Annotated in this window: 111 protein-coding genes and 2 pseudogenes (1 of these 113 running past the window's edge); 66 read left to right on the top strand and 47 right to left on the bottom strand. The window is 40.5% G+C overall.

Annotation, left to right across the window (positions count from 1 at the left end):
• The 4 genes from D7V32_RS03000 to D7V32_RS02985 form a co-directional block, all read right to left on the bottom strand.
• Nucleotides 1-339, bottom strand: the 5' end (the start) of a protein-coding gene (locus D7V32_RS03000) for an MFS transporter (RefSeq protein WP_120401435.1). 864 nt of this gene lie to the left of the window's left edge; 339 of the gene's 1,203 nt are visible here — the first part of the coding sequence; the start codon lies at nt 337-339; its stop codon lies off the left edge, out of view.
• Nucleotides 332-775 carry a MarR family winged helix-turn-helix transcriptional regulator gene (locus tag D7V32_RS02995; protein WP_228200161.1) on the bottom strand — a complete coding sequence of 148 codons (444 nt, stop codon included), beginning with the start codon at nt 773-775 and terminating at the stop codon, nt 332-334. The genes D7V32_RS03000 and D7V32_RS02995 overlap by 8 nt, the downstream gene beginning before the upstream one ends.
• Nucleotides 776-1,016: 241 nt before the next feature.
• On the bottom strand, nt 1,017-1,571 hold the full coding sequence (locus tag D7V32_RS02990) for a thermonuclease family protein (protein WP_120401443.1): 555 nt from the start codon (nt 1,569-1,571) through the stop codon (nt 1,017-1,019).
• A gap of 248 nt (nt 1,572-1,819) precedes the next feature.
• Nucleotides 1,820-2,737 (bottom strand): LysR family transcriptional regulator, encoded by a 918-nt coding sequence (locus tag D7V32_RS02985; RefSeq protein ID WP_120401434.1) that lies wholly within the window; start codon nt 2,735-2,737, stop codon nt 1,820-1,822.
• A 93-nt stretch (nt 2,738-2,830) separates the two neighbouring features.
• On the opposite strand from D7V32_RS02985, the gene D7V32_RS02980 reads away from it, so the two are divergent.
• The 6 genes and pseudogenes from D7V32_RS02980 to D7V32_RS17190 all read left to right on the top strand — a co-directional run.
• On the top strand, nt 2,831-4,072 hold the full coding sequence (locus tag D7V32_RS02980) for an acyl-CoA dehydrogenase family protein (RefSeq protein ID WP_120401433.1): 1,242 nt from the start codon (nt 2,831-2,833) through the stop codon (nt 4,070-4,072).
• Between the two features lie 190 nt (nt 4,073-4,262).
• Nucleotides 4,263-5,384: a phosphotransferase family protein gene (locus D7V32_RS02975; protein ID WP_120401432.1), complete on the top strand. Its 1,122-nt coding sequence runs from the start codon at nt 4,263-4,265 to the stop codon at nt 5,382-5,384.
• Nucleotides 5,381-6,079 carry a histidine phosphatase family protein gene (locus D7V32_RS02970; RefSeq protein WP_120401431.1) on the top strand — a complete coding sequence of 233 codons (699 nt, stop codon included), beginning with the start codon at nt 5,381-5,383 and terminating at the stop codon, nt 6,077-6,079. Before D7V32_RS02975 ends, D7V32_RS02970 begins: the two co-directional genes overlap by 4 nt.
• 25 nt (nt 6,080-6,104) lie before the next feature.
• Complete coding sequence (locus tag D7V32_RS02965) at nt 6,105-6,848, top strand: SDR family oxidoreductase (protein WP_120401430.1); 744 nt, start codon at nt 6,105-6,107, stop codon at nt 6,846-6,848.
• Between the two features lie 153 nt (nt 6,849-7,001).
• On the top strand, nt 7,002-7,739 hold the full coding sequence (locus D7V32_RS02960) for an SGNH/GDSL hydrolase family protein (protein ID WP_120401442.1): 738 nt from the start codon (nt 7,002-7,004) through the stop codon (nt 7,737-7,739).
• Nucleotides 7,740-7,904 (top strand): annotated as a pseudogene (locus tag D7V32_RS17190) (hypothetical protein); the annotation flags it as partial.
• Nucleotides 7,905-8,035: 131 nt separating this feature from the next.
• Here the strand turns inward: D7V32_RS17190 and D7V32_RS02955 are convergent.
• The 17 genes from D7V32_RS02955 to D7V32_RS02885 all read right to left on the bottom strand — a co-directional run bounded on the left by D7V32_RS02955 (nt 8,036) and on the right by D7V32_RS02885 (nt 18,371).
• Nucleotides 8,036-9,166: a phage integrase Arm DNA-binding domain-containing protein gene (locus D7V32_RS02955; protein WP_120401429.1), complete on the bottom strand. Its 1,131-nt coding sequence runs from the start codon at nt 9,164-9,166 to the stop codon at nt 8,036-8,038.
• Between the two features lie 4 nt (nt 9,167-9,170).
• On the bottom strand, nt 9,171-9,377 hold the full coding sequence (locus D7V32_RS02950; RefSeq protein ID WP_120401428.1) for a hypothetical protein: 207 nt from the start codon (nt 9,375-9,377) through the stop codon (nt 9,171-9,173).
• A complete protein-coding gene (locus tag D7V32_RS02945) occupies nt 9,378-9,626 on the bottom strand; it encodes a hypothetical protein (RefSeq protein ID WP_120401427.1) in 249 nt (82 codons plus the stop codon).
• Nucleotides 9,623-9,823 carry a hypothetical protein gene (locus D7V32_RS02940; RefSeq protein WP_120401426.1) on the bottom strand — a complete coding sequence of 67 codons (201 nt, stop codon included), beginning with the start codon at nt 9,821-9,823 and terminating at the stop codon, nt 9,623-9,625. The genes D7V32_RS02945 and D7V32_RS02940 overlap by 4 nt, the downstream gene beginning before the upstream one ends.
• Nucleotides 9,816-10,226, bottom strand: coding sequence for a hypothetical protein (locus D7V32_RS02935; RefSeq protein ID WP_120401425.1), 411 nt, complete (start codon nt 10,224-10,226; stop codon nt 9,816-9,818). Before D7V32_RS02935 ends, D7V32_RS02940 begins: the two co-directional genes overlap by 8 nt.
• Complete coding sequence (locus D7V32_RS17185; protein WP_171406466.1) at nt 10,223-10,399, bottom strand: hypothetical protein; 177 nt, start codon at nt 10,397-10,399, stop codon at nt 10,223-10,225. Before D7V32_RS17185 ends, D7V32_RS02935 begins: the two co-directional genes overlap by 4 nt.
• On the bottom strand, nt 10,392-10,529 hold the full coding sequence (locus D7V32_RS17180; protein ID WP_171407558.1) for a hypothetical protein: 138 nt from the start codon (nt 10,527-10,529) through the stop codon (nt 10,392-10,394). Before D7V32_RS17180 ends, D7V32_RS17185 begins: the two co-directional genes overlap by 8 nt.
• A complete protein-coding gene (locus D7V32_RS02930) occupies nt 10,517-12,022 on the bottom strand; it encodes a 3'-5' exonuclease (protein WP_120401424.1) in 1,506 nt (501 codons plus the stop codon). Before D7V32_RS02930 ends, D7V32_RS17180 begins: the two co-directional genes overlap by 13 nt.
• A 49-nt stretch (nt 12,023-12,071) precedes the next feature.
• Nucleotides 12,072-13,082: a RecT family recombinase gene (locus D7V32_RS17750; RefSeq protein WP_120401423.1), complete on the bottom strand. Its 1,011-nt coding sequence runs from the start codon at nt 13,080-13,082 to the stop codon at nt 12,072-12,074.
• An 11-nt stretch (nt 13,083-13,093) separates the two neighbouring features.
• Nucleotides 13,094-14,074 carry a YqaJ viral recombinase family nuclease gene (locus D7V32_RS02920; RefSeq protein ID WP_120401422.1) on the bottom strand — a complete coding sequence of 327 codons (981 nt, stop codon included), beginning with the start codon at nt 14,072-14,074 and terminating at the stop codon, nt 13,094-13,096.
• Nucleotides 14,071-14,997: a hypothetical protein gene (locus tag D7V32_RS02915; protein ID WP_120401421.1), complete on the bottom strand. Its 927-nt coding sequence runs from the start codon at nt 14,995-14,997 to the stop codon at nt 14,071-14,073. The genes D7V32_RS02920 and D7V32_RS02915 overlap by 4 nt, the downstream gene beginning before the upstream one ends.
• Nucleotides 14,994-15,371 carry a hypothetical protein gene (locus D7V32_RS02910; RefSeq protein WP_120401420.1) on the bottom strand — a complete coding sequence of 126 codons (378 nt, stop codon included), beginning with the start codon at nt 15,369-15,371 and terminating at the stop codon, nt 14,994-14,996. The genes D7V32_RS02915 and D7V32_RS02910 overlap by 4 nt, the downstream gene beginning before the upstream one ends.
• Nucleotides 15,364-15,813, bottom strand: coding sequence for a hypothetical protein (locus D7V32_RS02905; RefSeq protein WP_120401419.1), 450 nt, complete (start codon nt 15,811-15,813; stop codon nt 15,364-15,366). Before D7V32_RS02905 ends, D7V32_RS02910 begins: the two co-directional genes overlap by 8 nt.
• A gap of 96 nt (nt 15,814-15,909) precedes the next feature.
• Nucleotides 15,910-16,734 (bottom strand): DUF2303 family protein, encoded by an 825-nt coding sequence (locus D7V32_RS02900; RefSeq protein ID WP_120401418.1) that lies wholly within the window; start codon nt 16,732-16,734, stop codon nt 15,910-15,912.
• Between the two features lie 52 nt (nt 16,735-16,786).
• Nucleotides 16,787-17,116 carry a hypothetical protein gene (locus D7V32_RS02895; RefSeq protein ID WP_120401417.1) on the bottom strand — a complete coding sequence of 110 codons (330 nt, stop codon included), beginning with the start codon at nt 17,114-17,116 and terminating at the stop codon, nt 16,787-16,789.
• A gap of 157 nt (nt 17,117-17,273) precedes the next feature.
• Nucleotides 17,274-17,654, bottom strand: coding sequence for a hypothetical protein (locus D7V32_RS02890; RefSeq protein WP_120401416.1), 381 nt, complete (start codon nt 17,652-17,654; stop codon nt 17,274-17,276).
• A 12-nt stretch (nt 17,655-17,666) separates the two neighbouring features.
• Complete coding sequence (locus tag D7V32_RS02885) at nt 17,667-18,371, bottom strand: S24 family peptidase (protein WP_120401415.1); 705 nt, start codon at nt 18,369-18,371, stop codon at nt 17,667-17,669.
• A gap of 98 nt (nt 18,372-18,469) precedes the next feature.
• On the opposite strand from D7V32_RS02885, the gene D7V32_RS02880 reads away from it, so the two are divergent.
• The 18 genes from D7V32_RS02880 (at nt 18,470) to D7V32_RS17815 (ending at nt 31,057) form a co-directional block, all read left to right on the top strand.
• Nucleotides 18,470-18,709 carry a YdaS family helix-turn-helix protein gene (locus D7V32_RS02880; RefSeq protein WP_120401414.1) on the top strand — a complete coding sequence of 80 codons (240 nt, stop codon included), beginning with the start codon at nt 18,470-18,472 and terminating at the stop codon, nt 18,707-18,709.
• A gap of 14 nt (nt 18,710-18,723) precedes the next feature.
• Nucleotides 18,724-19,050, top strand: a complete 327-nt coding sequence (locus D7V32_RS02875; protein WP_120401413.1) for a hypothetical protein — start codon at nt 18,724-18,726, stop codon at nt 19,048-19,050.
• 2 nt (nt 19,051-19,052) lie between these two features.
• On the top strand, nt 19,053-19,472 hold the full coding sequence (locus D7V32_RS17440; protein ID WP_213072538.1) for a hypothetical protein: 420 nt from the start codon (nt 19,053-19,055) through the stop codon (nt 19,470-19,472).
• The gene (locus D7V32_RS02865) at nt 19,469-20,101 is read left to right on the top strand and encodes a hypothetical protein (protein ID WP_120401412.1); all 633 of its coding nucleotides are present in this window, start codon (nt 19,469-19,471) and stop codon (nt 20,099-20,101) included. Before D7V32_RS17440 ends, D7V32_RS02865 begins: the two co-directional genes overlap by 4 nt.
• Nucleotides 20,098-20,613 carry a hypothetical protein gene (locus D7V32_RS02860; RefSeq protein WP_120401411.1) on the top strand — a complete coding sequence of 172 codons (516 nt, stop codon included), beginning with the start codon at nt 20,098-20,100 and terminating at the stop codon, nt 20,611-20,613. Before D7V32_RS02865 ends, D7V32_RS02860 begins: the two co-directional genes overlap by 4 nt.
• Nucleotides 20,614-20,686: 73 nt before the next feature.
• Nucleotides 20,687-21,265 (top strand): hypothetical protein, encoded by a 579-nt coding sequence (locus D7V32_RS02855; RefSeq protein WP_120401410.1) that lies wholly within the window; start codon nt 20,687-20,689, stop codon nt 21,263-21,265.
• Entirely contained in the window at nt 21,262-21,567 is a 306-nt protein-coding gene (locus tag D7V32_RS02850) for a hypothetical protein (protein ID WP_120401409.1), read from the top strand. Before D7V32_RS02855 ends, D7V32_RS02850 begins: the two co-directional genes overlap by 4 nt.
• Nucleotides 21,568-21,573: 6 nt before the next feature.
• Entirely contained in the window at nt 21,574-22,689 is a 1,116-nt protein-coding gene (locus tag D7V32_RS17435) for a DUF1376 domain-containing protein (protein ID WP_213072535.1), read from the top strand.
• Nucleotides 22,686-23,429: an ATP-binding protein gene (locus D7V32_RS02830; RefSeq protein WP_120401408.1), complete on the top strand. Its 744-nt coding sequence runs from the start codon at nt 22,686-22,688 to the stop codon at nt 23,427-23,429. Before D7V32_RS17435 ends, D7V32_RS02830 begins: the two co-directional genes overlap by 4 nt.
• Before the next feature lie 178 nt (nt 23,430-23,607).
• Nucleotides 23,608-24,003 (top strand): DUF1064 domain-containing protein, encoded by a 396-nt coding sequence (locus D7V32_RS02820; RefSeq protein ID WP_120401406.1) that lies wholly within the window; start codon nt 23,608-23,610, stop codon nt 24,001-24,003.
• 23 nt (nt 24,004-24,026) lie between these two features.
• A complete protein-coding gene (locus D7V32_RS02815) occupies nt 24,027-24,485 on the top strand; it encodes a hypothetical protein (protein WP_120401405.1) in 459 nt (152 codons plus the stop codon).
• Nucleotides 24,482-24,868, top strand: a complete 387-nt coding sequence (locus tag D7V32_RS02810; RefSeq protein ID WP_120401404.1) for a hypothetical protein — start codon at nt 24,482-24,484, stop codon at nt 24,866-24,868. The genes D7V32_RS02815 and D7V32_RS02810 overlap by 4 nt, the downstream gene beginning before the upstream one ends.
• Nucleotides 24,869-24,935: 67 nt before the next feature.
• The gene (locus D7V32_RS02805; protein WP_120401403.1) at nt 24,936-25,478 is read left to right on the top strand and encodes a hypothetical protein; all 543 of its coding nucleotides are present in this window, start codon (nt 24,936-24,938) and stop codon (nt 25,476-25,478) included.
• Nucleotides 25,471-26,145, top strand: a complete 675-nt coding sequence (locus D7V32_RS02800) for a hypothetical protein (RefSeq protein ID WP_111883826.1) — start codon at nt 25,471-25,473, stop codon at nt 26,143-26,145. The genes D7V32_RS02805 and D7V32_RS02800 overlap by 8 nt, the downstream gene beginning before the upstream one ends.
• A 101-nt stretch (nt 26,146-26,246) precedes the next feature.
• Nucleotides 26,247-27,911 (top strand): terminase, encoded by a 1,665-nt coding sequence (locus D7V32_RS02795; RefSeq protein ID WP_120401402.1) that lies wholly within the window; start codon nt 26,247-26,249, stop codon nt 27,909-27,911.
• Between the two features lie 9 nt (nt 27,912-27,920).
• Complete coding sequence (locus D7V32_RS02790) at nt 27,921-30,209, top strand: portal protein (protein WP_120401401.1); 2,289 nt, start codon at nt 27,921-27,923, stop codon at nt 30,207-30,209.
• Between the two features lie 7 nt (nt 30,210-30,216).
• Nucleotides 30,217-30,411, top strand: a complete 195-nt coding sequence (locus D7V32_RS02785) for a hypothetical protein (protein ID WP_120401400.1) — start codon at nt 30,217-30,219, stop codon at nt 30,409-30,411.
• Nucleotides 30,412-30,679: 268 nt separating this feature from the next.
• Nucleotides 30,680-31,057: a Gp49 family protein gene (locus D7V32_RS17815; protein ID WP_228200164.1), complete on the top strand. Its 378-nt coding sequence runs from the start codon at nt 30,680-30,682 to the stop codon at nt 31,055-31,057.
• A gap of 98 nt (nt 31,058-31,155) precedes the next feature.
• On the opposite strand, the gene D7V32_RS02775 is transcribed toward D7V32_RS17815, so the two are convergent.
• The gene (locus D7V32_RS02775) at nt 31,156-32,097 is read right to left on the bottom strand and encodes a hypothetical protein (protein ID WP_120401399.1); all 942 of its coding nucleotides are present in this window, start codon (nt 32,095-32,097) and stop codon (nt 31,156-31,158) included.
• A 161-nt stretch (nt 32,098-32,258) separates the two neighbouring features.
• Here D7V32_RS02775 and D7V32_RS02770 point away from each other — a divergent pair, with 161 nt between their 5' ends.
• The 17 genes from D7V32_RS02770 (at nt 32,259) to D7V32_RS02690 (ending at nt 62,357) form a co-directional block, all read left to right on the top strand.
• Nucleotides 32,259-33,320 (top strand): hypothetical protein, encoded by a 1,062-nt coding sequence (locus D7V32_RS02770; protein WP_120401398.1) that lies wholly within the window; start codon nt 32,259-32,261, stop codon nt 33,318-33,320.
• 26 nt (nt 33,321-33,346) lie between these two features.
• Nucleotides 33,347-34,636: a phage capsid family protein gene (locus D7V32_RS02765; protein WP_120401397.1), complete on the top strand. Its 1,290-nt coding sequence runs from the start codon at nt 33,347-33,349 to the stop codon at nt 34,634-34,636.
• A gap of 64 nt (nt 34,637-34,700) precedes the next feature.
• A complete protein-coding gene (locus D7V32_RS02760; RefSeq protein ID WP_120401396.1) occupies nt 34,701-35,174 on the top strand; it encodes a hypothetical protein in 474 nt (157 codons plus the stop codon).
• 71 nt (nt 35,175-35,245) lie between these two features.
• Entirely contained in the window at nt 35,246-36,136 is an 891-nt protein-coding gene (locus D7V32_RS02755; RefSeq protein WP_120401395.1) for a RyR domain-containing protein, read from the top strand.
• A complete protein-coding gene (locus D7V32_RS02750) occupies nt 36,136-36,810 on the top strand; it encodes a phage adaptor protein (protein WP_120401394.1) in 675 nt (224 codons plus the stop codon). Before D7V32_RS02755 ends, D7V32_RS02750 begins: the two co-directional genes overlap by 1 nt.
• A gap of 93 nt (nt 36,811-36,903) precedes the next feature.
• Nucleotides 36,904-37,101, top strand: coding sequence for a hypothetical protein (locus tag D7V32_RS02745; RefSeq protein ID WP_120401393.1), 198 nt, complete (start codon nt 36,904-36,906; stop codon nt 37,099-37,101).
• Complete coding sequence (locus D7V32_RS02740; RefSeq protein WP_120401392.1) at nt 37,082-37,486, top strand: hypothetical protein; 405 nt, start codon at nt 37,082-37,084, stop codon at nt 37,484-37,486. The genes D7V32_RS02745 and D7V32_RS02740 overlap by 20 nt, the downstream gene beginning before the upstream one ends.
• Before the next feature lie 108 nt (nt 37,487-37,594).
• Nucleotides 37,595-38,002 carry a hypothetical protein gene (locus D7V32_RS02735; protein WP_120401391.1) on the top strand — a complete coding sequence of 136 codons (408 nt, stop codon included), beginning with the start codon at nt 37,595-37,597 and terminating at the stop codon, nt 38,000-38,002.
• Nucleotides 37,995-39,035, top strand: a complete 1,041-nt coding sequence (locus tag D7V32_RS02730) for a hypothetical protein (RefSeq protein WP_120401390.1) — start codon at nt 37,995-37,997, stop codon at nt 39,033-39,035. The genes D7V32_RS02735 and D7V32_RS02730 overlap by 8 nt, the downstream gene beginning before the upstream one ends.
• 10 nt (nt 39,036-39,045) lie before the next feature.
• Nucleotides 39,046-42,285, top strand: coding sequence for a hypothetical protein (locus D7V32_RS02725; protein WP_120401389.1), 3,240 nt, complete (start codon nt 39,046-39,048; stop codon nt 42,283-42,285).
• Entirely contained in the window at nt 42,275-43,465 is a 1,191-nt protein-coding gene (locus tag D7V32_RS02720) for a hypothetical protein (RefSeq protein WP_120401388.1), read from the top strand. The genes D7V32_RS02725 and D7V32_RS02720 overlap by 11 nt, the downstream gene beginning before the upstream one ends.
• Before the next feature lie 30 nt (nt 43,466-43,495).
• Nucleotides 43,496-44,083: a hypothetical protein gene (locus D7V32_RS02715; protein ID WP_120401387.1), complete on the top strand. Its 588-nt coding sequence runs from the start codon at nt 43,496-43,498 to the stop codon at nt 44,081-44,083.
• A gap of 4 nt (nt 44,084-44,087) precedes the next feature.
• Entirely contained in the window at nt 44,088-46,658 is a 2,571-nt protein-coding gene (locus D7V32_RS02710) for a hypothetical protein (protein WP_120401386.1), read from the top strand.
• Complete coding sequence (locus D7V32_RS02705) at nt 46,651-47,805, top strand: hypothetical protein (protein WP_120401385.1); 1,155 nt, start codon at nt 46,651-46,653, stop codon at nt 47,803-47,805. The genes D7V32_RS02710 and D7V32_RS02705 overlap by 8 nt, the downstream gene beginning before the upstream one ends.
• Nucleotides 47,806-49,704, top strand: coding sequence for a hypothetical protein (locus tag D7V32_RS02700; RefSeq protein ID WP_120401384.1), 1,899 nt, complete (start codon nt 47,806-47,808; stop codon nt 49,702-49,704). It abuts the gene before it with no gap.
• Nucleotides 49,705-49,779: 75 nt separating this feature from the next.
• Complete coding sequence (locus D7V32_RS02695; RefSeq protein WP_228200160.1) at nt 49,780-51,717, top strand: hypothetical protein; 1,938 nt, start codon at nt 49,780-49,782, stop codon at nt 51,715-51,717.
• A 77-nt stretch (nt 51,718-51,794) separates the two neighbouring features.
• Entirely contained in the window at nt 51,795-62,357 is a 10,563-nt protein-coding gene (locus D7V32_RS02690) for a PLxRFG domain-containing protein (protein ID WP_120401383.1), read from the top strand.
• 56 nt (nt 62,358-62,413) lie between these two features.
• Here the strand turns inward: D7V32_RS02690 and D7V32_RS02685 are convergent, their stop codons facing one another.
• Nucleotides 62,414-63,028: a DUF4124 domain-containing protein gene (locus tag D7V32_RS02685; protein WP_228200159.1), complete on the bottom strand. Its 615-nt coding sequence runs from the start codon at nt 63,026-63,028 to the stop codon at nt 62,414-62,416.
• 238 nt (nt 63,029-63,266) lie between these two features.
• Here D7V32_RS02685 and D7V32_RS02680 point away from each other — a divergent pair, with 238 nt between their 5' ends.
• The 6 genes from D7V32_RS02680 to D7V32_RS02655 all read left to right on the top strand — a co-directional run bounded on the left by D7V32_RS02680 (nt 63,267) and on the right by D7V32_RS02655 (nt 66,086).
• The gene (locus D7V32_RS02680; RefSeq protein ID WP_120401381.1) at nt 63,267-63,530 is read left to right on the top strand and encodes a hypothetical protein; all 264 of its coding nucleotides are present in this window, start codon (nt 63,267-63,269) and stop codon (nt 63,528-63,530) included.
• Between the two features lie 2 nt (nt 63,531-63,532).
• Entirely contained in the window at nt 63,533-64,021 is a 489-nt protein-coding gene (locus D7V32_RS02675; RefSeq protein ID WP_120401380.1) for a hypothetical protein, read from the top strand.
• Between the two features lie 155 nt (nt 64,022-64,176).
• Entirely contained in the window at nt 64,177-64,647 is a 471-nt protein-coding gene (locus D7V32_RS02670) for a DUF2829 domain-containing protein (RefSeq protein WP_228200163.1), read from the top strand.
• A gap of 69 nt (nt 64,648-64,716) precedes the next feature.
• Nucleotides 64,717-65,097: an SLAC1 family transporter gene (locus D7V32_RS02665; RefSeq protein WP_004761334.1), complete on the top strand. Its 381-nt coding sequence runs from the start codon at nt 64,717-64,719 to the stop codon at nt 65,095-65,097.
• Nucleotides 65,094-65,720 (top strand): lysozyme, encoded by a 627-nt coding sequence (locus tag D7V32_RS02660; RefSeq protein ID WP_120401378.1) that lies wholly within the window; start codon nt 65,094-65,096, stop codon nt 65,718-65,720. Before D7V32_RS02665 ends, D7V32_RS02660 begins: the two co-directional genes overlap by 4 nt.
• Entirely contained in the window at nt 65,721-66,086 is a 366-nt protein-coding gene (locus tag D7V32_RS02655; RefSeq protein ID WP_120401377.1) for a hypothetical protein, read from the top strand. It abuts the gene before it with no gap.
• Nucleotides 66,087-66,361: 275 nt separating this feature from the next.
• On the opposite strand, the gene D7V32_RS02650 is transcribed toward D7V32_RS02655, so the two are convergent.
• The 4 genes from D7V32_RS02650 to D7V32_RS02635 are packed head-to-tail and all read right to left on the bottom strand — an operon-like array spanning nt 66,362 to nt 69,389.
• Nucleotides 66,362-67,204, bottom strand: a complete 843-nt coding sequence (locus tag D7V32_RS02650; protein WP_120401376.1) for a hypothetical protein — start codon at nt 67,202-67,204, stop codon at nt 66,362-66,364.
• Nucleotides 67,205-67,223: 19 nt separating this feature from the next.
• Nucleotides 67,224-67,442: a hypothetical protein gene (locus tag D7V32_RS02645; RefSeq protein ID WP_120401375.1), complete on the bottom strand. Its 219-nt coding sequence runs from the start codon at nt 67,440-67,442 to the stop codon at nt 67,224-67,226.
• A gap of 4 nt (nt 67,443-67,446) precedes the next feature.
• Nucleotides 67,447-68,742: a Y-family DNA polymerase gene (locus D7V32_RS02640; RefSeq protein ID WP_120401374.1), complete on the bottom strand. Its 1,296-nt coding sequence runs from the start codon at nt 68,740-68,742 to the stop codon at nt 67,447-67,449.
• Between the two features lie 11 nt (nt 68,743-68,753).
• Entirely contained in the window at nt 68,754-69,389 is a 636-nt protein-coding gene (locus D7V32_RS02635; protein WP_120401373.1) for a LexA family protein, read from the bottom strand.
• A gap of 376 nt (nt 69,390-69,765) precedes the next feature.
• Between D7V32_RS02635 and D7V32_RS02630 the strand changes: the two genes are divergently transcribed.
• Nucleotides 69,766-70,359, top strand: coding sequence for a uracil-DNA glycosylase family protein (locus D7V32_RS02630; RefSeq protein WP_120401372.1), 594 nt, complete (start codon nt 69,766-69,768; stop codon nt 70,357-70,359).
• 178 nt (nt 70,360-70,537) lie between these two features.
• On the opposite strand, the gene D7V32_RS02625 is transcribed toward D7V32_RS02630, so the two are convergent.
• A complete protein-coding gene (locus D7V32_RS02625) occupies nt 70,538-71,029 on the bottom strand; it encodes a pyridoxamine 5'-phosphate oxidase family protein (RefSeq protein ID WP_171407563.1) in 492 nt (163 codons plus the stop codon).
• Nucleotides 71,030-71,161: 132 nt separating this feature from the next.
• Nucleotides 71,162-72,025 carry a DMT family transporter gene (locus D7V32_RS02620; RefSeq protein ID WP_120401440.1) on the bottom strand — a complete coding sequence of 288 codons (864 nt, stop codon included), beginning with the start codon at nt 72,023-72,025 and terminating at the stop codon, nt 71,162-71,164.
• A gap of 262 nt (nt 72,026-72,287) precedes the next feature.
• Here D7V32_RS02620 and D7V32_RS02615 point away from each other — a divergent pair.
• Nucleotides 72,288-73,706 (top strand): annotated as a pseudogene (locus D7V32_RS02615) (aminotransferase-like domain-containing protein).
• Between the two features lie 31 nt (nt 73,707-73,737).
• Here D7V32_RS02615 and D7V32_RS02610 read toward each other — a convergent pair.
• Both D7V32_RS02610 and D7V32_RS02605 read right to left on the bottom strand, forming a co-directional pair.
• Nucleotides 73,738-74,175 (bottom strand): hypothetical protein, encoded by a 438-nt coding sequence (locus D7V32_RS02610; protein WP_120401370.1) that lies wholly within the window; start codon nt 74,173-74,175, stop codon nt 73,738-73,740.
• 230 nt (nt 74,176-74,405) lie between these two features.
• Nucleotides 74,406-75,887: a phospholipase D family protein gene (locus tag D7V32_RS02605; RefSeq protein WP_120401369.1), complete on the bottom strand. Its 1,482-nt coding sequence runs from the start codon at nt 75,885-75,887 to the stop codon at nt 74,406-74,408.
• Nucleotides 75,888-76,087: 200 nt separating this feature from the next.
• Here D7V32_RS02605 and D7V32_RS02600 point away from each other — a divergent pair, with 200 nt between their 5' ends.
• The 5 genes from D7V32_RS02600 to D7V32_RS02580 all read left to right on the top strand — a co-directional run bounded on the left by D7V32_RS02600 (nt 76,088) and on the right by D7V32_RS02580 (nt 82,718).
• A complete protein-coding gene (locus D7V32_RS02600; RefSeq protein WP_120401368.1) occupies nt 76,088-77,203 on the top strand; it encodes an S-(hydroxymethyl)glutathione dehydrogenase/class III alcohol dehydrogenase in 1,116 nt (371 codons plus the stop codon).
• Between the two features lie 204 nt (nt 77,204-77,407).
• On the top strand, nt 77,408-78,421 hold the full coding sequence (locus D7V32_RS02595) for a flavin reductase family protein (protein WP_120401367.1): 1,014 nt from the start codon (nt 77,408-77,410) through the stop codon (nt 78,419-78,421).
• Nucleotides 78,422-78,444: 23 nt separating this feature from the next.
• Entirely contained in the window at nt 78,445-79,614 is a 1,170-nt protein-coding gene (locus D7V32_RS02590) for a fatty acid desaturase family protein (RefSeq protein ID WP_120401366.1), read from the top strand.
• A gap of 579 nt (nt 79,615-80,193) precedes the next feature.
• Nucleotides 80,194-81,249 (top strand): 3-deoxy-7-phosphoheptulonate synthase, encoded by a 1,056-nt coding sequence (locus tag D7V32_RS02585; protein ID WP_120401365.1) that lies wholly within the window; start codon nt 80,194-80,196, stop codon nt 81,247-81,249.
• A 278-nt stretch (nt 81,250-81,527) separates the two neighbouring features.
• The gene (locus D7V32_RS02580) at nt 81,528-82,718 is read left to right on the top strand and encodes a PilT/PilU family type 4a pilus ATPase (RefSeq protein ID WP_120401364.1); all 1,191 of its coding nucleotides are present in this window, start codon (nt 81,528-81,530) and stop codon (nt 82,716-82,718) included.
• 69 nt (nt 82,719-82,787) lie between these two features.
• Here the strand turns inward: D7V32_RS02580 and D7V32_RS02575 are convergent, their stop codons facing one another.
• From D7V32_RS02575 to D7V32_RS02535, 8 genes are all read right to left on the bottom strand, one after another.
• Nucleotides 82,788-83,972, bottom strand: a complete 1,185-nt coding sequence (locus D7V32_RS02575; protein ID WP_120401363.1) for an MFS transporter — start codon at nt 83,970-83,972, stop codon at nt 82,788-82,790.
• Between the two features lie 255 nt (nt 83,973-84,227).
• Nucleotides 84,228-84,602 (bottom strand): glycine cleavage system protein GcvH, encoded by a 375-nt coding sequence (gene gcvH / locus D7V32_RS02570; protein WP_120401362.1) that lies wholly within the window; start codon nt 84,600-84,602, stop codon nt 84,228-84,230.
• Between the two features lie 85 nt (nt 84,603-84,687).
• A complete protein-coding gene (locus D7V32_RS02565; RefSeq protein WP_120401361.1) occupies nt 84,688-85,716 on the bottom strand; it encodes an AraC family transcriptional regulator in 1,029 nt (342 codons plus the stop codon).
• A 116-nt stretch (nt 85,717-85,832) separates the two neighbouring features.
• Nucleotides 85,833-86,282, bottom strand: coding sequence for a MaoC family dehydratase (locus tag D7V32_RS02560; protein ID WP_120401360.1), 450 nt, complete (start codon nt 86,280-86,282; stop codon nt 85,833-85,835).
• 1 nt (nt 86,283) lies between these two features.
• A complete protein-coding gene (locus D7V32_RS02555) occupies nt 86,284-88,140 on the bottom strand; it encodes an ABC transporter ATP-binding protein (RefSeq protein ID WP_120401359.1) in 1,857 nt (618 codons plus the stop codon).
• A gap of 1,338 nt (nt 88,141-89,478) precedes the next feature.
• Nucleotides 89,479-90,255: a glucose 1-dehydrogenase gene (locus D7V32_RS02545; RefSeq protein WP_120401358.1), complete on the bottom strand. Its 777-nt coding sequence runs from the start codon at nt 90,253-90,255 to the stop codon at nt 89,479-89,481.
• A 727-nt stretch (nt 90,256-90,982) separates the two neighbouring features.
• A complete protein-coding gene (locus D7V32_RS17810; protein WP_120401357.1) occupies nt 90,983-91,489 on the bottom strand; it encodes an RNA polymerase sigma factor in 507 nt (168 codons plus the stop codon).
• Entirely contained in the window at nt 91,476-91,916 is a 441-nt protein-coding gene (locus D7V32_RS02535; protein WP_120401356.1) for a hypothetical protein, read from the bottom strand. Before D7V32_RS02535 ends, D7V32_RS17810 begins: the two co-directional genes overlap by 14 nt.
• A gap of 694 nt (nt 91,917-92,610) precedes the next feature.
• Between D7V32_RS02535 and D7V32_RS02530 the strand changes: the two genes are divergently transcribed.
• Complete coding sequence (locus tag D7V32_RS02530; protein WP_120401355.1) at nt 92,611-93,198, top strand: hypothetical protein; 588 nt, start codon at nt 92,611-92,613, stop codon at nt 93,196-93,198.
• 12 nt (nt 93,199-93,210) lie between these two features.
• Nucleotides 93,211-93,366, top strand: coding sequence for a hypothetical protein (locus tag D7V32_RS17525; RefSeq protein ID WP_228200158.1), 156 nt, complete (start codon nt 93,211-93,213; stop codon nt 93,364-93,366).
• Nucleotides 93,367-94,008: 642 nt separating this feature from the next.
• Here D7V32_RS17525 and D7V32_RS02520 read toward each other — a convergent pair.
• A complete protein-coding gene (locus D7V32_RS02520) occupies nt 94,009-95,268 on the bottom strand; it encodes a mechanosensitive ion channel family protein (protein ID WP_407641527.1) in 1,260 nt (419 codons plus the stop codon).
• Between the two features lie 302 nt (nt 95,269-95,570).
• Here D7V32_RS02520 and D7V32_RS02515 point away from each other — a divergent pair, with 302 nt between their 5' ends.
• The gene (locus D7V32_RS02515) at nt 95,571-96,224 is read left to right on the top strand and encodes a ParA family protein (RefSeq protein WP_120401354.1); all 654 of its coding nucleotides are present in this window, start codon (nt 95,571-95,573) and stop codon (nt 96,222-96,224) included.
• Nucleotides 96,225-96,304: 80 nt separating this feature from the next.
• Here D7V32_RS02515 and D7V32_RS02510 read toward each other — a convergent pair whose 3' ends face one another.
• The 5 genes from D7V32_RS02510 to D7V32_RS02490 all read right to left on the bottom strand — a co-directional run bounded on the left by D7V32_RS02510 (nt 96,305) and on the right by D7V32_RS02490 (nt 101,234).
• Nucleotides 96,305-96,841, bottom strand: coding sequence for a DUF2058 domain-containing protein (locus tag D7V32_RS02510; RefSeq protein ID WP_120401353.1), 537 nt, complete (start codon nt 96,839-96,841; stop codon nt 96,305-96,307).
• Between the two features lie 14 nt (nt 96,842-96,855).
• The gene (locus D7V32_RS02505) at nt 96,856-97,530 is read right to left on the bottom strand and encodes a YoaK family protein (protein ID WP_120401352.1); all 675 of its coding nucleotides are present in this window, start codon (nt 97,528-97,530) and stop codon (nt 96,856-96,858) included.
• A 34-nt stretch (nt 97,531-97,564) separates the two neighbouring features.
• A complete protein-coding gene (sstT, locus tag D7V32_RS02500; protein ID WP_120401351.1) occupies nt 97,565-98,761 on the bottom strand; it encodes a serine/threonine transporter SstT in 1,197 nt (398 codons plus the stop codon).
• 206 nt (nt 98,762-98,967) lie between these two features.
• Complete coding sequence (locus D7V32_RS02495; protein ID WP_120401350.1) at nt 98,968-100,704, bottom strand: SulP family inorganic anion transporter; 1,737 nt, start codon at nt 100,702-100,704, stop codon at nt 98,968-98,970.
• A gap of 212 nt (nt 100,705-100,916) precedes the next feature.
• The gene (locus D7V32_RS02490; RefSeq protein WP_120401349.1) at nt 100,917-101,234 is read right to left on the bottom strand and encodes an ArsR/SmtB family transcription factor; all 318 of its coding nucleotides are present in this window, start codon (nt 101,232-101,234) and stop codon (nt 100,917-100,919) included.
• A gap of 297 nt (nt 101,235-101,531) precedes the next feature.
• Between D7V32_RS02490 and cysK the strand changes: the two genes are divergently transcribed.
• The 4 genes from cysK (at nt 101,532) to D7V32_RS02470 (ending at nt 106,222) form a co-directional block, all read left to right on the top strand.
• Nucleotides 101,532-102,530, top strand: coding sequence for a cysteine synthase A (gene cysK / locus D7V32_RS02485; protein WP_120401348.1), 999 nt, complete (start codon nt 101,532-101,534; stop codon nt 102,528-102,530).
• Between the two features lie 332 nt (nt 102,531-102,862).
• On the top strand, nt 102,863-105,529 hold the full coding sequence (locus D7V32_RS02480; protein ID WP_120401347.1) for a heavy metal translocating P-type ATPase: 2,667 nt from the start codon (nt 102,863-102,865) through the stop codon (nt 105,527-105,529).
• Between the two features lie 10 nt (nt 105,530-105,539).
• Entirely contained in the window at nt 105,540-105,944 is a 405-nt protein-coding gene (gene cueR, locus D7V32_RS02475) for a Cu(I)-responsive transcriptional regulator (protein WP_120401346.1), read from the top strand.
• An 83-nt stretch (nt 105,945-106,027) separates the two neighbouring features.
• Nucleotides 106,028-106,222 carry a heavy-metal-associated domain-containing protein gene (locus D7V32_RS02470; RefSeq protein WP_120401345.1) on the top strand — a complete coding sequence of 65 codons (195 nt, stop codon included), beginning with the start codon at nt 106,028-106,030 and terminating at the stop codon, nt 106,220-106,222.
• Nucleotides 106,223-106,300: 78 nt separating this feature from the next.
• Here the strand turns inward: D7V32_RS02470 and D7V32_RS02465 are convergent, their stop codons facing one another.
• Entirely contained in the window at nt 106,301-106,909 is a 609-nt protein-coding gene (locus tag D7V32_RS02465; RefSeq protein WP_120401438.1) for a TetR/AcrR family transcriptional regulator, read from the bottom strand.
• 587 nt (nt 106,910-107,496) lie between these two features.
• Between D7V32_RS02465 and D7V32_RS02460 the strand changes: the two genes are divergently transcribed.
• From D7V32_RS02460 to D7V32_RS02450, 3 genes are all read left to right on the top strand, one after another.
• Nucleotides 107,497-109,278 carry an acyl-CoA dehydrogenase C-terminal domain-containing protein gene (locus D7V32_RS02460; protein ID WP_120401344.1) on the top strand — a complete coding sequence of 594 codons (1,782 nt, stop codon included), beginning with the start codon at nt 107,497-107,499 and terminating at the stop codon, nt 109,276-109,278.
• A 94-nt stretch (nt 109,279-109,372) separates the two neighbouring features.
• On the top strand, nt 109,373-110,542 hold the full coding sequence (locus D7V32_RS02455) for a thiolase family protein (RefSeq protein WP_120401343.1): 1,170 nt from the start codon (nt 109,373-109,375) through the stop codon (nt 110,540-110,542).
• A 97-nt stretch (nt 110,543-110,639) separates the two neighbouring features.
• Nucleotides 110,640-112,136 (top strand): succinate CoA transferase, encoded by a 1,497-nt coding sequence (locus tag D7V32_RS02450; protein WP_120401342.1) that lies wholly within the window; start codon nt 110,640-110,642, stop codon nt 112,134-112,136.
• An 89-nt stretch (nt 112,137-112,225) separates the two neighbouring features.
• Here the strand turns inward: D7V32_RS02450 and D7V32_RS02445 are convergent, their stop codons facing one another.
• Nucleotides 112,226-112,951, bottom strand: coding sequence for an HAD family hydrolase (locus D7V32_RS02445; RefSeq protein WP_120401341.1), 726 nt, complete (start codon nt 112,949-112,951; stop codon nt 112,226-112,228).
• Between the two features lie 231 nt (nt 112,952-113,182).
• Here D7V32_RS02445 and D7V32_RS02440 point away from each other — a divergent pair, with 231 nt between their 5' ends.
• Both D7V32_RS02440 and D7V32_RS02435 read left to right on the top strand, forming a co-directional pair.
• Nucleotides 113,183-114,076, top strand: coding sequence for a LysR substrate-binding domain-containing protein (locus D7V32_RS02440; RefSeq protein WP_120401340.1), 894 nt, complete (start codon nt 113,183-113,185; stop codon nt 114,074-114,076).
• 219 nt (nt 114,077-114,295) lie between these two features.
• Nucleotides 114,296-115,343, top strand: a 1,048-nt coding sequence (locus D7V32_RS02435) for a nuclease-related domain-containing protein (protein WP_171407560.1), incomplete at its 3' end; no start/stop codon positions are given.

Below are 115,343 nucleotides of genomic sequence, written 5' to 3'. Positions count from 1 at the left end.
CATCATAAAGCCATGTGTAAAGCGGACAGCCAGCAGCATGCTTACATCAAATTTTATAAAATACAGACCTGAAAAAATTAAAAAGCCCGTTAAGCCTGCAACCATTGTAGCTTTGCGGCCAAAGCGCTCTAAAAACTGTCCAACCAATAAACGGCCAAAGAGGGTTCCTGCAATGAATAAGCCAGAGATTAAACCTGCTTGAGCTGTTGTTGCACTTAATTCAGCGACAGCATAGCCAACAATAACCACGACCAAAAGATAGAAAATCAGTACCAGCTGAAGATTAATGGTGCTGACTAAAATAAAGTTTTTTGTCCATAAAGGAGTATGCTCATTCATCGCGGCTTACCTGATGTATATTTTCCAAAGCATCGCTAATGAGATGAAGTAAAACAGTACTTTTTAATAGGTCTTGTGAATTTAAATGCTTTGTCAGCTGTTGTTCCAATTGGGCAATTTCAGCCGAACATTGCTGATACAATTTTTCTCCAGCTGAACTGAGCACCAGTTTTTTTTGGCGCTTGTCTTCGGTTTCAACTTGAGTGACAACATTCAGTTGAGACAGAACTGCAGTGCGTTTGGCAACGGAGGGTTTAGAAACATTTAGATATTCGGCTATTTCTATTGAGGTACAGCCTTTTTTGTACTGAAGAACAAACATAACTTGCCAAAGTGAATAATTCAGCTGGTATGGCAGTAAAATGGTATTGATTTCATCGCTAAATAAGCGGGAACAGCGCATTAATGAAGCACGGAAGCCGAGTTTTTTATTCATTATAGTTAACTAGGGTAACCAAATTGATATCAACTTTACTCCGATCTACTTTTATATTCAAGTGTAAAAAATATACGGCCTCAATATCGAAAGCATCGGTAAATGCTTAATAGCGATATAAAGTAACATGGGTAATAGTGGTTACGTTATGAATATGCAGCTGAAGCAAGCGCAATGAAATAACACAATCCAAAATTGTTTTATTTCATCGCGCAAAAGGATAGACGTATTTAGCGTCTTTTTACTTGCTTTGTTTTCGATAGCGGCTTGGCCGCATGGCATTCGGATTTTTCCATAGGCCTTTTTTCTGTTTTTTAGCTTGCTGCTGCAGTGCTAGCCACTGCTGTTTCTGATTTGGGTTACGGATATATTCTTCATACACCCAAGCGCCGCCGCGTTTAACCAATTCCTGATTAATATTTTTGCCATAGCGGCGGATAAATCCGACACAGCGTCCATAACGGTCTATATCTGTTATTTCTACGCGCACCAGTTTACGGTAGACCATTTTTTTAACCATTTGCTGAGACTCTTTGCCAAAGCTTTGTTTGGTCTCAGGTGCATCTATATAGGCAAAACGCAGCTTTGTTTGTGAGCGTCGAATATTCAGTCGTGTACAGGTGAGGGTATCGCCATCACTGACTGCAATGACACGGCACCAGTAAGACTTTCCTTTTTTAAATGGCCTAAATAGCTCAAGTAAAAAGGTATAAAGTTTATAACCCGCATAGAGCAGAAATATGCACAGAATCATGCCTAAAGCGATGAGCTGTCCATTCGATAGATTTGAAAGCATAAAGAAAAAACAGCTGAATTTCATTGATATAGCATCAATGAAATTCAGCAAAATTTGGAGTTGTTAAGGTCGAATATTGTAAAGTAAATAGGCCATATGCATTGCTCAAATAAGCTGCTAACGGCACCTAAACTATTTTTTTTAATATCTTGCTGCAGTAATAATCAATGGGTTTGTACAGGCGCATATGGGCAGATATTTTAGGATAAATAAAATAGCCTAAGCAAAATTCTAATATACCAAATAGCCTAAGAAAAAATTTTAATTAATTCGCTGCGCAAAAAAACATGCCGCGCATTTTCTTCCAAATCTCTATGCCAATACATCCCCAAATCAATTTTAGGCAGATCAGCAGGAACATCAAAAATATTTAGTTTTTCAGGTATCTGCAAATGAGAAAGAATGTTTTTAGGAATGGTTAAAATAGCTTGGGAGTTAAGCGCCAATATCTGCAATGCAGTGGAATAGTGCTGACAGCGCATGATAATTTTTCGATTGAGCTGAAGTTTATTAAAATGTACATCTTCAACCAATACACCCGTACGGCGTGAAGACACGCCAATATGCGGGGCAGAAAAATAGCTCTTTTGATTTATGCTGCTTTGCTGTGTACAAAGCACAAATTCATCTTGTACTAATTTTTGAAAATGAATTTTCTCACTGACATGCTGTTCCAGATCGATTACAAAATCGATCTGCTGCGTAGCTAAGTCAGCCACCATATTTTTACGGTCGAGCTTAATACTGACAAACTGGATGTCATACGCAGTGTTTACAAAATGTTTAACTAACTGTGGAAATATAATTGGTTCAATTTCATCATGCACTGCAATTTTCAAAGTTTTAACCATATTGGGCTCAAAACTTTGTGTTTGCAGCGATATACGCTGAATAGCAAATAAAGCTTCTTTAATTGCAGGATAGATTTGTTCTGCGAAAGGCGTTGGAAGCATTTGACTGCCAGTACGGACAAATAGCTCATCTTTTAAATGCTGCCGCAAGCGCTGTAATGCATGACTCGCTGCCGACTGCGTAATACTCATAATCTGAGCGGCTTTAGAAATACTGTGCTGTTCATAAATCGCAATAAACAGCGGATATAAATTGATATCAATCCGGTGGAAAAAGCTCATATCAATAAAATGACTGTTATGAATTTTATGCATAAATATGTATTGAATAAAATCATTTTGTTCATAATAGATTTTAGGTTATGGTCTTGTAAAGCTAAAAAACAGCATAAATTGAGGGATACCGCTATGTATGAGCTATCTGCACGTGCACAGGATTACATTGCTAGAACAAAAAAATTCATTCAGGATGAAATTGAACCCGTAGAAACCGAATTTTGGCAAGCAGTCCATCATTTAAATCAAGGCGGTGATTGGAGCGTTTGGCAATGGCCTGCACAGCTTGAAGTACTGAAAGCCAAAGCCAAAGCCGCTGGTTTATGGAATATGTTTTTGCCGTGTGACAAATTAGGTCAAGGTTTATCTGTTCAAGAATATGCGCATATAGCAGAGCTTTCTGGACGCAGCTTGATTGCGCCAACAGTATTTAACTGCAATGCGCCTGACAGCGGCAATATGGAAGTCATTTGGCGCTATGGCACAGAAGTGCAAAAGGAACAATGGCTGACTCCGTTACTGGAAGGAAAAATACGCTCTGTTTTCTGTATGACAGAACCTGCGGTAGCCTCAAGCGATGCAACTAATATGGAAGCGACAGCTGTCGTGGACGGCGATGAGATTGTACTGAATGGCCGTAAATGGTGGTCTTCAGGTTTGGGTGATCCAAATGCAAAAATCATTATTTTTATGGCGCATACACCAGATGAATCGAAAGACCGTCATCATCAGCATTCAATGGTTTTAGTTCCTGTTGATACCGCTGGGGTTAAAATTGAACGCATGCTGCCAGTATTTGGTGATTATGATGCACCGCATGGCCACGGTGAAATCAGTTTCAATAATGTGCGTGTTCCTGTTGAGAACTTTATAGGCGGTGCAGGTCAAGGTTTTGAGATTGCACAAGGACGGCTAGGACCTGGCCGTATTCATCATTGCATGCGCTGTATTGGCGCTGCGGAAAAATCCTTAGAACTGATGATTGACCGCGGAATGAGCCGTACAGCATTTGGCAAAGAAATTTTAAAATTAGGCGGCAATTTAGAACGTGTTGCTGAAGCACGGGTTGCAATTGATCAAGCGCGTTTATTAACCTTATATGCAGCATATAAAATGGATACGATGGGTAATATGGCTGCGCTCACTGAAATCTCTGCCATTAAAGTTGTTGCGCCAAGCGTGCTGGAAAAAGTGGTGGATATGGCGATACAAATTCACGGCGGCGCAGGTGTTTCACGAGATACGCCACTAACAGGCTTCTTTGCGCAAGCACGTTCATTACGTTTAGCCGATGGCCCAGATGAAGTGCATAAAGGCATGATCGCAAAACTCGAATTGGCTAAGCGCGGCTACAGCAGCCGAGGCCGTAAATAGCAGCATGATGTTCAGCTGTTTATAGCGTGGCATCATACTGACAGCCATGTTATAAACAGAACAGCATTTTAAAATTGAATAACATTCACAACTAAATACAGCATTGGGTATATGTATTAAACCTGCATATTATTTATAAAACGGCTCAATGCGGATGATGAAATTAAACTTTGTTTTCAGGGAAATAAAAATGTCAGTTATTGATGTTGGCGGTTCAGTTCGCGAGGGTGAAGAACTGGATGTACGGGCAGTGGGAAATTGGCTGATCGAACATGGCGAAGAAATTTCAGGCCCTGTTGAAGTAACGCAATATTCGGGCGGCGCTTCGAACTGGACATACCGTTTAAAATATGAAAATGCTGACCTGATTTTACGCCGTCCGCCTAAAGGTACAAAAGCAAAGTCGGCTCATGATATGGCTCGTGAATTTAATGTGCAGCGCGCGCTGTCAGCGTTTTATCCTGTTCTGCCTGAAATGGTCGCGCTTTGCCAGGATGAATCAGTCATTGGCTGTGATTTCTATGTCATGAAGCGTGTTGAAGGCATAATTCCGCGTGCCAACCTGCCCAAAGAGCTGAATTTTGACGAAGCTCAAGTTCGTGAACTTTGTATCAATGTAATTGACAAACTCATTGAGCTGCATCAAGTACCGTATGAAGGTACAGCTTTAGAAAAAATTGGCAAAGGTGAAGGTTATTGCCAGCGTCAGGTCGAAGGCTGGGATCAGCGCTATGAAAAAGCCAAAACACTGAATGTTCCTTCATTTAAATATGTCCGTCATTGGCTGAAAGAAAACATTCCTGCAGACTCCAAAACCTGTGTGATTCATAATGATTGGCGTTTTGATAACGTAATTTTAGATCCGAACAATCCAACTCAAGTGATTGGCGTTTTGGACTGGGAAATGGCGACCTTAGGTGATCCGCTAATGGATTTAGGCTCTGCTTTAGCTTATTGGGTAGAGGCTGGAGATAATGCTATTTTCAAAGCAACACGCCGTCAGCCGACAAACTTAAAAGGCATGTTCACCCGTAAAGAAGTTGTAGATTACTACTTAGAAAAAACAGGACTGCAAACGGACAACTGGGCTTTTTATGAAGTCTTTGGTATTTTTCGCTTAGCGGTGATTGCGCAGCAGATTTATTACCGTTACTACCACAAGCAAACAGACAATCCTGCATTTAAAGATTTCTGGATTGTGATTCATGCCTTGCATATCCGTGCATTGAAACTTATTGGTATGCAGAAACTTGAAGCCAATGAAATTGCTCAAAAGTACATTGAAAAAATGAAGGATATTTTAGGAAAATGACCACAATTTATTTGATTCGCCATGGGCAGGCTTCGTTTGGCGCAGCCAGCTACGATCAGCTGTCGCCAAATGGTGAGCTTCAAGCAAAAATATTAGGCCAATATTTTGATGAAATATTGAAAGAGGCGCCTTATGTGGTTGCAGGATCTATGCAGCGTCATCAGCAAACTGCATCTTTAGCATTAGCCGCGCGTTTTCCAGAAGCAAATGTACTGACAGACAGTTCATGGAATGAGTTCAATCATCAGCAAGTTTTTGCCCAATATGAACCGCGTTTTAATCAGCTGCATTTGCTGAAAGAAGATGTCGCGCAGCATGAAAATCCGCGTGCGTATTTATCTAAAATTTTTGCCGGTGCAATTGAGCGCTGGACGGGCGGTGAATTTCACCATGAATATGATGAATCGTGGCCGGATTTTAAAAATCGAGTGGAAACGGCATTGCAAAATTTATGCAATGAGCTTGCAGAAACCAAGCCTCGTTATGCTGTTGTTTTTACTTCAGGCGGCGTGATTTCAGTGGCAGCAGGGAAAATACTGGGTCTAAGTCCAGAAAAGACATTTGCTTTAAATTGGGCCATTGCAAATACCAGTATGACGACATTGCGCCTCACGGGAAATGAGCCGCAGCTGCTGAGTTTAAATGAACATCATTTTATAAAAGCCGCAGATCCAAGTTTATTGACTTGGATTTAATTAAAAAAATATTAAGGACTCAATCATGGCTAAAACAGTTTTAATTACGGGTGCAAGTTCGGGCATTGGTGCAGGTATGGCACGCGAATTTGCTCAAAAAGGCTATAATTTGGCGATTTGCGCACGCCGTTTGGAGCGCTTAGAAATGCTGAAACAAGAACTTGAAAGCCAATACGGCGTAAAAGTGATTGCTAAAACATTAGATGTTACGGACTATGACCAAGTTTTTGAGGTTTTCCACGCATTTAAAACTGATTTTGGCAGTATTGACCGTGTCATTGTAAACGCTGGTGTAGGTGAAGGCCGCCGTATTGGTAAAGGCAACTTTACGGTAAACCGTGCAACTGTAGAAACTAACTTTATTTCTGCTTTAGCGCAGTGTGAAGCTGCAGTGGAAATTTTCCGTGCGCAAAACTCGGGCCATTTAGTGGTTATTTCATCTATGAGTGCTATGCGCGGCATGCCAAAACATTTAACCGCATACGGCGCAAGCAAAGCAGGTGTAGCGGCATTAGCTGAAGGGATCCGTGCAGAGTTAATTGATACACCAATTAAAGTGACGACCATTTTCCCAGGTTATATTCGTACAGAAATTAATGAAGGCGCAAAAAAATTGCCGTTTGAGGTGGATGAAAAAACAGGTTCACGTTTATTGGCTGCTGAAATAGAAAAAGCGCCAATTAAAGCCTATGTGCCAAAATGGCCTTGGCTGCCGCTCGGTTTAGCCATGAAAGTTTTGCCTTTGCGTATTGTAAATAAATTAGGCTAATCAAAATGATGAATGGCTGATGTTATAAATTAGATAAAAAAAGCCAAAGCTTAAACAGTTTTGGCTTTTTTTATTTTTCATATTGCAGATGAAAATTTAAGCTGCTTACATTAAGATGAATGCAGTTCCACATGATTGATGATATGTATGTCATTGTTTTTAAAAACGGCGACCTTAGTGCTCGCGCCCGCGGTTATTATTCAAGGCCTTAAAGTTAAAAAAAATACACCGCGCTTAGCAGAACCTGCTGGTTTGCGTTCTGGTCGATTGGGGAGCGGTACGGCTTTATCTGTTTTAATTATTGGTGATTCGGCTGCAGCCGGTGTCGGGGTCGAAAGTCAGTCTGATGCTTTATCTGGAGCATTGGCGAATATTTTACAGCAAGACTTCGAACTTGAGTGGCTGCTGCATGCAAAGACAGGGGATTGCAGTACAAGAATAACTCAACAGGTACAGCAGCTGGAAACACAATCCTTTGATGTTGTAATCACTTCAGTTGGTGTAAACGATGTCACGAAGTTTAAATCTGCTAAAAAATGGATCCAACAGCAAAAGACCTTATATGCACTAATACAAAACAAGTTTAATCCTAAGCTCATTATTGCAGCTGGTGTGCCGCCAATGCAGTTATTTCCAGCCTTACCGAATCCGCTCGCTTGGCTATTTGGTCAATATGCAAAGGCTATGAATCACGAATTGGAGCAATTTGTACAAACCCAGCCCAATATGTATTGGATTAAATATGACCTGCAAAAATTCCAGCAGCTGAATTTGGAAATGGCGCGTGACGGGTTTCATCCAAGTAAAGAAATATATCAATTATGGGCAGAGCAGTTAGCAGAACAGATCCGAACGAGGTTTTTAACTGCAAAATTCAAAGAGCAGAATTAAATGTCGAATCATCCGCAGTATGCACCATGCGATGCTCAAATTGAAACTCATCCTTTAGCGCCATTTCTGCCGAAAAATGGCAAGCTTTTAATGTTAGGCAGTTTTCCGCCGCCAAAAACACGCTGGAAAATGGATTTTTACTATCCGAATTTTCAAAATGAAATTTAAGCGTTATTTCATAAAGTATTGAAATATATACAAAACCACTGCTTTTTCTAGCTAAAAATTATAGGTAAAATTGGTATAATAGAACCATTAGAAAACAATAACTTATGATACCGTTTTGCAGCGCAGCTTTATGTCACATCTGTAAATGGAAGCTTGATTCCAACATCAACATCATTCCAAATAATTTCATGTCCTGATTCATAATGTTCGGTCATATTCTTAGTCGAATGACCTGCAAGTGCTTGTGCTGATTTCCCCATTTTTTTATGTAAAAAAATGGCCAAGGCTCGTATTTCATGAAATGTTGGAATTTGTCGTCCTTTCAAATTAGGGTAGGCATTGGACAGATATACGATGCGGATAAATTCTTCAGATAAATATAATGGTAATATTTGCGTCCAGTGTTCCTTTTTTTTATTGCTGCTTTTGCGCTTTGGATTTTGATGGATAATAAATGGGCTTACAACATTATCTGCTTTACAGCGGTCTAGAACTTTTTGCAGTTCATCATCAATCTTAATCCTGATATATCCAGCCCCCTCTAGTGTCTCAAACTCATCCAGCGCATCATTCGTTGTTTTTTGCTGTGCAACATACAAGAAACCATCTCTGATATCAGTCCAGCGCATATTCACAATATCAGTACGTCTTTGTGTGGTCAGCATAGCTAAATCAATTGCATTTTGCAGCCAAACTGGAGCGTGTTGACGAATGAGTTTTAGGCCTTCAACCGTATGCCTTTTACGCTGCTTTGTTACACTTCTTTTAAGTGTAATTCGAGCGGGGTTGTCAGGGCACAAGCCCTTACTCATAGCCACATCAAAAATATTACAAAGCAAGCTGCGCACATTGACACTCGAGGATGGAGGTAATGAATCCAAATATTGATTGACCATTAAGAGTGTAATTGAATCAATGGGTTTATCCCCCCAATACGTTTTAATTCTATTCAGGTGGATTTTGTACGTATTTAAAGTATTTTCAGCTAAAAGCCGGCCATCCTTTCGCCGTTTATTCATTAAATACTCGTCAGAAAAACTTCCAAACAAGACACCGCCACCCAGAACTTTAGATACCAAATCCACCTCAAAAATCAATATTTCATTTAACTTTCGTGCAGCTTGAAATGCTTTATTCTTATCCGTTCCCATGGAATGAAACTTTCCTGTTACAGGGTGACGGTAACGCCAAGCGTTACCGTCACCCCGATATAAATTAGTGGGAATATCCTTGTTTCCCTTATTGCGTGGTCTAGCCATAGAATTAGCCTCTCAATACTTTATCAACAAGGTCGGCGCCAGTTCGTTTTTGGTATAATTCCCAGTCGATATACCAAAGTTTGCCCTTTTGCTCAGCAGGCAATTCACCACGACGGCAAGAGCGGGTAATAGTTTGAGGTGTAGGAGGGGTTGCATCCTCCTCCCCATACACTCGCCTAATGAATTCTGATACTTTAATCAGACAAGCCATTCAAGACACCTCCTTCAAGCTTGGTAGTGACTCAAGAAAATCAAAAACATTTTCTAGGTTTCCGCCCGGATAAGAAAAATCATCTTCTGATAATTCACCTTTTGATGCTGCTATTAGATCGCGCTTAGTGCCTTCAGTAAGCTCAACGAACCATTCAGTTTCACAATATGCATTACCGCGTTGCATATCAATTTTCATAAATGGTATCCCTTTTTTACTGAGCTGAGATCGGATTTTTCGAGTACTCATGACACCTCCTTCAAACTTTTTCTTACTGCAGCTGGCAAATCATGTTCAGCCACTTTTTCACAAACCAATTTATAAAGAACTTGCACCAATTCTGCTGGCAGATATGCGGGTAAGCCAACATTTGAAATAACACGCGGAGCCAACTCTTCACGGAACTCTTCTAAAAGTTCGATTTCAGCAGGGGGTAGCTTAGTCATTTACTAGATCCCTCATATTAGATCTATACGCGTCACGAACTTGAGCAACATCACTTTCTTCCAAGTAAATTCCAATATTTTCGAAAATCGCATGATCTTCATGATCGTCCAGCCATTTACCTGTAGCAATTCCGTTTGGTTTTTGGGGATTAAACCACCAATAATTAATTGGACTAGAAGGCTCTTCCTGTAATGGAGCTGGCACCTTAATTCCGTTAATCAGAATAAAAGATGGTGTGATTCTAAACTTTGCAATATGGCCATGATGATTTGGCTCACCAAGTAGACAGCCCAGCCTAAAGCCTGTTTTCTTGTCGAAGCTTAACCAGGCATTGTCTTCATAGTCGTAGTACTGAACGCTTTTACCTTCGTTTACAGCAATAACTGCCTGAATTCCGTTCATTGGCCTTGCTCCTGTGCTTCACCACCGCAAATAGCCTCAACAAGTGCTTCACCAACATTGTCAACTAAAGTGCCTGTGCATTGCTCACAATGGAAAATACCTTTTTGCCCTTTTGGATTTTGTCGAGTAAGCAATAAAGCCTTTTCATTCCCACAGTTATTACATTTAATCATGGCCTTGCTCCTGTGCTTCGATTAAAGCTTTTGCTGCAAAACCACCATCTAACTGCTTCACCTCATACCCCAGTTCTTTTAACCAGATTTTGAAGCCTAAGAAGTTTTTCTGTTTTACTACTGGACGCATAAGGCATTTACCTCAGCTTGGGTGTTATATCCGATAGCCTTAAACAGTGGGTTCAATGCAGAAATATCTAACTGCTTTTTAGCTCGAGTAGCAGCAACATATAAAAGTCGAGCTTCATCTTCGGTTAGGATTTTTTCACCTGCTTCAACTGATTCTTTATAGAAAAAGTCACCACCAAGTTTGACTTTGTTAAATTCCAGTCCTTTGGATTTATGAGCTGTGGTTACAATGCAGTCATAATCACTGGAGTTGCTTTTAAGTAATGAGTTGATTAATGCATTTTCACCGACTTTTTCGATAAGACTAACTAAAGGTTTTAAGTCATTACCTGAAACTTCATTTGTGTATTCAATGACTTCTTCCCAATTGCTAAAGCCTTCAAACACACTTCCATCATGGACTTTTATTCCAGACTTAACTTTTTTGGCATCTTCAATATTTTTTAATAAAGAACCTGTATCAACTTCCAAACGTGGTTCACGTCCAATTTTTACCAGCTCAACCATGTTAGAAAGGGCAGCAGCATTGGTGCGATAAATAAATGCATCGGCAATTTCATCGCTAATGTCATTAACGTGGGAATCTATTTGTTCAAAACCTCGTAATGGAATTTCTTCATCCAAAATATTGAACAAAATTTTATTCGCAAGATCAGCAATGTTTTCACCAAAACGGAAAGATTGACTCAAACGTGTTTCAGCAATATCTAGGGATTGCATCGCATTGACAGCACCACGAAACGCATAGATTTGCTGGTGACGATCACCCACATAAATCACCTGAGCACGTTGCTTACTCAAAACATTCAACATAATAGGATCAGCATCTTGTGCTTCATCAAATAAAATAAAGTCAGCATTAATCACTGGATTGCTCAATGCCCAATATTTTAGGTAATGGTCATGTTCGAGACGGTTAATGCCGGCAGGATTTAAAATGTCATTCCAGTAATCATGTGCCTTAGGTAAAAGGATATTTGCCAATTCAGCACGATATGTATCATCCATCCAATCAGGTAAAGCAGCGTAAACTTGTGATAGTTGAATTTCGCTGTAATTAGAACGGCAGAAATAACCGACGGCATTCATCATAGATGTGGCCATACGTTTTGAATTAAATAAACGCTTCTGGTCATCCTCACCACGTTGTTTAACCAATGCCACTGGTACTTGATAATTCTCAAGATCATGGCGAGATGCCAATTGGTTTGACATCAAGCGACGATTTTTTAATTTATTAGTCAGCCAGCGTGGAACAGAGTTATAAGCTAGGCTGTGAAATGTTTTGCACTTAACATTATGGTTAAATTTAGACTGTGCTTCTGTTGCAATAGCCTTGTTAAATGCCAAGTACATTCCATGTTGGTGATGCTTTGCATTACCAATCAGTTTAAGGGTAGAAGTCTTACCAGCACCGGCGTATGCGGTCACTTTACAAGACTGACCATGTAATGCCATATCAATGGCATGTTGTTGTTCAATAGTTGGATTCATGTCTAATCTCACTATTGGTACCCTCATTGGTGAGGGCACCATGCCAAAGTTAAGGTGTCAATTCAGCTGCTTTTCGTTCGTAAATTGAGTTGATATTGTCAATTTGAGAATCAGACAGGTTGGAACTGTTTGGCTCGAAACGTTCACCCATGACAATATTGATTGTTTCAACATCAGCAGCATCCTCAAGATCTACAATTAATTGCAGGTAATATTTCTGCCATCCATAGGCATTTTTAATATCTGTTTGTGCCGGTTCACCTAAATTGGTTGGAAATGTTGCAGCGAGTGCTTTTAATTCCTCCAATGTTTTAGTTTCGGTAATTTGAGCTAAAAGGGCTGATGTATTGAACTCAGGTTCCATATCAATAACAGTTTCTTGAGACTGTTCACGTTCAGCCATCTGAGCTTTTAAACCCGATGCACCTTGATGTTTTTTAACCGTTGATTGAACAGGGGTAATATCAAGTTCTTCACGTTCAATGACTTCATCAGGTGTATAAACACCGAGAATTACATCTGGACAATATAGGCGTGCCCAACGTTTGGTTGCTAAATATGCAATTTGTTGACGTGGATCTGCAGCCCATAATGGTGAATTACGAACAGGTCCTACTTGTGCCATAGAAATATCAATTACACGTGGTGCGTTTTCACCTCGTAATGTTGCAGATACCCGAACACCAATAGTAGGTGATTTATCATCTTTACCATTTACTTTCGACCAATCACCGTACCATTCAAAGTGTAAGCGTTCTTTTACTGGTGCACGTGAGGTAATAACTGCATTTACAAGCTGTGCTTCATAACCTAAAACGTTATTTACCATGTGGGTTTTTTGAGCGACTGCATAAGGATTCATTTGCCATTGAGCAGCTTGCATGATGATGGCCATACAATCGCCAACATTACCTTGCAAATGTTTTGGCACAGTCATACGAGAACCTGCCATGATTTCAGCGGTACGCTCAAAACGAGCCATTACCGTTTCATCCATCATTAAATCAAATGCTGAGAAACCAACTTGATTTGTTTTATGGGTTGCTAGTGCTGTATTCATAATAAAATTCCTTAAACTGATTCTTTAAATTTGTTTGAAATACGGAAAACACGGGTACTTGAGGTTTTGCTGTACTGTTCCGCAATTTTTGGTTGTTCTTTTTTCAACAGCGTACTGTCGATACGAGTAGAGGATTGCTCTTTGTATGTGAATAGGGTTTTGCCTTGGCTAGTCATCATTTCAGCATCTTGCATGGAGGTGGCAAGCTGCAGCTTGATTTCATCTTCACGAGCCTTATCCGATTTTTGACGACACTGAACGGCAATCAGTTCCTCACCTAGTTTGACTTGTTCAAAAGTGGCTTCGACTTGCTTACCCACAACATGCTTGGACCAACGGTGAAGTACATCATCAAAACAAGTGGGGTCGGGAGGTATGTCAGCAATGACATGGTTGAACCAAAATGCTTTAACTTGGCGAAAAATTGAGTCAATCAAGTCTTCATCACGTTCAATGCGATACATGCGGAACTTGTTGCCACCGATCAGCACAGCAAGATCAATGAATTGGCAGCCTGAAATCAGGAGATACCAAAGGCACTGAGTAAGGTAATAGTCTGGGACTTGATCAGAGCCTTCCTCCCCAAACAATTTGCTCATGTATTCGCTGGCAGTTTTACATTCCAGCAACTTGTCAGTAGTTAGTTGTCCATCCTTGAATCGAACATTGCCTGAAATTTCGGGATTAATAACAGCACGATCAATGTTGCCAATAGCCCAAGGGTGATCGGTTAGGCTAAGTTGCTGAGTAACACGCTGAACCTTTACACCTGCACGACGTGAATATTCCTTTGCAACAACATCTTCAAGCAAGTTACCGAAATGAGCAGACTCATTTTGTGATTCTTTACGCTCACTACGACCTGTTTTGTCTAACCATAATTGATATGGTGATTTGTACGGACTAAAACCAAGGATTGCGGCAACGTCTGAACCACCGATACCTTTTTTACGACCTGCAAGAAATTGGTCACGATTAACTTGAGTATTCATGCCTCAACCTCCACAAATTTACCTTTAGTATTTACTTCATACCAAGTATCCGCTTTGATATTTTCGCCTTCATATGCAATAGCAAAGCGCACTTTTCCATTCTCATCTTTATAAGGGATCGCTGCGCAACCACCTTTACCAATGATGAAATTCGAATCAAGTCCAGCGCTGGCGATGATAGAGTTTTCACCAGATGCCGCCAATCGACTCCAATCACCAGATGCCGCCAATCGACTCCAATCACCAGATGCCGCCAATCGACTCTCAGCACCAGATGCCGCCAATTGACTCCGTACACCAGATGCCGCCAATTGACTCCGTACACCAGATGCCGCCAATCGACTCTCAGCACCAGATGCCGCCAATTGACTCCGTACACCAGATGCCGCCAATCGACTCCAATCACCAGATGCCGCCAATTGACTCCGTACACCAGATGCCGCCAATTGACTCCAATCACCAGATGCCGCCAATCGACTCTCAGCACCAGATGCCGCCAATCGACTCTCAGCACCAGATGCCGCCAATCGACTCCAATCACCAGATGCCGCCAATCGACTCCAATCACCAGATGCCGCCAATCGACTCCGTACACCAGATGCCGCCAATCGACTCTCAGCATCTTTAGAAATGGTATTGGTGTCTTTAATTTCCTGTTGCAGTAAAGTTAACAGCTCTAAGCCTTTTTGCGCATAACCTGAAATTTGTGCCGTCTCACCCTGTGTGATTTCCCCAAGCTCTTTAGCATCAAGGTGTGCAAAAGCATTACAGAAAAGCCACTGGTGATAATCTTCTTTATCATCTAGATCACATTGAGTAATTACTGCAGCATAATCAGCACCATTTGGGAATTTTTCAGAAAAATAACTCTCACCATCCGAGCAGGCACCCCAATTTTTTAGGAGTTCTAAATTAATTTTCATGCTCTAAATCCTCTACGTGAATTCATGATTTCCAAACGAATTGAGCCAATACCTACGTCAATAACTAATTCACGAAAATCTTGATTAGAGGTAATGCCAAACTTAAAAGCCCAACCACCACCGAAACGACCAGAACCCTTCACTTTGAGTGGGTTCCAACCCCATTTCTCACCATTGTGGTGACTACTTAAAGGGTCGCGTGTTTTAATGGTTTGCCATGGGAAGCCTTCCAACAACACGTAAACAGTCGATTTGCCAATGTTGATTTCTCGATAGTCTTTTGGAACAACAGGGTATAGTATTCTGTAAACCAGTGCTTGCAGCTCATTACGCTGACCTTTAGATCCGTGCTTAATTGCCATAAGTTCACCCATGAGAACCTCCCAACTTTTGAAGTTTTACAGCAATAGAGTCTTCAAGCGCCTCATTGATTTTTACGATTTCATAACGATCAAGATATGCATTGATTTCGCCATCTTCATCACTGACTAATTCAGGTTCTAAGCGATCAATCTGAATGCCTACAGCATGATTAAAGCCGTTACCATCATCGAAACCTGAATAGTCAAAATTCACTTCGATGTAATACTGGTTATTTGCTGTTAATAAGGTTGCATGACAGTCATGTTGACAGTCGTTGTATGGGCCTAAATCGAGCTCATCCACCTTGTAGATGTTTGATGTCACTGTGATCTGCTGCTGTTCTTCAACAGGTAGCTTGGCTGGTTGATACATTTGCACAGACGCAAAAACTGCTGTCATTGCTACTGCACCAACTAAACCCAACAAAATTGATTTGAAATTTAATGAAACCATGTTCATAATCTCCTTATAGCGATTGCTATACCCCCCCCTAAAGAAGCCCCGTCCTCGATCAAAATTTCGGGGCTTTTTATTGCTTAATTTTTAGTTTTAAGCGGAAAAGGTACCAATACGGACAGGGTTTTCTGGGAGCAAGGCAATCACTTTTTCCTTGAATTCTTGAATAATTTCATTACGCAAGAGTTCTTCTTTAACGATTTGCAATGCAAACGATGGCTCACCATCTGAGCTATTTACTACAAGACGCAAGCGAATAGTTTTGTCATCAAGACCGACATAAGCTGGATCAATGATTTCAAAATAACTTGGTAATTTCCCTGCTGTGCTTGAAGCTTCAACTTTGTCAAAGACTGAGCGAGTTTCTTGCATGTTTGATACTGACGAGTCAGTAGTTGAAGATGCGCCAACTTTCATGTTGCGAACTGCATTAATTGCTTCCGCAATATGGATCGTTTCACCAGTTTCACTTGTTGCAGCGAATACACTTGCCCAATCTTCAAGTAATGTTGCAAAACGCTTTTGATTAAGTTTGTTATCTTTAAGCTGATTGAGCTTTTCCCAAACTACAGTTGGTTCAAGCTGTAATACTGCTTTATGGTCACAATGACCTTGAGCCAATCCAACAACTTTGAAGTTTAAAATTGCCGTTGCTGATACATTTTTGTGGTCAACAAATACAGGGGCATAAACTTTTACTTCAGGAACAGAATTTTCAGACTGCGTATTACCTAAAACATAACTTTTGAAATCTTCAAAAGATGGGGTTTTTAAAACACCACGTGCACGGTTACGACCAGCTTGAAATTGTTCTAAATCATGAACATTGAAATTTTCATGAATGGCAACAAGTTCACCACGAGATAAATCATTTACAGGTAACGCAAGTTCAACGATTTCTTTAGCAGAGTTTTCCATTTTCAGTACCTTATGGATGGTTGGTAAAATTGTTGTAATGAGAAGGGGGTGTTTAAGCGTCTTCAGTGAATAATTGACTTGTATGGTTAGCGAACAAAGTGACATCACCACCAGCATTCAAATGCATTGGAGTTTTTGAGGTAGTGTCCTCTGCACGTTTACCTTTTGCTGTTGGTTCAACAAAAGCGAGTGTGTGTGCAATTTCGACCTGGCTTGAATCACCGATACGAGCAATATCAAGTGTGATTTTGATTTGCCCTTTTTTGTTGTGCTGAACAGCACCTTGAGAAACCATGCTGATAGCTGCACCGAGTTGGTTAGCAAAGGTTCCTGCACCTAAGTCAGCAACAAATTGCTGTGCGTTGGTTGGTTTGGTAGTCATTTTTTACCTCACATTGGGTTGGTTTGTGAGATAAATATGAACCAATAGTTCAACTAAGTCAAGAACCAATAGTTCAATTATTTTTTAATGACAAAAAAACCTGCTCATGGCAGGACTTAGTAAATTAAGATTAGTTAGAAATAATTATTCATAAAGATCAATTCGTCCAGAATCGGTCAGTATTAAAGTCTCTCCTAAGTTGAACGCAAGCTTGTATGATTTGATTGTGTTTAATATATGGATTTTTTTCTTTTCTATCATATATAAGAGGACTTTCAGAAATAGACATATAACTCATGTATGTACTCATAAGTGGAGTGTTTGGATCATTATTTGTTCTGTCTGCTATTTCTCGATAACTTAAACTTACAGCTTGTCTGCTAAAAAAATTGGTTCTGAAATGGTCACATTGAGAAACAAGCATTTCAGCATCTACAAAAGATAATTTCTCACCATTCAATATAAAACATCCATTATCGCATTTTGATGAGCAACCATTTAGAATCAATAAAGATAATAATCCATAAATTATTTTCATGATTTTTTCCTATCAGGATTTCCTAACTCTTTTAGGACGAGAACCACCAAGGGGTCTGAATGCATCAATCACTAAGCCGACCAATTCCATGCCTTCTTCAAACTCAATGATATTAGGTTGGAAATTTGGGTTAAGTGCTTGTAAATATTTGCGTTCGTCACTTTCAATAACTAATTTTTTAAAAGTTGCATCGCTATTATGACGAACTACAATTAAATCTTCCGATAATAGATCGCACACCTGAAAAGCAGGATTAACTAAAATGTAGTCACCTTCCTCATATTGCGGAAAATTACTAATCCCAACCACTTTTAAATAAAAACAACCATCAGGATCATCAGCACTTAAAGGTGGCAACCATTTCATTACATCATTTGGATTTATAGCTTCTACAGATGTCATTGATCCAGCTTGAACCCATGACAAAACAGGGATTAATCTTTGAGTTACTGGAACAACGTTATTATCAAATTCAGCACTAGAGCTTCCAGATAAAAGCCATTCAGCATTAGTTTTTAAAAATTGTGCCAGTACAGGAATTTTTGATGTTTCTGGAATAGCTTCACCATTAAGCCATTTGCCTGCACCTTTGTCTGATACACCGAACTCTTTACTCAATATTCGAGCTCGACCTCGCTTTGAATATCCCTGAGCATCCATTGCTTCATGTAAACGCTGGGAAAATGCCAGTTTTACTTCGTCAGTCTTATTATTCATTGATAAACCTTACTGAACTAATGGTTCAATTATAAATATTGTTGTAAGAACTATCAGTTCCTGTTAAAGTTGAACCAAAAGTTCATTTTGAGGTTTTTATGAAAACCATTAAGACCGCAATAGGTTGTGCAGGTGGTGTCAAGGCTGTTGCTGAAACAGTTAATTTAACGGAACGGGCTATTTACAAATGGATTGTTAAAAACTCATTGCCATATACCGAATACAAGGGCGAGACCAACTACGCACAGAAAATTGCAGAAATGACCAATGGTCAATTCACAAAAGATCAACTTTTAGAGATCGGATTGAGTAAATCTGAAGAAGTTGTTGTTCATTAACAAAAGGAAATCTTATGGAAGCAAAAATAATGTTTGTATTCAGCAAAAAACTGTTGGCACCCATGTCAACACGTGTACCGCTGGAAGTCCAAGAGATCATTGATACTTTGGCTGAAAGCCAAGGTAGTGATCGTGCTAAGTGGTTAAGAGATGCCATAGATAAAAAGATCGAACTGGAGACAGGTCAATCATCATCTGAGCACATAGAAAAATCAAAGAATACAACGTCTACGAGTGTATTCAAGAATGTATGCAGAAATTTGAAAAGTTTTTGGCAGGCATTAAAAAAGCCCGACGTTGCAGGTCGAGCTTCTAGTATTCATCAACATTCAGGTAAATGAACATGAGTAATTTAACAGAACATAAGTGCGCTGGCAAATGTCCAGAATTTAAAGGGGAACAGTGCAATCACTGTTTAGTTTCTGAGGTTGAAATGGGTGTAATGCAGATGGGGAATAAAACTGAGGCAAGCTTTGCGAAAGATGACCTTGTGGTTTACATCGACAGCCTTATGCCCAATGACGTGATGAAAGTTACACAAGTGCAGGAACACAGTGTCTTGTTAGATGGTAACCGTAAATTTGCACTTCAGCATTTGATCCGTCATGCGACACATGCTGAGAAAGTGGCAGATACACGTCATATTGTCACAATTGATGAGCTTGTACGAACCATAGAAGAATGGGGCGACGACAAATACATCGAGAACCACATCTCAGCGCATTGCCAAGTTCATAACCTGGTGCAAGGTGGTGAGTCATGAAAGAGCGTCCGATTCTATTTAGTGCCCCAATGGTCAGCGCAATTTTGGAAGGTCGCAAGACTCAGACTCGTCGTGTATTGAAAGAGCAACCACCATTAACCAATAAAGAAATTATGCCTCTTTATACAATGGAGCCAGAGCCAAAGGTTACTGAAGTTACCATGCATGAGGTTATGGAAAATGAAATGCCTTTCCCTTCGTCAGTCTCACGCCATAAATGCCCATACGGAAAAATAGGTGATCGTCTTTGGGTACGTGAAACATTCCGTTTATTTGATTCAGATGAATGCCCACATTCAGATTTTCCTTGTGGATGTCCAAGTTGGGGAACACCTCTCTATCGAGCATCTCATGATTGCTTAGATGGTGGAAAGTGGACTCCATCAATTCACATGCCACGTTGGGTATCACGTATTTTGCTTGAAATCACCAATGTTCATGTAGAGCAACTTCAAGACATTTCTGAATCAGACTGTTTAAAAGAAGGTGTCGGTTCACCAATCTTACGTGACTGCAAAAAGCCTAAATTTATGCAGTTATGGGAATCAATTAACGGTACTGGCTCATGGAATAAAAACCCATGGGTTTGGGTGGTCGAATTCAAAATCATCCAAGGCGGTGCAGCATGATTGATAACACCTCAATTCTCGCCCTAACTGACATTATCCAATTGCCTGAAGCTGAACGCTTACAGGCAATCAAGGATAAGTTTTCAGCAAAATCACATGATGAATTACTTAATTTACTTGGCAATGTTTTAAATGTTGCTGTGAATTACGCGCAATCATGTGATGAGACGCTGTACCTGCACATGGTCACCAATGGTGGTATGCATCCCTATTCGATTGAAAAACTAATCTCACCTAGTTTTCATGGTGCTTTGAATGGGCTGATCCTAGCGCAAAAAGCACCTAATCAAGATGTTCTATGTGAATCGTGTGCTTATCGCTGCGGTACTTTAGCAAATCATTGTCTTTCTACTCAATCTGACTTGGCTCATGCCTTGGAGTCGGATGCAGTTTTTTATTGTCATAAAGATATTGAAAATTTGCATAGTCCGTCTGTTGCAGATCGCAAACGCATGAAACCATGCAAAGGCTGGGCACAGCATGTGAAGAAACATAAGGGAGTAGCAACATGAAAGAACTCCACAAAACTTTGCTGTTTATTTTCATGCTCTTTGGGGCTGCCTTAATTCGATTAGGGGGTGTGGCGTGATTAAGAAACGCAATAAAAAATACAACCCCAATAAACCTGCTTTAAATCCTGTACGCAAGTTTCAGCTTATTGGTGAAGCGATTGAAGAAAATCGCATTCTCGACCTTTGGCAATTAACAAATGGGAAATCTGAGGATCAAGCGCCTGAGTTAGCCCATTTGCTAACTTTGACCAAGGGTACGCTTGTGATTGCCATGCGTAAGGATTTAATCGACAAGGAACAAAGCTTCCATATCAGTTGTGACATATACGCAGATCATCCAGATGGCCGATCTATACAGCTCGATTTTGAAATAGCTGTACCTGAACGCATGACATATGGGCAGTTTTTGAATGGTTGTGAAGAAGATCAAGAGCCGATTTACATCGTTGAATGTGGTGTCAAAAATCGCTGGAAAGGTGCCAACAAGTTAATGGATGAATATTTCCATGAAGTTGCGGGACCAGGATTCAAAATTGTAAAGCAGCCATACATTGTGACTTGCTTTTCTGCATTCAAGAACATGGCATGTCAGCGCGAATTTAAAGCCGTGCAGATCTCTCTTACTGGTAATGGGTTAGGAGTGGCAGCATGATTATCGGAGTTGCTGTTAAAGCAGGTGAGCTTATGGTGGCTCTACCAAAACCTAATCGCCATGCAGATTGTATCAATATTATTTTGTCACTTGGTTTGGTACCAGATATTCAAAACCAATGGGGTAAATCATTACACCAAGGTTTTTATTGTGAAAATGGGAAGTTCTATACACGTCCACAAGCATTTTTACATGCGGTTGAATGTGGTCAGTTGGAATTTTGTGCAAATCAACTTGAACTGATAGCCCTTGGTGAGATGAAGTTTTCTCGCCTTGGGGTATGCAGCGAAGATTTGTGGTGAGGTGGTATGAGTAATCAAGAAGTTGATATTTGGATGCCGTTTTATATAGCGGATTATCTTGCGGACACCACACGGCTTAATACAGAACAGCATGGTGCATACATGCTGCTCATTATGGATTATTGGCGCAATGGTGCACCACCTGATGATGATAGCGTGTTGGCCAACATTACCAAATTAACGCCAAGTGTTTGGAGGAAGCATCGTGCCGCATTATCAAAATTATTTAATATCGTTGAAGGTGAATGGGTACATAAACGTATTGAACGTGAAATCAACAATGCAACTGAAAACAAGTCTAAGAAAAGCGTAGCAGGGCGGAAAGGTGCTGCTAATAAGTGGGGTAATGAATCTGGTGAAGAAAATAAATTAAAACGTTCAGAACGTTTAGCGGCTGCACGAGCAAAAGCTTCACACACTCAACAAGAGTGGCTTTCATTGGTCCATGTGTGTGGTAACCAGTGCATGAAATGTGGTGCAACTGATAATTTAGTTAAGGATCACATTACGCCTATATATCAAGGTGGTTCAGACGGTGTTGAGAATTTACAACCACTATGTCGTTCTTGTAATGCATCTAAAGGAGCGGATACCAGTGATCTACGCCCACAAAATTGGCTAGCAAACTTACAAGGAATGATTGGCGATTCACTACCAGAACGCCTAGCAAAACGCCTAGCAAATGACTATCAAACGCCTAACCCTTCATCGTCACCTTCATCTATTAATAATATCTCTATAACGCACGAGCAAAATTTGCACGATGAAAATTCGAAAGGCGATGATCGTTTTTTATTTGATTTAGACACTGTGAATACACGAATCAAGCTCCGTGGACTCAAAGAAATTACGCAAGAGGATTTGAGTAGGCTTCAGCAAGATCTACAGGACGAGTATGGCCATAGAAACCAGATGGTTAAAAACCAAGTTCTTGGAAAACTTGTTCAATGGGTTGAACGACGACAGCAAACACCATTGACACCACCTGAAAAACCCAACGTTAAAACAAAACAGAGCACTACTCGATCAACAGGGTTGAACGTCAATGATGCCTGGAAAGATCAACCCATGAACGACCAGCCATTTTACGGCACAGTCGAATTACCTGAGGGCATGGAATGAACGCACATTTTCAACTGAATGGTTTTGTTAAATCGAATGAAGTTTGTAGCTTGCACAAAACTCAAAAAATCTTAGCTGGTGGCAACTTGATTTGTCCTATGTGTGCAAATGAATTTCTAGCAGCTGAAAAATCAAAACAACAGGCTGAGACAAATAAAGCGGTTTTTGAAAAGCATATTGCAGGTGCAATGCTTCCAGATCGTCATGCATATTCAGCATTTTCAAATTATCAAACTCGTACACAGGGTCAAGCCAATACATTGAATCAATGCGCGAACTACGCACAACGTATTTCTGAAAAACAATGTTCTAACTTCATTATGGTTGGCTCTACAGGGACAGGTAAGACACATCTTGCATGTGCAACTGCAAAAAATCTTTTGAAAAAAGGGCTTAAAGCTCGTTACATCACAAGCGAAGAAATTGCACAACGAATTATGAATGCTTGGGATAGAGATTCAAAAGATCAATCCGAAGAAGCCGTAATTTATGAATTTGCTCAATATGATTTATTGATTATTGACGAATATGGATTACATGATCGTGAAAAACGTACAGAGCTTGTGCATAAGGTTTTAACCAAGCGATACGACAGTAAAAAACCAACCATGTTGATTTCAAATTTCACATTAAAAAAATTAAAAGACGATTTAGGGGATCGGTTGTGGTCACGTTTCCAGCACGATGGTTTAACCGTAGTGGAGTGCAATTGGAATGATGCTAGGGTGATCAACCAATGAAGCGAAAAATGAAACAGAGATCCATACAACAACACAGACAGCAACGAAACATTCAAGCGATGCTCAATAAGAAACATTGTCCACATGGATTTGACATTGCATGTTTAATTTGTGGTTTTGGCGAACAGAATAACAAACGTGTTTATCACAGTTGGAGTAAGAAAACAGGGGAACTTGCATGACAAATTGTCTATCACAATCTCAAATCAAAAGACTTGTTCATCAACGTGACAACAAGCCTAAACAGCCAAAGTATGGGAATCGTAAAGTTGTCGTTGATGGTGAAAAAGTTGCTGATTCACAGCATGAATATCGTCGTTTAAATGATTTAAAGGTCTTACAGCGTGCAGGTGAGATCAATGATTTACAGACCCAGGTTCGATACAACCTGATACCGGCACAGAAAATTTGTGGTGTGAAGGTGCGTGGCACAGATTACATAGCAGACTTTGTTTATTGGACCAAAGATGATCAGTTCATCTGTGAAGATGCCAAAGGCCACAAGACTGCAGATTACATCATCAAGCGTAAGCTGATGAAGCTAATTCACAATATTGACGTAGTTGAAGTTTAAGAGCGATTTAGGGGAGTATGACAATGAAGTCTAACGCTGAAACAATCCTTGAAGCCATTGAGGATTTACATAATCAAGAGCAGATTGTTACCAGAGAAACTTTGTCACAATTGACAGGTTTAAAACTATCAATTGTTGACGATCGTTTAAGGTGCCTTGTCGATAGCGGTCAGATTATCCGTGTTCAGCGTGGAGTGTTCATTCCAGCTCCAAAGCATCGTCAAGCAAGATTGATGTCTAAAATGGTACTACCGGATGGGACTGTGAAAATTGAAATTGGGGATGATGAGATCTTAACGCTCACCCCACGTGAAGCCCGTCATCTCGGAAATTTGATGGTTGCTGAAGCAATGCAATATGCAAATATTGAAATGGGCCATCACATGGCAATACTTCAGAGTGAAGTAACGAGTCAGGTTCGGAAGCTTAATAGACAAGTTAGTGATTTACTGGATGTAGGTAAGCAAGGTGAGTTGTTATGAATCTGATTGGTAAAAAAGTTGTATCTATATTTGATTCAAAAGATACAGGTCTTTGGGTGGTTGAACGTCAATGGCCAAGCGAATTTAAAACGGATGAAATTGATGTAGAAGTTCGACGTTATAGCACAAGAACTACTACATGGTTTTATGGTTATAGGCGCAATTTTAGAGAAGCAACAGAAGAAGAAATTCAACATGAAGGTCGTTTTGATGGTTCGTGCCCACATAAGTTCATTACCTATGATCGACTTGTGATTATAAAAAATATTCCACCTAAACTACAAAAATACAGTGACGCTGATTCATGGGTGGTTGATTGCTGTGAATGGTGCGGATTAAAACAAAAAAATGGAAATATATTAGAAAAACCAATTCGCTGGTAACCCCCTCTAAGGTTAGACCTCCCCACATATATACATGATCATTAAACCAATATGAGGTTTGGTGATCATGGCTGAAAAATCTAAAGAAAATATTAAATCTGTGGTTTTAGAGGAATTAACCAAAATCATAGATCAAAATGAAATTCCACATGGTGTTGAATACGATTTAATTCAACAGTTCAAGGAATCTACTGAGTGTGGGTATTTTGATGAAAGAATACCGCACACAGAAGCTTGTATTTGTCTATATGAGCAATCTTTTAAATATGGTCGTGCAGATATTGTTATTTACCACGTAGATGGTAGTGCCAGTGTAATTGAAGTTAAAGATGGAACTAAAGGTTACACACATACTGTATCTGGTATTGGTCAAGCAACTTTATATGCAACTCAATTGGCTATGTCGAAGGGTGCTGTCAATAAAGTCCGTCGTTGCCTAATGTGGTCATCTACAGGTGATATTCAGTTGGATGTATTAATTGAGATTGCTTGCGAGAAAGCAGGTGTCATTGCATTACCTACTGCTTCAATGAAAAAAATCATGGCATGTAGAACAGCACATATCAATGCTGCCAAGCGTATTAAAAGCGAGGTAGCAATCAATGACTGAAAAAAGACAGAAAATTGACTATGACCGCATTGAACGTGGTTGGAGAGCGGGAATTCTTAGTCCACGTCAATTAGCTGCTGCGTATGAGGAAGAAACAGGTCAGAAGGTTTCTCATGCTGCAATTATTAAACATTTTACAAAACTTGGAATACCAAGGAACTTGGCAGAAAAGATTAAAGCCAAGTCTGATGCAATGGTTACGCAAGCAATGGTTACGGAACAGGTTACACCCGTAACCATTAAACGTGACCAAGAAATTATCGAAGATGCAGCAACTCAATTGACCTATGTTCGATTGAATCAACGTAAGGATATTCAACGTTCACGCAAGATTGCTATGAGCCTATTTGATGAGCTCGAAATGATGGTCGGTCAAGAGAATGTCAAATTGCTGGAAATGTTGGGTGAGCTCATGTGGTCACCTGATGATAAAGGCAATGACAAAGTAAATGACCTTTACATGAAGATTATCTCAATGCCTGGTCGTGTGAAGTCTATGAAAGATTTAAGCGACACACTCAAAACATTGATTGCTTTAGAACGTCAAGCGTTTGGACTTGATGATGAGAACAATAAACCTGTCGATGCACTGACTGCATTACTTGAACGAGTGAGCACTGGAAATAGTTCTGCATTTAAACCAATTGCTGATGATCCTGAATATTAGTGCATGTACGTGAATGGAACGATTAATCACCCACACCAAAACAATTTCATTCACGTACACGCTTCAAAAATGCACCAATGTTGTGCAAAATGGAGTAAAAATTGATTTATAACACTAACTTACAGCCACTACCGACAAATGCCGAGGAGCTTGAACGCTGCTTGGCAGACCCTGTTTGGCGTATTTTTAGTGGCTGTTTATATAAGATTAAAATTAAAGGTGATGACTTTGTAAATGAATTGGGACAAATGGAAGAAGCCCCAACATTTGAATTACCTTTTAAACCGAATGATGCACAGGTTAAATTTTTAGATCGCCTTTGGTACCGTAATATTATCTTAAAAGCACGTCAGTTAGGTTTCACCACATTGATTTGTATATTGTGGCTTGATCATGCTTTATTTAATGCCAATCAACACTGTGGGATTATTGCGCAGAACTTAGAAACCGTTGGGGATATATTCAGCGATAAGGTCAAGTTTGCGTACGATAACTTACCACCAGAAATTATGGAACGTTTTCCTCTCAAAACTAATAACGGTACCGAGATGGAATTTGCACATAATGGTTCTAAAATTTCTGTTGCTACATCATTCCGTGGTGGTACGTTGCACCGCTTACATATTTCTGAATATGGCAAGATTTGTGCTCAATCACCTGGTAAAGCGAAAGAGGTTCGTACAGGTTCATTACCAGCGGTACCAATAAATGGCGTATTGGTCATTGAATCCACTGCTGAAGGTCGTGGTGGTGACTTCTTTGATAAGGTTCAGATTGCTCAAAAGAACTTTGCATCCCGTAAAAAGCTTACACCTAAAGACTATCGTTTCCATTTTTATGCTTGGTGGCAAGAACCTAAGTATCGTATTGATTCATCTAACGTGGTTATTTCTAAGAAAGATCACAATATTTTTGATCGGACAGAGATAATTGTCAGTGAAAAAATGGGTATCAAGATGCGCATTGATCCTGATCAACGTGCTTGGTATGTATCCCAACGTGACAATGACCTGTCAGGTGATCAGGCTTTAATGTGGCAAGAGTTCCCATCATTCCCAGATGAAGCATTTCAGGTATCAACAGAAGGCAATTACTATGCTGATGACATGCTTGAATTGCGTAAACGTGGCGGTATTGCTGATATAGAGCCTTTGGATGTGCCGACATGCACTTATTGGGATTTAGGTAATAGTGATGGATGTGCAATTTGGTTCCATCAAATGATGAATCAACAAGACCGTTTCATTGATTATGAAGAAGCACATGGCCAAGATTTAAGATATTACGCAAAACTCATCAAAGATAAGCCTTACCTTTATCATATTCATTATTTACCACATGACGCAGCACACCAACGGCTTGGCGACTATAACAAATCAAATTTAGAGTCATTAGAAGAATTATTACCTGGACATAAGTTTATTGTCATACCTCGAATTACTGTGTTGATGGATGGTATTCGTATGACTAGGCGATATTTAAAAAATGCTTGGTTTGATGAAGGTCGATGCAAATTGGGTATCGAACGCATTGAAGGCTATAAGAAAAAGTTTAACCAACAAGCCAATATGTTTATTGATCAGCCTGATAAATCCAATGGTTGCTCAGAAGGTGCAGATGCACTTAGACAATGGGCACAGGCTAAAGATGCAGGTTTGCTTGGTGATTACGTCTATACGGCTAGTCTTACTGGTATGAATCAAGGTACAACACATCAAAATACACATGGTTATGTCGAAGCACCTCCGACAGATTGGCGTTTATAAGGAAAAGCTATGTTTACTCAAGAAGATACAGCTACAAGTGAGCAGATTAGCGATGATGATACGCTCAGTCTGGAAGAATTAACGGAGATTATGCATGAAATTGAGGAACAACCTCATTGGCGTCACATCGCAGATAAAGAGATGGACTATGCAGATGGCAATCAATTAGATACAGATTTGCTTAACCGTATGCAACAGATCGGTATTCCACCTGCAGTAGAGGACAGAATTAGCCCAGCTTTATTGTCGATTATGGGTTATGAGCTACAGACTCGTACTGATTGGCGTGTAAAAGCCAATGGTGAAACTGGCGGTGATGATGTTGCCGATGCCTTGAACTACAAATTAAATCAAGCTGAACGTTTATCTAAAGCTGATAAAGCATGTAGTGATGCTTTTCGTCCTCAAATTTCATGTGGTTTAGGATGGGTTGAGGTAAAGCGTGAGCAAGACCCATTTAAATATCCTTATCGTTGTGTTGTAGTTCATCGTAATGAGATTCATTGGGATATGAAGTCTACAGAACCAGACTTATCTGATGCACGCTGGTTACGCCGTACACGCTGGGTTCATCCTAAACGATTGATGAGTGCTTTCCCTGAACACAAGGAGCTAATCCAAACAGTTGGTCGTTATGGTGGTTCATGGTGGCAGCAACCTGATGTGCTGGATGGTGGAGCAAGTACAGGCTTACAAAACGCTTGGCTTGATGCACGTTCATGGACGATAAGTGAAAACTACTGGTATAACCCGACATCTAAAGAGATAAACGTTACTGAAGTTTGGTACCGTCGTTGGGTGCATGTACCAGTTTTAAAGTTCAGTGATGGTCGTATCGTTGAGTATGATGCCAATAATATGGCTCATGACTTAGCAATTTATCAAGGTGTTGCACGTGTAGAGCAGGCTACCATATCAAAGTTGCGTCGTTCATATTGGCTTGGACCACACCTTTTACATGATAGTCCTTCGCCATATTCACACCATTATTTCCCTTATGTACCTTTTTTTGGGTTCCGTGAAGATAATACTGGCATACCGTATGGCTTTGTTCGTGGCATGAAGTACAGCCAGGATAGTATCAATTCAGGTATTTCTAAACTGCGTTGGGGCATGAGTGTTACACGTGTTGAGCGTACCAAAGGTGCAGTGGCGATGACAGACGAACAATTACGTCGTCAAGTTGCACGTCCTGATGCTGATATTGTATTGGATGCAGCACACATGGCTAGACCTGGTGCAAGATTCGATGTTAAACGTGACTATGAATTATCACAGCAACATTTCCAACTGATCAGTGATAATCGTGCTGCTATTGAGCAAGTAAGCAATATTACTTCTGGGTTCCAAGGTAAAAAAGGTAATGCTACTTCTGGAAAACAAGAACAGTTACAGATCGAGCAGTCAAACCAGACCTTAATGAAGATGATGGATAATTTCCGTGAGGGACGTACCCTCATGGGAGAAATGCTACTATCAATGATCGTTGAGGATATGGGTACTCAGCAACAGACTATCATTATTGAAGGTGATGCAGTACGTGAGGATCGTACAGTTGTTATCAATAAACCCGAGGTTGATGAACATGGTTATCCTTATGTTAGTAATGATGTTCAACGTACACGCTTGAAAGTTGTACTTGATGATGTTCCAAGTACCAGCACTTTCCGAGAACAACAACTTAATGCCTTGTCTGAGATTGTTAAATCCTTACCTCAAGAAGTTCAAGTTGCAGTATTGCCTTATGTGATGGCCTTGACTGACATTCCATTCAAGAAAGATATTATTGAATCTATTCGTCAAGCTACACAGGCACCGACACCAGAACAAGTGGAACAACAAATTAAAGAAGCTGTTGATAAAGCACTTGCCGATGCTGGTATTGATCTAAAACGTCGAGAGCTTGAACTTAAAGAGCGTAAAGCAGTAAGTGAAATTAAGGAAATAGACGCACGTTCAGTACAAATTGGTGTGCAAGCTGCATATTCAGCAATGCAAGGAGGTTCACAGGTAGCAATGATGCCGCAGATCGCACCTATTGCTGACGAGATTATGAAAGGTGCAGGTTATCAACGTCCTGATCCTATGGGTGATGACCCTAATTTCCCAACAGCAGAGCAGACTGCAGCACGCAATATTCGTAGTCCGTACATTGAGGGTGAAGGAGCACAGGTTGGCAGTGAGCAATTGCCAATGGTTCAACAGAATACCAGCCCGATGAACCCACCAGTACCACAGCAAGGTTCAACAGGAATGCAGGGTATAGAAACAGCTCGAACTACCGATAACTTAGGGTGAAAATATTATGAGCAGAACAGTCAAGGGTGGCAAGCCTATAAATTGTGACTATGAATATTGGTCTAAGCGTTTAGGTAATAAAGGCGGAGGTCGAGGAATAGGGCGTTTAACTAAAAAAGAAACATTATCTCGTGAACGAATGAGGCAAAAAATTGAACTAAAAAATGAGCTAAATGCAATACCCCTTGTAAGGCAAGAGTAATTTTTATTGTTCACAGATACTAAGGCAGTCGAATTGGCTGTCTTTTTTATTGGAATTTATTATGACTGCTCAAATTACTTTACAACTTGATCCAACCACTGACACTACTGGTAATGCTGAACAGGTTGCACGAATGATTGGCGTTAGTGCGTGGCATATTTCAGGTGATTACTTGGTTGTCGAGAATCCATTACTTGATTATCGAGTGACAAATAATGAAACTTATAGTCATAAAACAGATCGTATTCCGAATGGTGCAGTCGTGATTTTGGTTCAGGAAGAACCCAAGACAGTAGAACAGCAAATTGAGCAAGAAATTCAATCTAAAAACTTAAATGCTCCACGTTTAACGCCTGCTGATATTGATTCTAAAATTAAAGCAGTTGAATACATCCTACCTCGTGACGTATGCAAGCGCGATAATGGTGTAGAAGTTTTTGATGCACCGCTTTCACTACAGACATTAACATTCTGTATTCTTACATTAGAGAATGGATTCACTGTTACAGGTGAAAGTGCATGTGCAAGTCCTGAAAATTTCGATGCTGAAATTGGTCGCAAAATTGCGTATGAAAATGCTCGCAACAAAGTATGGGTGCTTGAGGGTTATTTGCTGAAAGAAAAATTAAGCCATATTATTGGGTGAATTGATTTAAACCTATCGAATTCGATATCTTTAAACCACCATTAAAAATGGTGGTTTTTATCTAAATACAAATTTAAATTCTGCTTTTGCTTATTTGTTTATAACGTAAGACATTTTAGTAGTCGATTATTAATACATGATTTGACGTAGTCAGTTTCAGCTTTTCCAAGAATGCAAACTAATAATCGGCAAAGTAAATGCTGCATTTCTAGTATGACGTTAATCTGTTTACCGTCTGGCTGATTATTAATGTAAATGGCAAATCCAAGTGGTTCATCTAAAAATAATGCTTCATGCATAGTATCATTGCGTACAATTGATATTTCAGACTTTTTCTCAATAACCAAAGCCCAGTCAGGAACTTTTATTTGGAATTGATTACATATCCATTCAATTCTATTTTTATGAGAGATGTCCTTTTTAAGTTTAGGATTTGCTTTTGCTTTTACAAGTTGGTAACAGCCATCAAGTGCCATATAAAGATATTGGAAGCGTTCAAATGGCAGGCTTTGAGGATATTGTGCTAAAAATAATGCATGGATTACAGCTGAAACTCGCTTCGTAGCACGGAAATTATCACGCTCTGATTCTAGATAATCCAGTGTCAGTTCGATTACATCCTCAATAGTGCATTGTGATAGTACAAAGTCTACGAGCTTTCCTTTTTTGATTGGTGTCGCATCGAGAAATCCGTATTTATCTTTGGACAAACGCATACCTGTAAAAAAAGATAAGCACCAAACTACAAAATCAATGTCCTCAATGTTGTCACTTCTATGAAGTGTGATTTCGTGGGTTTTAGGCATTCCAAATATACGAACACTATATGGACGATGGGTTATCACTCCATTTAGATCTATATTTTTTTGAGTACCAGGGTAAATCCAATCCTTATGAATATTAGGATCATCTTTTACCGCAGCTAAAACATCCTCAAAATTCGGTAAGGTTTTAATAGAAAATCGGTCATTTTCAATTTCTATACGTTCGGGGTAGTAACCGAATTCAGCTGATACGCTAGTAGATTGATTTATTGTCATAAAATTAGTCTCTTATTCATTATAATTAATACCCCCTGTAAGGCTAACGCCATTATATCCAAATCCCTGAAACTTTCCTCATGTTGAGCAATCAGCAGCTAAACGCTAGATAACTCTAGCCATTCGCCTTTGCGGTCACAGCGATAAGTGATAGGACAGACATGGATATTACAGAGCAACAAAATGAGTTGATTGAAGCTAACGGTGGTAAAGCATCACCTGAACTTGCAGCGCAGCTTTTAGAGCAAGCGTTAAATGGCGATACCGCAAATGCGGAAAATGGTAGTCAGCCAGCAACTACCCAAGTTACAGAAGAAAATACCCCAAAAGTTGAAGGTCAAGACGGTACGCATGAGGAGCATAGCTCCGCAAGAGCTGATACACAACAAGCACAACAGCAACAACAGGTCGATGAAAGTCAGTTAAATGCTGAAAATGCTGTGATCTTAGCTAAAGACGGAAAACACACCATTCCCTATGACAAGTTAGTGGAAGCACGTAACGGTGAAAAGGAATGGAAGCAAAGGTTTGATGAAGCTCAACAACAGTTGGCACAACTTCAAGCTGATGCACAGGAACGTAAAGATAACAGACAGGCCCCAACTACACAGGACAACCAAGCAAATATCGCACAACAAGCGATTGATCAGGGTGTAGACCCTGCAATCTTTGGGGATTTTAGCGAGAAAGATTTGGCTGCTGGTATTCAGAAACTTGTTAATTCACAGGTTTCAACTTTGGTGCAACAGCAATTACAAACTGCTTTAGCTCCAATTCAGCAACAACAGCAGGTCAGTGTAGAGCAAGCTCATTTTAACGAAATCTTTACAGCACACCCAGATGCAGAATCTATTGTTGAATCGAAAGAATTTAATGATTGGAAGAATGCACAACCAAGTTTTCTGAAAGATGCGTATGAAACAGTTTTGGATAAAGGTTCAGCTGCTCAGGTGGTAGAACTTCTAGGATTGTATAAGTCGAATACCCAATCAGGTCAACAAGCTGCTCAACCTGCCAATGATGCAGTAAAGGCAGTAGCGCAAAAAGCTGTGAGTCAGGCTCAAACACCACCACCGAACAGTCTGAGTGATTTGCCTGCTGGTAGTCCTGCTGGTGTTTCTCGTGATGAGCGTTTGGCAGCAATGTCGCCAGCGCAACTTGCAGAGGAAATGCAAGGATGGACACCCGACCAAGTGGAGCAATTTCTCAATAGACGTGTTTAAACATACGTGATGAGAGTATTTGAAACATGACTACTAAAACTAACGCAAGCTATGGCGATAAGACCAATTTAGTTACCCAAGCGGTAGGTCTGTTCGCTACACACATGAATCGTAACAGCACCTTAAACCTATTGGCTGGGAAAATGCCTAAGGGTGAAGCAGGTGCGGAAGCGACTCTCCGTAAACAAACCACATCCCACATGCCTATTGTTCGTGTTCAGGACTTAGGAAAAGGGCGTGGTGATGAAGTGACATTCCACTTACTAAATCCAGTCGGTGCATATCCAATTATGGGTAGTGCGTATGCTGAAGGTCGTGGTGTGGGGATGTCTTTGAATGAAGATCGCCTACGTGTGAACCAAGCTCGTTTCCCTGTTGATTTGGGTAACGTGATGTCACAGATTCGTAGCCCAGCTGATTTACGCAAACTTGGTCGTCCAGTCGCTCAGAACTTGATGGATCGCTATTGTGATCAGTCATTACTGGTGCATATGGCTGGTGCACGTGGTTCTCATAACAACATTGAATGGGTTATTCCTAAAGATAATAATAAAAACTTCAATGAAATCATGGTAAACCGTGTTAAAGCACCAACTAAAAACCGTCACTATGTTGTTGATGGTTCTGGTGTGCAGAGCGTTAAAAGCAATGCAGGTGATTTTGATATTGCAACAACTGATCTATTTACTATGGATACAGTTGATTCAATGAAAACTGTTCTGGATCAAATTGCTTTACCACCACCTATTTGTAAGTTTGAAGGTGATGTTGCTGCGGAAGATTCACCATTACGTGTATGGCTTGTATCGCCAGCACAGTACAACAAATTTGCTGCCCAACCAGGTTTCCGTTCTTTCCAATCATCTGCATTTGCACGAGCAAGTCAGGCAAAACAACATCCGCTTTTCTTAGGTGATGTAGGTTTATGGAACGGATTTATTATCCGAAAAATGCCACGTCCGATTCGTTTCTATGCAGGTGACACAATTAAATATTGTGCTTCGCATGATAGTGAAACTGAATCAGATTTAATCGTGCCATCAAGCTTTGGTACAAGCTTTGCGGTTGATCGTTCTATTATTTTGGGTGGACAAGCAATTGCGGAAGCAATGGCTGCAAGTGATAAGTCTGGTGTGCCTTTCTTCTGGTCTGAAAAAGACCTTGATCATGGCGATAAATGGGAATTATTGATCGGTGCCATTCGTGGTACATCAAAAATCCGTTTCGCTGTTGATACTGGTGAGCGTACAGAATTTACCGACTATGGTGTAACTGTTGTCGATACCGCTGTGCCAATCATTGGTGCTAATCAGTAATTGTTTTGGGTATGTCCAGTTATGGGCATACCTCATCTTATTCTAATCCTTGGAGATTTTTAAAATGGCGACAATTAAGAAGAAGCCTAGTGGTTATGGTCAGTTTGGTGGATTCTCACCATATGGCAATGTTACAGCGTTAGCATTTTTTCTTGCCACGAATGCTTCAGGTGCCGTAATTGATTCAGACACAACTGTTGCAGTAGCAAGTGGTGATGTTATCGATTTAGGTGAATTACCGCAAGGTATGCGCCTAGATGATGCTCAAGTCCTGATTAAAACAGGTATGACAGCCACCGTTACAGGGTCACTTGGTTTTAAGTATCTTGATGGTGATAGTACAGAAGTACCACAAGATGCGGCATATTTTATCAGTGGTGGCGATCTTGCAACGGCAGGTCGATTGCGTGCAAATACGGGTAAATTGGTAACTTTACCTAAACCTGCACGATTGATTTTAACCACTGGTGTAGCGGCGAATGCTAAGGCAAGCGACATCAAAGTTATTGTTAGTGGTGAATTGACAGGTCCTCGTTAATGTTTTGATGGTGTAGGTTTTAGACAGACCTACACCATTCTTTTTATTTTTTAACTTATTACGGTGATAAGATGAAAACGATTGCAATAGCGATGATGTGTCATGCAATTAATGCTGCATATTTCCAATCAATGGGTGATGACAGCCAACCAACATGGGATGATGCGCCAGATTGGCAGCGTAGCAGTGCGATTGCTGGTGTAGAAATGCATTTGGCAAATCCAGATGCAACACCAGAACAGTCACATGAAAGCTGGTATAAACAAAAAGAGGCGGAAGGCTGGAAATATGGTGACGTCAAGGATGCGGAAAAGAAAGAGCATCCATGTTTTTTACCTTATGAAGAATTACCAGATGAACAAAAGGCAAAGGATTATTTATTCCGTACAACGGTGCATTTGGTTAAGCACTTGCCTGATCCTGAAGATTACTTGGCATTGAGTGCGGAAGTTGTGAATCTACGCCAAAAGGTTGAGCATCAAAAGAATGTCGCAATTAATACAGCGACAATCACCCCAGCCAATGTTGTTCAAAAATCTGCTGGTGTGTCAATTCAGTATATTGGAAATAAATCTCTATATACCGACCACTTATACGAATCAGCTTTAACCTTTGAACAAGGTCAAGTGCGATCAATTCCAAGTGATTTGGCAACCAAGTTTTTAAAACATCCTGAGTTTACTCGTTATGGTGAGCCTGAATCCATTTCTGGTGAATCTACCGAGCAAGGCTTAGATGATGATACGTCAAGTATTCTCAATCGCTCTAAAGAAAAACAGCAAGAAGAAATTGATAAAGAAAATAAAGTTCTTGATGAAATTGAAACGATTGGAAAAATGACAAAGGCTGGCTTGGTTCAATATGCTTTAGAAAAGTATGAGCAGAAACTTAGCCCACAAAAAAATCTTGATGAATTAAAAGAATCAGTTACTCAAATGATTCATCAATATGGGGTTGTGTAATGCAGCTAAATGACCTGATCAGCCGTTTTCGTACACTGGCCAACGATAAAGTAGAACCATATTTTATTGATGATGCCAGTGTCATTGATTGGCTTAATGATGCCGTAATTGAAGCGTGTATCCGTGGTCGTTTATTGCATGAATCCCAAAACAATGATGTTTGTAAGATTAATGTATTAATTGGTTCATCTCGTTATCAGTTGCATGAATCGTTATACGAATTGACTCGAGTGTGGTTCCAGCCGAGTGATGGAACAAAAGGGCAATACTTGACTTTAATGTCAGCTGAATTACTCGATCATTATTATGATGGTGAGAATTGGCGAGTGAAACAGGGTAAACCTGAACACATTGTGCAGGATGATACAGGTATTCGCCTTGTTCCAATTCCTGATATAGATGGTGAATTACAATTAGAAGGCTATCGTGTGCCATTGTTACCAATGGAAAATGATACCGATGTTCCAGAAATTAACCAAATTCACCATGTTCAATTGATTCAGTGGGTACTACACCAAGCATTTAAGGTACCAGATGCAGAATTCTTTGATCCAAATCGGTCAGCATTAGCAGAGCAGGAATTTACAGATTATTTCGGTATTCGTCCTGATAGTGATTTGCGACGCATTACTCGTGAGGATATACCGCATAACGTTATTCCATTCATGCCATGACTTGCTTGTGACATAAGCACCCCTGTAAGGCTAAAGCTTTTCAGGGGTTTTTTACATAATGATCTTACTTATTTTATTTAATCATGCACAAATATGGGCAAACGTATTATTGATTTAAAGACCGAAGATACGCTTTACATTGGCGATGCCAAAGTTCAATTGATCAAAAAATCTGGGAAATTGGCTCGAATTTGTGTTGAAGCAGATAATCACATTGAAATCAAACATAAGCGCATGAGTGCTTCCGATTTAATTACGGAGACTCAAGCGCATGGCAAACACACTTTATGATGCGGCCCGCAAAGGTTATTTAGAAGGTCAATTCAATTGGATGGCTGATACCATCAAATGCATTCTTGTTTCATCAGGATATGCAGTACAGACTGGTACACACCAGTATCTTTCTGATATTTCAACATCCGCAATTGTTGCACCTGCAGTAGTCCTTAGCGGTAAATCCACGAACGGCGGCGCGGCAGATGCCAATGATGTCACTTTCCTGACTGTGGCTGGCAGTACGGTTACTGCAATCATTTTATATGTGGATACTGGCACTGCTTCAACAAGCCCTCTGCTGGCCTACATTGATACTGCAACAGGTTTGCCAATTACGCCGAATGGCGGCGACATTATTGTCACTTGGGATAACGGTGCGAACAAAATCTATAAAGTCTAAATCCAAGCTGCAGCCACAGCGGTTGCGTTTCAAAAGTGAGGCGTTATGTCAGCCGTTCTTGCAGCTGTTCCGCTTATGTTAGATGAATCACGCAGAAGGATTAGGAAAATGTCAGAAAAATCACCAGCGCAGTCGATTGGTGCAACCGGTATTGATCCTGAACGTAGAGAAGGATTAAAAATGACAGAAAAACCGCCTACGCAGTCGATTGGCGTATCCAGTATTGAAGCAGGGAAAATGGGTGAAATTGGCGGTGCGTCATTCGTGCATAATTGGCGGCGGCTTTCTGAAGCGCCGAAGTTCCAAACCTATGCATATGAGCAGTGCAAACAGCCTTATGATCAAGTCGAACAATGGATTGAGCCTTTCATTATTAACGCGATTCAGGCTGGCAGTGAGCAGGCATTGTTTGACAGCTATGTTCAATGGCATGACAAACAAGGCTATTGGAAGAATGAAGATCCGTATGGAAATATCATAGATTCTAAACCGCCTATAGAGGTGGAGCATGTCTGAAGAAAAAGGTATCCGTCTTGAGTTTGCACAGTTCGGGCATTTTGATTCTTTTGAAGTCATCCGCTCGCTTACAAGTATGATTGGACTAGCGGACCATGAGCTGCCAGCACCGATAGCCACTGGTTTAAAAACTATGTACTACGTTGATAATAATGTGGTGGAAGGTCTAACTTATTACTATAAGGTGTGTGTGCGACGTGGAAACTTATCGTTTATGAGTAGCGAAATAAGTTGTTTAGCAAGTCACTTGTGGTCTCCAATTTATTTAGAATCTGATGTATGGCTTGATGTAGCTGATTATTCAACTGTAGTTCATACCAACAACAGAGTAAGCCTTCTCAAAGATAAGAGCGGGAATCAACGTCATGTCGCGCAAAACGTTGAGGCAAACAAACCGCTGTATGTTGCAGATTCAAAGTGCATTCGCTCAGACGGCACTACTTTGCAAAACTTAACAGGTTCTTTTAATGATTTGGAGGAAATCGCAAGAAATGAGTATTCGTACTTCATTGTAGCCACACCTCGAAAAATAAGCGGCGGCGTACCAGCACAAGGCAATTCTGGTGTGGCGTTCTTTGAGCAAAGTTATCTTGTGTCTGCTTTTTTATCAATTGAATCAACAAACTCAAATTGGATTGCGCCGACCGTTAGTATAACGGCAGATGCAATAGCTCTAACTGAAACCAGAGCTAATTACGCACCATTTAATATCAGTAGAGCGCATAATATTGGAAAAAATAAGCTTATGGTTTCAATTTTGCGAACACCAACTTTGTTACAGTCGGGCATAAATGGCGTGTATCAAGCTGGCGCACATAGCTCACAACAAGTTGGAGGTCGTAACTTTTCCGTTCTAACACAATATACGCAGAATGGTCGTTCGATTGGAGATTTACACGAAGTTATTATTGTGCGCAAGGCGATAGACTTTGCAACGCGTCAAAAACTTGAAGGTTATTTAGCGCATAAGTGGGGCTTGCTGGATTTATTAGCGCCAGAACATCCATACAAGGTCAATCTTCCTTATAGATAGGATATGGTGAATGACTGATAGTTATGAGCATGAACAGCCTTATTTGCTAACCGCAGAATATTTGGATGTTCCTAAACCAGCCAACTTATCTAATGCATATGATTTGCATGTGAGATTCTTAGGTCTTCCGGATGAGCCTGCTGTTACGCAGTACATTATAGGGTTAGGTTTTGATTCTGCAGCATTCGCACAACCTCAGCTGAAATTTACACAGTTTTTAAAACCGTCTAGATTTAATGCATCTTTATTCGGCACTGCTAAAATCTATAACAGCAATCAATATGTTTTTGTATTTGGTTTTAGAGCACAAGCATTCGGCAGCGCGACATTAAAAAATAAAAATCAGAAGCTGATTGCGGCGGGTTTCAGTAATCAAGCATTCGGCACAGCAAAGCTGCATAACAGCCGGCAGTATCTCGCTGGATCAGGTTTCAGCAATCAAGCGTTCGGTAACGCTGGAATTATCAGTAAAAATCAGCAGACCAAGGCCAGCGGCTTTAATTCCAGTTTGTTTGGTACTGCTAAGCTGTACAATCTTAAGCAGCTGATCAATGTTTCAGGATTCAATGCTTCAGCATTAGGCCATGCATCCGCTGTAAACAAAAACCAGCTGGCTACTGTCAGCGGTTTTAATGTATTGCAGTTCGGCACAACACGCATATACAACAGCAAGCAAATTATTGCAGCACCCAGCTTCAGCCCGCTGGCGTTTGGCAATCCAGCACTGCTCGGCGGTGTTAGATGGCTGTTTGCAACAGGCACAGACAGCGCGCAGTTTGGAAAGCCAAGTGTCATCAGTTTAAGGCGCTATCTTGAAGCAGGCGGCAAAGACAGCAGCGCATTCGGTTCTGCTCAGCTGGATTTTAAAAACCGGCCAATGCAGACAAAAGGGGCAGCGTTTAATGATTCAGGTACTCCTCGCATTGAGCATGGCATCCGGACAGTATCAGTTTTATGTTTCAGCTTATCGCGCGTATCTTCAGGCGCATGGATCACATTTAAAACGCGGAGCATTGCGCCTGATGGTATTGAAGCACCTGCTGCTGGACTGCCTAGAGTTGGCGGAGATCAGCACATTGGCCCGCAAGGCTTTGATGCAGCGCGTTTCGGCACACGGATTATTCCTGAAATTCAGACCATTTCAGCATTGGGGTTTACTGGCGCATTTGGCAGCGCTGAAATTTCGCTGAAAAAGCGTTATCTCGGCGCTAAAGGCTTTCTGACTGCAGGTAATGAAGATGCGATGCGCTGGGGCTATGCCAAGGTTTGGAATTTACGCCAGTATATTGTGCAGACTTTTATACATGACAGCGGACTTGTTCCGCCAGCAATTGTCGGATGGACAGCGATTGCCAACCGCAACAGGACAATGCAGGCCAGCGGCTTTGTGCATAGCAAGTTTGGTCATGCATTCATTGAGAATACAGGCCGTGATCTGCAAGTGAATGGTTTTGATGCAATTGAAGGACTAGGACAGCCGCGGATTACGCACCGTGTCCGCAAGATCAAACTGGACGGCATTGAAGCGCCATATATGTCAAGCTGGCATATTGCATACAATACTGCTGCGGTTCTTAAGTTAGTAGGCTTTAACGCGCAGGCATTCGGTAATGTGGGCATTGAAAACACGCGGCGCAATTTTCAGCGCATCGGCAACATCGAAAGCCAAGCGTTCGGCACTGCATTTATTGCTTACCGTATCCGCACAGTGAGCATTGAAGCGCGTCATTCTATTGCGCCGCCGCCGATTAGAATGCCGTCTGTGCATTTAAATACACGCTACATTGACCCAGCAGGCGGGATAGATTCATTCATCAGCGGATTTGGTGAAGTATTTGAGCGCTGGACAAAGATTGCGCCGAAATGGGCCTTGCGTGATTTCTTTGGCACACCGCAGCTGCATAATGTAACGCCTGAAATGCGGATCTTTGGACATGACAGCGCAGAATTCGGCGGCGCATCCATACGGACGCAATGGCGCGATGTAAATGCGCAGGGCGATACACTTACTTTATTCAGCAAGCCGGTGATTGCGTTTCGTGACAGGTCATTTGATTTTGCTGGCTGGCATTCGATGCAGTTCGGCAGAGCGCGCCTAGCCAAAACGGCGCAGCCGCCATTTACAGATCAGCGTATTTGGCTGGATGCGGTATCTATTGATGGGCATACTTATTCAGGTCACGGTATTAAACCGCCTCAAAATCAAGTTACAGCACCAGGCATTAACCAGAATGTGCTGTATCCATCGGGTATTTTCCGCAGCGTTTTTGGTTCGCCGTCTGTACGTTCAAATGTCATTCAGATTCAATCAGGGATTCAGGTCCTAGAATTTGGCAGTCCTGCCGTTGGAAATAAGAATAGGACGATTGGTGTTCAGGGCTTTGAAAATAAAATTGAAATGGGCCGACCGCGCATGTCGCCGAATATCATCTATGCGGTTACCGAAGCTCCTGCACAAGCAAAAGAAAATAACCCTGCCATCGGTATGCTGCACTTTGTAAACAGTGACGGCGGGAGCCGGGCTGCCGGAGAAGTTTTTGGTCATGCAACAGTTACGAATAGACACCGTGAATTGCATAATGTTTCTGCTTGGGGGAATTTGGGCTTAGGCCATCCAAGGGTATTCAACCGAAAAGGTTATATCGGGGTGAAGGGTTTTGCCTCATATCGTGCGGGTTGGCATGTTGTTGGCCCTTTTGAGCAGATACTAGAACAATTTGATTCTGCCGATTTCTTTGCATCAGGGCGCGCGTCTATACAGCATCGTGCTGAAATTGGTGTACACCGTATTTATGCTGGCGCAATGAATATGCTTTCGTTTGGCGGTCAGCGTATTGAACTGCTAAACCGTTCAATTGGCATGCATGGCTATGATGCATTGAGAATGGGTACGCGATTAAGTGGCGATGGCCCATTTATGTGGCAAGGGTTGCGCATTGGCAGCCTTGTCAGCGGCAATTATGGCGGCTTTAATGCCGAAAAATTCGGACAGGCATGGATCTCGCTGAAAGTCCGTGAGATTAATCCTGTCAGCTTTGATACTTTCAAAGCTGATTATGATTACACCCGATTCGATCAGCGTATGAGAGTGAAGCGTACACCGCTGCCGCCGCCACAAGTGCAGCAGATTGGCGCTCTAGGGTTTGCGTCAAGCAGATTTAACACGCCTAATATCGGTAACAAGGTTCACTATATCCGCCCTTATGGGAATGGTGATAACTACCGTAAAGGAGCGCCAGATGCCGATTAGAAAATTACCTTCATTTGCTGGAATAGATAATGCGCGTGAAGATGAAGCGTTAGAACGAGGCGGCGACAGTCCAAGCCTGCATGTTCGAGAGGCTTTGAACATTGATATTTCTGAAACAGGCCGTGCATCTTTACGCGCAGGTGTTGCACAGCAAACGCAATTGCCTTTTAAATGGCTGTGGCAATCTAGTTTGCATGGTGATTGTTTTGCTTCACTGCATGGTGATTGGGTCAAGGTAAATCCTGAAGTCTGGTCGTATGAGGTGCTCTATGCCGGCGCAGCAGCAGGACGGACAAAGCATATTATTTTAAACAGCCGTGTGCTGATGTGCAGTGATGCAGGCTTATTTGTATATGACGGCGCAAATGCACTGAAATTTACGCTGGATACGCCAGCTGCGCCGTATGTGACGCAAGATGGTGACGGCAGTCTGCATGAAGGCCAGTATAATTTTGCAGTGTCATGGCTGCGCAGCGGCGCTGAATCTGGACTGTCAGAAATCAGTAGCCTTCAGTGCGCAGGGCAGAATGCAGCGCAGGTTACTTTCCCGCTGTGTACTGATCCATCCGTAACGCATATCCGCCTTTATATGACTGAAACAGGCGGATCTGCACTGTATCAAGTTGAAGATTATCCAATATCAGAAGCGCAAGCGCATATTGCGCTGCTGCCTGCGCTTGGGCCAGCGGCTGTGACCCAATACATGGACCCGATGCCAGCGGGCAAATATTTGAGTTTATGGCGGGGCCGGATTATTTCAGTACGCGCCAATGTGATCTACTTTTCACAAGCAATGGCCTTTCATTTATGCGATATGCGCTACAGCTTTATTCAGATGCCGCAGCGTATTACCTTCTTGGAGCCAGTTGATGGCGGTATTTGGGTTGGCCAGACCGATCACGTTGTATTCCTTAGAGGTGCGGATTTACAGCAGATGACAGTCGAACCGAAAGCCTCAGCGCGACCCATCCCAGACAGCAGTTTTTTAGCGGAAAGTGCATTGCTGGCGCAGTTGAATACAAGCAGCAGCGCCGCAGTTTGGTTAAGCGAGAAAGGTTTTACTGCCGGCACGGCTGATGGTCAGTTGGTTGAACTGCAAAAAACAGTCATGAAGAATATCAGCGGTATTAGCGCCTCCGCTGTAGGGTTGGATGGACGTGTCACTGCCGTTGTAAATTGAAGGCATATTCATTTACAGCAGCGCAGAGCAATGAACAAACAGCGTATTAAAAAAGACTTGCAGAAAGATCTGCACAACGAAGTTTACGACCAGACTGAGGAAGGCATTTATTTTCCCCGTCACGGCATTATCGCAACAGGTGAGTATTTTGACCGTGTGAATGATGGTGAATGGACACGCACTAAAAACTTAATCACCAAAGAAGGTTTGCTTGATGTATTGAATACATATTTCATTGCAAGCAAAGCTAAACCTGCAGGTTTTTATTTGGCGCTTTTTAATGGTGCAGCTGCGCCGGCGAGCAACTGGAAAGCGAGCAACTTTGCAACAGCGGCAAATGAAATCACTTCACTGACGGAAGGTTATACCAGCGCAACACGTCCAGCGTTTACGCCTATTCAGGCCAATGAAGATACTTATATCGAGAACTTGGCATCGACAGCGCGCGTGGTGTTTGCAACAGCATCACAAGTCAATGTGACAGGCACAGCACTGCTGACAAATTCAGCCCGCGGCGGCACATCTGGTGTGCTGATTTCAGCAGCGAAATATGCCGCTGCGCGTACATTCCAAAATGAAGACACTTTCGATATTGGCTATCGTTTTGCATTAGCATAATTGTATGCATAGCGCTAAACCGTATGGTTTAAGTGTTGAGGGCGGCCTGCTCAGTGAGCGCGATAGTGCGTTTATTGATGTTTCAGTCCGCCGCTTCTCAGACTTCAAACAAGCAGGCAGCATCGAAAGCCTGCGCCGAACCGCCTACCTGCCGGATGGCGGCTATTTTGTTATTTCAGATATGGCTGGAATATTCAAAGTGCTGGCCTATAAGCGCAATGATGATCGTTTCAGCTACACTGGCTTTGCCAAGTCGTATGTGCCGATGCTCTACAGCGGATGCATTACAGATGCCAAGCCGCAGGCAGAACAAGGCACGGGATTGCTGCTGTCAGAACAGACACGCGCGCGCCTTAGCGGATATGGAAAGCGGGAAAAGCCGGCGAAAACATTGAAGCTGCAGCGCTTCAATGTTTCAGTCAATGAAAACATAGTGAATGAGTTTGCGCCTCAAAATATGAATGCGGTGTACATGACCACACAATATGTACAGCAGCGGCCTACGTGGTACAGCGGCGCAATGGCTGAAGTAATGCAGATTGTCGGCGGATACGGCATGCAGGATTTTGAGCGCCTGCCGGACAATGAGTTTGAACGTGCCGAACTGGCCCTGCCTGAAGACTTGCGTGAAGCGATTGAAGAACGCATAGAAAACAATTTGCTGCCTGCTTATTCAGGAATTCCACCTATCAGCGGACAGTTTCAATATGACTACAAATTCAGCAATACAGATGCGGTGAGTTTTGACAGCAGCGGCGCGCCATGGCTGCTTAAAGTCAATGCCTCGGGCGTTTGGGCGATGCCGATGCCATGCATACCCGCAACAGCAACACCGGAATTTTATGCATGGATTAGTGAGCAGGGTGACAGCGAGATTCTAGGCATTCTAGACCGTTTCGGCGCTATGCCTAGCGGTGAGGGATTTCCTGAAAGCCATAATGATTTTTTTGCATGGCATCGTGCAGGCGCAATTATCAAAGTCTGCGACACGGCGGACTTTTACAGCTTCAATGCTTATACCGAAGCCTGCGGCTGGTCATTTAATCTGAATGGCACTGAAGGGATTAATACCTGCTGGGGAGTAAATCCTGATACCGGCATTACAATCGGCTACACCTATTTGCTGAATGCCAGTTTTATGCCTGCTGAAAACAGAGGCATGCTTGGCAAGGTAACAATGTCGCAGCAGGATGCTCAAAGCGCAGGCCCATATTTAAGCGCGCTGATTCCGCTTTTGCCTGCCGGCACAGTAAAAGCTGCCAGCATTCTGTATAAACTGCGCCGCGCCGACAGCAGCATGATTTTAAGCCGGTTAGGCCAGACAGTGAATGAGGATGAAGTCAACTACTGGTACAACTTGACCATGGAGCCGATTGCAAAACACAGCGGCAACATCCGGCGCTATGCAGAGGGTTATCTGTACCATAACGCAGCGCCGAAAAATCAGCCACAGATTAAATTCCCTGATACTTGGTTTGGTGCATGCATTTCTTTTGATTTCGGTGCTTATCAAATCGTTCCAGCCAGCCAGCGTCCAAACTGTGACACCATCATGTACGGATACTACATTGGCGACAGTATCAAAACGATCAGTTATTTTGTGGATTGGCGCAGCTATCAGAAGGAAGTTGTAAATAATTTTGAGCCAGTCATGATGGTTGGGTCATGGGAGCAGACGGAAATATCAGGGCAGTCATCACCGCATGGCCATTTTTATATTTCTGATTTGGATCTGCGCGAAATCTATGATCCAGTAACCATTACAACCAAGATCACAGGCCGTGATAAAGGTTTTGATTCACAGCCATTTTTCGCATTCGATCATTTCTTTTCAATGTCGGGCAGTGTGTGGCGTAACCGTTATTACACTCATGAAACTATCGTGACACGCTCAAATGATCAAAGCTTAGGCGTCGCCGTATGTATCCCGTATTTTATGCGCAATGCAGCCTTAACCGCTTCACAAAAGCTGCAGACAAGCCAATCTGTATCTGAGAGTTTGGCGCTGCACAGCATCACCGATCCTACCAGCTACCGCATGTGGACTTATGATTTTATTTTTGCATGGAATAACCCGCTGGAAAAAATGACAGGTGTGCCTTATCCCAAAGACGGTAATCCAGTTTGGGTGGAAATTCTCAGGTATGCGCCTTCAGATGCCAACGCATTTGCAGATCAGGGCCCTTGGCTGCCTAATTTGCCTTATGACATTCGCTGGCTGGTGCATCCGAGTGTGCATGAATGGAAACAAAGTGGCGGGGGTGGCCCACCTAAAGTGCATACCTACAGTATTAGTTCTAGTCCGCCTGCTAAAAGCAGCAAGGCAATTTATGCCAGCATTCAGGATGAACCGCTACTTGCTGTGAAAGATACGCGTGTTACAGAGTATTTTTTGCCATCACCAGATGAAACTGGAAACTATGTGGTTAAGGATGGTTGTAAGGCTGTGTTTGGTAGCAGCGAATATGCAAATATTAGTGAAAGCAATGAACGCATGCGCCGGATTTATTGGGGTTATACAAGTCTTGCTGACCATTCCAGCGCACATCACTTTATTGGGGTAATTAATGAGTAATTATCAATATATTACCAACGAACTCGCTATTGCAAGTGATAAGACTTGGAGCAATACCGCGTTCTATTCAGAAGAGTTTGCCAGATTAACTGATACGCAATACGTTCGCATTTCCGCAAAAATTGAAGAACAAGCCTATGCATCAGACTTTGATCTCGGTCAAATTATTTACATCGTTTATGAGCAAGCGACTTTATCTGATCATCAATTTGGGGCAGCACACAGCCGAGAGCATGTACTGGAACAGGCTGCGCTGACCGATAAAACCTATGGCGGAATCAGTGCAATGGCTGTTGTAGAAACCGCCTATGCTTCAGATCTTCAATTTTATATACAGTCGCACCGCAGTTTAGAAACAGCCATTGCGGCTGATGCCGCATTTGGACAGCGGTCGGCGAGTGCGCAAGTCAGTGAAAAGGCAGTCTTGACGGATACCGCTTACAAGTCATTCACCGATGCAGTGCAAGAGTTGGTGCTTGCGCAGGATCTGTTGTTCGGAAGCAGGCATGCCTTCAGCTTGACGCAAGAAAGCGCGGTGGCGGCGGATGCGGATCAGAGTATTCAACTAGGCACGTACCGTATAAATGAAACGGCGGTCATGTCTGACATGCAGTTTGGATTAAAGCATGCTCATTTTGCTGTACAGGAATCCGCATTCATTACCGACCACTATTTGCAGCAGAGCCATGCACAGGCGTGGACGGCAAATACTGACAATTGGGCTATGTCGCGCTATGCGCCTTATAATTTTGAAGGGGCGGCTGTGATCAATGGGCATCTGCATTTATGGAATGAGCAGGGAGTATATGCAGCTGGATATGAAGGTGAACAAATTAATGGAAGGTTGAAGACAGGAAAAATTGATTTTGGTGATTCTTTGGTACACCCGCAGGCGGCATATCTTGAATACTCCAGCAATGGAAGCACACCAATCGCATTTGATGTGACTACAACCCAAACTGGTGTTGAACAAACCTTCACGTATTTAATGCCGCAAGAAGCATCCCAGCAATTAACCAATGGCAGAGCAGTGTTTGGGCGCGGTTTAAGAGGCCGCCATTTTACATTTTCGCTCTCAATACATGGCAGCGCTGCGCACATCAACGCATTGTCTTTTGACTTTACAAAGACCACAAGGAGAATCTAAATGGCAGGTTCTGTACAGGATTTAGCGCCAGATGGCATTATGGGTGCAGCAATTTCAACAGTCATTGAACAGATGGATAAGATTGATACTTTTGCTGAAAAGTATCAAGCACAGCTGAATGGGGCATTGCAGGATATTAAAAATGTTTCTGTAGCGCCAGTTGATCCGTATATTCGTATTGGTATTCCTGAAACGCCAGTCCCGATTTTGGACTTTGGCAACCAGCCAGTTTTAGCGACTTCACCGCTTACATATCCAGATTTACCGTCTTTCAACAATATTGAGCATTTGCTTGCCGATTTAGATCTTGATGATCTGCAGATACCTGATGCACCTGAAATGCCGGCGATACAGATGCCGTCTGCACCAGGTGTTGCTGTGTTAGATCAACCATTAAAACCCAATGTTTCAACAGATCTTGAATTGCCGAAACTGCCTGAGCTGCAAATGCCGGAATTGGATCAGCTGGTGCAGCTGCAAATACCGGAATTTCAGTTTCCTGAATTGGCTGATTTTGACGGCAAGCCGCCTTCATTGGATTCAATCGCTGTACCGAATGTATTTATGGAATGGCGTGAGCCGACTTATGAATCAGCATTGCTGAATGATATTCAGCAAAAGGTAAAAGCATGGATGGCTGGCGGCACAGGATTGCCTGCGCCAATTGAGGATGCGCTGTTCAGCCGTGCAAGAAGCCGTTTAAGCCGTGACACTGAGCGCGCAGTTCAGGAATCTATCAATGACTGGTCAAGCAGAAATTATTCTATGCCGCCGGGCATGCTTGCCAAGCAGGCCGCTTCAATCCGTGAGCAGGGCCATTTACAGGCGGGTGAGCTGAATCGAGATATTTTAATCGAAGCCAGTAAAATGGAAATTGACAATATTCGATTCATGGTCGAAAGAGGCATTGCGCTTGAGCAGATCATGGTCAATGTGTTTAACAACACAGTGAATCATTTATTTGAAACAGCAAAGTTTAATGCTGAAAGCAAGATCAGTGTTTTTAATGCGCAAGTGGCGCTGTTTAATGCGCAGAACAGCGCATTTGAATCGCTGACTTTGGTATATAAAACAAAACTGGAAGGCGCAATTGCTAAACTGTCTGCCTACAAAACAGCTGTAGATGCTCAAGTGGCGCTGGGCCAAGTCAATGAACAGCATGTGCAGGTGTATAAAGCGCGCATAGACGCAGTGCTGTCTAATGTTGAATTGTACAAAGCATCCATGCAGGGCGCGTCAGTACGTGCGGACGTTATCAAGAATCAATTTGATGCATACCGCAGTGAAGTGCAGGCATTCGGTGAGCAGATCAATGCTGAAAAAATTAAGGTCGATGCGTATGAAGCGCAGACCCGCGCTGAATCTGCACGTGTCAGCATGTTTGAAGCGCAGACCCGCGCTTATGCATCAACGGTACAGGCAGTTCAATCGAAAGCCAGCTTAAAGAGTGACGAGATTAAGCTGAAAATGGAAGCGGCCCGCACATGGATCGCCAAATACAGCGCCGATATGGATGGCTACAAAGCAGACTTGCAGACCCGTTTAAGTGAAGCGCAGCTGAAAACATCCAACTTCAGCGCGCAAGTCGATGCTTGGAGGTCCAGTGCAGGTGTTGAAATCTCGCATGCTGAAATGCAGTCGCGTTTTTCAGACAACAATACTCGGACAAATATTGCAATTGCAGAAATGCAGATCAAAGAATATGAGGCAAAGATTCAGAAATCACTGCAAGAAGCCCAGCTGGCGCTTGAACAAGCGAAAGCGCTTGGTCAGTATTCAGCACAGCTTGCGGCAGGAGCAATGTCTGCTGCGCATGTATCCGCATCAATCAGCGGCAGCGGATCTGCAAGCACATCGAAATCCACAAGTAACAGTGAAAGCCATAACTACAGCTACTAACACGCTGTAGGGGTAGGCCCTAAGCTTATTTGATGCATAAGATTTAACAATTCAAATAAGTTTTAGGACTTTTTTATGAGCTTTGGCATTAAGAAAGGCAGTCCAGCCAAGGGCGGCAAAATCAAAGGCGCTGGCACTGGCACATCGGATGATGTAAAAAAAACCGTACCATCTGGCAGCTATATTATGCCAGCAGATTCAACTGAAGCGATTGGTGAAAAAAATCTGCAAAATATAGGTGATCCCACGCCAGTTAATCTCAGTAACGGTGAATACCAGCTCACGCCTAACGAAGTGCATCAGGTGGGTGTGCAGGCACTTGATCAGATGAAAAATCAAACGCATGTACCTGTTGATCAACCTCAATTGGGTTTCAAGCCTGGACAAAATAAACCTGAGTTATTTTTTGCCAATGGTGGACTGGTACCAAGTGCCTACCCAAGTGCAGATGATATTCGTCGTGCACAACAAAATAGAATTGGTGGGCCACAAATGCGTGATGTATCTGGTATCACTCGTGATGTGAATAGATCTTTACCAAGCACAACAGTAAATACACCACCAACAACCAGTCCACCATCATCTAGTCCAGCGAATCCAGAACCAACACAAGGAGGTGGTTTTGGAGCAGGCGTAAGAAATTTCGTTAATAACAGTAAACTTGTAAAAGGCACTGGATATTTAGGAGCGGCATCGGCCTTATTTGCAAATGCTGCCACACCAAGTGAAGATTATCGTGAACGTTTTGGTTTAGGTGATCAGTCACCTGAAGATTTAGGTACTGTAAAAGGGTTTGCTAAAGACTTCGGTATCAGAGGATTAGGTTATGCATCAGATTTGGGTAATGCCTTAACATTTGGACAAGCTGGACGCTTTTATGCTGATAAACAACGCATTGCAAGTGAAGCAAAAGCAGCTCAACCTGAATTTAATGCTAAACAGAATAATCCCAATGCTGTTGTAAACAATCCATTTGGTAATAATAAAACACCACCTACTACACAAACACAGCCTGAAGCTCAGACTCCATCAAACTCTGTACAGAACTCTGATCCTTATGCTATTCAACAAAAAGGAAACAGCTTTAGCTATGCTAATCCTGGTGCAGCAGCTCAAGCACGAGCAGATGGTATTAGAGAAGGCGAAGGACTAGGATTCAAAGTAAGACCAGTGAATGACCCTCGTGGGGTAGCAAATTTATTTGCCAATACTCAAGAAATGGGACCGACTGAACAACAGATTCAAAATGCAATCGCTCAACGTGAAATGAATTTAGGCTTGGGTATGCGAGGTTATGGTAATAATCCTGTACAAGCACCTCAACGTAATGAAGCACAGGAAGCAGAACGTCAAGCTGTAATTCGTGCAGCAAGCACACCGATTGCAGGGGCAAGAGGATTAACTGCTAATCAAGTCCGTACTTTGTCTGATTTACAGCAAGGTGAGGATAATCGTGCCAATCAACGTTATACCACCGATGCGAACAACGTTGCTGCTTTACAACGTGAAGCCATGGGGCAAGCTGGACAGAACTATCGTACGGAACTAGGTGAGCAAGGTACTAATAACCGATTTAATGCAAATTTAGGCTTTGATGCACAAAAATTCCAAGCAACCAATGATTTAGCGAATCGAGAATTTAATCTTAATGCCACTGAAAAAGGTTTTGGTATTCGTAACTCAGCACGATTAGAGAAATTGTATGAACAATATGATTCTGCGAAATCGGATGAAGATCGTAAATCCATTCAAGAAAAAATTAATCGTTATGCAGGTAATAAAGCAGATACTGGTAAAGACCGTTATATGACTGTGGGTGGTGGTCAAGTTTATGACAAAGAAAGTGGTTTGATTAATCAGCCACAACAATTGTTTGATACTCAGACTCAGCAGTTCGTAAATACACAAATTAATAATCAAACCAGTAATGGTCCAAAAGTAGGACAGGTTCAGGGTGGTTATAAATTCAAAGGTGGTGATCCGAATAGTCCATCTTCTTGGGAAGCTATTTAAAAAGTTTATCCCCCTCTAAGGTTCGACTAAAAAGTATTTAACCCAGAACATACATGACATGCTAATAGGAGTTTGTCATGTCTGAGCAAAAGAAACCTTGGGAACAAAATTGGAATCAACCAACTGCAAATAATTCTGACTCAACCAATAAAAAGCCTTGGGAACAAAACTGGAGCGAAGAAAAGACAGACCGACCTAAAGATAAAGGTTTTTTAGGGCATTTAAAAGATACTGGCTTATCTGCTTTAAAAGGTGCGGTTGCTGTACCTGAATTGGCTGTTGGTATCATGGATGTCATGTCTGATGGTGCTACCGGTAAAATACTTGAGAATAAAAACGGCACTGTTGGCTTTCGACCTAAAGAAGCTAAACAAGCTCTAGGTGATTTACATACAGATCAATATAAAGCCCAACAACAAGAATTTGCTGATGCTGGTAAAGATGGAAATTGGGTAGATAAAGTCGTTGATAAAACAAAAGTTGCCTTAACAAATCCCTCATTAATTGCTAATACTGTCGTTGAGTCTGTGCCTTCAATGTTAGCTGGTGGCGTTTTAGGTCGTGCTTCTGGTATAGCCAATCCTGTTGTAGCTGGTGCTGTTGGTGAAGGTGCAGTTATGGCAGGTAGCCAAGCTGAACAAATTCGCCAAGAAACTGTAGATGGACGCTTAACAGCAGACCAGTCTTTAGCAGGAGTAGCAACAGGCGCACTTGGTGGCTTGATTGGTTTTGCTGGTGGTCGTCTTGCACAAAAAATGGGTATTGGTGATGTTGATACCATGCTTGTAACAGGGCGTGCTGGTCCAGCTGAAATCGCTGGTGAGATTGCATCAATGCCTGCGAAGTCTTTACCTCGTCGTGTAATTGAAGGTGCAATTTCAGAAGGCTTTTTAGAAGAATTACCTCAATCAGTTTCAGAACAAGTCATACAAAATTTAGCCCTAGATAAGCCTTGGCATGATGGCATTGAGGATGCGGCTGTCATGGGGACTTTGGCTGGTATGGCAATGGGTGGTGCTGCCAATATCTTACCTAGCCATAACACAGGTACAGAATCCCAAGATAACCAACAACAATCAGGCTCACCTAATCTACCATCGGCACCTCCACAATCAGGTTCAAATCCAAATAGCGCAATGACAGGTGAATATATCCCACGTGGAAATGCGCCACAGGGGGATAACCAAGGTCGCACAGCTTTTGTTTATGATCAGCCATCAATGGATGCTGATAATTTATTAAACAATAATGGCTTTGATTATGGCAGTGCAGCAACTGGTAATCCAGTCAGCCCAGATACACCACCAGCACCGAATGGTAATTATTTTGATGGTGATTATGGCAGTGAAGCAGCCTTTGATGATTTGTTGAATTCTGTACCACCAGCCAGCCAAACACCTTCACAGCAAATGGGGATTAATCCCAATGATGGGCCTATGTCATCTGCAGCAGCTTTGGCCGTGGATACTGGTGTATCTTCACAGATGCAGCAAGCGGTTGCAGCAGCGGCACAGAATGAAAATAATAATTCACCTTTAACGACAGCAGCAGGTCTACTTAATGCGCCAAACGAAAATAGCTCAAGCAATGAATCGGGTACCGGATCTTCAAGTAATGGACCTCTTGGAGAAACAAGCAATTCGCAGCTTCGAGAAACATCAAGATCTATTTCCACCGTTGCAAACAGTAACGCAGATGACAGCAAAGACAACAACCTTGAGCGGCCAGGAGATACAGCACTCCTTTCAAACACTATCGGAAATGATGGAAAAGATACGTCAGGAAGAAACGATAGTGTCAATTCAGTTTCAGGAATTGGTGAGCCTTCACAAGCAGCACCAGGGCAGCCAGATCGTAATAACCTCAACACCGTCGGGAATAACTCCGTTTTATCAGGCGAAAATGAAGCAGCAGCGACAAGCAGTTCTACTATCGGAACAACTGCAGGTGATTCACAAAATCGAACTGTAGAGCCTATTCTAGGTGCCGACGGTAAAAATAAATGGTTTGGCAACCAAGAAAAAGCACAAGCGTTCTTAGATAAGAAAAATCTAGGTAATGACTATCAGGTTGTTCAGGACGGTAAGCATTTTGAGATTCAACCTAATGTAGCTCAAGTACAAGATGGAAACCAATCACAACTCGAAGCTTTGGAACAACAATTTGAAGAAGCTAAAACCGTTCCTGAAAAGGCAAGGATTCGTAAAGAAATTAATGCACTTCAGCAAGGCGATAATCAACCAAGTGCAATAGAAAATACTATTTCAGCTTCTGAAAATAATATTTCTATGCCTAAAAATACTATTTTGGATGCTCAAAATAATATTGACAAAACCCAAACTAACAATGTTGCAGATCAACTTGCACAACTCGAACAACAGTTTTTAGATGCCAAATCTGTTCCACAAAAAGCAAAACTTAAAAAACAGATTGATCAGCTTAAGTCTCAGCAAACTGAAATGACTACAACACCATTTAGCTCTGAGCAAATTCAAAAACAATATGGTGATACAGCTGAAAGTGTAATGTCTGATATTGAAATTTTGGGTGATGATTTCACAATTGATTTGCGTGATGACAATAAAAAGACCAATGCATTAAATAATCCTAATTACAACGCTGTGCAGAAAGCCGATGGTTCAGTAGAAATTGTAGGCATGAAACACCCAACTACAGGAGAATGGGTGGGTAAAAAGCCTAATGCTATGAGTATTGATGAAAATGCACATCAGGCTGCAACAAGTTCACAAAACAATACCCCTGAACCAACTCAAGCCCAGATTGAGGCTGGTAACTATAAGAAAGGTCATATAAAAGTTCATGGCTTAGATATATCTATTGAAAATCCAAAAGGTTCAGAACGTCGTGGTACTGATCCCAATGGGAAAGAATGGGCTCATACGATGAGCGATCATTATGGTTATATCAAGCGTACTACTGGTGCTGATCAAGAACATATTGATACCTATGTAGGTAAAAATCCTGAATCTGAAAATGTCTTCATTGTAGATCAGATTGATCAGGGCAGCGGTGGATTTGATGAGCATAAGGTGATGCTTGGTTTTGACAGCCAAGAGGAAGCCATTACTGCATATAAATCCAATTTTGACAAAGGTTGGAAGGTAGGTCCTATCCGTACTATGGATATGGAACAGTTTAAAAACTGGCTTAAAAATGAGGATACCTCAAAACCTGCTAATGAAATAAAGGCTGATTCCCTTATCACTCAAGGTGCGAATGTTAACGCGAAATCCGAACAAGGCTTAAATACTTATACTCAGATTCAATCTGATTCTGGTCTGACCCATATCATCCCAAGCATACTGATGGATCAGGTGCATAAGCTTGGAAGTGTTGTGAATGACATATCGAGCATAAAAACGGAAGGTATAAAAACCAATGTGCTGTACGGTAAACAATTACTGGCTCAGATCGCAAAGCTTAAACCGGATGTGCAGGTGCATATTGTTTCTGACTTAAACAGTATTAAAGATAATACGATTCGCGCCAATTTAAATGCGGGTGGTTTTTTTGTTCCAGAGCAGAATACGGCTTATTTATATCCTCAGTCTAGAGCATGGGAAAGTAGTGCGTTAGAGTTATTGAATCATGAATTGGTTCATGCTGTAACAGAGCAATCTATTTTTGCTGGTCAAGTATCTCAAAGCAACTTAAATAAGCTCAATGAAATAATTGATAATATTAAGGAATATGCTTTTGAGAATTATGCAAGTCTGACCGAACATGTAAATGATCGTTTAGACTACGCAACGACAACGAATCCAACTCATGAAATTCTTGCTGTTGGCATTTCTGAAACTCAAGTACGCCAAGTATTGCAAAACATTTTGGGTGCAGATGGATTACAGCAATTAAATTCTATATTTACCGAAATTTCAACGGAACAGGAAAATCAAAATGAGCAACGCAAGCAAAACGGAAATCCGAGAGAGCATTCGAAAGGAAACACTAAAAATGTATCAGAGCCTACCGATGGAATCACAGAAGAAGTTAGCGGGGGAACTACAAGTACTGAAACAGACAGAAATTTCAAACGAAATACGTCGAATCCGAGCGGAAATTTATCAGGAAATGAAAGTTCACAATATCCCTTTACCTTAAACAAAACCATTCAAGATTTTGGTGAAAAAGTTGGTGGAGCTCGTAAAGATACCGCTGTAAGAACTGGGAAAAAATCCACAGCCAGCAAAGAAAAAGATAACCGTCCGACTTGGGCTAAACGATATGAAATTAGTGAAATAGTTGCTTCTATAAATTCAGAAGAAAAAGGTAAGTGGATAATAAGTGATACCCGTAAAAAGGATTGGAAGGGGCAAAACCGGATTGTCACAAAACAGCAGTTTAATACTAAGGAAGAAGCTGAAGCTGCATTACCGCTAAATGCAGTTGCTCAAAAGCATCGAGTATGGTCTGCTGGCAAAGAAACTTTTGCCATTTATCGTGAAATTAATGATCGTAAACGGGTTAAGGTCGTTGAGCAGGAGTTTAAAACGCGTGAAGAAGCTATGCAATATATGGCAATTCATGCATCTGAAATCTTAGAAACAAATACTACCTTCGGTGAAATTGATCTGCCACGTCCTGAAAATACACAACGTAAAGGGATTGCACGTCGTACAGATGATGCTAAGGATTCAGACTTCACAAAAGTATTCGGATTCCGTGGTGTTGAATTTGGGAACTGGAATAATCAGTCAGAACGCCAAGAGCTATTAAATGATGCCTTTGATGGTCTCATGGACTTGGCTGAGATTTTAAATATCCCACCTGCAGCAATTAGCCTAAATGGGGAACTCGCTTTAGCGTTTGGTGCCAGAGGGCAAGGATTAAGTGGTGCAAAGGCGCACTATGAACCCGAACGTACTGTGATTAACTTGACCAAATTGAATGGCGCAGGTTCATTAGCTCATGAATGGTGGCATGCATTAGATCACTATTTTGGTCGACAAGATGGCAAAGCCCCATCTGAATGGGTAACGAACGCGGATGGCAGTCGATCATTAAAGATTGCAAAACACTTTGAAGATATGAGCGTCACTTCTGGATTCTCTTATAAATCAAATGTTCGTGAAGATGTGCAAGAAGCCTATAAACAATTGGTACAGACAATTTTTAGAAAATCTGAAAACTATATTGAAGATACTGTTAAGGTTGAAAGCTTCGTTAGTTCTGCGAGAAACAACTTAAAAGATCAATTAGATAAGTTACGTGCTGATCTTAATCGTGAGCTTGATCCTAAATATTACAAGCGCTTTAACAAAGCTGCCTCAGCTGAACAGCTGGCTGAGTTTGATACGGTTGCTGAGTTATTGCTTACAGGTACGGCACTTACTACGGAAATACGTCACAACAATAATAAGAATAGTCGAAATATATTTAGTGGTGCACGTTGGTCTAATGATGCCCTAGATAAATTAAGTGTGATTTATAAATCTGTCCGTGGTAGATCAGGGTTTAATGCTGAACAAAAGGGTGTACTAGACCGATTACGTCAATACATGAATACCTATGCCCAACGCCTCAAACTATTGGCAGAAGCTCAAAATGGTACAGAGAAAGCGAAAATGATACCAACGGATTTTGCTATGAACGCAAAAGAGTTAGATCAGGGACGTGGTACAGATTATTGGATTACTACTCCTGAAATGACAGCACGTGCATTCCAAGGGTATGTAGAAGATAAAATTTCTCAAAATAGTGGCTACAGTCCGTTTCTGAATTTTGGCCCTGAGAGTGCTGCGATTTTTACCCCATGGGGTTTTAAGCGACCATTTCCTACTGGTACAGAACGAAAAGCAATCAATGCAAAGTTTTCTGATTTGGTTGATACACTAAAAACAGAAGAAACAGAAACAGGGATTAAACTTTATAGTCGTGACAAATTAAAACCTGATAACGAGCGTAGAGGTGCTTCACCATTAGACACGACCTTTACTCCCTTATCCGTTGTCAGTGCTACTCGTAGAGTCCTTTCTATTCTTCAACATCTCAAAATGTCCGCTACACAAGATGCGTCTTCTAGGGGGCGTATCAATGTCAGTCTTAATAATAGGATCGGGGTCAACAAAGTCGGGAATGTGAATTCCAATGGGTTTAGTGTTCAGGTTATTTCTAGTTTTAGCGATCTTCCGAAAGTCATACAAAATGATGCAACCTACAAAGATGAAAATGGCAAAACCCAAAATTATGATGTAAGCGGTGTTTGGCATGATGGCACGCTCTATGTGGTTGCTGATCAGGTTTATGGGGATAGCAATAAACAGCTTACTACATTTGATGCTTATGAGGAATTATTAACCCATGAAATTGTTGGGCATTTTGGTGTTCAAAAGCTATTTGGAAATGAGTATAAGACCAAGTTGCAACAACTATATAATGCTTTAGGTGAGCTTGAAGGCATCCGCAAAATCGCCAGTAAAAATGGTGTAAATATGGCACAGTTTGAAAGTGCATATATTGAGCCATATACCCAAGGTGCGAAAGAAGGAATTTATGCTGAATCAGATGTACAACAAGCCTTGGTTGGAGAATTATTTGCTTTTGTTGCACAAAATGCTAAGTCACGTCCTTTTGTACGTCAAAAGCTAAAAGAAGTTATTGGCTATATTCGTCAGTGGTTCCGTGATCGTGGCTTTGATAAATTCCTTTCACGTTACAATGATGCCGATTTGATGATGTTTTTGTCAGAAGCTCGTAAGGCTGTAGTTGATCGAAGCTATTTTGGTAAATATAAAAATCAAGAATTTTCATCTAAGAACAATTCTGATACTCCCCTTTATAGCCGTCTCACTAAAAGTAATTCAGGTTCTACAACTCAACAAGTACGAGATGTGTTGATTGATCGTTTTGGTAAAGAGACCATTGATGAGCTTGAACGACAAGGTAAGCTTGAGATTATTCAGGATTATCAGGTTGAAGGTGTTGAGGGCTTCTATTACAACGGTAAAGCGGTACTCGTTGCATCGAATCTGACTGCTGAAAGCACAGTGCCAACATTCTTACATGAGTTGGGTGGTCATGCTGGTTTTCAAAACATGATGAACCAAAAACAATATAATGAATTGATGAATCAATTTAATAAATTGGTTGAGCAGGGTAATCCTGTTGCTTTAGCTGCAAAGATGCTTGCAGAACGTGAACAAGGCTCTGAACGTCAGCAGCTTGAATATTTACCATATTTATTAACCCTTTCATCTACTATGCAACAACGTAATGTGATTCAACGGAATGCACTGCAAAAGTTGATTAACAATATTGTTTCGTATGTAAAAGCATGGGTATTTGATAATTTTGGAATCAATCTTAATTTGAATCCTGATGATATGCTTGCATTATCAGAGCGTATGATTGGGCAAATTAAACATCAATCATCATTGGATTTAATTCGTCAAAAATATCATGGTACAAATCAATGGATGACAGCACCAAACGGTGCAAAGACACATCTTTCAGAACAACAATGGTTACAAGTCCGCACACCAGAATTTAAGAAATGGTTTGGCGATTGGGAGAATGATGCCAAAAATGCCTCTCAAGTATTAGATGAAAATGGGGAGCCTAAGGTTGTTTATCATGGTACAGCATCTGAGTTTAATGAATTTAAACAAGGCCATGGCATATTAGGTGATGGTATTTACTTAACTGATAGTTTTGATACAGCAGATGTATACGCCAATATCCGTGGAGAAAATGGCTTTGTACTTCCATTATTTGTAAACATTCGGAATGCGTTCAAAACTACAGGTAATGTTTCACGTGATGAATTTGTAGAAGCGACAACTTCTGGGAAATATCAAGGAATTGTTCATCAGTTTGAAAATCAAGAATATATTGTTGCGTTAGAGCCTAATCAAGTAAAAATGGCAGAGGGGAATAAAGGCACATTTAATAGTGAAAGTTCAGATATTAGATTTAGCCGTTCAGCAAAAGACATTATTGATAATCTGAGTAAAAACTTAGGTAATATTTCCATTTCATCGGTTAAGGATAAAACAGGTTATAAATTTACTGATTGGTTGGGTATTGGCTTATCAGCCTTAGGTCGTCGACAACTTACTGAAATTTACAGCAAAATTTTACCGCAGTTAAACAAATATAATGAATTGGCTGCTCAAATGGATGCTGATAAGAACGATGCTGGTGCTGAAGCTGATAGTGTCGTGCGTGAATGGGCAAATTTAAACGATGAAGATCAACTTGCAGAGTTAATGCATGATTCGACTTTAGCAAAAATTGACCCTACAAAGCCTTATGTGAAAGGGGACAGTGTTTCCAGATATAAGCAATTACGTGATGATTACAATTCATTATCACCTGAAGCTCAGGCAATGTATTTAAAAGCACGTGATGCTTATAAAAAGCACTATGCAAAAGTACATCAAGCAATTAAAGAGCGCATCTTACGATCAGAACTTTCTAGTCAAAAGAAAGCTGATTTACTTAAACAGATGGATGATAACTTCTTCGGTTATGTCAAAGGAGTATATTTCCCATTGGCTCGTTTTGGTAAATATGTAGTGGTGATGCGTAATCAAAATGGTGAAGTTGAGAGCGTTAGCCGTGCTGAAACCATGGGAGAAGCACAAAGTCTACGATCAGAATTAATGCAAAAATATCCTCATTATAAAACTGATCGAGTCGTGTTGGATAAAGAGTTTAATGCTTCTCGTGATGCCGTTGGCCGTGGATTTATGACTAACCTATTTGCTGAGGTTGATAATCTTGGATTATCCACAGCTGAACAGGCAGAATTTGAAGACACTTTAAGTCAATTATATCTATCATCTATGCCTGATTTATCCTGGGCAAAACATGGTATCCATCGAAAGGGTACTGCTGGATTCAGTCAGGATGCTCGTCGTGCATTTGCTCAGAATATGTTTCATGGCGCAGGTTATCTTGCCAAATTGCGATATGGTGATCAGTTGGCACAGCAGCTTGATGATATGCAGAAATACGCATCTGAACAAAGTAAGCTTAATGATAGTTATGATCAGCCGACAGCTCAACGTGTCATTGATGAAATGAACAAACGTCATGACAATTTAATGAATCCTAAATCACATCCACTTTCAAGTGCCTTAACCAGTTTGGGCTTTATTTATTACCTGGGGCTATCACCAGCAGCAGCTATGGTCAACTTATCGCAGACAGCATTGGTGGCTTATCCATTGATGGGTGCTAAATGGGGCTTCGATAAAGCGGCAGATGAATTACTGAAAGCATCGAATGACTTTAGAAAGGGGGTAGAGTTTCACAAGGTGAAGTGGGAAGGATCAAAAACTGACCTTTACAAAACAATTAGCTCGGATATTTCTAAATTTCTAAATAAAGATGAAAAACAGGCTTATGAAGATGCTGTGGCGCGTGGCGTGATTGATGTCACTCAGGCACATGATTTAGCAGGAATTGCACAGGGTGAAGATAGTGGTGTGATGTGGAAGACACGCCCGATTATGCGTGCAGCGAGTGTCATGTTCCATAGTGCTGAACGATTTAACCGTGAAGTCACTTTTATTGCAGCATATCGTCTAGCACGTCAATCAGGTGAAAAGCATGATTCAGCATTTGATCAAGCCGTAGATGCTACTTACAGAGGGCACTTTGATTACAGTTCCGGAAACCGTCCACGCATCATGCAAGGTAATGTTGCTAAAGTTCTTTTACTGTTTAAACAGTTTGGTCAGAACATGGTTTACACATTGGCTCGTCAGACATATCAGTCAATCAAAGGTGAAACGGAAGCCGAACGAAAAGAAGCTCGTAAATCACTTGCTGCTATTTTGGCAATGCACGCAACTTTTGCTGGTACGCTTGGGTTGCCTATGGTTGGAATGTTGTTGTCAGTTGCATCATGGATGGGTGGGGATGACGATGACCCTTGGGATGCTGAAGTTGCATTACGGAACTATCTTGCTGAAGCATTTGGACCAACGATTTCAAATATGCTAATGAAAGGTGCGCCACGTGGTATTGGTGTGGATATTTCTGGTCGCGTTGGTATTAATAATTTACTGTTACCAGATGTACAAGAAGGGTTAGAAGGGAAAAAGTGGTGGGATTCAGCATCAGCAGCAGTATTAGGTCCTATTGGCGGGATTGGGGCAAATATAGCAAAAGGTGCACAGGAAATTTCAGAAGGGCATAATCTACGTGGAGTGGAGAGTATGTTGCCAGTATTTCTTAAAAACTTTGCCAAAACCTATCGTTATGCTGATGAAGGTGTACAAGACAAAACTGGTGTATCTATCATGGATGAAGTTAGTTCAATGGATTTACTTGTCCAAGGTATGGGGTTCTCACCATCTGATGTTCGTACAGCCAATGAAGGCAAAACAGCAATTTATCAGCTTAACCGAAAGCTCAATGAGCGTCGTAGTCGTCTGATGACATTATGGTCACGAGCGAAAATGATGGATGACCAACAAGAGATGGATGAAATTTGGGACGAAATTCAAGGTTTCAATGACAAAAATCCATCACGTCGTATAACTAGAATGAACCTTAATCAAAGTTATCGTAATCGACAACGTCGTATAGATCGTGCGGAAGATGGCATATATTTGTCACGGAATCGTCAAGATGCACGTGAAGCTGGTTACTTTGCTTTTGGTGAATAATTAGTGATAGAAAAGCCACCTTATGGTGGCTTCTCTAATCTTCTATGTTTTATAACTTAGTTACACTGCATTTGACCACCTATATCACGGCAAACACGACCATTATTATAATAAGTACCATTATTGCCATTATATCGATTGCCTTGATTATCCCAACAACCCGATCCATCACAACTTGTCATATGTGTTGGGGCTGGTTGACGTTGTGGCATAGGTGCAGAGTAAGAGTTATTTGAGTTTGAATAACTATCACCACTTGAAACATTTACCCCATTTAATGCTGCCTGAGCTCTTAATTGAGCAGCAGTAAGCTGACCGTTTCGAGAACCTTTATACGGTGTACTTGCTGCTTTTAATAAAGCTTGTCTTTCAGCTTCTTGTTCAGCAGAACGCGTTTGTTGCTGAGGTTGACTGTATGTTTGACGAATATAATTTTGCGATTGATAGGATTGTTGCGCAGAATTTCGATTACTCTGTGAATATGTTCGTTGAGGCGCGGGAGCTGATCCAAGCGAGCGTATCGTTTCAATCTTTTGTTGTTTTGCACCCGTTGGTGGAGGTTTACTTGAATAGGTAACATTACCTTTTGCATCAACCCATTTGTAAACCCCTGCATATAGATTTACTGGAATACACAGTAAAATAAATGTTGTAATTTTTAATACACTCATGCGCATCTCAAAGATAATAATTATATGAAATTACGATAGATTAATTTTAGAGCTGAATCAATACTTCGAAAGATTTGCTAACTTGGTTACTCCTTAGTTCGGTATACAATATTCAAAAGAAAGAATTTATCACAGGATTTGTAAAACGTGCTTGAAACTGATTACATTGTTTTTAGAGGATTTAATTAAATGTAAAAAATTCTTACCATTCAATGGCTATTTTATTTAAAGGATAAGTATGCAAAATCCAATGTTTTTACCTTCAATTGCTGTAGCTTTATACGATAGAGCTTTAAAATCTGCTCAACAAGGTCAAACTTGTAACGTAATTATGTTGTGTACAGCAAGTGTGGAGGCCTTTATTAATGAATATTTAGAGTTAGGCACTAGATTGATTGAAAATGATAAATTACAAAGAGCTAATATTGAAAAAATAAAGCAATTAATAGATTACAAGGAAAATTCATTTCACATTTTAATGCCTTTTATCCTAAAGAAGTAGAGTTGATAAATGCACTAAAAAAGCATGAAGATGATCGAGACAATATTTTCTTTAAAATAAATACTATAAAAAAGCATTGTGATGTGAAACCATGGGATAAAGGTACTGAAATATATAGTGGCTATTGCACTTTAGTAAGTATAAGAAATGCTTTAATGCACCCACGATCTAAAATGGTTGAATATGGTGAAAATGATTTTCCGAAGTTTTTAAATTCATTCAAACAACAAAAGAAAATTAAGTATTTTAATGACATAAATAAAAATATGTCATGGGTTGAGGCGATTGATACTGTTGAGTTTTCAAATTGGTGTATTAAAGCATTTGAAAAGATGATGATATCAATTTTAGAGGTTATGTATTATGCAAAAATTGAAAATTTGCCCCAATTGCCCCTAATAACTTCGAAAAATGCATTATATTACTTACAATCTTTTAAGTTCCCTGAAGATTTATTAATAAAAATTCTTTCATCCCCCTCTAAGGCATGACCTTTAGTTTTAATACTCAAATAATCAAGACAGTCAATCGACTGTCTTTTTTATTAATTAACTTGCCTTAATTATAGGGATTCCAAATGAGTAAAATACTATTAGCACATGCACTAACAGCATTTATTGGCACTAAATCCGTATTGGCAACTGCCATGAGTCGTGGCGAATATAACGAGTATCGTGGTTGGGAAATTCCTGAAAATGAAGACCCCGAAGAACAGGGATATTTGGTGGAATATGTCGATGGTGGCAAGCCAAATGATGATCGTCATAAAGGTTATATTTCTTGGTCGCCTGCATGTGTATTTAAAGATGCTTATCGACCAAATGGAAGTTTAACTTTCGGTGATGCGCTTACTGCTTTGAGACTAGGTAAAAAAGTTGCTCGTTCATGTTGGAATGATTTGCAATATGTGGTTGCTCAAGGTGAATCCAAGCAAATTGAATCAACCTATATCTGGAATCCACACAACAAAGCTCATGCTGAAAAACTTGGTGGGTACATTGATGTTGCACCATATTGCACATTAAAGACAGTACAAGACACTTTGGCTATGGGTTGGACACCATCTACAGGTGATCTATTCGCAAATGATTGGTTGATTATTGATAACCCCCTGTAAGGTTCGCTAAATAACCGCCTTTAAATAAAACTCTACGAAATAAAGTAGAGTTTTATTTCGGGGCAAGTTATGCAAGAAAACACAATTCCATGGATCATCAAAGTTGTGCCTGCCGTAGTGGGGGCTATTCTTGCCCTGGTATTAAGTGGTGACATTGATAAAAACGGAAAAATTCAAGTTTCTTTGGGTGTTATAGGCAAGTTTCTATTCAGCGTTTCAGTCAGCCTTTATGGCGGTTCGGCATTTATTGAATATTACGAATTATCAAAATATTCTCACATGGCTCAAGGCTTTGTGATGCTTATGTTTGCAGTTTTTGGATTATTAGGGATTGGCATTCTTTATCAGTCCATTGCACTGATGCAGGGTAAGCCCTTATCTGAAGTTATTAGTGAGGTCAAAGCTGCCTTTATTTCAATACTTAGTAATGGTAAAGGTGACAAACAATGAGCGTAGATCAATCACAACAAGTTGCTCAGGTATATTCATGGCTTCGTGCTATGTCTGGTGGCAAATTAAGTCAATCTCAGGTTGTAGCTGGTGATCAGATTATTGAGAAAAATGGCTTAAATGTTTTTGCAAAACTTATTGGCTTTGAAATACCTACACCTTTAGTAAATGGACAGCGAGATATTTCTGAGAATGGTTATGCAATTATTAGAGATGCTGAGGGTTTTCGTTCAACAGCTTATTTAGATACAGGAGGTGTTTGGACTATTGGCTTTGGTACCATTAAATACCCAAATGGCACATCAGTTAAAAAAGGCGATACTTGCACGAGAAATGAAGCTGAACAATGGCTTAAAAACGATTGTGTATGGGTTGATGCTTATCTTGATAAAAATGTCAAAGTTAATCTTAATCAAAACCAATTTGATGCATTGGCTTCTTTTGTCTACAACATAGGCGAAACAGCATTTGTAAAAAGCACAATGCTTACTCTTATTAATCAAAACAGTTTGACCTCAGCTGCAAGTCAATTTGATCGTTGGGTGTTTGATAATGGAAAGCGTATTCAAGGTTTAGTCAATCGTCGAGAAAAAGAAAAATCATTATTCCTAATGGTGGCTTAAATGATTGATGCGCTTTTAGCACCGTTTTACAAGTGGATTGTGATGGCGCTTCTTCTGGTTCTTTTGGGGTATGTCGCTTACTGCAATTCACTTGCTAAGGATCTGCGTCTGGCAGATCAGGAATGCCAAACAAAAATTGAAACAGCCATTAAGCCTTATCAAGCAGCTATTTCTGTAGCTGAAGCAAAGGCTAATAGTGCGAGTAAAAAATATGAAGAAATTAAAGGATTGGAGCGGGAACGCACGGAAGTCATTAACAATAAAATTGAAACAATCAAGGAACGCACTATTTATAGCAACGTGTGTCTTGATGCTGATGGCGTGTCAGCCCTTAACGAAGCCGGCATACTTGAATATCCCCCATAACCTAACTCAAGACTGCTCACAATTACCTGTCATCAAACAGGGGGATGGGGCATATATGTTAAGTGCTTGGGCGAAGGATCGCCGTATGTATGTTGAATGTGCTCAAGCTAAACGCGCTTTAAATCAAGCAGTTCGAAGGCCATCAAGTTGAGGGTCTTTTTGTGGGGTAGTTATGCAAAAAGATCAGGTGATTCGAGTAAATGTTAAGCCATCTTTCGGAGTAAGAATTTTGAGATGGCTGACCTGTTGGGGGGAGATGTAAATGGCATTAGCTATTAATATCTATTAATCCATTTCTTTGTTCGTTTAAACATTTGTAAGTTAGCATAAAAAAATGGAAATAGCTCTCCATAATAAGGAAGTTTAACCAAGCTATTTAAGTCAGCATTAGACCCATTATTACAATTAATTGATATTTTATCCAATATTTGATAAATAGGCTTTAAGGTCTGAATTAGGTCATTTAGTATATAAGGCTTAGATCGCTGTACTATGTATTGATACATGAGAAGATCAAGTAGCATCAATGGTTGCCCACTAAAGTCGAGATAATGAGTATATCCAGTCGCATTTGGATACTTGTTATAATGTTTTAATAATTCTGTTTCTATTTTTTCACTATTTATATAAACCCTCAAGTAATCTTCAGATAGCTCAGCCCAGCTATGAATTGGATGGTTGTCATATTCTTGATACTTATTGGTCAATTTATTTAAATTCTGATATCGTGTTTTATTAGCATATGAACTTAGAAAATTAAATAAACCATAAGCTTTATGCTCTATGTCTAGTGGTGCGATTGGTATGTCATACTTACTTCCTATTTCTGCGCAGCTGTTGAAAAGTTTTATAAGATTGTGACCTTTTTTTTCTAAAAACTTTGCATCGGGTTTTTGAAAATTATTTGTATACATATACTCTGAAACTAAAGCTATTTTCAAAAATCTTTCTATACCAATGCTTAAATTAAAAAAAGCAGAATAAAATAATCCGTCTTTATTATCATAAATATTAGCTTTTGTAAGGAACTCTATTCCAGATAACATAGAAGATTGTGTTAAATAGCATTCTTGAAGTAAATCATTGAAATCACTATTTCCGTATAATAAATTCATCATTTAAAATTGATCCTTACTATTATTCAATAGTCCCTAAAACTGGCACCATTCTAGGCCCAGCCTGTCTAGCCTTACCAATAATCTCTACCAGCTCATCATAAGTCAGCTCAAACTTATCATCGCTGTCAAAAATGTAGACCATATTCTTGTCCTTGTATTCTTCAGGTGTTGGTGGCACAAACCGCTTAGGAATTAAAATCTGTGCCAATTGTTCATTTGTAATTTGAAATAAATGCATAGTCTTATCCTACTCTAAAGAGCTCATTCCATTCAGTTAAATAGTTCGGGGATTTTTGCCCTTGATTCATTTGCCAGTGTTCTTCTTTACGACCACACAACCCTAATGATAGTGAACCCTTGCCATATTTATGCGAAATGTGATCAATAGCGTCTGAGAGCTTGGCTCGTTTAATCTGTAACGAATAATCAGTGAATAGATCGGGTGAGAATTTGCTTTTGGGGATAATCTCCATTAGGACAATTCCCGCCTTTTTATACTTAAAGCCAGGTTTGAATATTTCATCAATAGCCTGCATTGCTATACGTGTAATTTCTAAAACATCATCGGTATGCTCAGGTAGCTGCATAACCACATAGGGCATGTATTTCTCGGTCTTATCGAAGCGCCCAGTCTGAATATGTACTCCAATCATTTTGCATAAAGATATATCATCCCTAAGCCTTGATACCGCTCTTTGCACATACAGACGCACTGATGATTTGATGTTTTCAATATCGTAGATTGGTTGGCCATAAGACTGGCTGCTAATGATTTGCTTTTTTGCAGGAGCATCACGCTCTAGGTCAATGCATGAGATACCATTTAATTCACGTACGGTCTTTTCCATGACAATACTGAATTGCTTTTTAATTTCAGTTGGACGCGCTTGAATTAAATCTAAAACAGTGCGGATATTCATCGCATTGAGTTTTTTACCGTTCTGCCGTCCAACACCCCAAACCTCACCAACCTCGACTTGTGCCAGCAAGGCTTCAGTAGAGCAGGGATCCATATCAATGAGATTGCATACCCCATTAAAAAACTTATTTTTCTTTGCTAAATGATTAGCAATTTTTGCTTCAGTCTTTGAACGGCCGATACCAACGCAGCAGGGTAAATTTAACCACTGCCAGGCGGTATTACGAATTTCTTGCGCATAGTCAGTTAGATCAAATAAATGCTCATAACTGGTGAGATCCAAGAAGCATTCATCGACTGAATAAATTTCCTGTTCTCCTGGTGCAACATACAGCCCCAGTAAAGTCATAAAGCGGCGAGACATAGCGCCATAGAGTGCAAAATTACTTGAGAGTACTTGTACATCATGTTTTCTAATGATGTCTTGGATTTGAAATACTGGCACACCCATAGCAATACCCAAATCCTTAGCTTCTTGTGATCGGGCAACAGCGCAGCCATCGTTGCTTGAAAGTACAATAACGGGGCGATTATTGAGTGACGGATTAAAAATACGCTCACAACTGACGTAGCAGTTATTCACGTCAACTAACGCGAATATACGATTTTCAGCTTTCATTTTTGTACTTCTTATTTGCTGCTTGGGCGTTTATAAAACTGCTTTAAATTGAACGTAACTACACCTTGTATGGAGATAGATTGGCTATCTTTAGGAATAATATGTTCGTACGCTGGATTTTCAGCTTTAAGCCATAGAGGAGGCAGCTCATAGTCCTCATCACCAAACAAGTCTTTGATTTCTAGTTTTGTCATTTTTGCGGTAATCATTAATCGCTTTAGCGTGACTTCACGCTCATCAATGAGTGCTAAAACAATATCTCGATGTTGCGCTGTGATGCTCTTATCGACAAGAAAAGGGTCATTTACCTCAAAGCCAACATTGAGCATTGACTCACTATCAACTCGACCGATAAAAGTAGAAATTGGATTAAAAATGAGGAAATCATTTAAATCTATAGATTTGTCGATATGATCTTTGGTTGAAAATGCCGGTCCAGCAGAAAAGCGCTCCAACGCAACAGGAAGCTCAATACTACTCTTGATTGAGACTTGCGCGAGATCAAATTTAGATCCCAGAGCATGTTCTTTTTGTATTTTCTCAAATACTGCGTTCACAGTAGGGCTGGGTGCTCCATCTGTGCCCATAATCTTTTGGAGGAATGACCAAGCGTCATCCGAGAAATAGATCGGTAATTTCTTTGACATGTTTGACTCCTACGCTACGAGGCGTGTTTGGAATTTTTTTATAGAGTAGTCTGTGGCAAAATAAATTTCAAATTTAAAAACTGTGGATAATCAAAGCAGCGCTTGGTTGGCCAGATTTTATGAATTGCTTACTGGCATTTTTAATGCCTTTTTTCTGAAAAAATTGTCGTCAAAATGGTCAATTTTTTCTATATTTTCCATAATAGTTTTGCAGAAGTTTTGCAGGAATTTTGCAGGCGATAATTCAAAAAGCATTAAATAGAATGTGCTGTACCGCTGTAAAACTTACAAGTATGCTAAAATTCAGGAGAAAATGCCTTGATGTATGGCCAAAATTATTTCTTAAAATATTTTTACAACCTATTGATTCTAAACAATGTCTGAAATTGAAACCCATCCATTACAGCCGTTTTTGCCAAAAAATGGCAAACTTTTAATGCTAGGCAGTTTTCCGCCGCCAAAAACACGCTGGAAAATGGATTTTTACTATCCGAATTTTCAAAATGACATGTGGAAGATATTTGGCCTATGTTTTTTTCAGGATAAAAATCATTTTCTCAATGTAGATAGCAAAACTTTTAAAGAGCAGCTCATTCGAGATTTTTTAAATGAAAAAGGGATTGGTATTTTTGATACAGCCTATCAAGTGATCCGTTTGAAAGGCAACGCATCAGACAAATTTTTACAAATTTATCAACCATCTGATATTGCCATGCTGTTAGCTCAGATGCCGAATTGCCGCAGTATTATGACAACGGGCGATAAAGCCACAGATACTTTAATGCTCTCTATGCTTGAAAATACTGAAAAACCGAAAATTGGTCATTTTGTACATACAAATTTTGAGGGCAGAGATTTAACGCTATACCGTATGCCATCATCATCTAGAGCATATCCGCTTGCATTGGAAAAAAAGGCAGAGGCTTATGCACAATTGTTTAAAGATGTGGGTTTAATAACGCGGATCTAAGTTTTTTCACTTCTCATATATGAAATAATTTTTTTATTATAAATTCATAGCCTTATTATTTTTTTAAAAGCATGAGTATGCATATTGCGGCTTTTTTATTGATTTATAAATAGGCCAGAAGCACGAAAGGGTTTGTTCAGTTTAAACCAACAAATCCATTAGCTTTACGATAAAATTTTTAATACTGTTTAGGCATCATTGCAGGATATTGTACCCATTTGAAATCGTGTACGGTAAAATCACGGACTTGATGAAAATTATTCCAAATGAGGCGGCTGCCTTTAGTCCATTTTAATGCCTTAATTCGCTGTTGTACCAAAGCGAATTCTATTTCATTTGCTAGTCTTAATTCACCAATTTCTGCATATAAACGTATCCCTGGATATTCTTGAAATTGACCATTGATTAATGATTTTAGCCAAAAGACTTTACTGCTATTTATCGCTTGTATGCAGGTTTTTGGATTCATTGTTAAATTTTCCCGAAGTGACGCTGAATAAGTATCAAAGAAGAAACCTGAAAAGTTCGATTCATGTAAAAATAAAGTGCCAATTGGAGTAATTGTTGGCTGCAAATTTTGATCAACCGTAGCAATCGAGCAATGCATAGATGCTCGTTGGGCATTTGCAACGACTTTACGAATTTGAGTCCAATGCTGCTGATTCATGATTTTGCCTTTTTTATTATTGTCTATGCATATCACTTTATCAGAGTTTTTCACTATTTTTGTGCTAAACAATGGTAATAAACTGGTCATTCATGCCACTGTATTTGCTTTAAAATCAGGCAATTTAAAAAATATTTAAGCGTACTTTTTAGCCAGGACAACACAGCACACCACAGCTAAAGATACCGCAATCATTAGCAGGCTGATATGTTCATTTAATAATACGGCGCACAGCATAAGGCCAATAAAGGGCTGTACCAGCTGGATTTGACCGACTTTGGCAATTCCACCCAAAGCTAAGCCTTTGTACCAAAAAAAGAAACCGATTAACATGCTGAACAATGACACATACGCTAAGCCAATATATGCACTGGCTGGAATATACTGAAAACTGTTTGGGAAATAGTACCAGCTTAGCGGCAGCATCAGCGGTAAAGCAATGACCAAAGCCCAGCAAATGACCTGCCATCCGCCTAAAGTTCTAGAAAGTACGCCGCCTTCAGCATATCCCAATCCGCAGAGCAGAACAGCAATAATCATATAGATGTCACCGAGAGAAACTCCTTTAACACCAGATTGATGCATCATGAAAAAGATGACTAAAGCACTGCCAGCACCTGCAAACAGCCAAAAGGCATTTTTAGGCATTTCTTTGGCACGTAGCACCGCAAAAAAAGCCGTGGCTAAGGGGAGTAAAGCTACAAAAATTAAAGAGTGCGCCGCAGTTTCGGTTTGTAAAGCCAGTGCCGTAAATAATGGAAAACCCATGACGACACCGGCAGAGGTGATGCATAAGGATTTAATTTGCTGCTTAGATGGCCAAGGCTGTTTTAAAACCAATAAGAGGATCAGCGCCAAAATGGCTGCAATACATGCGCGTGCGCCAGTCAGAAACTCCGGACTAAAACCCTGCACAGCAATACGGGTTGCGGGCATGGATCCTGCAAAAATAACCACGCCTATAAAACCGTTGAGCCAGCCTTGATGAACTTCTTTGATCTTAAACTGCATGTGCATTCCATATGTAATGGCTTGAGTATGTAATGAAATCTATACCTTTCTATATAAACAATATAGATACAGTCCAATACAATTAAAAATAACTGTTATGGGTGAAATATCCATACAATTTGCATTTTCGAATACCTTTGCATAGTCTGTACGGAAGAGTTTTAGCCCTTAAATGGCTGAACTATTCAGTAAATTTTTTAAAATATGTATTGAAACTTTGATGAAGCTGCCTGAAAGTGGAAATGAAAAAATGACAAAAATCGAATGGGTCATGCAGCAAGTCCAGATCTTAATCGGCCAAAAACAGCTTTCTGAAGGCGGCCGCATTCCGTCTGTACGTCAATTTTCCCAACAATTAGGCTGTTCTGTTTCAACTGTTGTTGAAGCCTATGCGCGTTTAGTCAGCCGCGGCATATTGGAGTCAAGAATTGGAGCAGGCTATTATGTCCGCAGCCGTTCTGCAGAAAATGTTTTATTCACCGAACATCGTATTGAATATAACCGTGAGGTTGATCCGCTATGGGTTTCACGCCAGTCTTTAGATGCATCTGATGATATGCTGAAACCCGGCTGCGGCTGGCTGCCTAAAGAATGGATGCCTGAACAGACTGTAAGGAAAGCATTGAAAATGGCCGCCAAATCGGACGGCAATTTTTTACTGGATTATGCTGCGCCGCACGGACATGCCAATTTAAGGCGTTATATTGCCCGTAAGCGTGAAGTTTATGATGTAACGCTTAATTTGAAGCAAATTTTTATTAGTGATTCAGCTACCCATTCTATTGATTTGATTTTTAGGCTTTTGCTAAAAGCAGGTGATACGGTACTGCTTGATGATCCGTGTTACTTTAATTTTAGAGCGCTGATCAAGGCGCATGGACTGAATTGCATTACAGTGCCGTATAGCAAAAATGGTCCAGATATAGACGTATTTAAGCAAGCGCTGAAGTTTCAGCCCAAAGTTTATTTAACCAACTCAGGCATACACAATCCAACTGGGGCATCGCTTTCGATGTAAACCGCATTTGAAATTGCTAAATTGGCGGAGCAAAGCGGATTAATGATCATTGAAGATGATATTTTTGCAGAATTTGAATATTTGCATGCGCCGCGTTATTTAACTTTACTTGGATTAAAACAGGTGATTCAAATTGGCAGTTTTACCAAAACGCTGTCTGCCGCTGTGCGCTGCGGTTATATCATTGCTCAAGAAGCGATGATTGATCAGCTGATTGATTTGAATATTGCAGCACATTTTAATACCAGCCATCTGAATGCGGAAATTATCTATCATGCATTAATGGACAGCAGTTATGCGCGGCATATTGAATGGGTCAAAAAGAACTTGCAAAGACATATGGCAGAGACTGTCAAAAAGCTTATAGCTTTAAATATTCATCCAGTTATGATACCCAAAGCAGGTATCTTTTTATGGTGTAAATTGCCTGAACATGTTGATGCGGCGCAGCTTTCAAAAAAATGTCTGGCTCAAGGCGTAATTCTTGCACCAGGTAATTCATTCAGTTCAGCACACAACGCAGGCCAGTTTATGCGTTTTAATGTCGCTCAGTGTATCGACAAAAAAGTCTTTGATGTTCTGCAGCTGTGCCTCAATGAAATGAAATTGCCAGCTGCATTTCATTCAAAAGAATACCTCAGTATAAATTGACTGCATTTTTTATATGTAGCAGCTCAATGAGCTAACCATCATATTCAACATAATCCCAAAGGTTCAAACGCGCCTTAATTTCTTGACGAATAGCGGGCAGCATAGGCAATAAAGTGCCGTCAATCCATAAACTGAGCGCTTGGGATGAGACTTTTCTATTCTCTTTATCTACAACTTGAGCGCCTTTTATAATGACCAGCGTTTCTTCACAGGCTTCTGTCTCAATACCTTTAAATAGCAGCTGTAATTCATGCCCGGTGTCTTGAATCAGCCATTCTAATTCAATTTGAATATTTTGATTTGATTTAAGTACAGCTTGACCTTCAATGATTTCATTGTCAGATAAGCAGTCATGCTCAACTCGAACTTTAGATAGAAACCATTCTTGATTTCCTAATTCGGGCAGCGTTATAAAAGGCGTTAAGATGTCACTTAAATTAAATTGGCGGCTTAAATCAAAAAATTGCATGCAGGGAGAGTCGCAAAAAAGATAAATTTGAAAGCATAAAATTTTAAAGCAAGCGATTCAGCCTGTAAAACATTTGCGTACATCAATCGAATATAAGTCTAAATAACCAGCAAAACCTGATTATTGTTTTAACTGTTATGTTCTGGTGTTTTTATTGATTAGAAAAATAGTTATGAATTAATAATGCAAAGGCTAAGCGTTAAATGCTAGGCCTTATCATTGCATTGCAATTACATCATCCATTCAATTGGAAGATATGATACGGCTTTCATGCTAAAACGCTGAAACTTTGTTGTTTTGGGATCATGTTTTAATTCTTTAATTGAACCATCTGGCTGATGATCCAGCCAAATCAGTTCCTGTTTTTCGTTCAATTTCAGTTCATAAGCAATATGCGGCAGATATTGGTTCAGTGATTCGGTAATTTCATTTTGCAGCGATTCAGACTCAACGACCAATCCAACTTCGGTATTTAAATTGGCTGAACGCGGGTCAAAATTAAATGAACCTATAAATACCATACCGTCTATATCAAAAAATTTAGCATGCAGGCTGGAGGCATTTTTCCCCTTGGCGGGTATGACATTGCCTGTCATAATTTCATACCAAGTACGCTTCTCCCGTTCAATATAGGGTTTAAACTCATAGAGCTTTACACCGCTTTGCAGTAAAGGTTTGCGGTATTTTTTATAAAAAGCATGTACTAATGCGACATCATTTGCTGCAAAAGAGTTCGTTAAAACGCGGACTTTGACATTATTATCTGCAAGCCCAGTTAAATAATCCGTCCCTTTTTGTGTAGGAACAAAATAGGCTGAAACCAGTTCCATATGATGTTTGGGCTTACCCATAATTTGGGCCATTTGCCGATAGATCAGTTCATTTTGAGCTGCGGTACCGCGAGTTTTATTCGGATTATCGGCAATAAAATGTGCAGGTGCCCATTGAATCGGTTTGCTTTTTAAGCGGTCTGCAAGGTTCTGCCGTGCATATTCAATGCGGTTTTCTATACTGTTTTTCTGTATGGCATCCAGTTCAAAGCTCTTTCTTAGGCCGTGCAGCTCTTCTGCGGAAGCATTTCCTAATAACTGCGGGATGCCGTAACTCAGGTCATCGTTCCAAAAATTGATAAATACTTGATTGGCTTCAGTCAGCGCATTGCCATAAAAGAGGATATCGAGGTCGGTAAATTGGAAACTGTCACTTGCATCGAAGTATTCACGGCTAATATTGCGTCCGCCTGTCACAGCTATAGCGCCATCGGCGATAATAAGCTTGTTATGCATACGGCGATTAATGCTGTTGAAGCGAAATACGTAATCGATAACGCGCAATTTTCTATATTTATAAGGATTAAATAATTTAATAGAAAAATTAGGATGAGCTGCGAGCACTTTTAATAGTTCGTCCAGCTGTGTACCGTTTTGATCATCAATAAGCAGACGGACTTTTACTCCTCGATCAGCAGCTTTTAGCAGTTCCTGCAGCAGCATATGTCCAACAAAGTCGTTTTTCCAAATGTAATATTGCAAATCAATACTATGTTTAGCGTTGCTGATTAGGTGCAAGCGCGAAGCGATGCTGACAAAAGCATCATCCAGCGGTAAAAATGCAGTTAATCCCAGCGCCAGTTGAGTATCAGTATTTTTACCATTCAGCCAATATACGGCATGAGATTCCGCCGCTGATTTTTCATCTGCAGACTTATTCATAGGCAAACTGCATCCTGCTAAAGGCAATAGCATTAAGGAAAGCGAAAATCGATATATGAATGCGCATTTCTGCATATTTATTTTTGATTAATCTAAAAGTTATAAAGGCGGAATATCACCATGTTAAAGGTTGATTCTATGAATAAAAAGCGGTTACTGTAGCTAATCTGTTAAATTCAGCGATAAGGGAATAATTTACAATGAAATCACGTGCTGCAGTCGCATTTGGTCCGGGCCAGCCTTTAGAAATTGTGGAAATAGATGTTGCACCGCCAAAAGCAGGTGAAGTTCTTGTCAAAATCAGTCACACAGGTGTTTGCCATACAGATGCATTTACTTTGTCTGGTGATGATCCTGAAGGCGTATTTCCTGCAGTGTTAGGCCATGAAGGTGCAGGCGTAGTCGTTGAAGTTGGTGAAGGTGTAACTTCAGTTCAACCTGGAGACCATGTTATTCCGCTTTATACTGCAGAATGCGGCGAGTGCTTATTCTGTAAATCAGGTAAAACCAATTTATGCGTATCTGTTCGTGCAACGCAAGGCAAAGGTTTAATGCCGGACGGAACAACACGTTTTTCTTATAAGGGACAGCCAATCTACCATTATATGGGCTGTTCAACTTTCTCTGAATATACTGTAGTGGCTGAAGTCTCTTTAGCAAAAATCAACCCTGAAGCGAATCATGAACATGTTTGCCTGCTTGGCTGCGGTGTAACGACAGGTTTGGGCGCAGTTAAAAATACGGCAAAAGTGCAAGAAGGCGACACTGTTGCGGTATTTGGCTTAGGTGGTATTGGTCTTGCGGTTGTTCAAGGCGCTAAAAAAGCTAAAGCAAGCCGTATTATTGCCGTCGATACTAATCCTGAAAAATTCAAATTAGCTGAAGAATTCGGTGCAACTGATTTTGTAAACCCAAAAGATCATGAGCGTCCAGTTCAAGAAGTGATTGTTGAAATGACGGATTGGGGTGTAGATCACTCATTTGAATGTATTGGCAATACCAATGTGATGCGTTCAGCGCTTGAATGCGCGCACCGCGGCTGGGGCCAGTCCATTATTATTGGTGTGGCTGGTGCGGGTCAGGAAATTTCCACACGCCCATTCCAGCTGGTGACAGGGCGTTCTTGGCGCGGTACTGCATTTGGCGGTGTCAAAGGCCGTTCACAGCTGCCGGGTATGGTAGAAGAAGCCATGAGCGGCGATATTCAGCTTGAACCATTCGTGACGCACACGATGGGGCTGGACAAAATTAATGAAGCATTTGATTTAATGCATGAAGGTAAATCCATTCGTTCTGTGGTGCATTTTGAAGAATAATCTAAAATTTAAGCCCAAAACCTGAATTAAAAAACCAAGCTTCGGCTTGGTTTTTTAATATATTGTCAGACAGAATGATTAAAAAAGTGAGTAAAACATGATCATTGACCTAAAATGACATAGTCCGCTTTTTATAAGACCAGTATCGTAGCTCTAAACAAAATAACAGTTGCATATTAATTACGGATTATTTGAGAGAATGCTATGAATACAATGGTTTATGAGCCTGAATGGGTGCGTGAGGACTTTGTTGACTTTATTGGCGAAAAGTTACATCCAACTTGGGCGTGGAAAAAGGTAAAAGCGAAGTTAGTGGCAAAACGCGGGCTGAGTTCAAATTTTAATGAGCTAACGTTTAAACCCAATCACAATTTTAAAGCAAATCAATTTCAAGCCGGCCAATCGGTTTTGGTTACGCTTGCCATCAAAGGTGTGCGCCAGCAGCGCAGCTACAGTATTGTTTCAATAGATGAGTATGGCGTAACTATCGCAGTCAAGCAGCAAGGTCTAGTCTCGAATGCTTTAGCTGAATTACCGCAAAATGCTGTTGTAGAGCTGTCACAAGCTCAAGGTGATTTTGTACTCAATACGCAGAGTCAAAGACCTATATTATTTATTGCGTCAGGAAGCGGAATCACTGCGATTTACGCACAGCTTAAGCAAGCGCTAAAATTGAATCGTCTAATTGCGCTCATTTATTTCAGCCGTGACTGTGCGTATGGTCATGAACTTGAAAGCTTAAATCAGCTGCATGAACACTTTAGCTATCATTTGATCCAAACTCTAAAAACCAAGCAGCATTTCAGTGAAGATTTGTTGGAACAGCTGCTGCCGGATTTCACCAATTATGACTGCTATGCCTGCGGTGCCAGCAGCATGATGCACAGCATTATTTCCCTCTATAAACAGCTGGAATTAAGTCATCAGCTGAAAACTGAATACTTTATGCTGCCAAATGACGCTGCTGAACCACAGCCTGTGACTTTTACCCGCGCACAGCAAGCGTTTTTAGCAGACAGTAATTTGTTAGCTAGTGCAGAAAAAGCAGGGCTTAAGCCCGCACATGGCTGCCGTATGGGTATTTGCAATACATGTTCATGTACGAAGGTTCAAGGTTCTGTACGCAATTTGCTGACCGGTGAAGTAGACCATGCAAGCAATACACAGATTAAACTTTGCATTTCGCAAGCTGTCAGTCCTGTTGTTATTAATTTATAAATGAGTCAGGGGAGAAAAACAAAATGAACAAACCCGCAAATTTCAGCCAAAACAGCAAGTCGCGTTATCTTAGCTCAGAACAAGTTGAAGAAATGGGCGCAAAAATTGAGGCGCTGCGCCGTGAAATTATGGACAGCCTGAATGAAAAAGATGCTGAATATATCTATAAAATCCGTAATTTTGTGCGTTACAGTGAAATCGCGTCACGCGGCATGCTGATGTTTGCAGGATGGATACCTCCAGTTTGGCTGTTAGCCACAGGTTTATTGGGTGTTTCCAAAATTGTGGAAAATATGGAGCTGGGCCATAACGTTATGCATGGTCAATTTGACTGGCTGAATGATCCGTCGCTCCATGGCGCTTCCTATGATTGGGACACTATGGCTACAGGTCAGGATTGGAAATATACGCATAACTATGTGCATCATACGTATACCAATATTGTTGGGATGGATCATGACGTAGGCTACGGTCTAATTCGAGTCAGTGATGCCCAGCGCTGGGAACCGCGTTTTTTATTGAATGTTCCGCTGGCTGCGCAATTGATGCTGTTTTTTGAATGGTATGTCGGTATTCAAAGACTGCATTTAGAAGACGTGATTGCTTATAAAACCAAAACTTGGGCTCAAGTTTGGCAAGATGCTGCCGATGTGCGAAAAAAAATGAAACGTCAAATTTTAAAAGATTATGTATTTTTTCCACTCATTGCTGGCCCAAATGCGATCCCCGTTTTTGCTGGAAATGCTGCGGCAAACATTATTCGAAGCTTATGGGCGTCTGCCGTTATTTTTAATGGCCATTTTACTGAAGATGCTGAAAACTTTGAAATGGATAATATTGAAAATGAAACCCGCGCCGAATGGTACTTGCGCCAAATCCGAGGCTCCAGCAACTTTACTGGCGCGACATGGCTGCATATTTTAAGCGGCAACCTAAGCCATCAAATTGAGCATCATCTGTTCCCAGATATGCCTGCCAACCGCTATGCAGAGGCTGCACCTAAAATTAAGGCATTATGTGCAGAATACGGCGTGAACTATAACGAAGCGGGTTTTGTGAAGCAATTTAGCAGCGTATGGGTGAAAATTGCGAAATATTCACTGCCTAATGATTGGAAAGCAGAAGCTAAGCATTATGCAGCTAAAGCAAAGACCAGTTTAAATGCTTTGCTTGCAGATAAATTAAAATTCTAAAGATTGTTTAAATGCTTGAATGCCTTGTCTCCATATGTAAGGCATTCATTTTTTAACTAGATTAAGAGTACAAGTCTATGTGTTTAAGTTATACAGTGTCTAATCGCTAAGAGAAGCCTAAAAGTAACAGCATCAAGTCGGATTTTGAAATACTGTAAAAATAACAAATATTTTTCTGTTTAAATTGCATAAAAACTATTGTCAAAGTAGGGAATACAGCGTATTTTAAAATACAGACAAGCACCTTTTTTGATGAAATCAAAATGATAAAGCAGCCAGTTGTTTCTAACGCATCGTATTATTTTTGGCAATTTAGATAATTGCCTGAGTCAATTCGGGCAAAGAAATGGTTGCCCACCAAGTTTATACCTGATCGGCAACTCTGATCAGGTTTTTTTATGTCTTGATTTTTATAAGTTTTTTGGAGAAATTTTCATGGCAACTCAATATTCATATTTTAGCGGTTCATATTGGTTTTATTTTAGTCAGTTTATGACCTTACTGCAGAAATCCATCAGACATACATTGCTCAAATAAAAGATCGGACTGTATATAGCAACAGTCCAAAGGGAAAACGAAATGAACGCGTTAAATATTGCATTACAACAAACAGCTGCTCAAGAAACGATTTTAACTTTACCGCACCAGCTTAAGGCACAAATGCCAGTGTCTGCTGCGCTTGCTGCACAAATTGAAGAACAGCGCCAAATTATTCAAAATATTTTAGAAGGTACGGATCGCCGTTTATTGGTGATTACAGGCCCATGTTCTATCCATGATCCAGCGGCTGCGCTTGAATATGCAGAAAAACTAAAAAACATTCAGGCGAAAGTAGAAGATCAAATTTTCCTCGTTATGCGCGCTTATATTGAAAAACCGCGTACAACTGTCGGCTGGAAAGGCTTCTTATATGATCCGCATTTAGACGGCTCATCTGATATGCAAACGGGTTTAGAAAAATCACGTGCATTATATTTACAAATTTTGGACATGGGTTTGCCTATAGCCTCTGAAATTTTAAGCCCAATGGCAACAGCATATTTCGATGATTTGCTGGCTTGGGGAGCTATTGGCGCACGTACCAGTGAATCACAAATCCACCGTGAAATTTCTAGTCATATGCCGTACAGCATTGGTTTTAAAAATGGTACGGACGGCTCAATCCAAATTGCTTTGGATGCAATTCAATCTGCATCGCAGCCGCACCAATTCATGGGTTTGAGCCAATCAGGCATGCCAAGTATTTTACTTTCCAAAGGTAATCCTAAAGCCCATCTAGTTTTACGCGGCTCAAACACAGGTCCAAATTACCAAGCTGCTGAAATTGAAAAAATTAAAGCTAAGGCTAAAGATGAGTTGCCAGCACTTGTCATTGACTGCAGTCATGGCAACAGCAGCAAAAATCCAATGCTGCAGCCAGAAGTGCTTCGTACCATTGTGAATGAACGCCATTTGACCAATGTTCGCGGAGTTATGCTTGAGAGCCATTTAGTTGATGGCGCACAAAAAATTTCTTGTGATATGACTTATGGTCAATCTGTGACTGATGGCTGCTTAGGCTGGGAGAATACCGCTGCAGTTCTTGCAGAAATAGCAGAAAACATGCGTACAGTTATGATGAGGCAGTCAGCATAATTTAAGCTATTCATGTCATCTATAAAGTCGGCTGCATCAGTGAAATGTGCGGCCGATTTTATATTTTTAAATATTTGAGCACAATGCCGGACAGAGCCTCACTGAATATTTAATTATTTTTTGATATACAGCACAGTTATCTATAAAAATGTGAATAAAAATAATAATTTATATTTGAGTGTGAAATTGAAAACATGCACAATTATCATTGTAAAAAATATATAAAACAGAGCATTCATGCATTTGTATGCTGACTTTGATCTAGGGGATGTTTCACTATGTATTCTGCTGAGTTGCTGGAAGAAGCGCGCCGCTTAATGTTTCACATGCTGTCAAAAGTTGTGGAATATGGCGGTTCAGACTTATTTATTACAGCAGATTTTCCGCCTAGCATTAAGCATCAGGGCCTTATGAAACCTTTTGGTCAGCAAGTTCTGACAGCGGATAAAACCAAGCTTTTTGCCTATAGTTTAATGAATGACAAACAGCGTGCAGAGTTTGAAGCCGAACTGGAGTGCAATTTTGCAATCAGTGTTCCAGAAATTTCACGTTTTCGTGTCAATGTCTTTCAGCAGCAGCTGCAAGTTGGCATGGTCATCCGTACCATTACAAATGAAATTCCAAACTTTACTCAGCTCAAACTGCCAGCATCTTTAAAGCATGTGATTATGGAAAAACGCGGGCTAGTTTTAGTTGTTGGCGGTACGGGTTCAGGTAAATCAACATCTCTGGCAGCGATGATTGATCACCGTAATGAAAACTCCCCGGGGCATATCATTACAGTTGAAGACCCCGTTGAATATGTACATAAGCATAAAAAGTCGATGATTACACAGCGGGAAGTTGGTGTGGATTGCCACTCTTGGCATAATGCGCTGAAAAATACCCTGCGTCAGGCGCCAGATGTCATTTTAATTGGCGAAATCCGTGATACAGAAACGATGGAGCATGCGATTGCATTTGCTGAGACAGGCCATTTATGTCTAGGCACACTGCATGCAAACAATGCGAACCAGACCTTAGACCGTATTATTAACTTTTTCCCAGAAGAGCGCCGTAATCAGCTGCTGATGGATTTATCTTCTAATATGAAAGCAATTATTTCACAGCGCTTAATTCGTACTGAAGATGGTAAAGGCAGGCGTGCAGCCATTGAAATCATGCTGAATACGCCGTTAGTTTCAGATCTGATTTTAAAAGGCGAGTTCCATGAGCTTAAAGCGATTATGGCCAGATCACGTGAATTAGGCATGCAAACTTTTGATCAAGCGTTGTTTGATTTGTATAACGAAGGGGCTATTTCTTATGAAGAGGCTTTACGCAATGCAGATTCCACAAATGAACTGCGCTTACAAATTAAATTAAAAAGCAGCCGCGGTGCGCCTGGTGCGGCCAGTGAATCTGCTTTCAGCATGATTCAGGAAAAAGAGCCTGAAAGTGAAAGCGCCAGTGAAAATCAAGCGTCTTAAGAGAGTAGCATTCAGAATAAAGATAAAAGGCATGAAATTTCATGCCTTTTATCTTGCCGCTGCATAAGATTACTTTTGAATTGCGGTTTTGAAATCAACGGCATATTTATAGTAAATGACACTCAGTAAAGTCAGTATGCCGCAAAGCGCATAGGCTGCTGTGTAGCTATAGCCTGCGATCACAAAGCCAAGGGCCAGCGAGCCAGCGGCAATGCCAATATCATAGCAAGTAAAATAAGTTGAGGTTGCATGACCTATGCGGTCTTTAGGCGAACGCTGAATTGAAATTGTTTGCAAGCAAGGCTGTGCTGAACCGAAACCGATGCCAATAAACACTGCTGCAATCATAAAGCCTATAACACTTTCAATTTGACTGAGAATAAATAAACCGATAGCAAAGGTGATTAAGGCAGGGTAAACCACATAATTGGGGCCTTTACGGTCATAGATTTTACCTGTAATTGGGCGCAGGCTCATCATAGAAACAGCAAATACGATGAAAAATATCCCTGCGTATTGCAGCATATTTTTTGATTCCGCAAAGGTGGAAATAAAAGACATGATGCTTGCATAGGAGAAAGATACAATCATTGCCAAGACGGATACAGGCAGCGCTTTTTTCTCAATAAAGTCTTGCAGGCTCAATTTGCGTTTTTCTTGCTTTGCTATAACTTTCTGCTGATTTTGCATAGGAATCAGCAGACACATCGTAAAACCAAGCCAAACTACGGCAGCAAGCAAAAGAGAGAGATGCTGATATGACCAGCTTTGGATGAGACTCAGCCCAATAAATGGCCCCAATACAATTGCTAAGTTAATCGATACGAGAAAATAGCCCATACCTTCGCCTTTACGTTTTGCTGGAATAAAGTTATTGGCGATGGGTACTGTGACAGTTGTTAAAATACTGAACCAAATACCATGTAAAAAGCGGATCAGCATCAGCACCGTCAGGTTATCTGCAAAGGCATAGGCAATGGTAAATAAACAGAACAATGATTCAGAAATATACAGTGTTTTTTTATAGCCTAATTTTTCAATAATTAATCCACTAAAAGGGCGTACAGCTATAGCTGAAATCATGAATAGCGTCATTGCTAAACCAGCTTGCGCCACACTGCCATTCAACTCGTTGACAATGTAAATAGGAAGAATAGTCGTTTGCGCAAAATAAAAAACAAAAAGAAATAAGTTATTGAATAAACAAAGAATAAAGGGCTTATTCCATAAATGTTCATCATTTATAGCGTTCATATACTACCTAAATATCAGAGCGTTGGAAGATTAAAAATGCCCGCTGCAAATTTTATTATTTGAATGATTTGCTTCGGTCTGGGGGGCAGTATTATTCTAATACTAAAGTATATGAAAAGTACACTATTATAATAATTAAAAATTATATTTTTAAAATTTTTAGATTTTTTTATATGAAATTATCTTAATTTGATATTTTAGTGCAATTAAAAAAATCAGCCAAAAGGCTGATTTTTTTGTACATAAATCTATTTTTTATAAGCCAGATTCGTATTCTTCGCTGCTGAGCAGCGCGTCTACATCGGCCATGCTGTCTGGCTTGATTTTATAGATCCAGCCTTTGTCATAAGGCGAGTCATTGACGAAATCTGGATCATCTTCCAAATTTGGGTTGACTTCTACCACAGTGCCAGAGACAGGCGCATGGATATCTGATGCCGTTTTTACGGATTCAACAACACCAGCTTGATCACCCGCAGTAATGTGCTGACCAACGTCGGGCGCTTCTACATAAACTAAATCACCTAATGCATCCTGCGCATGGTCTGAAATACCAGTCACAACAAGATCACCTTCAATACGCACCCATTCATGTGTACGGGCATATTTTAACTCTGAAGGATGATTCATGGATAACTCCTTAAAACTATTAAAGTCATTTTTGGCATGTTTATACATGCTTTTGGCTCAAAACAAAAGAATTAATCGGACACAATTATAAATATGGATCTTTGCGCCAGTTGCTTGGGCTGCGGCCGCTCCAGCGTTTAAAAGCACGGCTGAAGTTTGCGACATCACTATAGCCAAGTTCATCGGCAATTTGTTCTAGAGTAAAGTCCGTACGGGAAAGCAGTGATGTCGCATGACGGTAGCGGACTTCATCGACAATCGTGGAGAATGATGTGCCTTCAGCTGCCAGCTGCCGTTTTAAAGTCCGGTCTGACATATGCAGCCGTTCTGAAACAGATTCAATGCTTAAATAGTGCTGTTCTGAGTTGGTCAAAATATCACGCACCCGCATAGAGATCCGGTGGCGCTCACCAAGGGCCGAAAGTTCGGCTTCACATTGGTTAATTGCAATTTGGCTGGCAATAGGGTCTGCATGCACCAGTTTATTTGACAGATAGCTTTTATCAAAGCTCAACAATAAATGCGGCTGATCAAAACGGAAAATATAGGATGAGTATTTGGCTTTAAACCGTTCAAACCCTTCAGGCTCAGGGAAGTCAAAGTCAATTTCACCTGAACCGTCTTCGATACCGGTAATTGCTTTGCCCATACTGACAAGGCCAAGCATGAGGGCAATGGAAATTTCCGTGCGTATTGGTTCAAGCTGAATATCTGTTTGCAGCTGAATTGTGGCTTTCGTACCAAAAGTAGAGAAAAACAGCTGTAAAAACGGTAAGCGCAGCTGAATAAATCGGTTTGCAAGGACAAGAGCATCCGTAATGCTGCTGGCTGTCATAATGGCATAGCCAATAAAGCCATGAATGGAAATGCGCATCTGATTGCCTAAGTGATAGCCTAAAGTCGGCTCACCCGTGAGACGCAAAGCGTGCTTGATGAGTTCATTCGCGACAGCAGTCGGAATTCGGAAATCGGGATCTGCAAGCTGTTCGCTGCTGAGGTTGTAGGGTCCGAATAGAGTTTCATCATTATAGCCCCATCGAGAAACTACATCGAGCAGCAATAATCCATAAACGCCTGGAATGCCTTGATCTTGACGGGAAGAAATTGTTTTCATGCGCGATCCGTTGCAATCTTTTATTTTTTATATATAGGCTTATATTGGCATGAAATCCATTACAAGCCTATCAATATTGTTGGACAATCTGCTTTCACAAACTAGAACAATTCAGCTTATTCTGGCAAAGTATCTTTTTTAAAAACGACAATTTTTGTTGTCGAGATTAGCAGAACATCTCGGTTTTGATTGAGTGTTTGTGTGACATAAGTCACTATAGCACGGTCGTTTTTAGTTCTTGAAGGGTTAATTGCTGCTATTTCAACTTCCACATGTATTTTGTCGCCAGGACGAGTCGGTCGCGGCCAGCGCACACTGCTTTCAGAGCCAATTAATCCATGTGCAATGGGAAAGCATTCAGTCCAGAGGCGCATAGTTACAGCTGCTGTGTGCCATCCGCTGGCAGCAATTCCTTGGAAAATCAAATGTTCTTCGGCTTCTTTTTCATTGGTGTGAAATGGCTGAGGGTCATAGGCATGTGCAAACTGCTTAATTTCCTCTAAAGTCATTTCATATTCACGGCTGAAGAAACGGTCACCGATTTTAATATCTTCCAAATACAGCATGTTATTCAAGTCCTTCCTTATTTACCTGAGCTTTCTGTTCTAAAAGCATTCCGCCAGTCTGGCGCTGCCAAAGCTGAGCATAGATGCCGTTTAAAGCAACTAATTCGTCATGCGTGCCTTGTTCCGCAATTTTCCCTTGATCTAATACAATTAAACGGTCCATTTGAGCAATAGTTGAGAGGCGGTGCGCAATTGCAATGACTGTTTTGCCTTGCATTAGGTCATCCAAACTGGCTTGGATAGCTGCTTCAACTTCTGAGTCTAATGCGCTGGTTGCTTCATCTAAAATTAAAATGGGTGCATCTTTTAAGAAAACACGCGCAATGGCAATTCGCTGTCTTTGTCCGCCTGACAGTTTTACACCGCGTTCGCCAACAAATGCTTGGTAACCTCGCTGTCCCCGCAGATCCATTAATTGAGGGATAAATTCTTCAGCTTTTGCCTTGCGCACCGCTGCAAACATTTCTTCATCTGATGCGTCTGGGCGGCCGTATTTAATATTTTCTTCAACGGTACGATGCAGTAAGGATGTATCTTGCGTAACTAAAGCAATACTTTTTCTTAAACTATCTTGAGTAATATCTTCTATATTTTGACCATCGATAGAAATACGACCTTCGTTGATGCTGTAAAAACGCAGCAGCAATTGGATTAGGGTTGATTTTCCAGCCCCAGAGCGCCCAACAATACCGACTTTCTCGCCGGGCTTAATGGTTAAATTCAGTTCATCAATGACGTTTTTGCTGCCATAGGAAAAACTGAGGTTTTCAAATTTGATTTCACCCTGCGTTACTTTAAGTTCTGCTGCATCGGGTTTGTCTTGAATGGTGATTGGGCGGCCAAGGGTTTTCATGCCGTCCTGAATAGTGCCGACATTTTCAAATAAAGCAGAAGTCTGCCACATAATAAACTCAGCAATACTGCTGAGTTTTAAAATCATGGCAGTTGCTGCCGCAATGACCCCTAACTCCGCTTGACCTTGCAGCCATAAATAAACGGCCATGCCAATCACACCGCCGTATAGGACAATATTCAAGATACTAATGCTGATGGAGTAAAGTGCGCCTAAGCGCATTTGTTTAAATACAGTCACCATAAACTGCTGCATGGAGGATTTTGCATAGCTGCTTTCTCGGCCAGCATGGGCAAACAATTTGACCGTTTGAATATTTGTGTAGGCATCGGTGACGCGGCCAGTCATTACGGCGCGGGCATCGGCTTGCTGGTTAGAAATTTGGCTTAGACGCGGAATAAAATAAGACGCTGAAGCAATAAACAGCACCAGCCACAGCATCAGCGGAATGAGCAGCATTGGGGAAATTGCCATAAAAACGAGGCTGACAGTGACAAAATAGATCAGCACATAGGCCAGCATATCGCCTAAAATAATCCAAAACTCACGTACTGCAAGCGCTGTTTGCATCACTTTGGAGGATAAGCGCCCAGCAAAGTCATTATGGAAAAAGTCTAAGCTTTGACGTAAGAGCAGATTGTGAAAGCGCCAGCGCAGGCGCATTGGAAAACTGCTGTATAGCATTTGGTGTTTAACAATGGTTTGCAAACTGGAGAAAAAGACATTGGCCAGTAAAATGCTAAACAAAATGATTAAATTCTGCTGATGATTAGCCATAAAAGTATCGGGCTGGCTTTGGCTCAGCCAATTAACTAAATCTCCAATTTTTGCATACAGCAGCGCTTCAAAACTTGCCGCACCTGCAGTACATAATACTAAAAGCAGTAAATAGCGTTTTACGCCTTCTGCTGATTTCCAAACAAAAGAAAAGAACGTGGTTGGCAGCGGCTCATTTAAGCCTTTCTCTGGGTAGGGATCGACCAGCTTTTCAAACCACTTCAGCATAGGTTACACCTTTAATCTGTAATTCCGCGCTATCTAAGCGTTTCATAAAAAATCGATAATTTACATATTCTGAGTATTTCTAGAATGAGCATATGAATGCATGCAAACATTAAGAAACACATGTGAATAGACTTAAATCTCCCCCCGAAGTTACGCCATAATGAAAAAAATGGTCAAGGCGTAAATTCATGGGCACAGTTTCTGTAAGAGCATTATCTGACGGTATTTTGAGATATAGAGCTGAGATCTGTATTAACCGCAGAGAGTATCCAGTTTACAAGGAAAGTAAAACTTTTAGCACAAAAAAACTTGCTGAAAAGCGGTTAAAGAAAAAGAGAACTTGAGATCGAAGTTAATCAAAAGATGTAGTCACTGCATTAGCATTCAGCTATATGATAGAACGCTATCTTGAAACGGTTAGCAGTGTCGCTTTCAGAAATAAGTATTGGCCAAAATAAAGAGTTGAGGAGTCATCGATTATGTGTCTAATTTTTGGAGGCTATTCATACTTCACCTATAAAGGTCATCTAGTGTGCTTTAGTGTATGCCATTCCCAACAGTTAAAAAGTTAGATGTATTTTGTCAGATCTGATAAATCAGCATGAAAAACCTGAAAAGATACTGATTGATTTCAAGGTTTATGCAGAGTTGATGAATGATCGGTATTTTTTAAGGAATCTGCGAAGGCCGTAATGGGTCCAAATAAGCGGGAGTATAAGAATTAAGGTCACTCAAGCAGTGGACGTTTTTATATAATTGGAAAATTATTATTTATATGTAAGTGCATGTTAAATCTTATATTTAGAAACAAAGAAATATTGATACTAATCTTAATAGTTGTTGGCGGAATTTATTATTCAATTAAATCCAATAACAGGGTTTCTCTATCATCGCCTAGTCAGATCGATTTCCATTGCAGCGGTATAAACGTGCCTTCGGAGATAGGTTTTAATAATATTGAGCTATTTTGTTCGTGTATCAGAATGGGGGACATCTCGAGAAAAGAAGAAAGACAGAAATATTGTTTAAATAAATTTAGTAAAAAGATTAAACTTGCCAGAAACTGTATGAATTGCTGTTTCAGCTGCATTTTTAGAACGTATCACATCACTTCAAGCTGTACAGTTTGAGGCAATGTACCGTTATATCAAAGTGAATTTGCTTAGAAATAAAGATAGGAAGTCTTTTTAGAGCCAAAAAGTCTTAGGTCTTGGCTGGTTATGGGCTATGACTGGAAATCACTTAGCTAAACTCAATCCAAGCATTTATTAATGCTATGCATCCTGCTGTGAGGCTGCATAGCGAATTTTAGTAAGCTTTTGTTATTGTTCAGATTATTTAGTCAAGTGTTTGTACGCCGCCGCCATTTACAAATAATGTTTGCCCTGAAACCCATGAAGACATAGGTGAAGCAAAAAATAATACGGCTTTGGCAATATCTTCAGCTTCACCTAACCGCTGTAATGGAGTGTGGGCAAGCATTGTCTTTTCAATTTCAGGTGTTATGAGTGTTTCTAAAGCAGCAGTTCGAATTGCTCCAGGTCCTACAGCATTAATACGAATATGTGGACCAAAATCATGGGCCAAATTAGCTACCATATGATTTAATGCCGCTTTTGATGATGCATATCCACTCATGGCAGGGCTTTTGTTGATCGAACTCATGGAGCTAATGTTTACTATTGAGCCATATCCAGCTTTATTCATATGGGGGGCAACAAGCTGGCATAATCTCCATGCCGCAAATACGTTGAGTTGAAAATCACGTTCTATGGCAGCTACGCTAATTTGCTCTGGAGATTCACGTCCACCGCCTCCGCCGCCTGCATTATTGACTAGGATATGTATGCGGCCAAATATTCCGAGCGTCTTATCTACAGCATTAACTAATTGATCATCTTCAAGAATATTACATTCAACGCATTCTATATTACGCCCGGTCAATTCTTTGATTTCTTTAGCTGTGTGTTTAGCGGCTTGTATATTTAAATCGGCAATCATTACGCTTGCACCTGCTTGTGCAAGCATGAGAGCACTGGCTTTACCAATGCCGGCAGCTCCGCCGGTAACGAGTGCAACTTTATCTTCTAGCGATAATAAATTTACTGACACCATTTTAATTTATCTCCACTCAATATATTCAAGTTGAACTTTAAGCGTTATGTTCTTTATAAAGTTTTGAAATCATGGACTTGGCCTAACTTCTTTATTATCATTCTTGCTCAAACAATAATCCAAAAGAAATGATTTCAAAACCGCTCAAACTTATTTAACTTAGATTAGCATCTTAAAGCGCTTTAAATGACATAGGGCAGTCGAAAACTTTCAGCTATCCAATTTTATGTGTGCTTTCTCACTTAGGGCTTTGTTTATCCGAATACCAGTCACTAAAGACATCCTGCAACAGAAAATTGACACCCGCATAACAATCAACGCAGCTCAGCAGGCTGAGCTGAAGGAAATAGTCGACTAACGTACGTAAGATGAACCTAAACTTTATGCTGAAATATGGTCTAGTCACAATAAACACTTTTGTATCTGACTCTATGGAGAGCTTTGGCCATCCATTTTCAAGGTGCAGTAGATTATTTTAGAAACAATACAGCTCAAAGAAAAAGGGGGAATATTCATATAGGTGAAAACCAATCTATAGAAATGTTTTGTGACCATGTTCGACTATTTCAGGTTTGGCGGAGTACCCGCAAGCCCGATATTGGCCAAGCTGAACTCACAACTCGTTTATATGCTGCATAACAATATGTTTTCTATGAGCTATGTCTTTGGGCAGTTTTTTATATAAATTTACAAAAAACCAAATACCCCATGTATTTTTAAATTTAAGTTATGACGTATTCCTTAAGCCAGCTCGTAATTTGATTTTAGAGTTTTTTAACTTTAAAAATACCTTCGAAGGAGACAAATGAACAAAGCTGCTAATTTCCTTTAATGTATAACCATAAAAGCACCACAAAACAAAAATATCCCGCTCAAGCGGATCGAGTAACTGAGTTACTTCAGTTAGGAGCTGTGCGCAATTTATTGATGATTCACAGCTCATTTGACTGCATAGCGTTAAATTTTCAGCGCTTTCCAAAACAACCTTTTCATGCTCATAAAAATTAAAAAGCAAATTCCGCGCTATTGTAAATAAGAATGATTTAGGAAAATTAATTTTAAAATCATTCTTAGCTGTTGAATAATATTTCAAATAAATAATTAGGAACGTGTTCTGAGTTATATCTTCTGACAGCATGTAATTGTGGGTCATGTGAAGCATTTTTTTTAAAAGCCATTCATAATGTTCAGAATACAGACGGTCAAAAAATATATTTTGATTATTGCTCTTCACTATGTTTTTCGCTCAAATTATTTAAATAGTCGATTGATTGTTTTCCAATATGATTTGTATTTTCTTTGTTCATGTTTATCAAGATAGTTCCTATTAAGAAAATCATTGAATAAACGTCATATTTATTTATAACGATTTTAGTAAATAGGCGCTTTAAGATAGTGTAAATATTCAATGCTGGCATAGATTTTTTTAAAAAAATAAAGTGAGGAGTCATTACAGAAAAACAATTGCAGAATGAATGTGCTAACTCAGTATTTTCTTTGGGTTTTTGGTTTCCATAAATTTCTTTTTTTATTGCGTTAGGTTCTTTGGTATAAGATTTAATTTCACCTATTGATGATGAATAACTTCTATTTAAAGAAGACTGTAAATTCATTTTTAATTGAAATTTAATGAAGTCGTTAAATAAATTAATGTTCGTCATAAATATGATATTGCTAATGTTTTTTATAACAAAAAAAATATAAGAACTTAAATAAAATCTCAAAAAACATTACATGATCAAGCTCTTTTTTAGACATGACCCTATCCTCAATTTGGAAGAATAAATATTATTAATAATAGACATATCAGAATGGAATTTTTTCTAAAAAATTACAAAAAAATAACAGTTAATTTTCTTTTTAAAAATAAAGTTATGTTATTTAAAAAGTATTTTTCAATGTTTGTTGTTATTGTTTTTTGATAAATAAATTCCGATTAATTTAATAAGGATTATTGTGTAAAAATGCACTCAACAGGCAGAAAAAACATCAATTATTGAAGTTTGAAATGACTAATATGATCCTTAACAATCCATACTTCATTGTTAATTAGTATTTTATTTCCTTTTATGACTTTGAGCTGTGATCCATAAAAGCTTGTAATATTTATAAAAAAACCATTCTCATCATAATTAGCCCATGCCATTTGCATATAGTCGGGCTTATCTTTTCTACAGAGAGTTAAGCGAATTTGATGAACTTCAATCACATTATACCTGCCTATTTTTTCATTAATAAGAATGCCGTAATCTTTAGACAGGCGGGAGTCAAAAAATTTTTAAAAAATTAAAAAAAATCCGCTCTAGACTGTCTTTATTGCAAGAAATAATTTTTTTGTATTTAGGTGGAGAAGGTATGGAGATTGTTGCAGCTAATTTTGCTGAGACCTTGGATTTATATACAAAAGATTATAAGTATATATTTAACAAATATTTGGATCACAAGATTTCAAATGATTTTAATGGTGCTATTGAAAATATTACGGTTATGTCATTTTATTTAACAAATGATATTCTAAATGTGCCGAAGAGAAATATTACTTATCAGAATTTATTCTCAATTTTAAATATGCATCATAAAAATAGAAATAGTCTTATTGATATGGAGGTTTTGAATTTAGAGCAAAAAACATTGTTTTTTAATGTTTTTAATATTAATAAGTTTCAGGAAATTGGCTGGATTTATATAATGCATTTAAATGAAAAATTAATTTTTAATAATTTTAAAGATAAGACTTCACAATTGCCAGAGATTTGTTTAAAGCAAAGTATAAGGTTTAATATTTATACGCAAAACAATGACTGGAAGGCTTTTAACAGGCGACTTTCCAAGATGGATGTTAATACCAAGTTTACAAATCAAATTTGTTCTGGAGTTGATCAGGCATGCTGTAGAGTATTTGAAATTCTTGAGAAATATGATGATTTAAAATGGCTTATTTAGAAATAGCGTACAATGATGAAAAAAATAATTTTGGCTTTGTCTGCCGTTTCGCTAAGTGCATCTGCTGCACCTGTAAAGCCCATTCAATTTACAAAAAGTGCTATTGCTGCTGCAGTTATAATGTCATTTAAGGGCTATGGCGGCATTCATTATAGTTTGAGTGCTTAAGGCTGGGCAGACTTTAAGCTATAAGCTGATCAGCAATCATGCGTTAGCCAGAATCAATATATATGCTCCTGATGATAAACTTGGAAAAGCAGAAGCGTTGGTGATTGGATCTGCAACAGGACCGTCTGGAAAATTCAAGCTGCCCAAATCAGGCAATTATTTGATTTAGATCTATCAAATGCGTAATACGGCACGTAATAATAGAACAGCTAATGATAAATTGCATGTTGAAGCAGTTTGCTAAATTTATTTGAACAGTGAAGCTCTTAATCTTGGCAGACTGAGGGCTTCAAGCTGCATAGTTCAAGGCAAACGAATGTGTACTTAGAAAATAAAATATATTTAAAAAAATCAAAAAAATTTATATGCAAGATTGCGCCTATCCATACTTTTTATGATTTTAAGGTATGGTTATTTATAGCTTATTTTTATAAATCCAAATCATTTTAGCATATGCGCTTCTTTCTATTTGCTGCAGTTTTGAATAAATTACAGCATTTATATCATTAAATGATAAGTATAAATATGCTTTTAAGACGCGCGCATGGGTGTAACAGAGGGGGCGGTGACGAGCAGCGTCAAGCAAGCGGTATCAAGCTTAAAAGGGAATTTTCTTGGTTTGATACCGCTTGTGGAATAGCGCTATTTTTCCTCAGGAGCAGATGCAATATCTTGATGATATAATGCATTGTGAAAGTCGATACCTGATGGCGCTTGATAAATACGCAAGCCAAATTCAGGAATAATCGCAATCAGATGATCAAAAATATCAGACTGGATATCTTCATAGTCCTTCCACGCAATCGTTTTGCTAAATGCATAAATTTCTAAAGGTAAACCTTCACTGGTCGGCTGCAGCTGGCGAACAATTAAAGACTGATGCTGCGCAATGCCCGTATGCTGTTTCAAATATAACTCTACATATGCGCGGAATGTCCCAAGATTGGTTAAACGGCGCTGATTGTATTGAGAGCTATTTGCCAGCTGCTGATTGAACTGCTGCAGTTCCTCATTTTTGGCATCTAAATAATGTCCAAGCAGCAGAAAATCTTTTAATTTTTGCTGTTCTTCCTGCGTCATAAAATGTACAGAATTTTGATCGATATAAATCGAACGCTTAATGCGGCGTACGCCAGACTGCGCCATGCCGCGCCAATTTTTAAATGTATCAGTAACTAATTTATTGGTTGGAATAGTGGTAAGTGTTTTATCAAAATTTTGCACGGTAATGGTGTGTAAAGACATATCAATGACATCACCATCAGCATTTAAGGACGGCATTTCAATCCAGTCCCCAATACGCACCATGTCGTAAGATGCAATTTGTACAGAGGCAACCAAAGATAAAATCGTGTTTTGGAATACCAGCATCAATACGGCAGCCATTGCACCAAAGCCTGCCAGCAGAGTAAATACATCTTTTTTGAGAAAAGTGCCTAAAATCATTAAAGCGCAGACAATATAAATAATCAGCTTGACCAGCTGTAAATAGCCTTTAATCGGCTTATTGCGTGACTTTGGATTCTTCTGATAGACCAAATTGAAAATATTCAGCATTTCGCTGATTGCCAGCGCAATAGTCAGGAAGATAAAAGCCTGACAGGCCATTTGAATAAAGGCTTCAAACTTATCGGATATATGCGGTACGGTCGTAATGCCGTTTAGAATGACAATAGCAGGCACTATATTTGCAATACGTCTGATGACACTGTGCTCAGCTAAAATTTGATTATTTGCAAATTTGAGTTTTGAAATAACTTTACGTATGCCGCGTACTACAACCTGTTTTGCAATAAAGTTGGCCACAATTGCCAAAAGCAGAATAATGGATAAAGATGTCAGCATCTCTAACCATGGGTACTGGTCTGACCAATTTGTTAAATCTGTAATGAATTTATTCAAAAATAACCCGCTTGTTTAATAAAAGATTTACCTGAGTGTATAGCTGTGTGTTATTTATGCAAATCATGTTGCGAAGTTGATACAAGCTTCTAAAGGCTTGTTACGTTTTATAAAAATAGTGATTAATTGAAAAGCATTCAGCGCTTGCAGGCTGTATTTTTTAGGATTAACAAGGCGTATGAAGATGCTGAATTTGATGAATGAAAAGTCATTTGTATCGCTTTTAAGGCACATTCATATCACAATTGTTTTAGAAAATAATAATTTGAAAAAAACAATACTTTTAAAAAGAAGAGGGCTGAATGATGAGTATTTATGTTATCGCCAGTTTAAAAGCGGGCTCAGGCAAAACGACATTGGCCATGCATTTGTGTGAAAGCCTGATGACGCTTGGTTCGGTTATGCTGCTGGATGCAGATTTGACGACAGATCATTTTGAATGGGCCTTACAGCAAGACCAGCGCCTGGCATTTGAGCATTTGGATGTCAAAGAGGATGATGCTCAGCTGTTGGATCAGCGCCTAAAGAATTTACAAAAACAGTATATGCATATTGTTGTCGATATTGCAGGGCACGACAGTAAAGCGCTGCGGTCTGTACTCAAGCATGCGGATAAAATGCTGATACCTGCAGGTTTAAGTGAAGAGGACTTAAAATTAGCCGCACAGATGCAGGCGCTGGCAATTGCTGTGCATCAGTACAATACGAAAATGCAAGTTTACCTTGTATTTAATAAACTGCCTGCAAACACTTCATCCGCGGATATTGAACAAAGTAAAATGCTGCTGCAGGAACTGCCTGGAGCACACTTTTTAAATACGATAATTTATGAACATCAGGATTTTGAAAATGCGATGAAAGCCAGCAGCTGTGTATGGAAGCATAATCTAGAACAGGGAGAGAAGATGGAAAAACTCTTATTTGAACTGATATCTGGCGACATTCATTTATCTTGAGTGTGTACAGTTGAGCAGCATCACTGCCAATACTGCAAATAAAAAGCCCAGAAGATTCTGGGCTTTTTATCAAACATGATTTACCACATTAAATCATCTGGAATCACATAAGCTGCATATGGGTCTTCTTCATCTGTCACTTGTTCGTTTTTCTCAGAATTACTTACAATGATAAAGCCTTCCATTTTTGCATTAATGCGTTCAGCAAGAGCGCTTGGCAAGAACGCATAGCTTTCGCCATCTTTGGCAATCACAAGGCTGCCGGAAACAAGAGCATTATAAACTTGCTGATTGATATAAAGCTTTTTCACTTTATTCTGATCAATAAACTGATATACAGCATCACCTGAAGTATCGCTGATTTTATGCTGATCGATCATTTGCACAATGGCAGCTTTCAGCTCTTTTTCTTGTAAAAGGGCTTTTTTACCCTGCTCAATGGCCATTTCTTTAGCGTGTTTGGCTTGCTGATCTTGTGCAATTTTTGCTTTCAGCTCAGCTTCATTGCTTTCACCGGTACGTTTTTCATGTACGGCTTGTTTCGAAAGCTTTTTAGCTTTTTTGTTGTCAACTAAACCAGCTTTGAGCAATTGAGCCTGTAATGCGTTTTTAACCATTGAAAATGTCCAGTCTAATATTGTATTTGCCGTTGATTTAGGTAAATCATCCAATATACAGCGCTCATGATGAGACTTAGGGCTGCAGGCATTAGAAATGAGTTCAATTCTAATAAAGGATAAATAAGGGATGCAACTATGCCGCCGCAAAAGAAACCAATTAAGATCAGCAAGTGCAGTAAAATACGGCGTTTACAGACTTGTAAGCCGCGGGCGATATAACCTAAGGCTAGACCTAAGTCTGTAAGTACGCCTGATAAATGCGTGGTGCGGATAATTGTACCTTTATAGTGGCTGACCATCGCATTTTGTACGCCCATCGCGACACAGGCCCACAGCAGCGCATAACGCGGGAAATAAGGTACGAGAACCCAGCATAACACAATAAAAAAAGCCACCAAGCTTAAGGGAAGACCATAACGTCGTCCGAAGCTGAAGTGGCTATTTCCAAGAATAAATCCGCTATAAAAGGAACCGATCACATAACAGCAGGCAACCAGCAGCAAGTATAGAGCTTGTTCTGGCTGCCAATCATGAATAGTCATAGCCAGCAGGCTGATATTGCCTGTCATATGTGAGACAGATTGGTGCAGGACGGTAATGAGTCCTAACACATTAATCATGCCTGCATTAAGTGCAAGAAAAAATGCACCTAATTGAACCCAAGGCGGTAATTTTTGAAAAGGCATATGCTTGTGCACAATAAATATACATATCAATGTATTATCTTATACCGCGGTCTGCTGCTGCAGTAAATAGCACATCGGTTGATGAGTTTAATGCGGTTTCCGTAGAATCCTGTAAAACGCTAATCACCATGCCGATCGCAACAATCTGCATTGCAATATCAGAGCTGATGCCAAATAGGCCGCAAGCTACTGGAATGAGCAGCAATGAACCGCCTGCTACACCAGAAGCGCCGCATGCAGAAACGGCTGCAACAACTGATAAAATCAGCATGGTTGTGAAATCAACGGAAATGCCAAGCGTATGAGCTGCGGCTAAAGTCAGTACAGTGATCGTCACCGATGCACCTGCCATATTGATTGTTGCGCCTAATGGAATAGCCACACTTGCAGTCGACTCTGTTACACCTAGACGTTTGGCAAGGTCTAAGTTTATTGGAATGTTGGCAGCTGAGCTGCGGGTAAAGAATGCAGTAATACCGCTTTCACGCAAACAGGTGAACACCAGAGGATAAGGATTGCTGCGGGTAACAATAGCCACCATAACTGGATTAATCACAAGCGCGACAAAGAGCATTGTGCCAAGCAGTACAGCCAATAAATGTGTATAGCTGATTAGAGTGCTTAGTCCGGCATTTGCGAAGGTCACAGCAACAAGGCCAAAAATACCGATAGGCGCAAAGCTGATCACAATACGAATAACTTTATTTACTGCTTCTGCAGCGTCAGCCAAGAATATTTTTGTTTGATCCGATGCATGGCGAAATGATGCCCCAAGCGCAACAGCCCAGCCTAAAATACCAATAAAATTCGCTTCACTAATGGCAGTCACTGGGTTCGCTACAAAGCTTAACAGCAGATTTTTTAAAATTTCAGTTAAGCTGCCGGGAGGGCTGAGTTCAGTGTTCGCTGGCAGGTCCAAAAACAAGGTGCTTGGAAAAATTATGCTTGCTGCGACTGAAGATAGCGCAGCGAGGAACATGCCAATCGCATACATTAAAATAATTGGCTTAAGTTTGGCATTGCTGCCGCCAATTTTGAAGTTTGCGATAGAAGATAAAACTAAAACGAATACAAGTATTGGAGCAACAGATTTAAGCGCTTTAATGAATAGATCACCAAGCAGGCTTAAATATGGCGCGACGTTAGGGAAAAGTACTGCAACCAATACGCCTAAAATAATGGCGATAATGATTTTAGTCACTAAGCTTAAACGTGTAAAAGCTGAGAACATAGGAGGCCTTGTCAGTATTGCAATGACAAATTTGTCGAAAATATTCTCAACATTTTATACTGAAATTGCGTATTCCTTAGAAAATTATTTTATATAAAACTTAAGTCTTTATTTTTAAAGTTGATATTTTATATTTTTACATTATATGTATGCATAAAAATAAAAAAATCTTTGTAAAACAGTGCTAAATTGAGAAGTTTTATGATTTAAATATGGTATTCAGCACTGTTTGAAGTTAAATCTTGAATGGCTTGATAGTGAGTTAAATAAATATTTCCGCTGAGATGTGTCAGTAAGCTGGATGATTTTAATTTATCCATCACAGGCCCCTTAATTTCAGAAAAATGCAGGCGGATATTTAATTTCGATAGTTCAGCATTAATATCTTCCAGCATTTCGAGCGCACTGAAGTCAATACTGCTGACACTGGAGCAATTAATTACTACATTTTTTAGTTCAGACTGCTGGCTGATTTGAGTGATTAAAAACCCTTTAAGTGAGTTTGCATTTAAAAATGTTAAGTTTTCATCTATACGCAAAGACAAAACTTCAGGTGAAGTCTCGACATGGTGACGCTGAATATTGCGGAAATGCTGTGTACCTTCAACTAAACCGATGACCGCCATATGCGGGCGGCTGATACGCCATAGCATAAGAATAAATGTTGAAATCATTCCGATCATTAAACCTGTTGAAATATCAATGCAGACCACACCGAAAAAAGTCACCCACATTGCAATGCCGTCAGCTTTTGAATAGCGCCAAGTATCAAAAAATGCTTTAAAGTCCACCAGCTTCCAGATAGAAACAATAATGGTGGCGGCTAAAATCACTAAGGGTAAATCACGGAAAAATCCAGTAAAGTACAGTGTGACGACAATGATAAAAATAGAAGATAAAACACCGGCCATTGGCGATTTTGCGCCGGCATCGGCATTGACCACCGTACGTGAAAGGCTTCCTGTCACAGGAAATGCGGAGCTGATCCCAGCGCTGATATTGGCTAAACCCAGCGCAATCAGTTCTTGGTTGCTGTTTAGGTTGCTGCGCTGCTGCAAAGCTGTCGCTTGAGCAATTGAAAGCGATTCAACAAAGCTGACCATTGCAATTAAAGTTGCGCCCGGCAGCAATGTCATTACAAGATCCCACGTCCAAAATGGAATGTGAAGCGCAGGAAAACCGGATGGAATTTCACCGACTGTTTTAATGCCTGCAGCTTTTAAGTCAAAAACCAGCACCAGTGCAATAGATAGGATTACCAGCAGTAAAGGCACCGCTTTAATCAGAAAAGTTACAGAACCAAAGCGGCTGCTCAGTGCCGGTTTTGCTAAAAGCTTGGGGATATAAATCAAAAATAAAATGGATAAAATGCCAAAAGCGAGAGAAGTCCAATGACTAAAACTAATATATTCCCACAGGCTTTGTATAAATTGCGGCAGGTTATTGGCATTGAGCGGCACATCAACGAGAAACTTCAGCTGTCCTAAAGCAATCAGCAGTGCTGACGCGATAATAAAACTTTTAATGACAGGATGGCTGATCAGCTGAATAAGGAAGCCAAAACGGAAAATTCCTAAAAGCAGTGAAATGACGCCGACCATCAGCGCTAGAAGCATTGCAGCTTCTATATATACTGGTGAGCCAGCTTCAAATAGGGGATTTAACGTGGCAAAGGTCATCATAGAAATGATGGCGACAGGGCCAATAGATAGGGTATAGCTGCTGCCTGTGAAAGCATAAATAATCATTGGCAGCATGCTGGCATACAGGCCCATGATTGGAGGAAGCCCTGCCAGCATAGCATAAGCCATACCTTGCGGCACAAGCATCGCAATAACAATCAGTGCTGCCAGCAAATCAGATTTTAATTTTCCTGCACTATAGTCCTGCAGCCATTGCCAAGCAGGAATAAAATTTAGGACACGGCGCTTAAAATCTGACATACACTTTTCTAAATCATAATTTCATATATATTATGCACAAAAAATGCTAAGAAGTCCTGAAAATTTCAGAGCTGTATGGGATTGCGGCAGAAATGAAAAGGGCAGCCTCCGCTCAATATTTTTTTAAGTTTATAAATAATTTTAAAAAATATAAAACAGGCTTAGGCTGTCAATGTGTCGTTATTATTTATACTGTCAGCCAAGATTGTTTTTTAGATTACAGGTGAAGTGCAATATAGGTGATGCAATGTCTTCAGTACTTCAATAAGATTTTCATCTTTAAGAGAGTAATAAATTTGCTTACCTTCACGGCGGGTTGTAACAACATCACTCTTACGCAGCATCATCAGCTGCTGGGAAAGTGTCGGCTGATTAATTTCTGTAATTTGCTCAATCTCAGAAACATTCAGTTCCTCTTGAGCTAAATGGCATAATATTAATAAACGATCCGTATTTGCCAGAGATTTTAAAACGCCAACAACTAAATCCGCAGAATCACGTATATTCGTAATCTCAAGATCCGTATTCATAATAATAGGTATCCAATAGTTTCGCAGCTAAATTAGTATACGTATATATGCTATTAATTATTAAAAAAAAATGAATAATTTAATGGGTTTTATTGAAATGCTGTATCAGTAATAATTATATGCTTAAAAGCTGCACATAAAATATTTTGCTGCATAAACATGGTGCAGTATTTATTAATATTTAGCAAATATATATTCATTTTATTCACAAGCTCATCTAACAATAATATACAGGCATTGAAAAATGGCGTTATGATGCTACACAATGCATATGATGTATAAAGACAAAGGACGAACATGACTACCGATTCAGCTTTTTCAGCACCAGCAAATTTAGGCATCGCAGTTTACAGCAATAATGCTGAGGCGATTGGCAACACGCCGCTGGTACGTATAAACCGTGCAATTACTGGCGGTGCGGCTGTTCTGGCTAAAATTGAAAGCCGTAACCCTGCATTTTCAGTCAAATGCCGAGTTGGCGCAGCGCTGATTGCAGATGCTGAGCAGCAAGGCAAATTAAAGCCTGGAATGCATATTGTAGAACCGACAAGCGGCAACACGGGTATTGCATTGGCGTTTGTGGCTGCGGCAAAAGGTTATTCTATCACGTTGACTATGCCTGCGAGCATGAGTATTGAACGCCGTAAAGTACTGAAAGCTTTAGGTGCAAACTTGGTGCTGACTGAACCTGCTAAGGGTATGAAAGGTGCTGTTGATGAGGCTGTGCGTTTAGCGTCAGAGCAGCCGGAAACGTATTATTTACCGCAGCAGTTTGAAAATCCAGCTAACCCAAAAATTCACGAAGCGACTACGGGTCCTGAAATTTGGGAAGCTACAGGCGGAAAGATTGATATTCTTGTCGCTGGTGTAGGTACAGGCGGCACAATTTCAGGTATTTCAAGCTACTTTAAAAAGGTTAAAAACCAGTCTTTGTATTCAGTTGCTGTTGAACCTGCTGAATCGCCAATTATTGGTCAGGCTAAACGCGGCGAGACATTGACTCCAGGACCGCATAAAATTCAAGGTATTGGCGCAAACTTTATTCCTGGCAACTTAGATTTAAGCCTTGTAGATGAAGTGATTGCAATTGAAAGTGCTGAAGCTATTGCTTGGGCGCGCAAAACAGCAACCCAAGAGGGTATTTTAGTCGGTATTTCAAGCGGCGCTGCTATGGCTGCAGCTGCTGAATTGGCTGCCCGTCCTGAAAATGCAGGAAAAACGATTGTTGTGATTCTTCCTGATGGCGGTGAACGCTATCTTTCTTCAGTATTATTTGAAGATATTTCTGCAGACTGATTATCGTTCTTGCAGTAAAAAAGCCAAATGATTTATCGTTTGGCTTTTTTTATTTAGAGCAGGAATGAGCAGTATAAATAATATTTTTATATATATTTGGAATATATGTTTAAAATATTATTTATTATATGCGGGTTAATATTCTTTATCTTATGAAATGAAATTGTATAAAAAAATTATATTTTATTTATAAAATATTTTTAAAGTTTAAAATATTGATCTATTCCTTGGAAAACTAAAAACAGCTGCATTTTACACATGAAATACTTGACCTTGCCAAGGTGGGAAAGTTTAAGCTATATCGTATATAGGGTAATTTCGGCAGGCCGTTTATGAACACACTACAGTCTAAAACACAGCATAGTATGAGTTTCAGCATTGAGGGTATGAGCTGCGCATCATGTGCTGCCCGTATAGAAAAAGCCTTAAATAAGCTTGATCAGATAGAAGCATCGGTAAATTTGGCAACGGAAAAAGCCACAGTCAGCAGCCCTGTTCCTATCGATGCAGATAATATTGTACAAGCTATACATAAAACAGGTTTTCAGGCCGTGACTCAGACGGAGTCTTTTTCTATAGAAGGCATGACTTGCGCTTCATGTGTTGCGCGGGTTGAAAAGGCGTTACGCAAGGTTGAAGGCGTTATTCGCGCTCAGGTGAATTTGGCAACGGAAAAAGCCACAGTAGAAATACTGGGTGCAGTTAGTCATGCCCAGCTTGCTGCAGCCGTGCAAAAAACAGGTTTTGATGTGGCAGCACGTCAACTTGAGCTGAGTATCGATGGCATGACTTGCGCTTCTTGTGTTGCACGTGTGGAAAAAGCCTTAAGCAAAGTAGATGGTGTGCAATCGGCGTCGGTCAATTTGGCATCAGAAAAAGCATATGTGCAGGGTGGAGCGCCAGCAGATCTAATTGCAGCGGTACAAAAGGCTGGCTATACGGCCAGTATCTTAGCTTCAGGCCAAATTGATCAGCAGGAACAGCATCAAGAAAAGAAAAAAGAAGAAATACAGACTTTAAAACAGGATTTGATTCTGGCTTTGGTGCTTGCTGCACCAGTGTTCATTTTAGAAATGGGCGGTCATCTTATTCCAGCTTTTCATCATTGGGTGCACAGCACTATAGGCCAGCAAAACAGCTGGTATATTCAGCTGGTATTAACCACACTGATCTTGATTTTACCAGGGCGCAGGTTCTATCAGCATGGTGTGCCGGCTTTAATGCGTTTGGCGCCGGACATGAACTCGCTGGTTGCTGTTGGAACATTCTCTGCATATCTATTTTCATGTGTGGCGGTATTTATGCCGCATCTGTTACCGCAAGGCACGATTCATGTGTATTTTGAATCGGCAGCAGTCATTATTGCTTTAATTTTACTTGGCCGCTTTATGGAGGCGCGCGCTAAGGGCAAAACATCGCAAGCGATTCAGTATTTGCTGGGCATGCAGCCTAAAACTGCACGAGTACAGCAAGATGGCGGTTTTGTTGAGTTAGAAATTGAACATGTACGCACAGGCATGCTGCTGGAAATTCGTCCCGGAGAGCGTATACCTGTAGATGGTGAAGTGGTTTCGGGTTCAAGTTATGTAGATGAGTCAATGATCAGCGGTGAGCCGATACCTGTTGAAAAAACAGCAGGATTGCAGGTTGTTGGCGGTACAGTAAACCAAAATGGCAGTTTAAGCATACGCGCTACTTCTGTCGGTCAAGATTCTGTACTGGCCCAGATTATTCAATTGGTTGAGCAGGCTCAGGGTTCTAAGCTGCCAATTCAAGCCTTGGTGGATAAAGTTACATTATGGTTTGTTCCAGCAGTGATGGCGCTGGCATTATTGACCTTTGCAGTTTGGTATTTTTTGGGCCCAGAACCAAGCTTAACCTATGCATTGGTCAATGCCGTGGCAGTACTCATTATCGCTTGCCCCTGCGCAATGGGACTAGCGACACCTACATCTATTATGGTGGGCACAGGGCGCGGCGCGGCATTAGGCGTGCTGTTTCGTAAAGGAGAGGCTTTACAGCTGCTAAAAGATGTAAAAGTTGCCGCCGTAGATAAAACAGGAACATTAACCGAAGGAAAGCCGACACTGACAGATTTTGAAGTCACAGCTGATTTTCATCAGGATGAGGTTTTGCTGTGGGTGGCTTCAATTGAAGCCAAATCAGAACATCCTATTGCTTATGCAATTGTGCAAGCTGCCCAAGAAATGAAAATCCAGCTTTTGGATGTGACGGATTTTGATTCAGTGACTGGGGCAGGCATTCAAGCAAAAACAGCTGGGCATCAGCTGCATATTGGCGCTGCGCGTTTTATGCAGGAACTAGGTCTAGACATTGCTGTATTTCAGCAAAAGGCGCAAGAGTTAGGTGATTTAGGTAAAACACCGCTTTATGCTGCGGTAGATGGCCGTTTAGCGGCAATCATTGCCGTTGCAGATCCAATTAAAGCCAGCACGTTTGATGCAATTCAGGCTCTTCACGATCAAGGTATTCGTGTTGCCATGATTACAGGTGATAATCAGAGCACTGCAGATGCTATTGCGAAACAGCTGAAAATCGATAATGTTATTGCTGAAGTGCTACCGGATGAAAAAGTAACGGCTGTCAAGGCGCTGCAAGCGCAATACGGCTGTACGGCATTCGTGGGTGACGGCATTAATGATGCGCCGGCTCTTGCTCAGGCAGATGTCGGCTTAGCAATAGGTACAGGTACTGATATTGCGATGGAAGCGGCAGATGTAGTGCTGATGTCTGGAAATTTACAGGCTGTGCCTACAGCGATCGCATTAAGTACTGCGACTATGAATAATATTCGCCAAAATTTGTTTTGGGCCTTTGCGTATAATGCAGCTTTAATACCTGTGGCGGCAGGCGTATTGTATCCATTTTTTGGAATCCTGCTTTCGCCAATGTTTGCAGCAGCCGCGATGGCGCTGTCATCCGTATTTGTAGTGAGTAATGCGCTGCGGTTAAAACGCTTCAAGGCGGATCGTGTTTAGGAGTGAGTCTATGAATATTGGTCAGGCTGCCAAAGCTTCAGGCATCTCTGCAAAAATGATCCGATATTATGAGGGAATTGGTCTGATTCCGCTGTCTCAACGCACAGATGCGGGATACCGTATATATGCAGAGCAGGATATTCAGACACTGAAGTTTATTCAGCACTCTCGGGCTTTAGGTTTTTCCACTGAACAGATGAAAGAGCTGATTAATCTTTGGAAAAATAAAGATCGGCAGAGTGTTGAGGTCAAACAGCTGGCACAGCAGCATATTGATGCATTGAATCAAAAAATTGCAGATTTGCAAATGATGGTGCATACGCTGCAGCAGTCGGTAAATGGATGTGCTGGCAACGAAGAAGCAGAATGTGAAATTTTAAATCAGATTGAATCTGGCGCATCTTGCTGTAAGTAATTTTCTAAAAATTAGCCTTCAGCTTGACCTTCACATGATGGGAAGCCTTAAGATAGATCTATAGTCAGTATAGGAGTGTAAATATGAAATTACGTATCGAAAATATGACATGCGGCGGCTGTGCCCGCAGCGTAACAGCTACTGTAAAAGATGCCGATGCTTCTGCTTTAGTTGAGATTGATGTCGCTGCAAAATTGGTAGAGATCAGCAATGCAGCAGATGAGCAAAAAATTTTAGATGCTTTGGCTGAAGACGGTTTTCCAGCAGCAGTGCTTTAATTTCTGCTAAATACGTAAAAAAGCCTAGATTTTCTCAGGCTTTTTTATTAAGAAAAATTATTTAATGATTTAGCAGTGTTAAACCACAGCAGATATTTTATCTGGCGTCATAAGCGCTTGGTTAATGTACAATTTAATGAGCCGTTCACGTGAACCAATTGATTTTTGGTAGTGGGTGGAATTCAGCAGCAGTGATGCGCCGTATGTGACTGTCCAAATGTAAGAGAGATAATCGCGAATCGACATTGCGCTGTCTAAAGACTTTAAATAGGCGCTGGTCATTTCTTTAATTTCAATAATCCGCTCTTCACGCACAAGGTAAAGCTCTTCAAATAATTCTTTTAATTTTCGTTCATTATTGGTCAAACGGTCTTCAATCACATGCAATAAAATAGTGCGGTTTGAATTCAGCATATTGTAAAGCATATACTGTGATACATAAGTTTTAATGTCGTTATTATATTTTTTAGAAATGTCTAAAAGACGTTTTTCATTGAGAATAATTAATTCAAGATACAGCTGATTCTTACTTTTAAAATGTTTATAAATCGTGCCTTTAGCAATATCGAGTTCAGCCGCTAACTCACTGAGAGTGATGTCCTGATTATTATCCAGCAATAGCATTTCTGCCATAGATAAAATTTTTTCTTTGCGCAGTAAAAAATTTTGTTGACGTACTGAACTCATTTTTTCGCTTTCCATAAACATCATAAGAGCGGTACATAGAGCCTAACCGCAATGGTCGGCTTTGCACATTACACTATCGTCTTGAATTTAACTTAAATTGCCTGCTTTGTAAGCATTTAATATTAAATTAGATTATTTCCTTACTTTTCATGTGAAAATAAAAATGTCAAGAAAGTTGAACCCCACAGGTCAATTATTGGAAATAAAATTGGCAATTTATTTTTTTTAATCTATTGTTTTTGCGTTTTTAGAACAAAAGCTAATCGCCTTAATTTTAAACAAGCGCCTAGCTGTTAATACCTGCAGTATTCATTTTTATTAGGTTTCAATATGTACGGTTCAAAACATCATTGTTTAAAAAATTTAATATATTCAAACGGTTTTCCTTATTTGTCGCGATATCGCGGCTAAATACAGCTGCAGCTTAAAGATATTCAGCGAAATGTTGAGCGCAAAATAGAGCAGCAAACTGAAATACAGCAATTTTATAAAATACAGCAGAACTGCTTTGGCCGTTTTGTTTAGGACAATTCAACCTCAAAAACACCTTGGACGCTTGAGCTGCCAAGTATGGAAAGGAATACGCAATGCCAATTTATAATGCGCCACTGAAAGATATGGACTTTATCTTAAATGATGTATTTAAGGCCGAAGAGTTTTTTCAATCGAATGAAAATCTTGCACATTTAGATATGGCAACTGCCAATGCTATTTTAGAGGAAATGGCTAAGTTTTCTAAAAACGTCATTTTAGATTTGAACCGCAGTGCAGATGAGTCTGGCGGCGCAGAATTCAGCAACGGCACTGTCAAAACACCAGCAGGTTTTAAAGAGGCGTTCGATCAGTTTGCGCAAGGCGGCTGGATTGGTTTAGGCGCAAATGAAGAATGGGGCGGTCAGGGCATGCCAAAAATGCTGACTGTGCTTGCAGACGAAATGATTTGGAGTACCAACCCGTCATTTATGCTGTATCCGCTGCTGACGGTTGGCGCTGGCATGGCCATTAATGACCGTGCCTCTCAAGAGCAAAAAGAAACGTATTTGCCAAAACTTTATACAGGTGAGTGGTCAGGCACAATGTGCTTAACTGAACCGCACTCAGGCACGGACTTGGGTATTATTAAAACTAAAGCTGAACCTAATGAAGACGGCTCATTTAACATCACGGGCACTAAAATCTTTATTACCAGCGGTGAACATGACCTATGTGAAAACATTATTCACTTAGTTTTAGCAAAAACACCAAATGCGCCAGCGGGTTCACGCGGTATTTCACTGTTTATTGTGCCTAAATTCTTAGTGAATGCAGATGGTTCATTAGGTGAGCGCAATGCTGTAGCGGCGGGTTCAATTGAACATAAGATGGGTATTAAAGGTTCGGCAACTTGTGTCATGAACTTTGACGGCGCGAAAGGCTACATGGTTGGCAATGAAAATGAAGGCCTTGCCGGCATGTTTGTGATGATGAACTACGAACGTTTATCTATGGGTATTCAAGGCATAGGCGCTTCTGAATATGCATACCAAAATGCAGCACAGTATGCGACTGACCGTTTGCAAGGCCGTGCATCTACAGGCGCAAAAACACCTGAAAAACCAGCAGATTCAATTTTAGTACATGGTGATGTGCGCCGTATGCTGCTGAATGTACGTGCGAATAATGAAGCATCTCGCGCATTTGCCGTATATGTAGGCCAGCAGCTGGACATTACAAAATACTCAACAGATGCAGAAGCCGTGCGTAAAGCAACTGACCGTGTTGCGCTGTTGACTCCAATTGCTAAAGCGTACCTGACAGATACAGCGCTTCAAGCGGCGTTAGAAGCTCAAATGTGCTTTGGCGGCCATGGCTACATTCGTGAATGGGGCATGGAGCAATGTATTCGCGACTTACGTATTGCGCAAATTTACGAAGGTACGAACGGTGTGCAAGCGATTGATTTGATTGGCCGTAAAACCACGAAATGCAAAGGCGCATACATTGCAGAATACATTGCAGAAATTCGCGAATTTGCAGCAGAGTTAGACGATGCTCTAAGCATTAAAGCAGCATGCTTAAAAGTATGTGATGAGCTGGAAGCATTAACGCAGCATATCGTTGAACAGTCTAAGCTGAACCCTGATTTTGCGAACTCTGTTGCAGTTGACTATCTGCATGCTGTTGGCTTGCTCAGCTTTACTTATATGTATGCGCGTATTAGCAAAGCAGCACAGCCAAAACAGGATGCATTCTTCCAAAATAAATTGGTCTTGGCGCAATATTTTGCAGCAAAGGTGCTGCCTGATTTAGCGGCGCGTACCCAGCGTATTCATGCTGGCGCGGAGCTGATTATGCAGCTTCCTGAGGAATATTTCACCGCTCAGTCATAATTTTAGAGCAAAAATCAAAAAATGATGGAAAAGCTCCAAGAAGTTTTTATGCTGCTTGGGGTGTACAAAATGTATAAATAGGATGGAATAAGAAATGATCGTTATTGTAGATGGCGTTCGTACAGCAATGGGCGGTTTTCAAGGCTCATTGTCATCTTGCACAGCACCTGAGTTAGGCGCTGCGGCAATTCAAGCAGCTGTTGAACGTTCAGGTTTACAGGCTGCAGATATTGATGAAGTTATTTTTGGCTGCGTACTTCCTGCAGGGTTAAAACAAGGCCCAGCACGTCAAGCAATGCGTTTGGCTGGTTTGCCTGACTCAACTGGCGCAACAACAATTAATAAAATCTGCGGCTCAGGCATGAAAGCTGTCATGCAGGCAGCTAATGCAATTCAAGCGGGTTCTGCACAAATTGTGGTAGCGGGCGGCATGGAATCTATGTCAAATGCGCCATATTTATTAGAAAAAGCGCGTGCCGGCTACCGCATGGGGCACGGGAAAACAACGGATCATATGTTCCAAGAAGGCCTAGAAGATGCTGAAACAGGCCTGTCTATGGGTATTCTTGCACAGGAAATGGCGGATAAAAAAGGCTATACACGTGAACAGCAAGATGCATTTGCTATTAATTCGCTGAATAAAGCGGTTGAAGCGGTAAATGGCGGCTACTTTAAAGCTGAAATCGTGCCGGTAACAGTTAAATCACGTAAAGGTGATGCGGTTGTAGATACGGATGAACAGCCGCTCAGTGCGAAACCTGAAAAAATTCCAACACTTCGTCCTGCATTTAAAAAAGACGGCACAATCACAGCGGCCAATGCCAGCTCAATTTCAGATGGCGCATCTGCATTGGTTGTGACTTCTGAAGCAACAGCAGCGGCACGCGGCTTAAAGCCACTGGCAAAAGTTGTAGCTTATGCTTCCAACTCACAGCATCCGTCTGAATTTACCATCGCACCAGTGGGCGCAATTGAAAAGGTCCTGCAAAAGGCTGGCTGGAAAGCTGAAGATGTCGACCTTTGGGAGGTGAATGAAGCATTTGCCATGGTGACGATGCTGGCTATTGATGGATTTAATTTGGATGAAGCCAAAGTTAATATCAATGGCGGCGCATGTGCACTGGGCCATCCATTGGGTTCTTCAGGTTCACGTATTATTGTGACGCTTCTTCATGCACTTAAACGTACTGGCGGAAAAAAAGGCATTGCTGCGCTATGTATTGGCGGCGGTGAAGCAACTGCGATTGCGGTAGAGCTTGTTTAAAGCGGGCGAATTTATTTTTAGATAAGCAATAACAGGCATCATCTCAGTACGCTGGGATGATGAACACAATAAATGTTTATTTTTGAGATTTTTATATATGAATGGTTTAGAACGTATTCGCTTGCTCTCCCTGCATGAAAAAGTAATGTCTGCTCAGCAGGCCATTGAATTAATTAAAGATGGTTCTGTGGTCGGCTTAAGCGGTTTTGGCGGTGCTGGAGAAGCAAAGACAGTGCCTCTGGCTTTGGCCGATTATGCGCAAGCCAATCCTTTAAAAATTACCTTAGCGACAGGCGCTAGCTTAGGCAACAAAATTGACGGCCGCCTTAATGAGGCGCATGCGATTTCACGCCGCTATCCTTATCAGGCGGATCCAGGCCTGCGCAAAGCCATTAATAATGGTGAAGTGATGTATATTGACCAGCACTTATCTGAAATGGCTGACAATATTCGTCATCACAACTTGCCTGCAATGAATGTAGCGATTGTGGCGGCAACTGCGATTACAGAAGATGGACAGATCATTCCGACTGGCTCATGCGGCAACTCGGCAAATTTCATTGAAATGGCGGATCATGTCATTATTGAAATTGATAATACGATCAATCCTGTATTGGAAGGCGTGCATGACATCTATGTTCCGAAAGCGCGTCCAAACCGCGGCCCAATCCCGCTAGAACAGGCGGGTGAGCGTATTGGCACGATCGGCATTCACGTCAACCCAGAAAAAATTTCAGCCATTGTGCTGAATGATATTCCAGACAGCTCTTTTGGCATGGATGAGCCAGATGAAGATACCTTGTCGATTGCGAAGCATTTGATTCAGTTCTTTGAAGGTGAAGTTGCCGCTGGCCAGTTACCTGAAAATTTAGGTCCGCTGCAATCGGGTGTTGGCTCAATTGCAAATGCGGTATTTGCCGGTTTTGAACACTCCAATTTCCATGATTTAGAGATGTATTCAGAAGTACTGCAAGACTGTACGTTCCAGCTGATTGACTCTGGCAAAATGAAATTTGCTTCAGGCTGCTCCATGACACTGTCAGAACCATGCGCTGCAAATGTCATGAAAAATTTTGACAAATATAAAGACAAAATTGTGCTGCGTCCGCAAGAGCTGTCGAACAACCCGGAGATCATCCGCCGCTTGGGTATTATTGCCATTAACACGGCGCTTGAGTTTGATATTTACGGTAATGTGAACTCAACCCATGTGACGGGTACAAAAATGATGAATGGCATTGGCGGCTCAGGTGATTTTACCCGCCATGCGCACATTGCGATTTTTGTGACCAAGTCGATTGCAAAGGGCGGTGCTATTTCATCTGTTGTGCCTATGGTCAGTCATACAGATCATACCGACCATGATGTTGATATTGTGGTAACGGAGCAGGGTCTTGCAGACCTACGCGGTTTAGCGCCTCGTGAACGTGCGCTTAAAGTCATTGAAATTTGTGCACATCCAGACTACCGTGCAGATTTGCTGAGCTACTTTAAACGTGCAGCAGCCAAAGGCGGTCAAACACCGCACTTGTTAGATGAAGCACTGTCTTGGCATGCGAGTTTTGAAGAAAAAGGTACGATGAAAACAGCTTAATTTTATATTTAATACAGAAAAGGCCCGAATAATTCGGGCTTTTTTCTTCTTTGGCAAGGAGATAAATTACCTGCGGTATCTCTAATGTCTTAGGTTGGCGGGCCTAGCTTTGCTAAGTTAGAAAATTCAATAAAGTTTTGCACATAAAAGCGGGCCTTCGATTGAATCTGTTCTTGTTCTGCAGCTGAGTATTCATCATAAATAGCCACAGCGTCTATTCCTGCGAATACCGCTGCCTCAATACCAATCAATGAATCTTCGACAATGAGGCATTCTTCAGGCTGCAGCTGAAAATGCTGCATAGCTGTTAAATAAATTTCAGGATGCGGCTTGATATGCTTTACATTGCCGCGAGTCAGGATTAAATCAAAATCATGTGTAAAATCAATTGCTGAATTGACATTAGCGTTGTACTGCTGATAGCGCTCTATATTAAATAAGCTGGTTGTCGTCGTGAGTGCTAACAGCAGGCCGTGCTGTTTCAGCAGCTGGATGAGTTCACGCACATAGGCTTTAGGCTGTACGGCATGGTCTAAAAATTCACGTGATATTTGATAACGGCGTGCTTTAACTGCTTCTGCGCTGAGTGGAAAAGCATATTTTTGCATGAGAAAGCTGCAGTATGCTAAATAAGGGTCGGGCAAATGGTGAAATATTTTAAGCTGCCTGTCGCGTTCATGCTGAATTTCTATTTCGTGTTCAATTACATTGGCCAGCTCTAAAATTAACGCGGCATCAACTTGATTCCAAATACCGACAGAATCAATTAAAGTGCCATCTAAATCAAAACAAATTAATTTTTTCCCCTGCAGCATATTTTCTCATCTCTCACTTATCAGTTCAGCAGTTTAGCTCAGCAGCGTGAAGGTATTTAGCTGAACGCTATATAATGGCATTGATGCGATGAATATGCATCTGTATAAATCACCGCGCTAAATGCTAGAACATTTATATTTTTCAAAGTAAGATTTGCGCATAGGCAAAATTGAAAATTTAGCAGATGATTGCTTTCTTCTGCAATGTGTGAAAATAGGAACGTATCTTTCGTGTTTGATCTGGACTTTAAATTACTCAGTATCTTTTTTTACGTTTATAAATATAAAAGCGTATCTTTGGCTGCTGAACATTTAGAAATGAGCCAGCCAACAGTCAGCAATATCCTGAATAAAATACGCCAGCACTATAATGACCCTTTATTTTTACGTATAGGCAATGAGATGGCGCCTACAGAGCTTTCTAAACAGCTCTATCCGCTAGTAAGTGAAGTCTTAAGCAAAGTTGAAGTGATTAACCATTTCAGTGTGGATTTCGATCAGTCACATTCACAGCAGCGTTTTACTTTGGCCATGACGGATGTTTCGCATTTGGTGCTGCTGCCAAAAATCTCACAATATTTAAAAGACCATGCGCCTCATGTACGTTTGAATGTACGGCCTATTACTTCTGAAACAAGTTACCAAATGGCCAATGGTGAAATTGACTTAGCGCTTGGTTTTTTACCGAATCTTGAAAATGGTTTTTATCAGCAAAAACTTTTTGAGCAATATTATGTGGTCATTGCGTCCAAAGATCATCCTCGTTTAACGGGCGATACAATCAGCACAGACGAATATATCCGTGAAACACACATTGATATTGATGCGGGGATGGGGCATTACCATATTGAAAATGAGCTGATGAGCTTAGAAATAAAGCGGGATATTTTAATGCGCTTGCCCAGCTATTTAGGTGTTGGACTTGTTGTGCAGGAAACGGAAGCGATTGCAACCGTGCCGTATTATTTGAGTGAAGTGCTGCTGTCACGCGGTAATCTGAAGATTTTTAAGGCTCCGATTGTATTTCCAAGCTATAGCGTTAAACAGTATTGGCACATGTCGTGTCATCATAAAACCAGCCACCAATGGCTGCGCAATATGTTTCATGAAATTTTAGTTAAATAGAGTTTGTATCTCAATAGAGTGGTCATTACAGAGCTTTACTTATTTATAGCATTGATTTGAACTTTTCTTATTTATAAGGAAATTGCATAATAAGACATTATTTAACACGCTGTATTTTATCATTATTACAATCTTTTTTGCTTGTTTGGGTTTAGGGGTTCACTGTTTATGATTTACTGCTTTTATGGGAATCAAGCCGAGCATGCCCATGAAGAGCGCATGCTTCATAATTTTTTATCGCAGCTGCAGCTGGACTGGAATACTCCAGAACAATGGATTTATATTGTTTATAATGCCATGTGGAATGGACAGGATATAGACTTTGTGTGTTTTAGCCCATTTTCAATAGTTGTGGGTGATTTTAAGAGTTATAGCGGGAAACTGGCCGCGGGTGAAAATGGCCCTTGGAAATTGCTGACTCAAAACAATGACATGATTGAAGTTAAGGGCGGTAACCAATTCAACCCATACCGCCAGCTGCGCAACAATAAATTTTCTCTCCTGAATTTTTTAAGCAAAGAGTCTGCTTTTAGCCGATGTGAACTTGGGCATATAGGTGCCGTAACCGTTTTTACAGCACTAACCGATGTCGATGATCTGCTCAGCGATAAGACTCGGAAATGGATGGGAATTACGGATATTGCGCATTGCAGCGCATATTTTGCAGCTAAAAAAAGCGCTGGCATCCGTTTAGAGCAGCAATGGGTGGATGAACTAATGGGTAAAATGAATTTATTGCCTTATGAATGGCACCCTAAGCAGCCGATAGATGCGCTTGAACATCATTATTTAACACCCAAAGCAGCAGTGCCAAATATAGTAAAACCAAATATAAAAACTTTGCCGCAGAAAGTCAGCAGTCCGCTCAAGCGGCCGCAGCTGCCAGCGCTTAGCAAATTTTGGCCTGTTGTGTTTCTAGCTTTATTGCTTTTTATTCCTTCCGCATGGCAAAAAATAAATGATGCTTTCACTAAAATGAAAGCGAAAACCTCCAGTAATAATGCCTCTGAACAGACGTATCCAACAGCTGCAGATGAAATGTCTCGCACTGAAACTGCGGCCATTGCCGAACAGCCTAGAGCAGAACCGAAATGGCCCGAGCAAAAGCTGGCACAGCAAATACATCCGTCTGAGAGGGATAAAAAAGGCAATCAGTATTTTGAACAGCCGGAAGCAGAAAAGCCTATGACCGCTGCGCAATCTGTAAAAGCTTCTGAAAATCAGCAAAATCAGCAAAATCAGCAAAATCAGCAAAATCAGCAAAATC

Origin of the sequence: Acinetobacter tianfuensis (assembly GCF_003611465.1) — a bacterium.
Taxonomy (GTDB): Bacteria; Pseudomonadota; Gammaproteobacteria; order Pseudomonadales; family Moraxellaceae; genus Acinetobacter; species Acinetobacter tianfuensis.
Note: the sequence above shows the minus strand (reverse complement) of the source record. Positions and strands in the feature narration are given on the sequence as shown.

What these genes read in the sequence shown, in the direction of transcription:
- D7V32_RS02895 (WP_120401417.1), bottom strand. Translation starts at nt 17,116, where the DNA reads ATGACTACCAAACCAACCAACGCACAGCAATTTGTTGCTGACTTAGGT.
- D7V32_RS02480 (WP_120401347.1), top strand. Translation starts at nt 102,863, where the DNA reads ATGAACACACTACAGTCTAAAACACAGCATAGTATGAGTTTCAGCATT.
- D7V32_RS02465 (WP_120401438.1), bottom strand. Translation starts at nt 106,909, where the DNA reads ATGAGTTCAGTACGTCAACAAAATTTTTTACTGCGCAAAGAAAAAATT.
- D7V32_RS02865 (WP_120401412.1), top strand. Translation starts at nt 19,469, where the DNA reads ATGAAAGAGCGTCCGATTCTATTTAGTGCCCCAATGGTCAGCGCAATT.
- D7V32_RS02530 (WP_120401355.1), top strand. Translation starts at nt 92,611, where the DNA reads ATGGAGATTGTTGCAGCTAATTTTGCTGAGACCTTGGATTTATATACA.
- cysK (WP_120401348.1), top strand. Translation starts at nt 101,532, where the DNA reads ATGACTACCGATTCAGCTTTTTCAGCACCAGCAAATTTAGGCATCGCA.
- D7V32_RS02545 (WP_120401358.1), bottom strand. Translation starts at nt 90,255, where the DNA reads ATGGTGTCAGTAAATTTATTATCGCTAGAAGATAAAGTTGCACTCGTT.
- D7V32_RS02805 (WP_120401403.1), top strand. Translation starts at nt 24,936, where the DNA reads ATGGCTGAAAAATCTAAAGAAAATATTAAATCTGTGGTTTTAGAGGAA.
- D7V32_RS02990 (WP_120401443.1), bottom strand. Translation starts at nt 1,571, where the DNA reads ATGCTTTCAAATCTATCGAATGGACAGCTCATCGCTTTAGGCATGATT.
- cueR (WP_120401346.1), top strand. Translation starts at nt 105,540, where the DNA reads ATGAATATTGGTCAGGCTGCCAAAGCTTCAGGCATCTCTGCAAAAATG.
- D7V32_RS02910 (WP_120401420.1), bottom strand. Translation starts at nt 15,371, where the DNA reads ATGGGTGAACTTATGGCAATTAAGCACGGATCTAAAGGTCAGCGTAAT.
- D7V32_RS02590 (WP_120401366.1), top strand. Translation starts at nt 78,445, where the DNA reads ATGAACAAACCCGCAAATTTCAGCCAAAACAGCAAGTCGCGTTATCTT.
- D7V32_RS02735 (WP_120401391.1), top strand. Translation starts at nt 37,595, where the DNA reads ATGTCAGAAAAATCACCAGCGCAGTCGATTGGTGCAACCGGTATTGAT.
- D7V32_RS02725 (WP_120401389.1), top strand. Translation starts at nt 39,046, where the DNA reads ATGACTGATAGTTATGAGCATGAACAGCCTTATTTGCTAACCGCAGAA.
- D7V32_RS02765 (WP_120401397.1), top strand. Translation starts at nt 33,347, where the DNA reads ATGACTACTAAAACTAACGCAAGCTATGGCGATAAGACCAATTTAGTT.
- D7V32_RS02740 (WP_120401392.1), top strand. Translation starts at nt 37,082, where the DNA reads ATGGCAAACACACTTTATGATGCGGCCCGCAAAGGTTATTTAGAAGGT.
- D7V32_RS02975 (WP_120401432.1), top strand. Translation starts at nt 4,263, where the DNA reads ATGTCAGTTATTGATGTTGGCGGTTCAGTTCGCGAGGGTGAAGAACTG.
- D7V32_RS02980 (WP_120401433.1), top strand. Translation starts at nt 2,831, where the DNA reads ATGTATGAGCTATCTGCACGTGCACAGGATTACATTGCTAGAACAAAA.
- D7V32_RS02810 (WP_120401404.1), top strand. Translation starts at nt 24,482, where the DNA reads ATGAATCTGATTGGTAAAAAAGTTGTATCTATATTTGATTCAAAAGAT.
- D7V32_RS17180 (WP_171407558.1), bottom strand. Translation starts at nt 10,529, where the DNA reads ATGCGTCCAGTAGTAAAACAGAAAAACTTCTTAGGCTTCAAAATCTGG.
- D7V32_RS02955 (WP_120401429.1), bottom strand. Translation starts at nt 9,166, where the DNA reads ATGGCTAGACCACGCAATAAGGGAAACAAGGATATTCCCACTAATTTA.
- D7V32_RS02950 (WP_120401428.1), bottom strand. Translation starts at nt 9,377, where the DNA reads ATGGCTTGTCTGATTAAAGTATCAGAATTCATTAGGCGAGTGTATGGG.
- D7V32_RS17525 (WP_228200158.1), top strand. Translation starts at nt 93,211, where the DNA reads ATGATGAAAAAAATAATTTTGGCTTTGTCTGCCGTTTCGCTAAGTGCA.
- D7V32_RS02460 (WP_120401344.1), top strand. Translation starts at nt 107,497, where the DNA reads ATGCCAATTTATAATGCGCCACTGAAAGATATGGACTTTATCTTAAAT.
- D7V32_RS02715 (WP_120401387.1), top strand. Translation starts at nt 43,496, where the DNA reads ATGAACAAACAGCGTATTAAAAAAGACTTGCAGAAAGATCTGCACAAC.
- D7V32_RS02745 (WP_120401393.1), top strand. Translation starts at nt 36,904, where the DNA reads ATGGGCAAACGTATTATTGATTTAAAGACCGAAGATACGCTTTACATT.
- D7V32_RS02660 (WP_120401378.1), top strand. Translation starts at nt 65,094, where the DNA reads ATGAGCGTAGATCAATCACAACAAGTTGCTCAGGTATATTCATGGCTT.
- D7V32_RS02695 (WP_228200160.1), top strand. Translation starts at nt 49,780, where the DNA reads ATGAGCTTTGGCATTAAGAAAGGCAGTCCAGCCAAGGGCGGCAAAATC.
- D7V32_RS17750 (WP_120401423.1), bottom strand. Translation starts at nt 13,082, where the DNA reads ATGAATACAGCACTAGCAACCCATAAAACAAATCAAGTTGGTTTCTCA.
- D7V32_RS17440 (WP_213072538.1), top strand. Translation starts at nt 19,053, where the DNA reads ATGAGTAATTTAACAGAACATAAGTGCGCTGGCAAATGTCCAGAATTT.
- D7V32_RS02665 (WP_004761334.1), top strand. Translation starts at nt 64,717, where the DNA reads ATGCAAGAAAACACAATTCCATGGATCATCAAAGTTGTGCCTGCCGTA.
- D7V32_RS02920 (WP_120401422.1), bottom strand. Translation starts at nt 14,074, where the DNA reads ATGAATACTCAAGTTAATCGTGACCAATTTCTTGCAGGTCGTAAAAAA.
- D7V32_RS02965 (WP_120401430.1), top strand. Translation starts at nt 6,105, where the DNA reads ATGGCTAAAACAGTTTTAATTACGGGTGCAAGTTCGGGCATTGGTGCA.
- D7V32_RS02580 (WP_120401364.1), top strand. Translation starts at nt 81,528, where the DNA reads ATGTATTCTGCTGAGTTGCTGGAAGAAGCGCGCCGCTTAATGTTTCAC.
- D7V32_RS02970 (WP_120401431.1), top strand. Translation starts at nt 5,381, where the DNA reads ATGACCACAATTTATTTGATTCGCCATGGGCAGGCTTCGTTTGGCGCA.
- D7V32_RS02720 (WP_120401388.1), top strand. Translation starts at nt 42,275, where the DNA reads ATGCCGATTAGAAAATTACCTTCATTTGCTGGAATAGATAATGCGCGT.
- D7V32_RS02640 (WP_120401374.1), bottom strand. Translation starts at nt 68,742, where the DNA reads ATGAAAGCTGAAAATCGTATATTCGCGTTAGTTGACGTGAATAACTGC.
- D7V32_RS02575 (WP_120401363.1), bottom strand. Translation starts at nt 83,972, where the DNA reads ATGAACGCTATAAATGATGAACATTTATGGAATAAGCCCTTTATTCTT.
- D7V32_RS02670 (WP_228200163.1), top strand. Translation starts at nt 64,177, where the DNA reads ATGAGTCGTGGCGAATATAACGAGTATCGTGGTTGGGAAATTCCTGAA.
- D7V32_RS02995 (WP_228200161.1), bottom strand. Translation starts at nt 775, where the DNA reads ATGAATAAAAAACTCGGCTTCCGTGCTTCATTAATGCGCTGTTCCCGC.
- D7V32_RS02600 (WP_120401368.1), top strand. Translation starts at nt 76,088, where the DNA reads ATGAAATCACGTGCTGCAGTCGCATTTGGTCCGGGCCAGCCTTTAGAA.
- D7V32_RS02820 (WP_120401406.1), top strand. Translation starts at nt 23,608, where the DNA reads ATGACAAATTGTCTATCACAATCTCAAATCAAAAGACTTGTTCATCAA.
- D7V32_RS02755 (WP_120401395.1), top strand. Translation starts at nt 35,246, where the DNA reads ATGAAAACGATTGCAATAGCGATGATGTGTCATGCAATTAATGCTGCA.
- D7V32_RS02450 (WP_120401342.1), top strand. Translation starts at nt 110,640, where the DNA reads ATGAATGGTTTAGAACGTATTCGCTTGCTCTCCCTGCATGAAAAAGTA.
- D7V32_RS02775 (WP_120401399.1), bottom strand. Translation starts at nt 32,097, where the DNA reads ATGACAATAAATCAATCTACTAGCGTATCAGCTGAATTCGGTTACTAC.
- D7V32_RS02510 (WP_120401353.1), bottom strand. Translation starts at nt 96,841, where the DNA reads ATGGTTAAAAACGCATTACAGGCTCAATTGCTCAAAGCTGGTTTAGTT.
- D7V32_RS02900 (WP_120401418.1), bottom strand. Translation starts at nt 16,734, where the DNA reads ATGGAAAACTCTGCTAAAGAAATCGTTGAACTTGCGTTACCTGTAAAT.
- D7V32_RS02595 (WP_120401367.1), top strand. Translation starts at nt 77,408, where the DNA reads ATGAATACAATGGTTTATGAGCCTGAATGGGTGCGTGAGGACTTTGTT.
- D7V32_RS02560 (WP_120401360.1), bottom strand. Translation starts at nt 86,282, where the DNA reads ATGCTGTATTTGGAAGATATTAAAATCGGTGACCGTTTCTTCAGCCGT.
- D7V32_RS17435 (WP_213072535.1), top strand. Translation starts at nt 21,574, where the DNA reads ATGAGTAATCAAGAAGTTGATATTTGGATGCCGTTTTATATAGCGGAT.
- D7V32_RS02705 (WP_120401385.1), top strand. Translation starts at nt 46,651, where the DNA reads ATGAGTAATTATCAATATATTACCAACGAACTCGCTATTGCAAGTGAT.
- D7V32_RS02565 (WP_120401361.1), bottom strand. Translation starts at nt 85,716, where the DNA reads ATGAAAACAATTTCTTCCCGTCAAGATCAAGGCATTCCAGGCGTTTAT.
- D7V32_RS02985 (WP_120401434.1), bottom strand. Translation starts at nt 2,737, where the DNA reads ATGCATAAAATTCATAACAGTCATTTTATTGATATGAGCTTTTTCCAC.
- D7V32_RS02555 (WP_120401359.1), bottom strand. Translation starts at nt 88,140, where the DNA reads ATGCTGAAGTGGTTTGAAAAGCTGGTCGATCCCTACCCAGAGAAAGGC.
- D7V32_RS02455 (WP_120401343.1), top strand. Translation starts at nt 109,373, where the DNA reads ATGATCGTTATTGTAGATGGCGTTCGTACAGCAATGGGCGGTTTTCAA.
- D7V32_RS02445 (WP_120401341.1), bottom strand. Translation starts at nt 112,951, where the DNA reads ATGCTGCAGGGGAAAAAATTAATTTGTTTTGATTTAGATGGCACTTTA.
- D7V32_RS02940 (WP_120401426.1), bottom strand. Translation starts at nt 9,823, where the DNA reads ATGACTAAGCTACCCCCTGCTGAAATCGAACTTTTAGAAGAGTTCCGT.
- D7V32_RS02750 (WP_120401394.1), top strand. Translation starts at nt 36,136, where the DNA reads ATGCAGCTAAATGACCTGATCAGCCGTTTTCGTACACTGGCCAACGAT.
- D7V32_RS02605 (WP_120401369.1), bottom strand. Translation starts at nt 75,887, where the DNA reads ATGAATAAGTCTGCAGATGAAAAATCAGCGGCGGAATCTCATGCCGTA.
- D7V32_RS02685 (WP_228200159.1), bottom strand. Translation starts at nt 63,028, where the DNA reads ATGAGTGTATTAAAAATTACAACATTTATTTTACTGTGTATTCCAGTA.
- D7V32_RS02830 (WP_120401408.1), top strand. Translation starts at nt 22,686, where the DNA reads ATGAACGCACATTTTCAACTGAATGGTTTTGTTAAATCGAATGAAGTT.
- D7V32_RS02905 (WP_120401419.1), bottom strand. Translation starts at nt 15,813, where the DNA reads ATGGTTTCATTAAATTTCAAATCAATTTTGTTGGGTTTAGTTGGTGCA.
- D7V32_RS02945 (WP_120401427.1), bottom strand. Translation starts at nt 9,626, where the DNA reads ATGAGTACTCGAAAAATCCGATCTCAGCTCAGTAAAAAAGGGATACCA.
- D7V32_RS02785 (WP_120401400.1), top strand. Translation starts at nt 30,217, where the DNA reads ATGAGCAGAACAGTCAAGGGTGGCAAGCCTATAAATTGTGACTATGAA.
- sstT (WP_120401351.1), bottom strand. Translation starts at nt 98,761, where the DNA reads ATGTTCTCAGCTTTTACACGTTTAAGCTTAGTGACTAAAATCATTATC.
- D7V32_RS02850 (WP_120401409.1), top strand. Translation starts at nt 21,262, where the DNA reads ATGATTATCGGAGTTGCTGTTAAAGCAGGTGAGCTTATGGTGGCTCTA.
- D7V32_RS02490 (WP_120401349.1), bottom strand. Translation starts at nt 101,234, where the DNA reads ATGAATACGGATCTTGAGATTACGAATATACGTGATTCTGCGGATTTA.
- D7V32_RS02790 (WP_120401401.1), top strand. Translation starts at nt 27,921, where the DNA reads ATGTTTACTCAAGAAGATACAGCTACAAGTGAGCAGATTAGCGATGAT.
- D7V32_RS02935 (WP_120401425.1), bottom strand. Translation starts at nt 10,226, where the DNA reads ATGAACGGAATTCAGGCAGTTATTGCTGTAAACGAAGGTAAAAGCGTT.
- D7V32_RS02650 (WP_120401376.1), bottom strand. Translation starts at nt 67,204, where the DNA reads ATGATGAATTTATTATACGGAAATAGTGATTTCAATGATTTACTTCAA.
- D7V32_RS02655 (WP_120401377.1), top strand. Translation starts at nt 65,721, where the DNA reads ATGATTGATGCGCTTTTAGCACCGTTTTACAAGTGGATTGTGATGGCG.
- D7V32_RS02680 (WP_120401381.1), top strand. Translation starts at nt 63,267, where the DNA reads ATGCAAAATCCAATGTTTTTACCTTCAATTGCTGTAGCTTTATACGAT.
- D7V32_RS02495 (WP_120401350.1), bottom strand. Translation starts at nt 100,704, where the DNA reads ATGTCAGATTTTAAGCGCCGTGTCCTAAATTTTATTCCTGCTTGGCAA.
- D7V32_RS02800 (WP_111883826.1), top strand. Translation starts at nt 25,471, where the DNA reads ATGACTGAAAAAAGACAGAAAATTGACTATGACCGCATTGAACGTGGT.
- D7V32_RS02645 (WP_120401375.1), bottom strand. Translation starts at nt 67,442, where the DNA reads ATGCATTTATTTCAAATTACAAATGAACAATTGGCACAGATTTTAATT.
- D7V32_RS02515 (WP_120401354.1), top strand. Translation starts at nt 95,571, where the DNA reads ATGATGAGTATTTATGTTATCGCCAGTTTAAAAGCGGGCTCAGGCAAA.
- D7V32_RS02885 (WP_120401415.1), bottom strand. Translation starts at nt 18,371, where the DNA reads ATGAATAATAAGACTGACGAAGTAAAACTGGCATTTTCCCAGCGTTTA.
- D7V32_RS02760 (WP_120401396.1), top strand. Translation starts at nt 34,701, where the DNA reads ATGGCGACAATTAAGAAGAAGCCTAGTGGTTATGGTCAGTTTGGTGGA.
- D7V32_RS02610 (WP_120401370.1), bottom strand. Translation starts at nt 74,175, where the DNA reads ATGCAATTTTTTGATTTAAGCCGCCAATTTAATTTAAGTGACATCTTA.
- D7V32_RS02890 (WP_120401416.1), bottom strand. Translation starts at nt 17,654, where the DNA reads ATGAAAATAATTTATGGATTATTATCTTTATTGATTCTAAATGGTTGC.
- D7V32_RS02635 (WP_120401373.1), bottom strand. Translation starts at nt 69,389, where the DNA reads ATGTCAAAGAAATTACCGATCTATTTCTCGGATGACGCTTGGTCATTC.
- D7V32_RS02585 (WP_120401365.1), top strand. Translation starts at nt 80,194, where the DNA reads ATGAACGCGTTAAATATTGCATTACAACAAACAGCTGCTCAAGAAACG.
- gcvH (WP_120401362.1), bottom strand. Translation starts at nt 84,602, where the DNA reads ATGAATCATCCTTCAGAGTTAAAATATGCCCGTACACATGAATGGGTG.
- D7V32_RS02710 (WP_120401386.1), top strand. Translation starts at nt 44,088, where the DNA reads ATGCATAGCGCTAAACCGTATGGTTTAAGTGTTGAGGGCGGCCTGCTC.
- D7V32_RS02770 (WP_120401398.1), top strand. Translation starts at nt 32,259, where the DNA reads ATGGATATTACAGAGCAACAAAATGAGTTGATTGAAGCTAACGGTGGT.
- D7V32_RS02700 (WP_120401384.1), top strand. Translation starts at nt 47,806, where the DNA reads ATGGCAGGTTCTGTACAGGATTTAGCGCCAGATGGCATTATGGGTGCA.
- D7V32_RS02915 (WP_120401421.1), bottom strand. Translation starts at nt 14,997, where the DNA reads ATGAAAATTAATTTAGAACTCCTAAAAAATTGGGGTGCCTGCTCGGAT.
- D7V32_RS02815 (WP_120401405.1), top strand. Translation starts at nt 24,027, where the DNA reads ATGAAGTCTAACGCTGAAACAATCCTTGAAGCCATTGAGGATTTACAT.
- D7V32_RS02505 (WP_120401352.1), bottom strand. Translation starts at nt 97,530, where the DNA reads ATGCCTTTTCAAAAATTACCGCCTTGGGTTCAATTAGGTGCATTTTTT.
- D7V32_RS02630 (WP_120401372.1), top strand. Translation starts at nt 69,766, where the DNA reads ATGTCTGAAATTGAAACCCATCCATTACAGCCGTTTTTGCCAAAAAAT.
- D7V32_RS17185 (WP_171406466.1), bottom strand. Translation starts at nt 10,399, where the DNA reads ATGATTAAATGTAATAACTGTGGGAATGAAAAGGCTTTATTGCTTACT.
- D7V32_RS02930 (WP_120401424.1), bottom strand. Translation starts at nt 12,022, where the DNA reads ATGAATCCAACTATTGAACAACAACATGCCATTGATATGGCATTACAT.
- D7V32_RS02535 (WP_120401356.1), bottom strand. Translation starts at nt 91,916, where the DNA reads ATGACGAACATTAATTTATTTAACGACTTCATTAAATTTCAATTAAAA.
- D7V32_RS02860 (WP_120401411.1), top strand. Translation starts at nt 20,098, where the DNA reads ATGATTGATAACACCTCAATTCTCGCCCTAACTGACATTATCCAATTG.
- D7V32_RS02875 (WP_120401413.1), top strand. Translation starts at nt 18,724, where the DNA reads ATGGAAGCAAAAATAATGTTTGTATTCAGCAAAAAACTGTTGGCACCC.
- D7V32_RS02880 (WP_120401414.1), top strand. Translation starts at nt 18,470, where the DNA reads ATGAAAACCATTAAGACCGCAATAGGTTGTGCAGGTGGTGTCAAGGCT.
- D7V32_RS02690 (WP_120401383.1), top strand. Translation starts at nt 51,795, where the DNA reads ATGTCTGAGCAAAAGAAACCTTGGGAACAAAATTGGAATCAACCAACT.
- D7V32_RS02730 (WP_120401390.1), top strand. Translation starts at nt 37,995, where the DNA reads ATGTCTGAAGAAAAAGGTATCCGTCTTGAGTTTGCACAGTTCGGGCAT.
- D7V32_RS02470 (WP_120401345.1), top strand. Translation starts at nt 106,028, where the DNA reads ATGAAATTACGTATCGAAAATATGACATGCGGCGGCTGTGCCCGCAGC.